General features: G+C 38.2%; 93 protein-coding genes, 4 pseudogenes and 1 other annotated feature (1 of these 98 cut by a window edge). Of the genes and pseudogenes, 65 read left to right on the forward strand and 32 right to left on the reverse strand.

The features are described 5' to 3' along the window. The 7 genes from kynU to J7E67_RS09205 all read left to right on the forward strand — a co-directional run. Positions 1-823: the 3' portion of a kynureninase gene (gene kynU / locus J7E67_RS09175; protein WP_214712958.1), read on the forward strand. It extends 449 nt beyond the left edge of the window; 823 of the gene's 1,272 nt are visible here — the last part of the coding sequence; its start codon lies off the left edge, out of view; the stop codon is at positions 821-823. A gap of 24 nt (positions 824-847) precedes the next feature. Next, positions 848-2,275 carry an amino acid permease gene (locus J7E67_RS09180; RefSeq protein ID WP_214712957.1) on the forward strand — a complete coding sequence of 476 codons (1,428 nt, stop codon included), beginning with the start codon at positions 848-850 and terminating at the stop codon, positions 2,273-2,275. A gap of 56 nt (positions 2,276-2,331) precedes the next feature. Further along, the gene (gene kynA / locus J7E67_RS09185) at positions 2,332-3,180 is read left to right on the forward strand and encodes a tryptophan 2,3-dioxygenase (protein WP_214712956.1); all 849 of its coding nucleotides are present in this window, start codon (positions 2,332-2,334) and stop codon (positions 3,178-3,180) included. A gap of 474 nt (positions 3,181-3,654) precedes the next feature. After that, a complete protein-coding gene (locus J7E67_RS31810) occupies positions 3,655-4,425 on the forward strand; it encodes a L,D-transpeptidase family protein (protein ID WP_285290485.1) in 771 nt (256 codons plus the stop codon). A 172-nt stretch (positions 4,426-4,597) separates the two neighbouring features. Further along, positions 4,598-5,809 carry a GNAT family N-acetyltransferase gene (locus J7E67_RS09195; RefSeq protein WP_214712955.1) on the forward strand — a complete coding sequence of 404 codons (1,212 nt, stop codon included), beginning with the start codon at positions 4,598-4,600 and terminating at the stop codon, positions 5,807-5,809. 147 nt (positions 5,810-5,956) lie between these two features. Further along, positions 5,957-7,282: a branched-chain amino acid transport system II carrier protein gene (brnQ, locus tag J7E67_RS09200; RefSeq protein ID WP_214712954.1), complete on the forward strand. Its 1,326-nt coding sequence runs from the start codon at positions 5,957-5,959 to the stop codon at positions 7,280-7,282. 88 nt (positions 7,283-7,370) lie between these two features. Next, complete coding sequence (locus tag J7E67_RS09205; RefSeq protein WP_214712953.1) at positions 7,371-8,225, forward strand: manganese catalase family protein; 855 nt, start codon at positions 7,371-7,373, stop codon at positions 8,223-8,225. Positions 8,226-8,395: 170 nt separating this feature from the next. Here J7E67_RS09205 and J7E67_RS09210 read toward each other — a convergent pair whose 3' ends face one another. Continuing rightward, positions 8,396-8,731, reverse strand: coding sequence for a hypothetical protein (locus tag J7E67_RS09210; protein ID WP_214731460.1), 336 nt, complete (start codon positions 8,729-8,731; stop codon positions 8,396-8,398). A gap of 198 nt (positions 8,732-8,929) precedes the next feature. On the opposite strand from J7E67_RS09210, the gene J7E67_RS09215 reads away from it, so the two are divergent. Together J7E67_RS09215 and splB are read left to right on the forward strand one after the other, a co-directional pair. Next, positions 8,930-9,178, forward strand: a complete 249-nt coding sequence (locus tag J7E67_RS09215) for a transcriptional regulator SplA domain-containing protein (RefSeq protein ID WP_214712951.1) — start codon at positions 8,930-8,932, stop codon at positions 9,176-9,178. Beyond that, on the forward strand, positions 9,171-10,199 hold the full coding sequence (splB, locus tag J7E67_RS09220; RefSeq protein ID WP_214712950.1) for a spore photoproduct lyase: 1,029 nt from the start codon (positions 9,171-9,173) through the stop codon (positions 10,197-10,199). Before J7E67_RS09215 ends, splB begins: the two co-directional genes overlap by 8 nt. Positions 10,200-10,241: 42 nt before the next feature. Here the strand turns inward: splB and J7E67_RS09225 are convergent, their stop codons facing one another. Both J7E67_RS09225 and J7E67_RS09230 read right to left on the reverse strand, forming a co-directional pair. Further along, a complete protein-coding gene (locus J7E67_RS09225; RefSeq protein ID WP_214712949.1) occupies positions 10,242-11,846 on the reverse strand; it encodes an MDR family MFS transporter in 1,605 nt (534 codons plus the stop codon). A gap of 120 nt (positions 11,847-11,966) precedes the next feature. Next, complete coding sequence (locus tag J7E67_RS09230) at positions 11,967-12,827, reverse strand: TetR/AcrR family transcriptional regulator (protein ID WP_214731462.1); 861 nt, start codon at positions 12,825-12,827, stop codon at positions 11,967-11,969. A gap of 153 nt (positions 12,828-12,980) precedes the next feature. Here J7E67_RS09230 and J7E67_RS09235 point away from each other — a divergent pair, with 153 nt between their 5' ends. The 14 genes and pseudogenes from J7E67_RS09235 (at position 12,981) to J7E67_RS09300 (ending at position 30,512) form a co-directional block, all read left to right on the forward strand. After that, the gene (locus J7E67_RS09235) at positions 12,981-16,145 is read left to right on the forward strand and encodes an efflux RND transporter permease subunit (protein ID WP_214712947.1); all 3,165 of its coding nucleotides are present in this window, start codon (positions 12,981-12,983) and stop codon (positions 16,143-16,145) included. Positions 16,146-16,412: 267 nt separating this feature from the next. Continuing rightward, positions 16,413-18,365 carry a lipoteichoic acid synthase gene (gene ltaS, locus J7E67_RS09240; RefSeq protein WP_214712946.1) on the forward strand — a complete coding sequence of 651 codons (1,953 nt, stop codon included), beginning with the start codon at positions 16,413-16,415 and terminating at the stop codon, positions 18,363-18,365. A gap of 142 nt (positions 18,366-18,507) precedes the next feature. After that, entirely contained in the window at positions 18,508-20,529 is a 2,022-nt protein-coding gene (locus J7E67_RS09245) for a YhgE/Pip domain-containing protein (protein WP_214731463.1), read from the forward strand. 73 nt (positions 20,530-20,602) lie between these two features. Next, positions 20,603-22,138 carry a spore germination protein gene (locus J7E67_RS09250; protein WP_214712944.1) on the forward strand — a complete coding sequence of 512 codons (1,536 nt, stop codon included), beginning with the start codon at positions 20,603-20,605 and terminating at the stop codon, positions 22,136-22,138. Continuing rightward, positions 22,131-23,393, forward strand: a complete 1,263-nt coding sequence (locus tag J7E67_RS09255; RefSeq protein ID WP_214712942.1) for a Ger(x)C family spore germination protein — start codon at positions 22,131-22,133, stop codon at positions 23,391-23,393. The genes J7E67_RS09250 and J7E67_RS09255 overlap by 8 nt, the downstream gene beginning before the upstream one ends. 9 nt (positions 23,394-23,402) lie before the next feature. After that, the gene (locus J7E67_RS09260) at positions 23,403-23,612 is read left to right on the forward strand and encodes a hypothetical protein (protein WP_214712941.1); all 210 of its coding nucleotides are present in this window, start codon (positions 23,403-23,405) and stop codon (positions 23,610-23,612) included. A 21-nt stretch (positions 23,613-23,633) separates the two neighbouring features. Continuing rightward, positions 23,634-24,725: a GerAB/ArcD/ProY family transporter gene (locus tag J7E67_RS09265; protein WP_214712939.1), complete on the forward strand. Its 1,092-nt coding sequence runs from the start codon at positions 23,634-23,636 to the stop codon at positions 24,723-24,725. 188 nt (positions 24,726-24,913) lie between these two features. Further along, the gene (locus J7E67_RS09270) at positions 24,914-25,069 is read left to right on the forward strand and encodes a YezD family protein (protein WP_285289242.1); all 156 of its coding nucleotides are present in this window, start codon (positions 24,914-24,916) and stop codon (positions 25,067-25,069) included. A 79-nt stretch (positions 25,070-25,148) separates the two neighbouring features. Continuing rightward, positions 25,149-25,865: a phosphoadenylyl-sulfate reductase gene (locus tag J7E67_RS09275; RefSeq protein WP_088086780.1), complete on the forward strand. Its 717-nt coding sequence runs from the start codon at positions 25,149-25,151 to the stop codon at positions 25,863-25,865. 8 nt (positions 25,866-25,873) lie between these two features. Continuing rightward, the gene (locus tag J7E67_RS09280) at positions 25,874-26,971 is read left to right on the forward strand and encodes a sulfate permease (protein ID WP_308160419.1); all 1,098 of its coding nucleotides are present in this window, start codon (positions 25,874-25,876) and stop codon (positions 26,969-26,971) included. A gap of 5 nt (positions 26,972-26,976) precedes the next feature. Then, complete coding sequence (gene sat / locus J7E67_RS09285; protein ID WP_214712931.1) at positions 26,977-28,125, forward strand: sulfate adenylyltransferase; 1,149 nt, start codon at positions 26,977-26,979, stop codon at positions 28,123-28,125. A 16-nt stretch (positions 28,126-28,141) separates the two neighbouring features. Next, a complete protein-coding gene (cysC, locus tag J7E67_RS09290; protein WP_214712929.1) occupies positions 28,142-28,741 on the forward strand; it encodes an adenylyl-sulfate kinase in 600 nt (199 codons plus the stop codon). 28 nt (positions 28,742-28,769) lie between these two features. Next, positions 28,770-29,495: a sirohydrochlorin chelatase gene (locus tag J7E67_RS09295; RefSeq protein WP_214712927.1), complete on the forward strand. Its 726-nt coding sequence runs from the start codon at positions 28,770-28,772 to the stop codon at positions 29,493-29,495. A 132-nt stretch (positions 29,496-29,627) separates the two neighbouring features. Then, positions 29,628-30,512 (forward strand): annotated as a pseudogene (locus J7E67_RS09300) (YitT family protein). 48 nt (positions 30,513-30,560) lie between these two features. Here the strand turns inward: J7E67_RS09300 and J7E67_RS09305 are convergent. Next, positions 30,561-31,775 (reverse strand): MFS transporter, encoded by a 1,215-nt coding sequence (locus tag J7E67_RS09305; RefSeq protein WP_214712994.1) that lies wholly within the window; start codon positions 31,773-31,775, stop codon positions 30,561-30,563. A 228-nt stretch (positions 31,776-32,003) separates the two neighbouring features. On the opposite strand from J7E67_RS09305, the gene J7E67_RS09310 reads away from it, so the two are divergent. Next, complete coding sequence (locus tag J7E67_RS09310; RefSeq protein ID WP_214712925.1) at positions 32,004-32,429, forward strand: MarR family winged helix-turn-helix transcriptional regulator; 426 nt, start codon at positions 32,004-32,006, stop codon at positions 32,427-32,429. A 261-nt stretch (positions 32,430-32,690) separates the two neighbouring features. Further along, complete coding sequence (gene aspA, locus J7E67_RS09315; protein WP_214712923.1) at positions 32,691-34,109, forward strand: aspartate ammonia-lyase; 1,419 nt, start codon at positions 32,691-32,693, stop codon at positions 34,107-34,109. 87 nt (positions 34,110-34,196) lie between these two features. Here aspA and J7E67_RS09320 read toward each other — a convergent pair whose 3' ends face one another. Then, on the reverse strand, positions 34,197-35,363 hold the full coding sequence (locus J7E67_RS09320) for a polysaccharide deacetylase family protein (protein ID WP_214712916.1): 1,167 nt from the start codon (positions 35,361-35,363) through the stop codon (positions 34,197-34,199). A 361-nt stretch (positions 35,364-35,724) separates the two neighbouring features. Between J7E67_RS09320 and J7E67_RS09325 the strand changes: the two genes are divergently transcribed. After that, positions 35,725-36,756 (forward strand): VanW family protein, encoded by a 1,032-nt coding sequence (locus J7E67_RS09325; RefSeq protein WP_214712914.1) that lies wholly within the window; start codon positions 35,725-35,727, stop codon positions 36,754-36,756. A 134-nt stretch (positions 36,757-36,890) separates the two neighbouring features. On the opposite strand, the gene J7E67_RS09330 is transcribed toward J7E67_RS09325, so the two are convergent. Both J7E67_RS09330 and J7E67_RS09335 read right to left on the reverse strand, forming a co-directional pair. Next, positions 36,891-37,097 (reverse strand): methionine aminopeptidase, encoded by a 207-nt coding sequence (locus J7E67_RS09330; RefSeq protein ID WP_214712913.1) that lies wholly within the window; start codon positions 37,095-37,097, stop codon positions 36,891-36,893. 237 nt (positions 37,098-37,334) lie between these two features. After that, complete coding sequence (locus J7E67_RS09335) at positions 37,335-38,753, reverse strand: sigma-54 interaction domain-containing protein (protein ID WP_214712911.1); 1,419 nt, start codon at positions 38,751-38,753, stop codon at positions 37,335-37,337. Between the two features lie 499 nt (positions 38,754-39,252). Here J7E67_RS09335 and J7E67_RS09340 point away from each other — a divergent pair, with 499 nt between their 5' ends. From J7E67_RS09340 to J7E67_RS09360, 5 genes are all read left to right on the forward strand, one after another. Beyond that, on the forward strand, positions 39,253-40,695 hold the full coding sequence (locus J7E67_RS09340) for an amino acid permease (RefSeq protein ID WP_214712902.1): 1,443 nt from the start codon (positions 39,253-39,255) through the stop codon (positions 40,693-40,695). Between the two features lie 94 nt (positions 40,696-40,789). After that, positions 40,790-40,963 carry a hypothetical protein gene (locus J7E67_RS09345; RefSeq protein WP_214712894.1) on the forward strand — a complete coding sequence of 58 codons (174 nt, stop codon included), beginning with the start codon at positions 40,790-40,792 and terminating at the stop codon, positions 40,961-40,963. A 118-nt stretch (positions 40,964-41,081) separates the two neighbouring features. Continuing rightward, a complete protein-coding gene (locus tag J7E67_RS09350) occupies positions 41,082-41,429 on the forward strand; it encodes a PadR family transcriptional regulator (protein ID WP_168243163.1) in 348 nt (115 codons plus the stop codon). After that, positions 41,410-42,045, forward strand: a complete 636-nt coding sequence (locus J7E67_RS09355) for an HAAS signaling domain-containing protein (RefSeq protein ID WP_214712893.1) — start codon at positions 41,410-41,412, stop codon at positions 42,043-42,045. Before J7E67_RS09350 ends, J7E67_RS09355 begins: the two co-directional genes overlap by 20 nt. Positions 42,046-42,116: 71 nt before the next feature. Further along, entirely contained in the window at positions 42,117-43,577 is a 1,461-nt protein-coding gene (locus J7E67_RS09360) for a DUF4153 domain-containing protein (RefSeq protein WP_214712891.1), read from the forward strand. 317 nt (positions 43,578-43,894) lie between these two features. Here J7E67_RS09360 and J7E67_RS09365 read toward each other — a convergent pair whose 3' ends face one another. Further along, positions 43,895-44,689: a TIGR00266 family protein gene (locus tag J7E67_RS09365; RefSeq protein WP_214712889.1), complete on the reverse strand. Its 795-nt coding sequence runs from the start codon at positions 44,687-44,689 to the stop codon at positions 43,895-43,897. A 387-nt stretch (positions 44,690-45,076) separates the two neighbouring features. Between J7E67_RS09365 and J7E67_RS09370 the strand changes: the two are divergent. From J7E67_RS09370 to J7E67_RS09390, 5 genes and pseudogenes are all read left to right on the forward strand, one after another. Beyond that, positions 45,077-45,277, forward strand: a pseudogene (locus J7E67_RS09370) (sodium-independent anion transporter); the annotation flags it as partial. A gap of 21 nt (positions 45,278-45,298) precedes the next feature. Then, complete coding sequence (locus J7E67_RS09375) at positions 45,299-45,652, forward strand: ArsR/SmtB family transcription factor (RefSeq protein WP_214712887.1); 354 nt, start codon at positions 45,299-45,301, stop codon at positions 45,650-45,652. Positions 45,653-46,351: 699 nt separating this feature from the next. Beyond that, positions 46,352-46,552: a cold-shock protein gene (locus J7E67_RS09380; protein WP_007083969.1), complete on the forward strand. Its 201-nt coding sequence runs from the start codon at positions 46,352-46,354 to the stop codon at positions 46,550-46,552. 198 nt (positions 46,553-46,750) lie between these two features. Next, positions 46,751-47,896: an exonuclease SbcCD subunit D gene (locus tag J7E67_RS09385; RefSeq protein WP_214712885.1), complete on the forward strand. Its 1,146-nt coding sequence runs from the start codon at positions 46,751-46,753 to the stop codon at positions 47,894-47,896. Continuing rightward, positions 47,893-51,030 (forward strand): AAA family ATPase, encoded by a 3,138-nt coding sequence (locus J7E67_RS09390; RefSeq protein WP_214712877.1) that lies wholly within the window; start codon positions 47,893-47,895, stop codon positions 51,028-51,030. Before J7E67_RS09385 ends, J7E67_RS09390 begins: the two co-directional genes overlap by 4 nt. A gap of 106 nt (positions 51,031-51,136) precedes the next feature. Here the strand turns inward: J7E67_RS09390 and J7E67_RS09395 are convergent, their stop codons facing one another. The 4 genes from J7E67_RS09395 to J7E67_RS09410 all read right to left on the reverse strand — a co-directional run bounded on the left by J7E67_RS09395 (position 51,137) and on the right by J7E67_RS09410 (position 54,292). Then, positions 51,137-51,454 (reverse strand): putative quinol monooxygenase, encoded by a 318-nt coding sequence (locus J7E67_RS09395; protein WP_088086802.1) that lies wholly within the window; start codon positions 51,452-51,454, stop codon positions 51,137-51,139. A gap of 34 nt (positions 51,455-51,488) precedes the next feature. Then, the gene (locus tag J7E67_RS09400) at positions 51,489-53,144 is read right to left on the reverse strand and encodes an FAD-binding dehydrogenase (protein WP_214712869.1); all 1,656 of its coding nucleotides are present in this window, start codon (positions 53,142-53,144) and stop codon (positions 51,489-51,491) included. A 199-nt stretch (positions 53,145-53,343) separates the two neighbouring features. Next, positions 53,344-53,790, reverse strand: coding sequence for a hypothetical protein (locus tag J7E67_RS09405; RefSeq protein WP_214712867.1), 447 nt, complete (start codon positions 53,788-53,790; stop codon positions 53,344-53,346). Positions 53,791-54,019: 229 nt separating this feature from the next. Then, positions 54,020-54,292 carry a divalent metal cation transporter gene (locus tag J7E67_RS09410; protein WP_214712865.1) on the reverse strand — a complete coding sequence of 91 codons (273 nt, stop codon included), beginning with the start codon at positions 54,290-54,292 and terminating at the stop codon, positions 54,020-54,022. A gap of 5 nt (positions 54,293-54,297) precedes the next feature. Between J7E67_RS09410 and J7E67_RS09415 the strand changes: the two genes are divergently transcribed. Together J7E67_RS09415 and selB are read left to right on the forward strand one after the other, a co-directional pair. Then, on the forward strand, positions 54,298-54,513 hold the full coding sequence (locus J7E67_RS09415) for a hypothetical protein (RefSeq protein WP_214712863.1): 216 nt from the start codon (positions 54,298-54,300) through the stop codon (positions 54,511-54,513). Positions 54,514-54,967: 454 nt separating this feature from the next. After that, positions 54,968-56,851 (forward strand): selenocysteine-specific translation elongation factor, encoded by a 1,884-nt coding sequence (gene selB, locus J7E67_RS09420; protein WP_214712861.1) that lies wholly within the window; start codon positions 54,968-54,970, stop codon positions 56,849-56,851. A 45-nt stretch (positions 56,852-56,896) separates the two neighbouring features. Here selB and J7E67_RS32085 read toward each other — a convergent pair whose 3' ends face one another. Next, positions 56,897-58,378, reverse strand: a complete 1,482-nt coding sequence (locus J7E67_RS32085; protein WP_214712859.1) for a TerD family protein — start codon at positions 58,376-58,378, stop codon at positions 56,897-56,899. 191 nt (positions 58,379-58,569) lie between these two features. After that, positions 58,570-61,282, reverse strand: a pseudogene (locus tag J7E67_RS09430) (MMPL family transporter); the annotation flags it as partial. Positions 61,283-61,420: 138 nt separating this feature from the next. On the opposite strand from J7E67_RS09430, the gene J7E67_RS09435 reads away from it, so the two are divergent. From J7E67_RS09435 to J7E67_RS09445, 3 genes are all read left to right on the forward strand, one after another. After that, positions 61,421-62,386, forward strand: a complete 966-nt coding sequence (locus J7E67_RS09435; protein WP_214712858.1) for an efflux RND transporter periplasmic adaptor subunit — start codon at positions 61,421-61,423, stop codon at positions 62,384-62,386. Between the two features lie 128 nt (positions 62,387-62,514). Next, positions 62,515-63,186: a response regulator transcription factor gene (locus J7E67_RS09440; protein WP_214712856.1), complete on the forward strand. Its 672-nt coding sequence runs from the start codon at positions 62,515-62,517 to the stop codon at positions 63,184-63,186. Positions 63,187-63,195: 9 nt separating this feature from the next. Continuing rightward, complete coding sequence (locus J7E67_RS09445) at positions 63,196-64,458, forward strand: sensor histidine kinase (RefSeq protein WP_214712854.1); 1,263 nt, start codon at positions 63,196-63,198, stop codon at positions 64,456-64,458. A 59-nt stretch (positions 64,459-64,517) separates the two neighbouring features. On the opposite strand, the gene J7E67_RS09450 is transcribed toward J7E67_RS09445, so the two are convergent. Together J7E67_RS09450 and J7E67_RS31825 are read right to left on the reverse strand one after the other, a co-directional pair. After that, on the reverse strand, positions 64,518-65,411 hold the full coding sequence (locus tag J7E67_RS09450; RefSeq protein ID WP_214731464.1) for a cupredoxin domain-containing protein: 894 nt from the start codon (positions 65,409-65,411) through the stop codon (positions 64,518-64,520). A 166-nt stretch (positions 65,412-65,577) separates the two neighbouring features. Then, positions 65,578-65,709: a hypothetical protein gene (locus J7E67_RS31825; protein ID WP_285290482.1), complete on the reverse strand. Its 132-nt coding sequence runs from the start codon at positions 65,707-65,709 to the stop codon at positions 65,578-65,580. Between the two features lie 152 nt (positions 65,710-65,861). Continuing rightward, positions 65,862-66,079: a binding site (T-box leader), on the forward strand. Positions 66,080-66,157: 78 nt separating this feature from the next. Between J7E67_RS31825 and proS the strand changes: the two genes are divergently transcribed. Beyond that, on the forward strand, positions 66,158-67,588 hold the full coding sequence (gene proS / locus J7E67_RS09455; RefSeq protein ID WP_214712850.1) for a proline--tRNA ligase: 1,431 nt from the start codon (positions 66,158-66,160) through the stop codon (positions 67,586-67,588). A gap of 363 nt (positions 67,589-67,951) precedes the next feature. Beyond that, complete coding sequence (locus tag J7E67_RS09460) at positions 67,952-68,518, forward strand: GNAT family N-acetyltransferase (RefSeq protein ID WP_214712848.1); 567 nt, start codon at positions 67,952-67,954, stop codon at positions 68,516-68,518. A gap of 95 nt (positions 68,519-68,613) precedes the next feature. Here the strand turns inward: J7E67_RS09460 and J7E67_RS09465 are convergent, their stop codons facing one another. Further along, positions 68,614-68,898: a YdcF family protein gene (locus J7E67_RS09465; RefSeq protein WP_214731465.1), complete on the reverse strand. Its 285-nt coding sequence runs from the start codon at positions 68,896-68,898 to the stop codon at positions 68,614-68,616. Then, the gene (locus J7E67_RS09470) at positions 68,873-69,721 is read right to left on the reverse strand and encodes a DegV family protein (protein ID WP_214712844.1); all 849 of its coding nucleotides are present in this window, start codon (positions 69,719-69,721) and stop codon (positions 68,873-68,875) included. Before J7E67_RS09470 ends, J7E67_RS09465 begins: the two co-directional genes overlap by 26 nt. A gap of 312 nt (positions 69,722-70,033) precedes the next feature. Here J7E67_RS09470 and hmpA point away from each other — a divergent pair, with 312 nt between their 5' ends. The 7 genes from hmpA to J7E67_RS09505 all read left to right on the forward strand — a co-directional run bounded on the left by hmpA (position 70,034) and on the right by J7E67_RS09505 (position 76,536). After that, positions 70,034-71,248, forward strand: a complete 1,215-nt coding sequence (hmpA, locus tag J7E67_RS09475; RefSeq protein ID WP_214731466.1) for an NO-inducible flavohemoprotein — start codon at positions 70,034-70,036, stop codon at positions 71,246-71,248. Between the two features lie 188 nt (positions 71,249-71,436). Next, positions 71,437-72,045 (forward strand): DedA family protein, encoded by a 609-nt coding sequence (locus J7E67_RS09480; RefSeq protein WP_214712840.1) that lies wholly within the window; start codon positions 71,437-71,439, stop codon positions 72,043-72,045. A gap of 188 nt (positions 72,046-72,233) precedes the next feature. Beyond that, positions 72,234-73,007: an SGNH/GDSL hydrolase family protein gene (locus J7E67_RS09485; RefSeq protein WP_214731467.1), complete on the forward strand. Its 774-nt coding sequence runs from the start codon at positions 72,234-72,236 to the stop codon at positions 73,005-73,007. Positions 73,008-73,020: 13 nt separating this feature from the next. Further along, the gene (locus J7E67_RS09490) at positions 73,021-73,935 is read left to right on the forward strand and encodes an ABC transporter ATP-binding protein (RefSeq protein WP_214712836.1); all 915 of its coding nucleotides are present in this window, start codon (positions 73,021-73,023) and stop codon (positions 73,933-73,935) included. Continuing rightward, a complete protein-coding gene (locus J7E67_RS09495; RefSeq protein ID WP_214712834.1) occupies positions 73,928-74,908 on the forward strand; it encodes an ABC transporter permease in 981 nt (326 codons plus the stop codon). The genes J7E67_RS09490 and J7E67_RS09495 overlap by 8 nt, the downstream gene beginning before the upstream one ends. A gap of 218 nt (positions 74,909-75,126) precedes the next feature. Further along, on the forward strand, positions 75,127-75,495 hold the full coding sequence (locus J7E67_RS09500; protein ID WP_214712832.1) for a VOC family protein: 369 nt from the start codon (positions 75,127-75,129) through the stop codon (positions 75,493-75,495). Between the two features lie 477 nt (positions 75,496-75,972). Then, positions 75,973-76,536 carry a hypothetical protein gene (locus tag J7E67_RS09505; protein ID WP_214712830.1) on the forward strand — a complete coding sequence of 188 codons (564 nt, stop codon included), beginning with the start codon at positions 75,973-75,975 and terminating at the stop codon, positions 76,534-76,536. Between the two features lie 388 nt (positions 76,537-76,924). On the opposite strand, the gene J7E67_RS09510 is transcribed toward J7E67_RS09505, so the two are convergent. After that, positions 76,925-77,140, reverse strand: coding sequence for a twin-arginine translocase TatA/TatE family subunit (locus tag J7E67_RS09510; RefSeq protein WP_098934029.1), 216 nt, complete (start codon positions 77,138-77,140; stop codon positions 76,925-76,927). Between the two features lie 125 nt (positions 77,141-77,265). Beyond that, positions 77,266-78,357 (reverse strand): M42 family metallopeptidase, encoded by a 1,092-nt coding sequence (locus tag J7E67_RS09515; RefSeq protein WP_214712993.1) that lies wholly within the window; start codon positions 78,355-78,357, stop codon positions 77,266-77,268. A gap of 178 nt (positions 78,358-78,535) precedes the next feature. On the opposite strand from J7E67_RS09515, the gene J7E67_RS09520 reads away from it, so the two are divergent. Beyond that, positions 78,536-78,847, forward strand: a complete 312-nt coding sequence (locus tag J7E67_RS09520) for a hypothetical protein (RefSeq protein WP_214712828.1) — start codon at positions 78,536-78,538, stop codon at positions 78,845-78,847. A gap of 36 nt (positions 78,848-78,883) precedes the next feature. On the opposite strand, the gene corA is transcribed toward J7E67_RS09520, so the two are convergent. Both corA and J7E67_RS09530 read right to left on the reverse strand, forming a co-directional pair. Then, complete coding sequence (corA, locus tag J7E67_RS09525) at positions 78,884-79,834, reverse strand: magnesium/cobalt transporter CorA (RefSeq protein WP_214731468.1); 951 nt, start codon at positions 79,832-79,834, stop codon at positions 78,884-78,886. Positions 79,835-80,029: 195 nt separating this feature from the next. After that, the gene (locus J7E67_RS09530; RefSeq protein WP_251026662.1) at positions 80,030-81,160 is read right to left on the reverse strand and encodes a TIGR04053 family radical SAM/SPASM domain-containing protein; all 1,131 of its coding nucleotides are present in this window, start codon (positions 81,158-81,160) and stop codon (positions 80,030-80,032) included. 411 nt (positions 81,161-81,571) lie between these two features. Between J7E67_RS09530 and J7E67_RS09535 the strand changes: the two genes are divergently transcribed. Continuing rightward, complete coding sequence (locus J7E67_RS09535; RefSeq protein WP_214712819.1) at positions 81,572-82,345, forward strand: C40 family peptidase; 774 nt, start codon at positions 81,572-81,574, stop codon at positions 82,343-82,345. Positions 82,346-82,459: 114 nt separating this feature from the next. Next, positions 82,460-83,089: a TVP38/TMEM64 family protein gene (locus J7E67_RS09540; protein WP_214712817.1), complete on the forward strand. Its 630-nt coding sequence runs from the start codon at positions 82,460-82,462 to the stop codon at positions 83,087-83,089. On the opposite strand, the gene J7E67_RS09545 is transcribed toward J7E67_RS09540, so the two are convergent. Beyond that, on the reverse strand, positions 83,086-83,436 hold the full coding sequence (locus J7E67_RS09545) for a hypothetical protein (RefSeq protein WP_098934025.1): 351 nt from the start codon (positions 83,434-83,436) through the stop codon (positions 83,086-83,088). The genes J7E67_RS09540 and J7E67_RS09545 overlap by 4 nt on opposite strands. 574 nt (positions 83,437-84,010) lie before the next feature. Here J7E67_RS09545 and trhA point away from each other — a divergent pair. Next, the gene (trhA, locus tag J7E67_RS09550) at positions 84,011-84,661 is read left to right on the forward strand and encodes a PAQR family membrane homeostasis protein TrhA (RefSeq protein ID WP_214712815.1); all 651 of its coding nucleotides are present in this window, start codon (positions 84,011-84,013) and stop codon (positions 84,659-84,661) included. A 190-nt stretch (positions 84,662-84,851) separates the two neighbouring features. On the opposite strand, the gene J7E67_RS09555 is transcribed toward trhA, so the two are convergent. Further along, positions 84,852-86,222 (reverse strand): MFS transporter, encoded by a 1,371-nt coding sequence (locus J7E67_RS09555; RefSeq protein WP_214712991.1) that lies wholly within the window; start codon positions 86,220-86,222, stop codon positions 84,852-84,854. A gap of 151 nt (positions 86,223-86,373) precedes the next feature. Between J7E67_RS09555 and J7E67_RS09560 the strand changes: the two genes are divergently transcribed. The 4 genes from J7E67_RS09560 (at position 86,374) to J7E67_RS09575 (ending at position 91,132) form a co-directional block, all read left to right on the forward strand. Further along, the gene (locus J7E67_RS09560; protein ID WP_214712813.1) at positions 86,374-87,387 is read left to right on the forward strand and encodes an XdhC family protein; all 1,014 of its coding nucleotides are present in this window, start codon (positions 86,374-86,376) and stop codon (positions 87,385-87,387) included. A gap of 92 nt (positions 87,388-87,479) precedes the next feature. After that, the gene (locus J7E67_RS09565) at positions 87,480-89,804 is read left to right on the forward strand and encodes a xanthine dehydrogenase family protein molybdopterin-binding subunit (RefSeq protein WP_214712806.1); all 2,325 of its coding nucleotides are present in this window, start codon (positions 87,480-87,482) and stop codon (positions 89,802-89,804) included. After that, the gene (locus tag J7E67_RS09570; protein ID WP_214712799.1) at positions 89,804-90,637 is read left to right on the forward strand and encodes an FAD binding domain-containing protein; all 834 of its coding nucleotides are present in this window, start codon (positions 89,804-89,806) and stop codon (positions 90,635-90,637) included. The genes J7E67_RS09565 and J7E67_RS09570 overlap by 1 nt, the downstream gene beginning before the upstream one ends. A gap of 60 nt (positions 90,638-90,697) precedes the next feature. Further along, positions 90,698-91,132, forward strand: coding sequence for a (2Fe-2S)-binding protein (locus J7E67_RS09575; RefSeq protein ID WP_214712990.1), 435 nt, complete (start codon positions 90,698-90,700; stop codon positions 91,130-91,132). Between the two features lie 58 nt (positions 91,133-91,190). Here the strand turns inward: J7E67_RS09575 and J7E67_RS09580 are convergent. Next, positions 91,191-93,256: pseudogene (locus J7E67_RS09580) on the reverse strand (peptidoglycan D,D-transpeptidase FtsI family protein). Positions 93,257-93,516: 260 nt separating this feature from the next. On the opposite strand from J7E67_RS09580, the gene J7E67_RS09585 reads away from it, so the two are divergent. From J7E67_RS09585 to pssA, 4 genes are all read left to right on the forward strand, one after another. Continuing rightward, complete coding sequence (locus J7E67_RS09585) at positions 93,517-95,049, forward strand: carboxypeptidase M32 (protein ID WP_214712796.1); 1,533 nt, start codon at positions 93,517-93,519, stop codon at positions 95,047-95,049. Positions 95,050-95,343: 294 nt separating this feature from the next. Then, the gene (locus tag J7E67_RS09590; RefSeq protein ID WP_214712794.1) at positions 95,344-96,132 is read left to right on the forward strand and encodes a TerC family protein; all 789 of its coding nucleotides are present in this window, start codon (positions 95,344-95,346) and stop codon (positions 96,130-96,132) included. A 193-nt stretch (positions 96,133-96,325) separates the two neighbouring features. Further along, the gene (locus J7E67_RS09595) at positions 96,326-96,997 is read left to right on the forward strand and encodes a phosphatase PAP2 family protein (RefSeq protein ID WP_214712792.1); all 672 of its coding nucleotides are present in this window, start codon (positions 96,326-96,328) and stop codon (positions 96,995-96,997) included. 94 nt (positions 96,998-97,091) lie between these two features. Next, entirely contained in the window at positions 97,092-97,718 is a 627-nt protein-coding gene (gene pssA, locus J7E67_RS09600) for a CDP-diacylglycerol--serine O-phosphatidyltransferase (protein WP_251026664.1), read from the forward strand. 72 nt (positions 97,719-97,790) lie between these two features. Here the strand turns inward: pssA and qoxD are convergent, their stop codons facing one another. Genes qoxD through qoxA form a run of 4 tightly spaced genes read right to left on the reverse strand, consistent with a single transcriptional unit; the run spans position 97,791 to position 101,632 of the window. Continuing rightward, positions 97,791-98,084: a cytochrome aa3 quinol oxidase subunit IV gene (qoxD, locus tag J7E67_RS09605; protein ID WP_168243207.1), complete on the reverse strand. Its 294-nt coding sequence runs from the start codon at positions 98,082-98,084 to the stop codon at positions 97,791-97,793. Next, on the reverse strand, positions 98,085-98,690 hold the full coding sequence (gene qoxC / locus J7E67_RS09610) for a cytochrome aa3 quinol oxidase subunit III (RefSeq protein WP_214712790.1): 606 nt from the start codon (positions 98,688-98,690) through the stop codon (positions 98,085-98,087). Further along, a complete protein-coding gene (gene qoxB / locus J7E67_RS09615; RefSeq protein ID WP_214712788.1) occupies positions 98,680-100,656 on the reverse strand; it encodes a cytochrome aa3 quinol oxidase subunit I in 1,977 nt (658 codons plus the stop codon). Before qoxB ends, qoxC begins: the two co-directional genes overlap by 11 nt. Beyond that, positions 100,646-101,632, reverse strand: a complete 987-nt coding sequence (gene qoxA / locus J7E67_RS09620) for a cytochrome aa3 quinol oxidase subunit II (protein ID WP_214712786.1) — start codon at positions 101,630-101,632, stop codon at positions 100,646-100,648. Before qoxA ends, qoxB begins: the two co-directional genes overlap by 11 nt. Before the next feature lie 372 nt (positions 101,633-102,004). Here qoxA and J7E67_RS09625 point away from each other — a divergent pair, with 372 nt between their 5' ends. Continuing rightward, positions 102,005-102,307: a heme biosynthesis protein HemY gene (locus J7E67_RS09625; RefSeq protein ID WP_088086841.1), complete on the forward strand. Its 303-nt coding sequence runs from the start codon at positions 102,005-102,007 to the stop codon at positions 102,305-102,307. Between the two features lie 62 nt (positions 102,308-102,369). Here J7E67_RS09625 and J7E67_RS09630 read toward each other — a convergent pair whose 3' ends face one another. The 3 genes from J7E67_RS09630 to J7E67_RS09640 are packed head-to-tail and all read right to left on the reverse strand — an operon-like array spanning position 102,370 to position 103,334. Further along, a complete protein-coding gene (locus tag J7E67_RS09630; RefSeq protein ID WP_214712784.1) occupies positions 102,370-102,792 on the reverse strand; it encodes an Hsp20/alpha crystallin family protein in 423 nt (140 codons plus the stop codon). A 12-nt stretch (positions 102,793-102,804) separates the two neighbouring features. Further along, complete coding sequence (locus tag J7E67_RS09635; RefSeq protein WP_214712782.1) at positions 102,805-103,047, reverse strand: spore germination protein; 243 nt, start codon at positions 103,045-103,047, stop codon at positions 102,805-102,807. A 20-nt stretch (positions 103,048-103,067) separates the two neighbouring features. Then, positions 103,068-103,334 (reverse strand): spore germination protein, encoded by a 267-nt coding sequence (locus J7E67_RS09640; RefSeq protein ID WP_168243214.1) that lies wholly within the window; start codon positions 103,332-103,334, stop codon positions 103,068-103,070. 218 nt (positions 103,335-103,552) lie between these two features. On the opposite strand from J7E67_RS09640, the gene J7E67_RS09645 reads away from it, so the two are divergent. Both J7E67_RS09645 and J7E67_RS09650 read left to right on the forward strand, forming a co-directional pair. Then, entirely contained in the window at positions 103,553-104,308 is a 756-nt protein-coding gene (locus tag J7E67_RS09645) for a Cof-type HAD-IIB family hydrolase (protein WP_214712780.1), read from the forward strand. Between the two features lie 123 nt (positions 104,309-104,431). Further along, positions 104,432-104,632 (forward strand): cold-shock protein, encoded by a 201-nt coding sequence (locus J7E67_RS09650; RefSeq protein ID WP_168243216.1) that lies wholly within the window; start codon positions 104,432-104,434, stop codon positions 104,630-104,632. Positions 104,633-104,763 lie beyond the last annotated feature (131 nt).

Genomic DNA, 104,763 nt, shown 5'->3' on the forward strand with positions numbered 1-104,763 from the left:
TCGTGTAAAAAGTCGGGATGGTCGCTTTTTAGAGGAAGAAGATATTATCGAAGCGATGACTGATGAAATTGCGCTTATCATTTTGCCGACAGTACTCTATCGAAGCGGCCAAATCTTGGATATGAAGCGTCTGACAGCTGAAGCGACCAGAAGAGGGATATTAATCGGTTTTGATGGATGTCATTCGATCGGAGCAATTCCGCATTCGTTTAGTGAATGGGGTGTAGATTTTGCGTATTGGTGCAATTATAAACATTTAAATGGTGGTCCGGGTAGTGTTGGAGGTTTATATGTGAATTCTAAACACTTTGGCACAGCCCCTGGTCTTGCCGGCTGGTTTGGTTCCAAAAAAGAGAAACAATTTGACATGGAGCATTCTTTAACACCGGCTGATTCTGCAGGAGCCTATCAAATCGGGACACCACATGTGTTGAGTCTTGCCCCTTTACTTGGCGCGTTGGAGATTTTTGCAGAAGCAGGGATTGAAAAAATCCGCGCTAAGTCACTTAAGATTAATCAATTTCTAATGGACCTACTTGAACAAGAGTTATCTGATATGGGATTAAAAATAGGAAACCCTGTCGAAGATGTCCGTCGGGGTGGTCATGTAAGTTTAGAGCATAAAGAAGCCGCACGTATTTGCAAAGCGTTGAAAGAAAATGGTGTCATACCTGATTTCCGTGCTCCAAACATCATTCGTCTTGCGCCAGTTGCGCTTTATACCTCGTATAAAGAGGTTTGGGAAGTGGTCCAAATTCTTAAGAAAATTATGACTGATAAGCAATATGAAAAGTTTAAGAATGAACGAGAAGTTGTTGCTTAACCTAATGGAACGAGGAGGAATTATATGGCGAACAATAAAACTCATTTGAAAAATGGAAATGGTTCAGAAAATGGGTTGAAGCGTGAATTAAAAACAAATCAACTTACAATGATAGCTATGGGATGTGCGATTGGAACGGGCCTTTTCCTAGGTAGTGGACTTGCCATTAGTACAGCTGGTCCTAGTGTATTAATCAGTTATGCCATTGGTGCTTTCATTGTCTTACTTTTAATGGGATGTTTATCAGAAATGACTGTTGCCCATCCAACATCAGGGTCGTTTGGTACTATTTCTGAGAAGTACATTAGCCCGTTCGCTGGTTATCTTGTCCGATATTCCTATTGGATTGCAAACGTACTTGCTGTTGGGGTAGAGGTAAGTGCAATTGCGGTATATATGAAGTTCTGGTTTCCAGATGTGCCTGGGTTTGTCTGGATATTATTGTTCGCAGCTGTATTGATTTATGTAAATGCAACAAGTGTAAATACATTTGCAACTTTTGAGTATTGGTTCTCGATGATTAAGATCAGTGCAATTGTTGGGTTTATTTTACTAGGATCCTACGTTTTCTTTGGAGGCTCTGCAAAACCAGAAATGGGACCTGAAAACCTTGTCAATGCTGGTGGTTTCTTACCGTTCGGCTGGTGGGGAATGTGGGTGGCTATCTTTATATCTTTATTTAGCTTTTTAGGAACAGAAATGATTGCGGTAACAGCAGGAGAAGCGAAGGACCCGGATATTGCGGTACCAAAAGCTCTGAAAGCAACGGTGTTCCGATTATCGACATTTTATATTATTACTATCGGCATCATGTTAATGATTGTTCCATGGAAATCCGCAGGAGTGGAGGAAAGTCCTTTCGTAAAGGTTATGGAACTCTTAAATATCCCAGGTGCAAGTGGAATTATGAATTTTATTATTTTGACAGCTGCACTGTCAGCGATGAACAGTCAGTTATATGCTTCAACTCGGATGATGTTTTCACTATCACGAGGAAATTATGCACCAGCCTTTTTAGGTAAATTAAGCAAACAAGGTGTACCATTTAGTGCTCTTGCTATATCTACACTAGGTATTTTTCTTGCGGCAGCCGTAAATGCATTATTACCAGACTCGTCTTACGCATTTATGATGGGGATTTCCATGTTTGGTGCGATATTCACGTGGTTTATGGTGTTTGTTTCTCATTTGTTTTTCCGAAAAAAGTGGGAGAAGGCAGGCGGCCGGAAATTGCCAGTTAAAATGGTTGGTTTTCCATATTTGACGATATTAGGAGCGGTACTTCTACTGAGTTTAATGATCACCACTTGGTTTACAGGTTTTAAAATCATGCTACAATTCGGTGTTCCTTGGTTACTGTTTTTATCTGCAGCCTATTTTATTTTTAATAAAAGAAGAAACAATCCTGAAAAGAACGAGTCAGATGCTATTCTTAACAAAAAGGTAAATTAACGTGGTAAATTCTCATAAATAACTTAACTACAATAGAATGATGGAGGTCTAATACAATGAATTCACAAGAAAAAAACACAAATAATGGACTAGAGAAAACGATTCAAACAGATTTTCAAAAAGCGATGTCATACGGGGATTATCTCCATCTTGATAAAATCTTATCCAGTCAGCATCGGCAGTCAGATCACCATGATGAAATGTTATTTATCGTTATCCATCAAGCTAGTGAATTATGGATGAAGTTAATTATTCATGAATTGTCTGCGGCTATTGAGTTTATTCAAAACAACGATTTGGAGCCATCATTCAAAATCCTGTCGCGTGTTTCAAGAATTCAGCAGCAATTAATTCAATCATGGAGTGTTCTTTCGACGTTGACACCTGCTGAGTACTTGGAGTTTAGGGATAAATTGGGTCAATCGTCAGGATTCCAGTCTTATCAGAACCGTTTGATTGAATTTGCATTAGGAAATAAAAATGTTCATACACTAACAGTCTATCAACATCAAACAGACCTATACGAAAAAATGCAAGCGGCCCTTCATCAACCAAGTATATATGATGCGGCCATACAAGCTCTTGTTGCGCGTGGATTACCTGTCGATCATGAGGTTCGCCATCGGGATTTGTCCAAAAACTACGAACCGAATGCCAGCGTGGAAGAAGCGTGGTTAACAGTCTATCGAAATGTTGATCAATACTGGGATTTATACGAGTTGGCAGAGAAGTTAGTAGATATTGGCAATCAACAGCAATTATGGCGCTTTAATCATATGAGTACCGTGGAAAGAATCATTGGTCATAAGCAGGGGACCGGTGGGTCGTCAGGTGTGACCTATTTAAAAAGAGTCCTAGATCAGCAATTTTTCCCAGAGCTGTGGAGTTTAAGAACGAAACTTTAGGTTGGATAGCATCTTAGATACAATTGGCTGCAAAACCTTGTTATAAGGTCTTGCGGTTTTTTTTTATAAGACTAATAGTTGTTTCTGATTCCAGTGAGGAAGGAAGATTGGTTCAACGGTAACCATAGGAAGCATATGATGCCTGTGAAGGAAGAAAAATCAGTTCATTGGTAACCATAGGAACCGTATGATGCTTTTAGGAGGAGAAAAACAGATCACCGTTAATCAAAGGAATCATCTGATGCCTGCTGCCAAAGGAAAATTCAGTAGACTAAGGACTGAACTTTTTTTGCCCGGTTTTTCTAATTACTTCGGTAGGATCGATTAATATTTAGATGGGTACTTATTACATAAACTAGTGTATTACCTACTTTACGCCCAAATCGAAATATCTTTAATAAAATTGTAATGTAGACAAGCCCCTCCGACATAAGATACACGGATGAGTATTTATGTCGTATTGGAGGGGTTAGATTGCAAAAAAAGTGGTTAATTCTTTTTGTATTTGCTTTTTTTATGTTGTCTAGTTTTTTTGTTGGTGTCCCGACAGGTTTTGCAGCTTCCAGTGGAAAATTTGTTATCATTAACAAGACTATCAATCGGCTCGCATACTTTGAAAATGGTAAGTTTATAAAACAGTTCAAAGTAGGAACAGGGAGAAAAAAATCGTATACACCAGAAGGCAAGTTCAAGATTGTAGTTAAGATTAAGAATAGGCCTTACTATAAGGGACATATTCCAGGTGGAGATCCACGTAATCCACTCGGTAACCGCTGGCTTGGTTTGAACGCTCGGGGGACATGGGGAACGACATATGCAATTCATGGCAACAACAATCCAGCCTCCATAGGAGGGTACGTAAGCAGCGGCTGTATTCGGATGTATGATAGTGAGGTAGAATGGCTATTTAATCAAGTTCCAAATGGTACCACAGTTATCATCACATCGTCAGGGAAATCTTTCAATGCAATTGCGGCAGCCAATGGGTATAAAGTTAATGGAGGGTCTAGTGCACCATCTGTTCCTGTTAGTTCTAGTGGAGAAATCCTCAAAAAAGGCAGTCGGGGTCCTGCCGTCCAAGAGCTTCAGCGCAAGCTGACCTCACTTGGATACAGTACGAAAGGTGTGGATGGTGTCTTTGGAGCAAACACAGATAGTGCCGTCCGAAAATTTCAACAGGCCCGTAAATTAACAGCTGACGGGATTGTCGGGCCAGCCACGAAAAAAGCGCTCGGAATTAAATAATAAATATAAACTAGTTGCTCCAATTGATGAGCAACTTTTTTTTGTATAGACAATAAAAACAAAAACACTTTATTATTACCAAAAATAAACGCATGAAAAAGAAGAAAATTACACAAATTTAATATAAAAACCTTTACATAGAGTAAGATTTTAAATTTTTGGAGGTAATGGTATGAGTCGATTGGACAGGCTCAAGATGGAGAAAGTGGAACCGAAACATTGGCGGCAGTTCAACGAGTTATTGCGTTATGTGTTCCAAGTGACCAAAAAAGACTTACAAACGGTGGGTTGGGAGGAACGTGAAATAGCATTAGCAAAACTTCCCGTTTTGGAACAGGCTGATGTGTTAGGCTGGTTTGATGGGGAAAAATTGATTTCCCAAATAGCTGTTTATCCCTTTCAAATAAATATTTTTGGGCGCACATTTGAGATGGGTGGTTTGACAGGCGTCGGTACATACCCTGAATACGCGAACTTGGGACTAATGAATAAGTTGATTTGGCAGGCATTAGCGGATATGAAGGAAAGGAAGCAATCTATTTCCTATTTATACCCCTATTCATTGCCTTTTTACCGTAAAAGGGGTTGGGAGATCATTTCTGATAAGATGACCTTCGAAGTCAAAGACTATCAATTGCCTAAGGTAAAAAAAGTGTCAGGCTATGTTGATCGGCTAACTACAGAGCATCCTGATATTAAAACGGTTTACAAACTCTTTTCTAGTAAACGCAATGCCGCTATGATTCGAAATAATTTGGCCTGGGAGGAGTATTGGAGATGGGATTTGGAGGATTTAACAGCAGCTGTTTATTATGATAGTTCCCACCAGCCCCAAGGGTATCTGTTGTACTGGATTTCACATGATGTGCTTCATATAAAAGAAATGGTCTATATGAATGAAGAGGCACGGATTGGACTCTGGAATTTCATCAGTGCCCATTTTTCTATGGTTTCAAAAGTTTTAGGGGCCATTTATACAGATGAACCATTGGCATTTTGGCTGGAAGACGGGGATATTAAAGAAACAATCGCACCCTATTTTATGGCAAGAATTGTGGATGTTAAACAGTTTATGAATCAATACCCGTATAGAGCACCAGGCATAGATATAAACCTGACGATTTTGCTTAATGATCCACTACTTGAGTGGAACCAGGGGTTATTCACACTCCATGTTTCCGCCACAGGTCAGGGAGAACTAACTCAAAGTGAGGATCAGCCTCTAGTGGTTGTTGATATCCAGACACTGACGACAATGTTACTCGGGTACAAACGACCATCCTATTTGGCAGCTATCGGGAGATTAACCAGCAATGACCAAACCGTGGAAATATTGGAAAATTTAATTGAACGACAGACTCCATATTTCTCAGATTATTTTTGAATTAGATAAAGAAACAGTTAATTTCCTCTTTCGAAAAAATAAGAAAGAGGATTTTTATTAATTAGTTGTTAAAAATAAATATACCAACAAAGGGCAAATATAGTTTATTATTATGGAATAATATTTTTATCTTAAAGGAGATTTTTAATGAATTTTTCTGCCAAACAAATTGTCTTTATTAGTTTTATGCTTTTTTCAATGTTTTTCGGTGCAGGTAACCTTATATTTCCACCTTTTCTGGGGCAATCAGCGGGTACTCATCTTTGGACAGCTCTTGCTGGTTTTATAGTTTCAGCTGTTGGACTACCTATTTTAGGCGTTATAGTGGTTGCAAAGGCAGGAAGCTTTAACGAGCTAAACCAAAGGGTTCATCCTTTTTTTGCTTTCATTTTCCCATTTTTGATTTATATCGCTATCGGACCTGGACTAGCTATTCCACGTGCAGGGAGTCTTGCGTTTGAAATGGGGTTAGCTCCTTTTTTGCCAGAACATTTAGTAGGCAACCCTGTTTCTTTGTTAGTGTATAGCATCATCTTTTTTGGATTAGTGGCATGGTTGTGTATGTTTCCGTCGAAACTTATTGACCTTTTCGGGAAATTATTGACTCCTATTCTTTTGGCTTTAATTACGATTATTTTTATAAAGAGCTTAATTGATCCAATAGGTTCATTTGCCGAACCGAAAGAAAATTATGAGGCAAACCCTGTATTTCAAGGGGTATTAGATGGTTATTTAACTATGGATGCCCTGGCTGCTTTAGCATTTGGTATTGTGATTGCAAACACATTGAAAGCACAGGGTGTAATCGAAAACAAAAAAAGATCTTTATATATGATGTACGCAGGATTAGGTGCTGGATTGCTTCTAACCGTAATTTATCTTATCTTAGGTTATTTAGGGGCTGCAAGTTCGTCTTTAGGCCAAACGGAAAATGGGGCACAAATCTTGTCCAATGTCATGACTCACTTGTTTGGTCAAAGTGGAACTTTTATATTAGGATTAGTTTTTACAATAGCATGTTTTTGCGTGTCAATCGGTTTAGTTACTTCCTGCAGTCAATTTTTCGCAAATGCCATACCAAAAATAGATTATAAGAAGTGGGTTATTATCTTATCTGTTCTGAGTACCGCCATTGCAAATTTAGGATTAACGCAAATATTACAGATTTCCGTTCCGATACTTGGGATGATCTACCCGTTGGCGATCGTAATTATCTTTTTAGGCCTCATCGATGATTTTATTAAAAGATATCCGCAGATTTATATCTATGTTGTAAGTTTTGTTGCCCTTTTTAGTATCATAGATACGATTAATAAAACTTTCCTTGCAAATAAATGGAGTGGGGTACTTGATATTCTTCCTTTTTACATGGAAGGACTTGGGTGGATTATTCCTGCCCTTATCGGTTTAGTAGTAGGATTTCTTTTTGGAATGTTTAGGGTAACTTCTTCGGAAGATAGAATAAAACAATAACGGTTAAATCTTCTTTGAAAAGAATAAGGCACTATGAACTAGAAAAAGCTAAATAAGTAATAACTAGCTAATTTTTAGGGGGATTAGTATGTATTTCTATCGAGAAGATTTAATCAACGTGATCGTACCCGACAAGCCAGATCCTGCAGCAGCTAAGGTTCTTCAAGAGACATTGGGTGGAAGATTCGGAGAAATGCGGACAATGATGCAATATTTTTTCCAAAGCTCTAACTTTCGCGGTAATCAAAAACAATACCGTGATTTACTAAGGGGAGTATTTCTTGAGGAAATCAGCCATGTTGAACTTGTTCAAACAACGATTAATCAGCTTTTGAACGGAGCTGGAGAAGAGGCTGTGGGTGCTGGTGGCAGCACTGGTGCACCGTTAGAGGAAGCGATTAAACACGCGAATCCTCATCACTTTATCGTTGGGGCACAAGCTTCACTTCCAGTAGACGCCGCGGGGAATCCTTGGAATGGAAACTACGTATATAGCCACGGAAACTTGATAAGTGATTTATTAGACAATTTAGTTTTGGAATCCACCGGAGTTTTGCAAAAATCACGTATTTATGAAATGAGTACAAATAAAACCTTTAGAGAAACACTCGCTTTCTTAATCGTGCGTGATAATGCTCATCAAAATGCATTTGCCAAAGCATTAGAGACCCTAGGTGTTGATTGGGCCAAACTATTCCCAGTCCCTAATTACGACATTAATAAATATCCTGAATGTCGTAAATATGTTGAAATGGGCTTCCATAATGCCCAGTTTAATTTTAGACTTGACGAAACGCTTATCGGCCAAATTTTCCAAGGTGAAACACCGAGCAGAAATGGTGGAACCCTCCAAGTAGTACCGCCGCCACAAGGTTATCCAGTTCCTATTTTACCGGAGATGCCGAATGAACATAGTCCTGGTTTAAATGATTTAAACTCATAGGATGAACAAGAAAAAACACGGCTAGTGAACAGCCGTGTTTTTCTTATATTAAAAATCGGAAAAGTTCCGATTAAGGTTATTGACGACTGATAGTGAGAAAAAAGGAAGGTTACTATAGTCAATAGGGGTTATTGACGACCAAAAGTTAACCGGCACCCTTTTACAAAAATCTACGATTGTTTTTTATCAGTTTTCTTCTCACTTAGAGCACGATAAATTTGCGTATACATACTGCCTTGAACAATATTTTGTAGGAAAAAGTCTCCAATAAGCTTTAAGTATTGCTCATCCTCAAACATTTTTTTGTTTTGTAATTCCATTTCAGCTAAGCCTTCATATTTGGTAAGTAGTGCGTATGTATGATCCTCACCTGAAACGGGTGTTAAAATCTCCACATTTTGATCATAATTCTCATTTCTGAATGTTTTTAGTTCCTTTATATTTTCAATACCTTCTTTAAATTTATCCTGTTTGATCTCAAATGTCTGATACACAAAAATTGCCACTGGCAGCATCCCCTAGATTATATTTTACAAACCTATCATTACATTTCCCTCAGATTCAAAATTTATTCTTCAATCCATGCTCTTTCATTTAAGCTGTAGGTTCCACGTTGGAAATGGAAATATTTCGTTCCACTTAAAAATCTCCTCTGGAGAATAATATCAATAGAAAACCGAGATATGAAAGGATTAGGTGGAAAAATGGAATCATACCAACCAGGACAAATCGTCCATATAATTATTCGGAACCCGCATGCACAGGATGTAGCCAATATCCAAGAAGCCGCAGTTGTGCAGAATCCTGAGAACCCTGATCAACTAGCACTTTTTGTCTACGAAACCTATTACCCCTTAACAGATGAAATTGCTGTCTATTCGTCGGCAAATGAGGCGGAATCTGCTTATCAGGAGGCGTTTGGAATGGCAGAGATGGGGGATTATTATGGTTAAGCCTTTTGTTCCTCAACTCGTTTACGTTGAACCAAGTGCACTGGAATATCCACTTGGGAAAGCGTTAATTGCCAAATTTGAACATATGGGCATTGAAATAAGAGAAACTACCTCACACAATCAAATTAGAAACTTACCTGGAGATAATGATTTTCAAAAATACCGAACTGCAAAATCCACGTTGGTAATTGGGGTAAGGAAGACCTTAAAGTTTGATACATCTAAACCATCTGCAGAATACGCCATCCCATTTGTAACTGGGTGTATGGGGCATTGCCATTATTGCTATTTACAAACGACAATGGGCAGTAAACCTTATATTCGTACCTATGTCAATCTTGAAGATATTTTTGAGGCTGCAGAGAATTACATGATAGAACGTGCACCTGAACCAACCAGGTTTGAAGCCTCCTGTACTTCCGATATCGTAGGCGTTGACCATTTGACCCATACATTAAAAAAAGCGATAGAATTTTTTGGACAGTCTGAATATGGCAAGCTCCGCTTTGTAACTAAATTTGCTCATGTAGACCATTTACTTGACGCTAAACATAATGGAAGAACCCGCTTTCGTTTTAGTATAAATGACGATTATATAATCAAGAATTTTGAACCAGGTACTTCAAGGTTACCTGATAGAATAGAAGCAGCTACAAAGGTGGCTGGAGCTGGGTTTCCATTAGGATTTATTATTGCTCCTATTTATTTGCATGAAGGATGGAAAGAAGGATATAAGGAAATGTTAGAAAAGCTGGAAGCACAATTACCGGAATCAGCAAAAAAAGATTTAACCTTTGAAATGATTCAACACCGTTTTACGAAACCAGCAAAACGTGTCATTCAGAAAAATTACCCGATGACAAAACTTGAACTCGATGAGTCAAAAAGGAAATGGAAATGGGGACGCTACGGGATCGGTAAATTTGTGTATACGAATGATGAGCAAGAAGATATTAAAGACACTCTTGGCAAGTATATTAACACCTATTTTCCCAAAGCAAAAATTGAATATTTCACATAGAAAAAGAGGGATTCAGCAGAATCCCTCTTCATTAATCGACTACTATGATTCAGTTGCATCCCGACCAAATGATGCGACTTGTTGATCACCACTATCCTTAAGTTCCTTATCTCTTTTAATACGACCCTTGCCAACTGCAAGAGCGACCAAAATACCGACTGATATAAAGATGAGTCCCGTTAAGAAAACCGTAGAAAAGGATTCTGACCATGCAATTTGAATGCCGTATATCACGCTTTTCTGAATTTCTTCAGGCATTTTTAATAGACTCGGATTAAGCAACAAACTAAATAGTGAATCAGTTTTCTCTGAAAGAGTTTGTAATGTTTGGTGAGCAATTGGGTTTTCAGCATCATTAGCCGCAGTAACCATTTTTCCTTTAAGTGTATGATTCATGATTGAATTTAGAACGGTTATCCCGATGGTTCCACCTATAGAACGAAAGAAGGTGGAGGCTGCCGTAACCGTTCCAAGCTGTGACTTTGGAAATTCATTTTGGATGGCAATCATTAATGTGGGCATTACTAAGCCCATACCTAAGCCAAGAACCACCATATATGCATAAGCAGTAAATTCGTTTGAATCGATGCCCATTGTACTCATTAAAAAGAATCCTAAGGCACCAAGAAGCATGCCTGAAGTTAATACTGTGCGGAAACTAAATCTTAATAACAACTGACCGCCAACAACACTTGCAGCAATCATAGCAATCATCATTGGAGTCATTGTAGATCCAGCCTGGGTTGGTGAAACGCCAAGAATACCCTGCATATACATAGGTACAAACATAATCGCACCAAACATTCCAAGTCCCAGTAAAAATCCTAATGCATTCATAGTTGCAAAAATTCGATTTTTAAAGAAGGAAAGGTCCAGTATAGGTTCAGCAGCTTTTCGCTCAATAAATCCAAAGACTATAAGCAGTAAAATTGAACCACCGAAAATAAGGAAAGATGTGGCAGAAGCCCATTCAAATTTATCACCGCCGAATGTTAAACCCAGTAATAATAATACGATCGCAGGAATTAAGGTGATTATCCCTAAATAATCGATATTAACTTTGTCTTTTTTCTCAATCGATTCGTGCTTTAATCCCATAAAGATTAAAATAGCGGAAAGTAGTCCAAAGGGAACATTAATTAGGAAAATCCAGTGCCAACTAATGTTATCGACAATAACTCCGCCTAAGAAAGGACCGATGACTGAACTTAACCCAAACAGCCCACCAAAAATCCCTTGCCATTTAGCCCGTTGTTCAGCTGTAAAGATGTCCCCAATGATTGTCTGAGAAAGGGGCATAATCATCCCACCGCCGATCCCCTGAAGACCTCTATAGATGACTAGTTGTTCCATAGATGTTGCAGTGGCACAAAGACCTGAACCAATAATAAAGATAATGGTTCCAAGTAAATAGAGGAATCTTCTACCATAAAGGTCAGATAGTTTTCCAACTATCGGAACCACTGTTGTTGAAGTAATCATATAGGCTGTTGTAACCCACGCAAATATGGTAAAGCCATTTAACTCTGAGATGATTGTAGGCATTGCTGTTCCTACGATTGTTTGCTCTAGTGCACTGAAAAACATACCGATAATTAAACCGGTTATGACTAATTTTGTATTTATTCTTTTCTCTTCTATCGCCATAATTATTTCTCCTACCTAGATGTTATAAAAAGACTAATGACTATGTCGTCATAAAATATACACTATAACTGGTCAGTCAGTCAATTATTTTTGTAGAAAGGATATTTGATAAGATATCCTCTATAGTTCAAAGCCATAAATAGCAGTAATTTCCTTATTATATTTTTCAAGTTTTGAAATCCCTTTAAAATTTGAAAGCATCCCTTTAATTACTGGAACACGGGGGCTCTGTTTGTTTATTTCCTCTTCCAGTACCTCTAATGAGATTTCTAATGTTTCTTTATTTTCCATTTGATCAATCTCAGTTTTCATTGCTTGGATAATATTATTTACATTGGTAGGTTCAAAAATTTGCTTCGAGTTTTTTATTATTTTCCCCATCTTTTCCTCGGTTAAGAAGGGTTCTTCGCATGTAATGTCTTTTATGATACTATCCAACCTTTTCATTAAAAAGTGGGATAGTTTTTCAATCTCAAACTCTACTGGTTCGAGCATTAATAATCCAATATACGATTGAAACAATCCTTCTAGAATCAGGGCTAAATCAATTGAAAAAGGCTCAATGTTTTGACCATAAATAGCAATTATTCCTTTGCGATATAATAAATGAGATTCAAACCGCTTTTTGAAGAAAAGTTTCTTGATTTCTTCATTCCTTGGGATTGCTTGTTCTTTGGAGAGCATAATCATAAATTCTTTATGACCAATAAAGGTTCTGAAAATAGCAGAGATTTGCTTAATGAATTTTTCTCTGGGGGATAAATCTTGGTTGTCAAAAACCAACCTACTTGATTCTATTGTCTCAAATATATAATCCAGAATTGCGAGTAATAAATCATCTTTGGACTTAAAATGTAAATAGAAAGCTCCTTTAGAAATATTACTTTCAGTAGCAATTTCTTGTATAGACGTCGAGGAAAAACCTTTTTGAGCAAAAAGCTTCATCCCTGATTTTATAATAACTTTCTCCTTTTCTGTCAAAATAAACCCTCCATTAATTGATGTTCCTATGCCATAATGAATATTTCTTGACTTATGACCGGTTGGTCAGTATGATTAAATCTGTTATGACCGTATAGTCAATCCTATTCGAATCAGACCAAAATGTCAACAAGGTATAAGAAGGAGCGAAATATGAAGAAAATCATTCAGTTTTCATTGAAGAACAAATTTGCCATATGGCTGTTAACTATTATTATAACAATTGCAGGATTGTATTCTGGGATGAACATGAAACTAGAAACCATTCCAAATATCAGTACACCGCTTGTTACAGTCATGGCTATTTACCCTGGTGCAACACCCGAACAGGTAGCAGTGAGTGTTACAGAACCAATTGAAAAAAGAGTTGAGAATTTGGATGGAGTTTCCGTTGTAAGCTCCTCTTCATTTCAAAATGCATCATCGATTCAAATTGAATATGATTTTGATAAAGACATGGAAAAGGCTCAAAACGAAGTGAAGGAAGCATTAAGCAATCTTGAACTTCCTGACGGAGTGGAGGAACCCAAAGTTTCACGGATGAGTTTCTCAAGCTTTCCAGTCATGTCCTTAAGTATTACAAATTCAGACCAATCATTGACAGAATTAACAAAAACAGCTGAAGAGGAGATCATTCCAGAGCTAGAGGGTGTTGAAGGAGTATCAACCGTTCAAATATCAGGGCAGCAAGTTGACGAAGTTCAATTGAAATTTGATGAAACTAAATTAAAGAAATATGGGTTAACCGAAGAAACAATCAAGAATTTAATTAAAGCTACAGACGTTAAGTTTCCATTAGGTTTATATACATTTAAAGATACGCAAAAGTCAGTTGTCATCAATGGTAATGTGACATCGATCGATGACCTAAAAGCAATAAAAATTCCCGTAGTCCCATCTACAGGTGCATCACAGCAAGGAATGACGGGTGGTCAACAAAGTCAGGTACAACAAGGTATGACAAGCGGCCAAGTTAGCCAAGGAAATCAAACAGCACAGGTTCCAGCATCGATTCCTACTGTAGACCTTAAAGATCTGGCAACAATTGAAGTAGTAGGGAAAGCCGAATCTATTTCCAGGACAAATGGTGAGGAATCAATCGGTGTGCAAATTACAAGTGCACAAGATGCAAATACAGTAGATGTTGTAAACGCAGTAAAAGAAAAACTAAGTGGTTTTGAAGCTAAGATTGATGGGTTAAAAGTAACGACGATTTTTGATCAAGGGAAACCTATCGAAGAATCAGTTGCAACAATGCTAAATAAAGCGATATTTGGTGCAATCTTTGCCATGATTATCATATTGCTTTTCTTAAGAAATTTTCGAACAACAATTATTTCAGTCATTTCTATTCCTTTATCGATATTAATAGCTATTTTACTTCTTAAACAAATGGATATTACGCTAAATATGATGACACTCGGTGCAATGACAGTTGCGATCGGTCGAGTTATTGATGATTCAATTGTTGTCATCGAAAATATATTTAGACGAATGTCTCTTAAGAATGAAACACTTAGTGGTAAGGAATTAATTGTGGCGGCCACTAGAGAAATGTTTATGCCGATCTTTTCTTCAACGATTGTAACAATTGCTGTATTCCTGCCATTAGGATTAGTAAAAGGTCCAGTTGGGGAGATGTTCTTACCATTTGCATTGACAATCGTCTTCGCATTAATGGCTTCTCTTTTAGTAGCCATTACAATTGTACCAATGATGGCTCATTCTTTATTTAAAAAAGGGATATCATTAAAACAAGTGCATGTTGAAAATAAACCTGGTAAATTAGCTTCTAATTATAAAAAGGTTCTTAATTGGTCGTTAAACCATAAAATTATTACCTTTGGGTTAGCTATCTTACTGTTAGTTGGCAGCTTGTTCCTTGTACCGGTCATTGGGGTAAGTTTCCTTCCTTCTGATGAACAGAAAATGGTTGTTGCCACATACAAACCGGCACCAGGCCAAACATTGGATGAAGTTGAGCGGATTGCAACAGAAGCAGAAGAATTTTTTGAGGAAAGAACAGGAGTAAAAACCATTCAGTTTTCTGTTGGCGGAGAAAATCCAATGAATCCAGGGCAAAGTAATTCTGCCATGTTTTTTGTTGAATATGACAAAGATACTAAAAACTTTTCACATGAAACCGAAAAGGTTATCAATGACCTAAAGAAACGAAAAGATAAAGGTGAATGGGCAAGCCAAGATTTCTCTGGCATGGGATCATCGAATGCTCTAACGTTTAACGTCTATGGTGACAATATGGATGAAATTGAACCAGTCGTGAACAATATATCGAAGATTTTTAAGAGAAACGAATCCCTTAGAAATGTGAAAACGAGTATCTCGGATACGTATGAAGAATACACATTAGTTCCTAATCAGGAAAAGTTAAGTCAATTAGGTCTTACTGTAGCACAGGTTGGAATGGGCCTAGCTGGAAATGGCCAACGTCAAGTATTAACAACAATTGAAAATAACGGCAAAGAAATGAATGTCTATCTAGAGGTTGAGAAAGATGAATATGAAGATATTAATGAATTGACAGATAAAACGCTTCAATCCCCTATGGGTATGACAGTTCCGATTAAGGATGTCGTCGACGTAAAAGTGGGAAACACTTCTGACACGATTACAAGGCGTGATGGTCGTATTTATGCAAGTGTAAGTGCAGAAATTACCACTAAAGATGTATCAAAAGTTTCGACGGCAGTTCAAAAGAAAGTAGATACGTTAAAAATGCCATCGACCGTGGATATATCTGTCGGCGGGGTATCAGAAGATATTGCTGAATCCTTTACACAGTTAGGCTTAGCAATGCTTGCAGCGATTGCAATTGTTTATCTAGTTCTCGTTATTACATTTGGTGGAGGTTTAGCACCACTAGCGATTCTATTCTCGTTGCCATTTACCATTATCGGCGGGTTATTAGGATTATTGATCGCTGGCGAAACCTTAAGTGTTTCAGCAATGATTGGCGCCTTGATGTTAATTGGGATTGTTGTAACGAATGCAATCGTATTAATTGATCGTGTCATTCATAAAGAAAATGATGGATTATCGACACGAGAAGCCCTTCTTGAGGCAGCAGGGACACGTGTTCGCCCAATTCTTATGACAGCAATTGCGACAATTGGTGCGCTTATACCACTAGCAATCGGTATGGAAGGAAGTGGACTAATTTCGAAGGGATTAGGTGTCACAGTCATCGGGGGGCTGACAAGTTCTACGTTGCTTACATTAGTAATTGTGCCAATTGTCTATGAAACACTAATGAAAATGAAGAGAAAAGAAAAGAAGCCGGTAGAGAAAGTATTATAAGTAAAATAAAATCAATAGAAGCTGATTCTTCGTTATTTTTTACTGAAGTATCAGCTTCTTTTGTTTTTTATCGAGTCCTTGACATTTTAAAAAAATGGAGTATAGTAATATTCTTGTGTTGCCTAATTTAATTATTTCTAAAATATTCATGGATTGTTCATATTTAAATGCTAATATAGATGATAGACTATTGGGAACAGTATCCACCCATTATATTTAAAATAATGACTAAAATTATATAATAATAGACTACAAGGCAGGTGCTATATGAATAACTTATTGCAAAGAGGTCAAAGTATTTTTAATAAATATGTTGGCTTTTTCTTTTTGACTGTATTTTTCCTATGGATGAAGACATATATCGTTCAATTAACGCAATTTGACTTAGGGATAGAAAATTCTCTTCAGAAGTTTCTATTATTTATAAATCCGCTCGGATCTTCTTTACTTTTCTTAGGCTTTTCTTTCTTTTTAAAAGGTAGAAAAAAGTATATTGGGCTGATTGTCATCGATTTTCTTTTATCGTTTCTATTATATGCGAATATTCTATTTTACCGATTTTTTAATGATTTTATCACCTTACCGACTCTAACGCAGACACAAAACTTTGGCGATGTAAGTGGAAGTGTGACGACTCTATTAAAACCTTATGATTTTTTATTCTTCATTGATATCATTATTTTGGCTGCCTTACTTGTTTTACGGTTTGTGAAAATTGAGGCCAATGACATGAATCGCGGAAAAGTGGCTGCCTTATTTTCAATGGCGCTTGCTATTTCTAGTGCAAACCTAGCTTTAGCTGAAACAGACCGCCCTCAATTATTAACCAGAGGATTTGACCGTAATTATATTGTGAAGTATTTAGGTATGTACAATTACACCATTTATGATGCAGTTCAAAGTACCAAAGCATCAGCACAAAGGGTTATGGCAAGCAGTGATGATATTACAGAAGTCATTAACTATACAAAATCTAATTACGCAGAGCCAAATCCAGCTTACTTTGGTGCTGGAAAAGGAATGAATGTAATCTATTTACATCTAGAATCAATGCAAAACTTCCTTATTAATTACAAGTTGAATGGGGAAGAAGTAACACCATTTTTAAATTCATTAACGAAAGATCAAAATACGCTTTACTTTGATAATTTCTTCCATCAAACAGGTCAAGGTAAAACATCTGATGCTGAATTCATGTTAGAAAATTCATTATATGGATTATCCCAAGGTTCAGCATATACGACAAAAGGTTTAAACACATATGAAGCTGCTCCAGCTATTTTAGGTCAGCAAGGCTACACGTCAGCGGTGTTCCACGGAAATTCAGGAAGCTTTTGGAATCGTAATGAGATTTATAAATCGTTTGGGTTTAACAAGTTCTTTGATTCAAATTACTATCAAATAGATTCTAAAGATCTAGCTGAATATGGGCTGATGGATAAGCCTTTCTATGAGCAATCCATTCCACTACTGGAATCCTTACCACAGCCATTTTATACAAAATTTATTACCGTATCGAATCATTATCCATATCCAATTAATGAGGAAGACGCAACGATTGCACCAGGGACAACCGGTGATAAATCTGTCGATGGATACTTTCAAACCGCACGATATGCGGACGAGGGATTGAAGCAATTCTTTGACTACCTGAAAAAATCAGGATTATATGATCATTCGATTATTGTCATGTACGGTGATCATTATGGAATTTCAGAAAATCATAATAAAGCAATGGAACAGGTGATGGGAAAAGAAATTACTCCTTTCGAAAATGCTGGCTTACAACGAGTGCCATTATTTATTCGTGTACCAGGAATGGAAGGTGGAGTAAACCACGAGTACGGTGGTCAAATCGATCTTCTTCCAACACTTCTTCATTTGCTTGGCACGGACACAAAAGAATATGTCCAATTTGGAACCGACATATTATCTAAACAGCATGATGATGTAGTTCCTTTCAGAAATGGCGACTTTGTAAGTTCAACAATCACCTCTATTGATGGTAAATTCTATGATTCCAAAACGGGAATGAAATTAGATAAAGCTAAAACCGAAGAAGCTAAGAAAGATCAGAAAATCGTCGAATATAAATTAAAGCTATCAGATAAAGTTGTAAATGGAGATTTATTACGTTTCTACAAACCTGAAACGTTTATTCCTGTCGACCGTTCAAAATATAACTATAATCCCACGACTGATGTGGAACCCAATAAGTAAGTAAAACAAAGAGGGCTGCCTAAGTAAATTTTCTTAGGCAGCCCTCTTTGTGCATTTCGTTTCTATTTCCTGAATCTTTTCTTGTAGATAGTAGGAAGATAAGATCATGGACTACTAGTGAAAGGTGGGGGAAATAGTGAGGATGATTTTTCATATTTACCAAACAGATTGGAGAAATATATTTAGAGTTCCAATTGTAGTTTTGTTAATTGGAGCACTAATGATCCTGCCTTCTGCCTATGCATGGGTTAATATCAAATCGATGTGGGACCCTTACGGCAATACATCGGGGATTCGGGTGGCTGTTAGCAACGAGGATGAAGGAGCGGAAATTCGTGGGAAGAAATTTAATGTTGGAAATGATACTGTAAAAAGCCTAAAAAAGAATCACCAGCTTGGTTGGGTTTTTGTGAATCGAAGCGATGCACAGAGTGGCGTAGAGAAAGGGCATTACTATGCATATCTTATTATCCCAAAGGATTTTTCAAAGAAACTTACGAGTATTTTAGAAGTGAACCCCCAAAAACCAAACATAGAGTTCGCTGTTAACGAAAAAATCAATGCCGTGGCGCCGAAAATTGCAAACTCAGGGGCATCGAGTGTTACGGCGCAAATTAGTCAGGCGTTTATTAAAACGGTGGGGAATGAATTATTCTCTGTATTTTATAGAGCAGGTATTGAGCTTGAGCAAGCATTGCCTTCCATTCATAATGTTGAGAAACAAATCTTTGAATTGGAAAAAGCATTACCGCAGATTGAGGAAATGGGAAAAAAGGCGATAGAACTGGAGGAGAGGCTGCCCGAAATACAAGCAAAGGGACAGAAAATTATTGAGCTTGAACAAAGAATACCCGAAATCCAGCAGGCCGGCACCAGTATCTTAAAGGTTGAAGCTAGTTTGCCACTTATAAAGGATGCCGGGGACAAAGTGATCGTATTACAGGGGAAACTTACTGATATGCAGCGTACCACCGATATCATTTTAGAAGTAGTCTCGAATTTAAATGAGATAGAAACGAAACTTAATCAAGCAATCGATAGCGTAAAGGATACAAAACAGGTGGATACTACAGCAAATCAAGACCAATTAGACCAATTGTACGAGGAGTTAGTAAAAATCCATAATAGCATCCATGAAACTCGGACTGGCATTCAACAGAAAGTAGACGAAGTAACCCAAGATATAAATTCAGCAGCCTTATTTTTTAAAAATGATTTGCCCAGGGTTGAACAGAAACTACATAAGGCGGCTGATTTTGTGCGGAATGATTTGCCAAAAGTGGAGGAAGACATTCGAAGAGCAAGGAACCTTGTTCAAACAAGGCTTCCCGAACTTGTAAAAGTCGTTCATAAAGCAGCGGACATAGCTCGAAATGACTTACCAGGATTTGAAACTAAAATTAGAAGTGCGGCCGATAAAATCCGTAAGTTTGAAGGCAGTGTAAATATAAATGATTTAATCCAATTTCTTAAACATGATCCTCAAAAGGAAAGTAACTTTTTATCAAGTCCAATCCTATTGAAAACGAAAAGGTTATTTCCTATCCCGAATTATGGATCGGCGATGACCCCTTTTTATACGATGCTGGCCCTATGGGTCGGAGCCACTCTCCTGATTGCTTCCTTAAAAGTAGATGTCGATGACCCTGAGAATAAATACAAAAGCTACCAAATCTATTTAGGGAGGCTGCTAACATTTCTGACGATCGGCATCTTCCAAGCAGCCATTGTAGCCCTTGGTGATTTGTTTTTAATTCACACGTATGCTGTGGACAAACTTTGGTTTGTACTTTTATGCATATTTATCAGTATCGTGTTTGTTACGATTACGTATTCCTTATGTTCGGTGTTCGGAAATATTGGAAAAGGTTTAGCAATCCTTTTCTTAGTCCTGCAAATATCTAGTTCGGGAGCTACGTTTCCGGTTAGTTTGACCTCTACCTTTTTTCAAAAGTTAAACCCCTTTATGCCGTTTACGTATGCGGTAAGCATGCTCCGTGAAACGGTCGGTGGAATGATCAAAGAGGTGGTTATTAAAGATATCCTTTCTTTAATTGTCTTTGTATTCATTAGTTTTCTTGTAGCATTGATATTAAAAAAACCTTTAAGCAAACGGATTAACCAAACAGCAGAAAAAGCGAGGACAACAAAGATTATTCCTTAGTTCAATTAATTGCTGTGTAGGTTGTATATTTTTAAAACTAAGTAAAACACTAGTAGTTATGGAGGTGGAGTTTGTGGTAAGTGGTCAGCCAAATTTAAGTGAGTACGGACTTCTATCTTCCTCGCTAAATGAAAACATTGCTTCTCTTAAGAGTTTGTTCGAATCCTGTGAGGATATGGAATATAAACACATGGACATTTCAAATGTTGAAGGATGTTTAATCTACCATCCAGGAATGGTCGACCTTCATTTGTTAACCGAAATCGAAAGTCATGTCGTAACCATCAATGAACATCACACCGTTAGAACAAAACAAACCACTCAAAATGTCATAAGAAAGAATTTTTTATCTATTAATGTTAAGCATTCAAATAGTTTAAGTACAATTGTTGAACAGTTGTTATTAGGGAATACTATTTTATTGATTGATAATGAAGACCAGGCATATATGCTGCAAACGGCTAAATACACAGGCAGAGCCATAACGGAGGCTGTTACTGAACGAACTGTTCGCGGGCCGCGTGAGGGTTTTATCGAGGATTTAGACACAAACCTAGCGCTTGTCCGTAAACGGATCCGAACTCCACAATTAAAAGTAAAATTTCTAACCCTGGGTCGACAAACCAATACAAAAATAGGCATTTTATATATGGCCGGAATTGCTAGTGAGGAAATTGTCCAAGAAATAAAAGATCGGCTTTCCAAAATAGACATTGATGGAATATTAGAGAGTCAATATATTGAGTCTCTAATCCAAGATTCAAAGCGGTCTCCGTTTCCAACCATTTACAATACTGATCGTCCAGATAAAGTATGTGGGAGCTTACTAGATGGTAAGGTCGCCATTATCATTGATGGGTCTCCCTTTGTCTTGACAGCACCTGCCCTTTTTGTGGAATTCCTCCACACCAGTCAGGATTATTACGATAGTTCACTAGCTGCAACAATGGTTCGTTGGGTCCGATTTTTGGGGCTTTTTGTAACCTTAATCCTTCCTGCTTTTTATGTAGCATTGACCACCTTTCATCCCGATTTATTACAAACAACCCTTCTATTGAGAATTGCCGGGAGCCGTGAAGGTCTTCCATATCCCGTCTTAATTGAAGCGATCTTTATGGTCATGACTTACGAACTGATTCGGGAAGCTGGCTTGCGAATGCCTAAAACGTTTGGGAGTCCAATAATAATCACGCTTGCTTTAGTTATCATTGGCCAAGCGGCCGTGCAGGCTGGAATTATTGGGCCAGTTTTAAGCATTGTTGTTTCGATCACAGCGTTAACATCGTTTATTATGCCAAACTATGCGTTTCACCAAATAATTAGAATGTTAGGCATTCCCTTGCTTATTTTGGCTGGTTTTTTTGGATTCATGGGTATCCTTATTGGTCTGATGTTCGGCTTAACCCATGTTATCAGTCTGCGTTCTTTCGGTGTTCCCTATTTTTCGCCAGTATCACCTGCATTCTATCAGGGCTGGAAGGATGTCTTTATTCGGGCTCCTTGGTGGGGAATGAAGTCGCGTATTCCAGGTATGAATATCAACAATTTCCACCGAAGTGGAGAGGCTTCTTCATCATCAGTTGGCAGTAAGGAGAAAAAGGATGAGTAATATCAGTAAGTTTAGATGTTTAATAATCATTGTTATTAATTCTTTTTTGCTTATTTCTTTAACAGGCTGCTGGAGCTCACATGAGGCAGAAGAAAATGCAGTCATCGATATCATGGGAATAGATATCAATGAAAAAGGAGAATATGAAATCACTGCATCCATTGTAAAGACTTACCAAATATTTTCGCTAACATCAAAAAATAATTCGGATGGAAAAGGCGAGAATTCTTTTATTATTTCTACAACCGGTAAAAGCATTGTCCAAGCTATTTCAAGTTTAGCAAGGACAATACCGAAGAGACTATATTTTGGACACATGAATGTACTTGTTTTGGGAAACACTTTTGCTTCTAAGGAAAACTTGGAGCAAAGTTTAGATTATTTTAAAAGAGAAAATGATTTTCGTCCGAATTTGCAACTTTATGTAACAAAAGGGAAGGCAAAGGATATTATTACCACAAAACCAGAGTTAAAGCCAACACTTGGTTTGGAAATAAGAGGCATGTTTGCGACGAATCGGTATGCCACATCTTCAATGGTCAAAGACCTTAGTAAATTTTCAGAGGGTTTAAGCAGTGTTTCAATGGAACCTTATACAGGGGTACTATCTAACTCAATTGCGAATGATAAATTAGCTCAAACAGGAAAAGTTGAACCCATTGGACAAGAAAGTAGTAAAAGTCTGATTCCTCAGGAAAGTAGAGAGGCTTCACTAAGTTTAAACGAAACAGCTGTGTTTAAAAATGGGAAATTAGTTGGATACTTGAATAAAGAGGAGACGAATGGCTTATTGTGGCTTAAAGGAGACCTAGTTAAAGATGTGATCATTGCTCCTTGTGGAGATGGGTCAAGTGAAGGGAACACAAGTCTCACCATAAGAAAGGTAAACACTTCTATTTCACCCGAAAAGAATGATTCGAAGATTGCTTTTCATGTTGATATTCATGCTGACGGTGAAATCAGTGAGATAACCTGTTCAACCCCTTCTATTTCAAGTAATTATTTAGCTAACCTAAATCGCCAGGTTGAAGGAATTGTAAGAAAAGAAATAGATGATTTGTTTAGAAAGATTAAATATGACTGGAATACAGATATCATTGGCTTTGGTGACCAATTTAAACGGAAATATCCTGAAGATTGGAGGGGAATGGCTTCGTCATGGAAAAAGGATGGTTTTAAAGATACAGACATCGATATAAACATAGATTTTTCAATAACAAGATTCGGCTTAGAAAAAGGAACTACATCAGAATAGAGGGAAAAAATGAAAACGTTATTCTTCTTACTATTTATCATACTAGTAGGTATCACAACAGTTTTTCATCTATATACTTCCTGGAAAAAGAAAGAGAAAAAAGTGATGTTTATTCAAATGGGTATCCTGGGATTAGCAATTGTTTTAGGTGGTGTGTTGATATACGAATTCCAGCTTCCATCCTTATCAAAATTATTTAATACAATAAGCCCGTTTTAGTATGATTGGAGGGAAATTCCTATGATTGAAAAGGGAAGAATTAGTAATATTCAGGCTTCTATGTTAGCGATCACTTCTTTGACGATCATCGGGCATTTAATTATTTTGACGGTCGTGATGGCACATAGTAAGCAAGATGGGTGGATTGCAGGAATATTCGGAAGTGCACTGGGGCTCATTGGAATAGTCTCGTTGGTTAAGCTTTCTCAGCGATTTCCAGGCTTAACTTTAATTGAAATTCTTTTTCAGCATTTCTCTTGGATTGGGAAAATACTGGGACTCCTATATTTGTTTTATTTTTTTATCATGGCATGTTTGGCAACAAGACTATATGCCGAGTCCTATAAAAGAATTATGATGGAAACACCAATGTGGGCTTTTATTACGTTGATTCTTCTATTAACTATCTATATCGTTCATAAAGGTCTTGAAACATTAGGAAGATTGAACCAGGTGATGCTTCCGGTTTTAATCATTTTCGCCTTGGCTGTTGTAGTCTTAACGATGAACGAAAAAAAGGATTATACCAACCTCCTGCCTTTTTTAGGTAACGGGTTATACCCCGTTTCTTTGGGCTCGCTCACCGTAATGGGGTGGTTTGGTGAATTTGCAATAATGGGAATGGTTTTACCGTATGTTCAAAATCCAAAAAAACTAATGAAAACAGGGATTTATAGCGCACTTTTAACATTGATCTTCTTTTTAGGGCCTATCACAGGGCCTATAGCCCTATTTGGGCCAGAAGAAGCCGCGAAAATGGCTTTTCCTACTTTTTCGGAAGTAAGGTATATTGAAGCAGGCGATGTAATCAATCGCTTTGATGCCATTGCGATTCTCTTTTGGACGGTTGGATTAATGATACGTATTTCTTTATTCTTCTATGGGCTGTGCCTTGGGACCGCACAAATATTTAAAACTGATACATACAAACCTTTTATCATTCCATTCGGATGGTTAATCGGTGTCGGTGCCGTAATTTTCGCCAAGAACTATTCCGAAATAAATGAATTTCTGTTTCAGTCATATGTCCCCTTAAATATTCTTATGGGAGCGGTTCTACCATTTCTTTTCCTATTCATTACAATGATGTTGAAAAAGAAAAAAACAGTATAAGAACTGGTTTTTAGTTCCCTTGAATAGGACTAGGCAGACATTAAAATTAATGTCAGCCTCTTTTCTATTTTGGAACACTATAGGATTTTTTAAATATTATAATAAATTATATTGACAATTCCTATGCGTATGGTAGGATTAATCTTAATTTAACAATTCAATGAAGTTTTGAAAGGGAGGCGAATCAACTGGAAGGTTCAGAATGGCAAGAAGTAAAGGAACATATTGAACGTATGCTGGACACATTAAAATATGGATCTATTACACTAGTAGTTCAGGATGGAAAAATAGTACAAATTGAGAAAAATGAAAAGGTTCGTCTTCAATCAAATAAAATTCGCTGACTAGAAAAACTTGAGGCGGTCTACACCTTATTGGGGTGGGAGACAGCCTTTGTATTATGACAAAGGGGGTCCATAGAGGATGACAAAAGCAGTGACTTATAATAATTGGAGTGAAATCTCGGAAAACTTCTCTATTCAGGATGAGACAAAGGGTGCCAGGTCTGTTTTAGAGTGGGCATATAGCAATTATCCTGAAGGGAAAATTATCTATGCATCCAGTTTTGGTGCTGAAGCAATTGTATTAATCGATTTGATTTATCAGGTAAAAAAAGATGCTCAGATTGTTTTTTTAGATACAGGGCTCCACTTTCCTGAAACGTATGAAGTGATTGATAAGATTGAAGCTCGTTTTCCAGAGTTACAAATCGAGCGAAAAACCCCTGATTTGAGTTTAGACCAACAAGCAGCAGAATATGGCTCGGCATTATGGAAACGTGATCCAAACCAATGCTGCCAAATCAGAAAGGTCATCCCTCTGCGCGAGGCATTGACTCCAAAAGATGCATGGATTTCAGGTCTTAGGAGAGAACAGTCGCCAACAAGGAAGGATACGCAATTCGTTAATAAAGATGATAAATTTAAAAATATAAAAATCTGTCCATTAATTCATTGGACGTGGGATGAGGTTTGGTCGTACATCAGGGAAAGAGACCTCCCTTATAACCAATTGCATGATCAAAACTATCCAAGTATTGGCTGTTTCCCATGTACACAGGCCGTCGGAACAAATGGTGATTCCCGAGATGGGCGTTGGACGGGCAGCAGTAAAACGGAGTGCGGTTTGCACTCTAAGTAAAGGAGGTAATTCCTACGCTTACCATAATTGCGGTTTCAATAGGATTATTTTTTGCAGTAAATATTGGTGCTAGTGGTGCCGCAGCGTCGATGGGTATATCCTATGGAGCCGGTGTAATAGCAAAAAGAAAGGCATTGGCTCTTTGTGCTATTGCAGTTTTCCTAGGTGCTTGGCTAGGTGGAGAGGAAGTCGTAAAGACTATTGGGAGCGGGATTGTCCCTAGCAGTACTTTTACGACGGCGATTGCCTTGATTGTGCTTGCCTCAGCAGCATTATCATTATTCCTTGCCAACATTTTTGGGATTCCTCTTTCGACCAGCGAAGTGGCAGTAGGATCAGTTATTGGAGCTGGTGTAGTATATCAATCGGTTTTTGTAGGCAAAGTTTTGTGGATAGCAATGTTTTGGCTGCTTACTCCTTTTGCTGCATTTGTTATTGCCATTTTGGCTGCATCACTGTTGAGGCGACCATTCATTAAAACATGGATGGAGAAGTCAAAAGCTGGTCCTATATTAGCAATCATTGTTGTACTTATGGGCTTGTTTGAAGCCTTCTCCGCTGGAATGAATAATGTAGCAAATGCAGTTGGACCACTTGTTGCCGCAGGATTAATGCATAAGGGAGATGCGGTCATCTGGGGCGGTCTAGCCGTTGCACTCGGTGCATTCTTTCTCGGAAACCGGGTGCTTGAAACCAATGGGAAAAAAATAACGACTCTCAGGATAGAAGAAGGTTGTGTAATTTCTGGTACTGGTGCAAGTATTGTTACTGCTGCCTCTCTTTTTGGAATTCCGGTCCCATTAACGCAAATTACCACTTCCTCCATAATCGGAATTGGCTATGCTAAATATGGGAAGGCAGTCCTAAAAAAGGATATCGTGGTCCAACTGCTAACTGTTTGGATTGTTTCTCCTGTTTTATCGATGGTGCTTTCATACACCATTATTCAATTGGTGATTGAACAGAATTTCTATCCAATTATTGCAATGATAGGTGTTCTAATCTCCGTTTTTGGTGTGATGTTCCTAATGAAGAAAACACCTTCGAAGGTAGTAGTCCCAAATACAAAAGTAGCGAATAAATTAAAATTTGTAGAGAAAGGTTGATCAAAATGTCATACTTACCAAAACCTCATGGAGGAAAACTTATTCAAGCGTTCGACCCCAATTACGATCTAACCACTATCGAAAAGGAAATTGAAATTGATACGATTGCATTAAGTGACTTAGAATTAATTGGTATCGGATTATTCAGTCCTTTAAAGGGCTTTCTTGGACAAAAGGACTATGAATCTGTCGTGAGCAATATGCGTTTAGCAGACAATACCATCTGGTCTATCCCTGTAACATTACCCGTATCTTACGGTGTTGCTGAAACACTTGTGGAAGGAGAAGAGTACAAACTTTCATTTAACAAGGAAGTCTATGGTGTTATTAGGGTTTCAGAATGGTATGAACCTGATTTAGACAAAGAAGCACTTGAAGTATATAAAACAGAAGAACTTGCCCACCCTGGTGTGAAACGTCTTTACGAAAGAGGACCTGTTTACGTGGCTGGGGAAGTTGTACTCGTAAAAAAAGCCGAAAAAGGAGTATTCGGTGATGTGTGGTTTGAACCGAAGGAAACACGGGCCATTTTTGAAGAAAAGGGCTGGAAGACTGTTGTAGGTTTCCAAACAAGAAATCCTATTCATCGTGCACATGAGTACATTCAAAAAGCTGCCCTTGAAACGGTCGATGGCTTGTTCGTCAACCCGCTTGTAGGTGAAACAAAGTCAGATGATGTCCCTGCGGATGTCCGTTTGAAAAGTTACCGTGTTTTACTTGAGAATTATTATCCTAGCGAACGAGTTCAACTTGGTGTGTATCCAGCAGCTATGCGATATGCAGGACCAAGGGAAGCCATTTTCCATGCACTTGCCCGTAAAAACTTTGGCTGCACCCATTTTATTGTTGGTCGTGACCACGCAGGAGTTGGAAACTATTACGGAACTTACGATGCCCAGCATATTTTCAGTAATTTTACAGAAGAAGAACTTGGTATCAAGCCTTTGTTCTTTGAACATAGCTTCTACTGCAATAAATGCGAAGGAATGGCTTCTGATAAAACTTGTCCGCATAGTAAGGAAGACAGAGTGATTCTTTCTGGAACAAAGGTGAGAGAGATGCTACGAGCAGGAGTACTTCCACCGTCTACCTTTAGCCGCAAAGAAGTTGTTGAAGTGTTAATCGAGGGAATGAAAGAAAAAGCAACAGTGTAAGGAGGAAAATAAATCAATGTCTAAACCAACGAATATTACTTGGCATGAAACATCTATTTCCAAAAAAATTCGGCGTGAAAAAAATGGTCACGGAAGCTGTGTACTCTGGTTTACTGGACTCTCAGGATCGGGAAAATCAACTATCGCAAATGCTGTATCGAACGAATTGTTCCGTCAGGGGATCAATGAATATGTCCTCGATGGTGATAATATTCGCCACGGTTTAAACAAGGATCTTGGTTTTTCCGATTATGACCGAACTGAAAATATCCGAAGAATTGGCGAAGTTGCCAAGTTGTTTGTCGACAGCGGCAAAGTGGTGACCACCGCCTTTATTTCACCATTTCGCTCTGATCGTGAGCAAGTGCGGGCTTTATTTGAAGACGGTGAATTTATTGAAGTTTTTGTCCAATGTCCAATCGAGGAATGTGAACGTCGCGATCCCAAGCAACTCTATGCGAAAGCGCGTCGTGGCGAAATTAAAGATTTCACGGGAATCGATTCACCTTATGAAGCGCCAGAACAACCGGAAATCACCCTCCGTTCTGATCAGGTAACCGTTGAAGAGGCAGTGGAACAAGTCTTTGCTTATTTAAGAGAGAAAAAAGTTATCTAAATAATGAATTAATAAAGGGGCAGCGAGAATGAAAGGGATTCTTTACATTGGCCACGGCACACGCTCAAAAGAAGGAGCAGCGGAAGCGAATTCCTTCATACATAGAGTAATGGAACGAATTGATGTTGCTATTCAGGAAATGAGCTTTCTTGAGTTGACCGAACCAAGTATTGAGGAAGGCTTTCGGCGCTGTGTGATTAGGGGAGCGACTGAAATTACAGTCATTCCCCTGTTTTTGTTGGCAGCAGGTCACATTAAAGAAGATATTCCTCGTGCACTTACTTCTCTTCAGAAGCGGTTTCCGAAAATCGAAGTGAAAATAAGGAATCCTTTTGGTGTCCAGGGGAGGATTCTCGATGGAATTGCTGAACTCGTTAGGAATACGGTCGTAGATTTATCTTCGGAGGATTCCATTTTAATTGTTGGAAGAGGAAGCAGTGACCTGAGCATTCACACTGCCTTCGCACAGATATCTGAAGGGATTCAGGAACGCCTCAGAACGAAACTTGTTTCTGTTTGTTATTTGGCTGCTGCTGAGCCCAAGTTCCCAGTAGGTCTTGAGGCTATTTCCGAAAAATCAACTGGAAAAATAATCGTTGTTCCTTATTTATTATTTTCCGGTCTACTTTTAAAGGAAGTCGATCAAAAGGTCAGTATGAGACATAATCTAGGTCAGCAAATTATCCACACAGGTTCGCTTAGCAAACATCGAGTCATTGAGGATATCATCATTGAGCGGGTTGCAGAATGTTAAAAATACTCTGATTATTGTAAATGCACATTAGCTAATAGTCCAATGGATTATTAGCTATTTCTTTGGAATCAAATTATATAAATAAAGCAGGGGATAATAAAATGGTAAAATCTAACGAAAAGATGTGATTATGTGACAGAACTTATGAATGAAAAAATTCAACACCGCAAGTTACCACTTCGAAAAGTTATTCTTCGAACTATCGCTATTACAATCGGAGCCATTCTTATGGCTACCGGGTTAGAAATTTTTCTAGTTCCTAACCATGTTATTGATGGCGGCATTACAGGTATTTCAATTATGCTTGCCCATATAATTGGATGGAAATTAGGGATCTTCATCTTCATATTAAACTTGCCTTTTGTTTATATGTGATATAAACAGTTGGGGAAAACCTTTGCATTTTCTACTGTTTATGGAATAATCGTTTTATCTATTTTTGTATCATTTTTCCACCCGATTCCAGCTTTTACTGATGATATTCTCCTTGCTACTGTTTTTGGAGGGATGATTCTGGGTATGGGTGTAGGAATCGTCATCCGAAATGGCGGAGCGTTAGACGGGACAGAAATATTGGCACTTGTAATCACCAAAAAGGTCCCATTTTCAGTTGGCCAGATTATCATGTTTATCAATATCTTTATCTTAGGAGCAGCCGGTTTTGTATTTAGTTGGGACCGGGCGATGTACTCTCTGTTAGCCTATGTTATTGCATCTAAAGCGATAGATGCTGTTGTTGCAGGATTAGAAGAGTCCAAATCTGTTTGGATTATTAGTGATGAAGCAGAAGAAATTGGAAATGCCATCAATGCCAGACTGGGAAGAGGGGTAACTTACATTAAGGGTCAAGGTGCTTTTACTGGAGATAGCAAGAAGGTCATTTTCAGTATTATCACGAGGTTGGAAGAATCTAAATTAACCACAATTGTAGAGGATATTGATCCGACAGCCTTTTTGGCTATAGCAGACATTTCAGAAGTCCGCGGAGGCCGATTTAAGAAAAAGGATATTCACTAACAATAAATAAAAGGATCTGCAAATGAATCACAAATCCTTCAACTAGTATTAGTGGCCTAAACCAATATCATCTACATGCTTCACATGTTTATTATTAACCCAGATAAAAAGGACCGAAACGATGACAAACCCTGCTCCAACAAGAAATGGAACACTTGGATTATAAATTTCGGCAAGTTTTCCGGCAGTAAAGGGAGCAATCGCGCCTCCAATAAAACGGAGGAAGCTATAAGCAGCAGAGGCCGTTGATCGTTCAACGGGGGCAGCATTCATCACGGCTGTAGTGATGAGTGTATTATTATTTCCTAATAACGCACCTGCTAGGATAACAGCGGCGATGATCACCCACTGGGTTGAAGTCCATATACCCATTGCGACCAAAAGAAGTGCAAACAAGATTAACATCATACACATCGATTTTATCGTTCCGAACCATATAGAAAGCTTTGGAGCCATAAAAACGGAGGTGACAGCCAGTAAAATTCCCCAGCCAAGGAATACGAAGCCTAATCCGTGTTCATCTAAGCCCATCACGAATGGTGCATATGCCAGCAAGGTGAAGAAGCCAAAATTGTAAAGGGCAGCTGCAATCCCAAAAACTAAAAGTGAACGATGCTTTAAAGCGCGAAATGGATCTAATAATGAAGTGCGAGCTTTTACCGCATTTTGAGCAGTTGCTTTTGGCATTAGGATGAAAAGGCCAATAAAGGCAATAACCATCAATGTGGCGACCCCAAGAAACGGGCCTCGCCATGACATAGCGCCAAGCCAACCGCCAAGTAGCGGGCCAACTGAAATCCCTAGTCCGATTGCTGCTTCATATAAGATGATTGCTTTTGCCGTTCCGCTATTTGAGAGGGATACGATTGCAGATAAAGCCGTTGCAACAAATAGTGCATTTCCAAGGCCCCAGCCGCCTCGAAGCCCAACGAGTGTCCAAATGCCATTTGAAACTCCGCCAAGAGCCGAAAATACCGCAATAATCACGATTCCAGAAAGTAATGTCCATTTGATGCCAAGCCTTGTTGAGATTACCCCAGTAATAAGCATGGCAATTGCCATAACGGCATTATAGCTAGTGAATAGTAAGGTTACTTCAGTTTGTGTGGCATTTAATTGTTCGGCGATTGCCGGTAAAATAGGATCAACAAGACCCAATCCCATGAACGCGATTATACTTGCAAAAAATACAGCCCAAACTGCTTTTGGCTGGGTAAGTAAACCAATCTTTTTACCGATTGCCTCCGATTTGTGTGGTTGCATTGTTATTTTAGATTCTGGTCTTGGTGACATCTAATTTCCCCCTGTTTTTTGTTTCCATCCTTTTGAATTAGTTGTATGATGAAAGTATATAATTGTATTATACAATCAATTTCCACTGCGTCAATAGTGTTTTTGCAATGAATGTAAGGTTGTGATTACTTATCATAGAGTACATATGTTATCATATTTGTTATATGGAAATAAGGTTGACAGTGAGGTAGGAAAGAAATGGATGAACATTCATTAGAAATGATCGAACTTGAACTAGCAATTCTGATTCGCCGAACTACTTCAATTTCAAACAATAAAAAATTCGGGAATCTTGATAGATCTGCCTATTTAATCCTTCGCCGCATCAAATCGAAGGGGGCAGTAGGGGTTAAAGTTTTAGCGGAGGAATTCAAGTTAGATATATCTACAGTCAGTAGACAGGCAGCAGCTTTAGAGCATAAAGGTTATTTGTATAGAATTCCCGATCCATTGGATGGGAGAGCTTACACTCTTCAGTTAACTGAACAAGGTACAAATGAATTATTCGATTATAAACAGGCACGTTTAAAGCGAATTACCGAACTACTAGAGGATTGGTCTGATGACGAACGCAAATTATTCGGGATACTTTTGGAAAAATTCAATCAGTCCTTCAATTCATAAATTTTATAAGAAAAAAAGAGTAAAATTCTAATTTATAGAAAAAAGAGGTAATCCAAAAAGTTGTGATAGACAACTTTCTGGATAAACCTCTTTTTTATCAGGACTTTAACGGTGATAAAAGCTCTATAAATCTCTCGAAAGGTAGTTCGCACTATATCTCTAAAAAGAGAGACATGAGTTGATTAAACTGGTATTATCTTTGTGTAATAAAAATTTTTCTAAATCGACTGTTTTTTTATAAAGGGTGGGAGACAGATAATCATGGACACTAAAAGAATTGAACAAGACTTCTTAGGAAAAAAAGAAATACCAACAGATGCTTACTATGGTATTCAAACACTTAGGGCAGTTGAAAATTTTCCAATTACAGGTTATCGAATTCATGAAGATTTAATAATAGCGCTTGCGATGGTTAAAAAAGCGGCTGCAATTGCCAATATGAATACGAAGAGGCTGTATAGTGGACTTGGCAACGTTATTAGCCAAGCTGCTGATGAAATGATTGAAGGTAAATGGAACAATCAGTTTATCGTTGACCCGATCCAAGGTGGAGCAGGGACATCAATGAATATGAACGCTAATGAAGTGATTGCCAACCGTGCACTAGAATTACTTGGTCATGAAAAAGGTGCTTATATGCATTTAAGTCCCAATACACATGTGAATATGTCGCAATCAACGAATGATGTATTTCCTACAGCTATTCATATAGCAACACTCAGATTACTTGAAAAATTGCTAGAGACTATGCAGGATATGCTTAAGGTCTTTAAGGATAAAGCTAAGCAATTTGAAAACGTTATTAAAATGGGTCGGACCCATCTTCAGGATGCAGTTCCGATTCGATTAGGTCAGGAATTTGAGGCTTACTCTCGAGTGCTTGAACGGGATATTAAACGGGTCCATCTTTCACGGGGGAATTTATATGAAGTGAACATGGGAGCAACAGCAGTTGGAACAGGGTTAAATGCAGACCCAAAATATATACTAGATGTGGTCAAACAGCTTACAGAAATCAGTGGATTACCGTTGGTCAATGCAGAACATTTGGTTGATGCTACGCAAAATACGGATGCTTATACCGAAGTTTCAGCAGCATTAAAGGTGTGTATGATGAACATGTCTAAAATCGCTAATGACCTTCGGTTAATGGCATCAGGTCCTCGTGCGGGCCTTGCTGAGATTTCCCTTCCAGCCCGTCAGCCAGGATCTTCGATAATGCCTGGAAAAGTAAACCCTGTTATGCCGGAACTGATTAATCAAATCGCCTTTCAGGTGATTGGAAACGATCATACCATTTGTCTAGCTTCAGAAGCAGGCCAGCTTGAATTGAACGTCATGGAACCTGTATTAGTCTTTAACCTACTTCAATCTATTAGTATTATGAACAACGGATTCCGATCGTTTACGGATCATTGTCTTGTAGGGATTGAGGCTAATGAGGCTCGCTTAAAAGAGAATGTTGAAAAAAGCGTAGGAATTATTACAGCGGTTAATCCACACCTTGGCTATGAAGTGGCAGCGAGAATCGCTAGAGAAGCAACTATAACTGGCAAGTCTGTTCGTGAATTATGCCTGAAATATGATGTCCTAAGCGAAGAAGAATTAGATCTTATTTTGAATATATATGAAATGACCAAACCTGGAATCGCAGGTGCTGCTCTTTTAGAAAAAGATTAAAGTTCTTTTTACAAAAATATTATTCTTTTAAATAAGGAGTGCCTGACACCGGAACATTTGCGAATGGAGTGTCAGGCACCATTTTTTTTACTGTAATAAGTCGCTCAATGGAACCAGTTGGTACCCTTGGGCTTTTAGCCATGGAATTACTTGATTAACAGCTTCCGGTGTGTTTATTCCACCGATATGCATGAGGATGATGTCACCGTTGCTTGCTCCAGTTTTAATACGGGAGATGATTACCCCAGTAGCCGGCTGCTGCCAGTCTATCGTATCAAGTGACCACTGGATGCTGTACGGGTACCCAGCTTCGCCTGCTGTTTTAAGAGCGGATGAATTATATGATCCGAATGGAAAGCGAAAATACGGTTGGGGTGATTTTCCCGTTGCATACTTGATTGCTTCTTCAGCTTTGATGATATCCTTTTTAAATGCACTAGCTGTCGTTTTTACTGCGTCCGGATGGGAATAAGAATGGTTACCTATATCATGTCCTTCATCGGCAATTCTTTTGGCGAGGTTTGGATATTTCACAACCCATTTACCGGTAAGGAAGAAGGTGGCTTTGACATTATGCTTTTTCAACACATCGAGTATCCCAATGCCCACTGCATCACTACCCGCATCAAAGGTTAATGCGATTTTTTTCTGCTGGAGGCTGCCGTTTGAAATAATCACAGATGAAGCTGTTGTAGGTGGGGGATCCTGCTTTGGTGGATCTGCAGGTTGTGCCGGCTCTACATTCTTCCCATAAAGCTTCAATATTTGACCTACATAGATGTCATCGGAGGGGAGTCGGTTCCATTGCTTAATTTTTTCTACAGTCACATTTGCTTGTTCGGCGATGGAGAATAAGGTATCGCCTTTAACGACCTTGTAGTCAACGGTTTCGTTATCACCCACAATAATTTTTTTGGGAGTAGTGGGGTTAGGTTGATTAGGTTCTTCTTTTGCAGGTTCTTCGGATGGAGGGTTTTCAATGTCGGGTGGATTTTCATTTCCTGAATCGGTTCCATTATTTTGTCCGGGACCTGAAGGTATCTCTGTTTTAGGAGAATCAACTGTTTCTCCACTCCTAAGGGCAGGCAGGTTCCTGTCGTGAAAAAACAACAGGAAAACAACGCATAGCAAACAGATTGTTGCAAGAGTATAATAAATTCTTTTTCCTCTTGTTCGATGGGCATGAGAAATTACTCCTAAAACAAGAGATACTGAAAATAAAAGAATGCTAACAAGTATTAAGATTTCTGTCATGGTAATTCCCCCTTTATTTTCGTTCTGGCGTGGGTGCAGAAATCGTTTAGTACAAGGAATAATTTGGTGCTGAAGACAAAGAGGGGACTAAAGTGGTATTGATATATAATTGATTTCTGCTTTAATTATACCATATGAGGAAATGGGCTTAGTTGCCACGCACCTATAAAAAAAGCCTACGATTTATACAAACTTCATTTTGTTTATTATTTTTATATTATAATTTCCAACTTTTTTGCAGGAAATTGTAATTAAAAATGGAATAGAATAGGAGAGTCATATGAAACAAAATTCAATGGGTATCGTCTAACTATTTATAAAAGGGCATAGAGCTATAAAAAAAGGGGTCAAGTAGGATAAAATGGCGAAGCATAATTGGGTAATTTCACTATTAGTAGCAGTTTGTTTAATAGGAACTGGATGTACGGAACTAACCGCAAAAGAAAAAGAGGCAAAAGCAGCAGAAATTCAACAAAAGATTGTAAAAGAGAAAAAATTACAAGAAGAAAAAAAACTGGCAGAAGCAAAGAAACGCGAAGAAGAACGAAAACGGGAAGAAGCAAGGCCTGTATATGTAAATATTATTGATCCGAACACGAAAGACAAGGTAAAAACTTTTAATACGAAGGATTTAGGGTATATAACGAATCCTGAAAATTATAAAGTTGAAATTGCAAAATTGACCAGAGAATTAGCGCGAGGATCTCAATCGACACCTGGGTACGATAAACGAATGGTTCTTGATAAGCTGGATGGAAATGGTCAGGTGATCAAAGGAACACCTCAAACAATCCTTGATGAAGAGGAATTGGCTGAAAAGATTATGCTCGTTTCTGAAAAAGGTGGCGATGTAGAGATTCCTTTATATATTACTTCGAGTGGATATGAAAACGAAGACGCGGCCCATTTAGATGAAGTGGTAATTGCCTCATATACTACTTATTTTAATAGTGGTGTTGTGGGAAGAACCAAAAATATTGAACTATCGGCAGAAGCGATAAATAATGTAATCCTTGGAACGAATGATTACTTCTCATACAATACAACAGTTGGCCCGAGTGATGCGGAGCACGGGTACCAAAAAGCACCAGAGATTAATTACGGGAAATTAGTCGAAGGATATGGCGGAGGCATTTGCCAAACTTCTTCTACTTTGTATAATGCAATCGATCAACTAGCTGTAACTTATGTAGAAAAACATCATCATTCCTTAAAGGTTGGTTACGTGCCAAAAGGAAGAGATGCTACCGTATCCTATGGCGGCAAAGATTTTAGATTTCAAAATACATCTGGTGTACCTTTAATATTAAAGGCAATTGTAAGAAATGGGTCACTAACAGTAGAGGTAAGGACATCAACAGCCTACCAAGACCAAGTAAAGAAAGGTATCTAGCTAGTAAGAATGTGAAGTTTGCCACATGAAAAGATGCCATTAAAGACAGACAGAATCCCTTCATTGAACCGAGAAAACGGGTTTGATGAAGGGATTTTTTATGTTTATTTTTAATAGGTTACCGTTTTACGGTATTACTTCATTTCCTCCCAATCTGTATATTGACCACTGCCTTGACATCCCGGGCATTCAAACGAATTAAAGTATGCAAATTCATTATAAGGGTAGACGGTATAGCCTCGACCATAACAATCAGGACATTTGCCCTGGTCTTTCATATTCGAGACATGATTCTGGTATTTAGTCTCTTTCCACTGGTTAAAAGAGTTGAGTAGTCCCATTTTATTCACCTCATCTTTTTTCTTCTTAGTATGGAGAAAAAATGGAATTATTATGCTTGTATTATTTTATTGCATATAGGGAAACGATTGAAATATACAATTTTCCATTTATCAAACTTCAATACTTTTCTATAATAATTTTATGTAAAAAAAGTCATTTTTGTGAGTGGTTTTACAATGGAAATAAAAAAAGTGGAAAGCATCATTGCTCTCCACCTTCATATAATCGTGTTCATCCTATTTCCCAGTAATGTTTAATTTCTTCATTCGATACTGTAAACTTTGCCGACTTAGTCCAAGTAGTTGGGCTGACTTAGAAACATTAAAATTATTTTTAGTTAATACATGGTCAATATAAGATTTTTCAAATAACTCCATTTGTTGTTTTAAGGGAACAGCTACCTCTGCATTTTCTTTTATAAAGTTATCAACTGTAGAAAGAGGGATCATTCTTTCTTTCATCTGCATTTTGCTTCTATATTGGTAGGGTAAATGGGTGTACATGATCCATTCTTCATCGATCATAATATTCATAGCTGCTTCAATAATATGCTCAAGCTCACGAACATTGCCCATCCAGTCATACTCAAAGAAAGACTGTTTAACTTCCTCTGACAAACCTTTTACATTCATCTGAAAAAGTTCATTGTATTTTTCAATAAAGTTTTGGACTAATAATGGTATATCTTCCTTGCGCTCTTTTAAGGGTGGGACAAAGATAGTTACGACTCCAAGCCGATAATATAAATCTTTACGCATCCGACTATTGGCAATAGCATCGATCGGATCTTCATTCATATTGGCAATAACTCGTACATCAACAGGTGTATCCTTCGTATCACCTATTCGCCGAATGGTCTTTTCCTGTAGAACACGAAGTAACTTTGCCTGAAGATTTAAATTTAATGAATTAATCTCATCTAGCAAAAGTGTTCCACCATTTGCCTGTTCAAATAATCCTGGGGTATCGACAGCGCCCGTGAAGGCACCACGCTTTGTCCCAAATAGGAGGCTTTCGATTAAATTATCAGGAAGGGCTGCACAGTTTTGAGAAATAAATGGTGCAGATAATCGCCCGCTCCCGTTGTGAATACTTTGGGCAAAAAGTTCTTTCCCGGTACCTGTATCTCCGACAATTAAAACATAGGAGGAAGTTCGGGTAGCACGTTTAGCTGATTCGATTACTTCCTTAATGGCACGGCTATTTCCGATGATTTTATCAAACGTGTATCGGGTTGATCCTTTATTCATATTGCCTTTAATTAATCGCTCTAGTTTTGTAACATCATTGGCAATTTCAACTGCTCCTTGGAGTTTTTCTTCCGAATAAATTGGGATAGTATTGTTTATTGTTGTAATTTCTCGACCTTTATTGTTAAAATAGGTTTGTTTTACGTTACTCGTTTTTTTTCCTTCGTGCAGCGCTTTTACAAGAGTACTAGATTGATCATCTTTAAACATAAACACATCTAATAGGTTTTTATCAATAACGTCATGAAGGTCCATCGATTCCATTTGCATCATTTTTTTATTATATATAATCGTTTTTCCAGTCTCATCTACGGCATGGACACCAACATCCACCTCGTCCAAAATCCGTTTATACATTCGATTTACATAAAGTAAGTAATTGGCGGTTTGTATAGTTTTCTCCATCGTGATTCATTCCCTTTGTTTTATCCCTTATACACCTATTTAACCAAATAAAACGTAATAATGCAAAATAGTTTTGCAGTTTCGTAGAAAAACCGTGAAAATTTGCAAAGAATATTGGCGTTTGTTAGATTAATTCTCAATTTGGAAACTTTTGTTAGATAAATATTCTTTCCTTTTTTGTGGAAAAATTATTTTGGCGGTATAAGTGCAAAATATTTATTAATCATGCAAAAATATTTTGCCTATTTGTTCAAAAAATGCTCACAAATCGGCATATTAATTTTGGCATGAAACTTGCATTTTAATATTTTGAAATATAGCGATAATTTACAAATTATTATCTAGTATTAGCTATTGAAAATAGGCTACTATTTCCGTATAATTTCTAATGCAAAAGGTTTAATATGTAGAGCTGCCAGTTTAGGCAGAAAATTATCCTATTATTTTGTGTTAATAAGGTTTGAAAGCGCATTCTTTAAGGGGAAAAGGGGGATATTTTATGAATTTGCAAGAAAATAATTCAAATCATGAATTAAAAAGAACGATGAAGACGAGACATTTATTTATGATCTCTTTAGGTGGGGTAATTGGATCAGGTCTTTTCTTAGGTTCAGGCTACACGATTAGCCAAGCAGGACCAACGGGTGCTATTCTTTCTTATATTGTCGGCGGTTTGATCATGTTTTTAACCATGCTATGTCTCGGTGAATTATCTGTTGCCATGCCGGTATCTGGTTCATTTCAAACGTATACCACGAAATTTATTGGCCCTGGAACTGGATTTGCACTTGGATGGCTTTATTGGTTAGGCTGGTCTGTAACTGTAGCATTGGAGTTATTATCTGCAGGTCAGCTCATGCAAAGATGGTTTCCTCATTCCCCTATTTGGATTTGGTGTGCGATTTTTGCTGTTGTATTATTCTCACTGAATGCACTCTCAGCACGCGCGTTTGGCGAAACCGAATTTTGGTTTTCAAGTATAAAAATATTCGCTATCATCGCATTTATCGTTCTTGGTGGAGCGGCGATGTTTGGTTTAATTCACTTGAAAGGTGGACAACCAGCACCGTTTTTATCTAATTTCACCGCAAATGGTTTATTACCACATGGTTTTACTGCCTTAATTATTACAATGATTGCAGTTAACTTTTCGTTTCAGGGCACAGAATTAATCGGGATAGCTGCAGGTGAAAGTGAAGAACCTGAAAAGACCATTCCGAAATCAATTAAACAAACAGTTTGGAGAACGCTATTTTTCTTCGTTTTAGCGATATTTGTATTAGCCAGTTTAATTCCTATGAAACAAGCTGGAGTCGTGGAAAGTCCGTTTGTTGTCGTGTTTGATAGTATTGGAATCCCATATGCAGCAGACATTATGAACTTTGTTATTCTGACGGCGTTACTTTCTGTTGCAAACTCAGGACTGTATGCAGCAACACGAATGTTATATGCCATGTCTAAAGAGAAAATGACTAGTCCTGCACTTGCAAAAGTAAATAAACAAGGAGTACCAATCAACGCGCTTGTATTGACGATCGGGATCGCTTTATTATCCTTACTGTCAGGCTTCTTTGCCGAAGAAACAGTCTTTGTTTGGCTGCTTTCCGTCGCAGGATTAGGTGCACAAGTCGGTTGGATTTCAATCACAGCTTCACAAATTGCCTTCCGTAGAAAATTCATTCGTGAAGGCGGAAATGTAAAGGATCTTAAATTTAAAACGCCGCTTTATCCAGCATTACCAATTATTGCCTTAACTTTAAACGTTATCGTATTGTCAAGTTTAGCGTTTGATTCAGAACAGCGTTTGGCTCTGTATCTTGGGGTTCCGTTTGTAGCAGCCTGTTATTTAATTTATCATTTTAGAATTAAAAAGAACCGCGAACAAGATGGTGAAGGTGAACAAGAATTACAACTGCATGAAAATAAAAAAATGATTATTTAGTTTACCATGTAAAAAACGCTCAAATTGAGCGTTTTTTTCTGTTAAATGGATAAGTTTAAGCAAAATTCAAATACTATTTATCGAGGTGATGAAGATGGGAAAATGGAATGAACAAGCTGCACCCAATAATAATATGCCACGAAAGACAATCAAGCATGGAGAATTAGTTGGGAACGAAGCAAAACTTGAGTTTTCAGAGGAATTATCTGATGGTGGAGAACGAAATCAAAATATTAAGGTTCTGAGAAATAACGGAAGAGTAAAATAGGGTTAGATTTCAGTAGTGGTGATTAAAAAATTACCACTATTTTTTTATAAGTTCTTTACAATACAATTCCTTTGTTATAGAATTTCTATGTACCTAATATATCTAGGTAGGTGATAAAATGTTTAACCGCGAATTAGTGAAAGGCAGTACTTCATTAATCCTGCTTCAATTATTAAACGAACGGGATATGTATGGCTATGAATTAGTGAAAGAGCTTGAACAGCGCAGTGATAATGACTTAAGTGTTAAAGAAGGGACCTTGTATCCGGCACTTCACAAGCTTGAAAAGCAAGAGTACATTGAGTGTTATTGGCAGGAGCAGGAAAAGGGCCCAGCACGAAAATATTACAAGATAACCACGGCTGGAAAGGAATTATTAGGTGAAAAAACACGTGAATGGCAGGACTTTGTTAAAGTGATGAACAAAGTGATAGGGAGATCGAAGCATGGAACGGCCGAAGAATAGGTTTCTTGAACAACTGGCAAAAGGGCTGGGAACCCAATTAGATAAAGAGGAGATTCTCCGTGAATATGCGTCACATATCGATGAAATTCTAATGGAATCGGAATGTCAGGATGAGGATACGGTTTTTGACCTGATTGTATCCCGGCTTGGCAGCCCTAAAGAAATTGCACAAGTGTGGAGAGAAGAGTTTTCTGTCACTCCAAGTAATATGAAATGGGTGTTTATCCTCTTAAATGTTCTTTTTTTTGGAGGAGGCAGTTTACTAACCTTGGCTCACAATATCTATCCGTGGGAATGGCTTTCGGTTACATGGAATCACTTAACCTCGATTCCAACCTTAATAGCTGTTTTGTATATGTTTTTTTGGGCCTTGTTAGGATATGAAATCGGAAAGGGATTTGGGCATAATGGAAGAGTGCTCCTTAGAAAAACGTTTTTACTATCGCTTATTCCTAATTTGCTATTAATGATCCTAACAGTTTTTCATATTATTCCACATTCTTGGTTCGCCCCGTTATTAACCAAAACATTTATTATAGCTTGTATCATTTTTACCATCATCCTATACCCGGTCAGTTGGATTGGCTATCGATGGGGGAGAAAAGCGTCGATATAAGCAGTTTTTTTTTGCTTAACTACCTAGTAAAACTATATATATAGAATTTCTACACAAAAAGAGGGATGAAGATGGAAATGAAAATTACTAAATCTGATTGGATCTTTTTAGTCTTATGTTTGTTGCTTGGAATTTTAGGTGAAGAAGCTTTCTTTCGCAGTGAGGTAGGGATCTCCTATTTTGTGTTTATTTCAGCTTTTTACTCGGTGTTTATTTGGCGCTACCGAGGCTTTCAATTTTCACATCAACGATTGGGTTATCTAATTCTTTGTTGTATTTGGCTGCTGTCAGCCAGTTATTTTTTAAATAATAATGTGCTATTTTATGCCTTAAATATACTGGTGATCCCTGGGTTAGTTATCTTTCATTTAGTGTTAATCACAAGTCCGAAAAATTTTCAATGGAATAAACCCGCGTTTGTTACTTATATATTGACTAGGTTAATCCAAGCACTTAAATATAATGCTAGTTTCGCGGCATTATTTGGAAAGGGCTTTAAACAAGGTGTTAATGAGGACAAATTTGTAGTATGGAAAAAAATAATCCTGGGGATAGTGATTTCACTGCCAATCCTCTTTGTCGTATTGAATTTACTAATTTCGGCAGATACTCAGTTTGAGCAATTAATTGGCGGCATTCCACAGTGGTTCCAAGTCATTACTGTTGAACGCGTCATGAGACTAATTGTTATGTTAATCTTAACAGCAGCCTTCTTTGGATTTATGCAAATCCTATACAACAGACATATGAACGTAATAAAACAACAATCAAATGAGCAAAGGATTCAGATGGATGGAATTATCGCAATCACGGTACTTGTCATCATCAATGCCGTTTATCTTTTGTTTACGGTCGTGCAATTCAGGTATTTTTTCAGTGGAACATTACAAGCGGATTTTACCTTTGCTGAATACGCTAGAAAAGGATTTTTCGAGCTCTTATTTGTGACACTAATTAATTTATCCATAACAGTAATCGTATTAACCTTCGTGAATCGTGCAACGAGTTTCATGCGAAGAGCAACGCAAATTATGCTGACCATTCTTGTCCTTGCGAGCTCCGTGATGCTCAGTTCCGCCTTCCTACGGTTAAGTATGTATGAAGAAGCGTATGGATTTACGTTCACTAGGGTGCTGGTGCATTCGTTTATGATTTTCCTAGTCGTCATCTTTACGTATACACTAGTGAAGATTTGGGTGGAGAAGCTGTCGTTATTTCACTTTTATTTTATTACTTCATTAATTTACTATACAGCGATTACAGTTATTGACTTGGATAAAATCGTCGTGAAAGAAAATATGAACCGTTACGAGACCAGCGGGAAAATTGATGTTCATTACCTTAATAACTTGTCATATAGAGGGGTTTTAGGCTTAATAGACCTTTATGAAAAAGATAAGAATATACCTGAACTAAAAACAATATTACTAGAGCGAAAACAGGAAGCACTTGCTGAAAGCTTGCCGTGGCAATCGTATAATCTAAAACGAGAGCAGGCATTCTCTGAACTTAAAAAGTTGGATATAAAATAGTAAAAAGAAGACGATTCGGTGATCCGGATCGTCTTTTAGTTGATGTTTATTAATCTGAATAAATTATTCGTGCTCCGTGGTCCATTTTAAGTCCAGTGGTTGGATTTTTTGTGGTCATAGTCATCGTGAATTTGATCAAGAAAGAACTAGAAGAGAACATATATGGTTCAAGGGTTGTGAAAAAGAAAAAAGTAAGGATAGGGATTCTATGCTTGAATCACATTCCTCAAAAAATTTGAGTTTGTTCAAAAACTATAGCTTGGGTAAATTAGTAGCTAGACATTAAAAAGGCGGGATCAATTGATCCCGCCTCCATATCAGTCACCATTAAACATATCAAAAATCCCTCTTGCGATACTGCCCTCGTCTTTCGCCCCGCCACGTGAAGGTGCCGCAGCAAAAACACGGCTTGCAAGACGGCTAAATGGCAAGGATTGAATCCAGACGGAACCGGGACCGCGGAGTGTGGCAAAAAACAAGCCTTCTCCGCCAAACAAGGCTGTTTTAACTCCTTTTACAAATTCGATATCATAATTTACACTACTTGTCATCGCCACTAAACAGCCTGTATCCACGCGCAGTGACTGGCCTGGCAAAAGGTCTTTTTTTATAATCGTTCCACCTGCATGAACAAAAGCGAGCCCATCACCTTCTAACTTTTGCATAATAAATCCTTCGCCGCCAAAGAAGCCGGCGCCAATTTTTCGTTGGAATTCAATCCCGACCTGAACCCCTTTAGCCGCAGCAAGAAAGGCGTCCTTTTGGCAGATAATTTTTCCTCCCAATTGGCTTAAGTCCATCGGAATAATCTTACCAGGGTAAGGAGAAGCAAACGACACCCGTTTTATGCCGATGCCGTTATTGGTAAAGGCAGTCATGAACAAGCTTTCACCGGTAAGTACCCGTTTACCAGCGCTGAACAGCTTACCCATAAGTCCGCTTCCGGCACTAGTGCCGCTGCCATCACCAAAAATAGTCTCCATATGTATGTCATCTTCCATCATCATAAAGCTTCCTGCTTCAGCGACAACTGTCTCTTGTGGATCGAGCTCTACTTCAACAAACTGCATGTCGTCACCATAGATTTTATAATCAATTTCGTGGTTATTCATACTTTTCCCTCCACTTTTTATAATGGCAAATCTATATATATTATAAAAAATTTAGGAAAAAAGTGCTAATTTTAACATAATAAAAATAAAAAGACGCCTGTTTACACAGACGTCTTTTGCGTATTGAGGCGAAAAACCACACTCCACATAGTGTGCTCCAAAAAGGAATGTTTCTCGACTTACACAACTCAGCTCATCGCTTTGTTATTATAACATGGCATTGTGAATCAAACAAGTAGTTTTTATTAAATATAAATTTTCTTTTTTTAAAACAAAATACTTGCTATGTAAGTTAAATTACCATATATTCAAATAGTCAGATATATAAAAATAAGAAGATAAGAAGGGTTTATATGTTTATTGACAAAAGATTCCATAATTATTCCCTTGAAAAAGACTGGATTATATCAAATAATCGGCGAGGAACATTTTTTTGAACATACTGGTGAAGCCATCCAATATGCACTTGAGCATATTAACAAAAATAAGTGCCTAGGCTGTAAGCATTACGCATTTAGAGAATGCAAAAAGCTATCAGCTGCGGAGGCAGTAGAAGGAAGCAGAGCAAAACTTACGGCTACTTTCTAAAAAAGCATAGGAGTGGACAATTTGAATCTTGAAATGCAACAATTTAAGGCGGAATTTTTCAAAGCATTAGCGCATCCCTTGAGAATCCTCATTTTAGAACTTCTTGCCGAAGGGGATAAGAATGTAAATGAAATTCAAACCCTTGTTGGCAGTGAAGGGTCGGCAGTTTCACAGCAGTTAACCATTCTTAGAGCGAAGAATATTGTGTCTGGAACAAAAGAGGGCAACAAAGTTATCTACACTTTGAAGGACCCGATGATCTTCGAATTGTTAGCCGTTGCAAGGCAAATATTTAACAATCATCTCGTGGATACGATCACAATACTAGACAAGTTTAAAGAAGATGAGGAAGATTTAGCAATACCGAAGAATTAATTTTCTTCGGTAATTTTTTTCTTTTATTCACAGTGAAAAGGGGTAATTTATTAATTTTGGTAATTATTGTTATTTCGTAATATTACACCATCTTTCCACTGAAGATATTGCATGATTCAAAGATTTACTTGCCCCAATGGCCAAAATAAAGGAAGAAGTCGACAAAATTAATCGACATAGTATTTGCGGAAAAAAATGAACTAAAGTGAGGTTAAAAAGCTTTTTGCGGATTTCCCATCTCTAACCTATATAGGTTTGGAATTACTTGTGAAGGACATCATTAAAGGAATTAAGTGTCGGATAGGAAAAATTGATCGCAATACTGCTGTTCTTCCAACTTTCCAAAATAGCAATATTGAAAAATAGCTAATGGATCGCATAGTTTGACTTAAATAATCTTTCCATATGAATGGAATAGTCCCTTTTGAAGAGATGTCGATTTGACTCGAAATTACCGCAGAAAATAAGGGGGGAAATGTAGAAGTATGTAGGTTTATCTTGCTTTGTCCTTTATTGACATTTAGGCTATTAGAATGCTAAAATTTAATCAGCCGTTGCACGAGATTAGATTTATATTACAAGCTTGTTCAAAGTTTTAACCGATGTTTGGATGAGGAAATGAAGGTAAAGCTATCACGTTGTAATTTGGTGAATTTACACATGGCTTAAGTGTATAAGCCAATAGGAGGATTTTTTTTCATGAAAAACGGTAAAGTAAAATGGTTTAACTCAGAAAAAGGTTTTGGTTTCATCGAAGCAGAAGACGGTAACGACGTATTCGTTCATTATTCTGCAATCCAAACAGAAGGTTTCAAAACTTTAGAAGAAGGTCAAGAAGTATCTTTCGAAGTAGTTGAAGGAGCTCGTGGACCACAAGCTGCTAACGTAACTAAAAAATAATATTGTAATCTACTATAACAGCCCGGACTAGGTTCCGGGCTGTTTTTTGGATTTTTATAGATTCCCTTCAAATATCCTCTAGTATAAAATACCCATTGTTCCAGTAATCTGCTAGCATTTCCAAGCTCATATCTGAAAGTATTTTGTTATAATAGTAGTATTGGAAAAGATGCAGATTAAAAAATTGGGGTGAACCAGATGAAATTTATCCATACAGCTGATTGGCATTTAGGAAAATTAGTCCATGGGGTCTATATGACAGAGAATCAACGCGAAGTACTAGAGCAATTTGTGGCCATTGTTGCTGAAGAAAAGCCCGATGCCGTTGTTATCGCAGGAGACTTATATGATCGCTCTGTACCACCAACCGATGCCGTGGAATTACTTGATGAAATGCTTTTTAAAATAAATGTTGAACTGAAAACACCGGTTGTCGCCATTGCAGGGAACCACGATAGTGCAGAGAGACTTTCCTTTGGCAGTTCATGGTATAAGCACAGCCAATTTTATCTTTCAGGAAAATTATCAACAAGCTTCACTCCTGTGCAAATAAATGGAGTAAACTTCTATCTTGTTCCTTATGCAGAGCCAGGGATGGTCCGTCAACTTCTCCACGATGATTCGATCCATTCCCATCAAGACGCGATGAAAGCACTGATTGGAAAAATGGAGGAACACCTTAATCCAAACGAGCCCAATGTTTTGGTTGGACATGCCTTCGTTTTAGGTGGACAAACCTCGGATTCTGAACGAGTTTTATCCGTAGGCGGCTCAGGTTGTGTTGGCGCCGAATTGTTTGAACCATTTTCCTATACTGCTCTAGGACACTTACACAGTCCAGATGCAATTAACCATAACAAAGTGAAATATTCAGGTTCCCTCTTAAAATATTCCTTCTCGGAAGCAAAACAAAGAAAGTCGATCTCCATTATTGAAATGGACGATAAAGGTAACTTTACGCATCGTTACCGTTCGCTTACTCCAAAACATGATATGCGTGAACTAGAAGGACATCTTGAAGAATTACTTGATCCTTATTTTTATGAAAAAGAAACAGTCCATGATTATTTAAAAATCACTCTCCTTGATGAAGGGGCCTTAATCGATCCGATTAATAAGTTACGTCAAGTGTATCCGAACGTCCTCCATCTTGAAAGAAAACTGGATATTACCGATATAAAGAAGAAACAATCTTTCACTTCAATTAGAAGTGAAAAAAAGTCAGAACTTGAGTTGTTTGAACAATTTTATTCAGAAATGACAACCTCGGAATTTTCGCTGGATAAAAAAGAGGCAATGACTGAGGTAATTGAAAAAGTGCTTAGGGAAGAGGGATTGAAATGAAACCTTTAAAACTGACGATGCAAGCTTTCGGCCCTTATGCAGGCAATGAAGAAATCGACTTTACAGCACTTGGCAATCGTACGATGTTTGTCATTTCTGGTAAAACCGGTTCCGGAAAAACAACCATTTTTGATGCAATCAGTTATGCGATTTATGGAAAAGCGAGTGGAGAAGACCGTAATGGTCCCGAACTTCGAAGCCAGTTTGCCAAAGATGAGGTATTAACCGAGGTTTCACTTGATTTTTCTCTTCGAAACAAAGCGTATTCGATTACAAGGTCACCGCAGCAGTTGAAGAAGAAAGATAAAGGCGATGGCTATACACAAATAGGTGCCAAAGCTGAGTTATATATGTGGACAGAAGATGGCGAGAAGAAGCTGCTTGCTTCTAAAATCAATGATGTTGAGGAAAAAATTAAGGAAATTATGCTTATTGATGCGAATCAATTCCGGCAAATATTAATGATTCCGCAGGGCGAATTCCGTAAACTCCTCACCTCAGATAGTAAGGATAAAGAAGTGATCCTGCAGCGCCTGTTCCATACCCAGTTATATAAAATGGTAGAAGATATGTTGAAGGAAGAAGCAACGGAGTTAAAAAGGACTGTTGAAGACCAGGTACAATCAAGAAATGAAGCAATTCGACGCATTCATACGGTAACAAATGAAGAGCTCCGTGGGTACTTGGATGCGGATTCTGTAAATGACACGATCATTATGCCGCTTTTACAAGCAGAAATTGCCGGTATGGGTGTAGCGTTGGAACAACTGAACAACCAATTAAAAGGAAAGGTACAGGAGCAGGACAAACTTAAGGGGCAACTTTTTGAAGCAGAAGCGATCTTAAAACAACTGCAAATGAAAGAGGAATTAAAGGGGCAAAAGGACAGCCTAGTTTCTCAAGAAGAAGTATTTATTGAAAAAGACAAGCAGGTTCAACTTGCACAAAAGGCTGCACTTTTAGCAAAACAGGAGGAACTTTGCCATCGTTTAAAACGCGAAGTTGATCAACTCGAGGGAAATTTGAAGTCGATTCAGTTGGAAATGGAAAAATTGGATGGACTTTTAAAACAGCATGAGCAACAGCTGCAACGGGAGCTTGAACGAGAGGGTGAGCGCCAAACAGCCCTTGATGAGGTGAATCGATTAGTAAATATGAAAGAGGATGTCTATTCGTTTGCCGCATTGCTTATAGAAACGCAAAACAAGGATACTGAACTAAAAACTGCGAAAGAAAAGCATACGCAATCCGAACAACTTTTTGAACAACTAGGAGAACAAATAGTATTCCTTAATCGGCAGAAGGAAGAAATTGAAAAAGGAAAGCTGACTTATTTAGAAAATGAGGGAAAAATTGAAAAAATAAAGGCTGAACTTGACCGCTATGAAAAAATTGAAACTTTGCTTGAACGACATCAAAAGTCTGAGCAAAATCTAAAGGCGATCACCGCCCGTTATGAAAATACGACGGCTAGATATACTGATGCTAGAGTAATGGTTGAAAATTTAGAGAGTAAATGGATGCACGGGCAAGCAGCAATATTAGCAGCAGGGCTTCAATCAGGTCAAGGCTGTCCTGTTTGCGGTTCGGAGCATCATCCTTCACCAGCAATCCATCAGGATGACAGTATTCCTACTGAAGAGGAAATGAAGGCAGCTAAGGCTCAATCTGCCAAATGGGAAAAAGAAAAGTCTGCTGATGAAGCTGCTTTTTACCAAAGTCAGTCGACAGAGGCAGCACAAAGAGCAGCTGTAACTGAAATATTGCAAGAAATACGTACGTATCAGCCAGTTTTTACAGAATCTGAGTTACCTCATGCAAAAATTGAGGCTGTCACCGCTAGGAACCAGCTTGTTCAGATTCAAGGAAAGCTTGCTGAACAGATTAAACAGCTTGATAAGGTTAGGTTGGAAATAGAAAACAGAGAAACTGAAAAAGTAAATTTACAAAACACCATCCATCAGGTTTCCGCTCAAATGAATGAGTTAACGGTGCAATTCACCGAAAAGAAGACCAATCTTTCACGGATGATGAAAGTCATTCCCGAAAATCTTCGCTCGGAAGCGGAATATGAAAAGGCTCTCTCTGTCTCCCGGAACCGCCAAGAAATACTAATTAAACAGCTCGAAGAAGCACAGCAGCGCTTCCAGGCAGTGAAAGAAAAACTTTCCAATGAAACGGCAAGATTACTAGATGCAGAGAAACACCATGCAAGTAAACACAAAGAGCTCGAAACGGAAAGGGAAATCTTTATTAACAAACTTTCAGAGCAGGGCTTTGAAAAATACGGTATGTATGCTGCTTCCAAACGGACAGAAGGAGAGATTCGTAGCCTTGAAGCAGAAATCCGCAGCTACCGTGAAGAATTACGCTCGGTTTCTGACCGTTTGAAAGAACTTACTGAACTGTTAATCGACGTGAAAACACCGGATGTTGAGGGATTAAAGCAAGAGTTAGTGAAAATTACTAGCGAAATCGAGGCACTTAATCATCAAAGCACAAATTTATTTGTAAAAAAACGGGACAACGAAGAAATTTACAGCCGGGTGGAAAGCTTGAATGAACAGATGAAGGTTCTAGAAGAACGGTACAAGTTAATTGGTCATCTTTATGAAATTGCTAAGGGTCAAAATAACTTCCGAATTACCTTTGAACGGTATGTGCTGGCTTCTTTTCTTGATGATATTTTACGAGAAGCCAACGGTCGCTTACGAAAAATGACCTCTGGCCGTTTTCAATTGCTGAGAAAAACCGATCGATCCAAAGGTAATACGCAAAGCGGTTTGGAATTGCTCGTGTTTGACCAGTATACGGGCCAGGAACGGCATGTCAAAACATTATCGGGTGGGGAAAGCTTTAAAGCTTCTTTATCTCTGGCACTAGGACTGGCAGATGTCGTTCAAAATTATGCCGGCGGGGTATCGCTAGAAACGATGTTCATCGATGAAGGCTTTGGTACGCTGGATCCTGAGTCCCTGGATCAGGCAATTGAAGCATTAATGGATATTCAGAGCAGCGGCCGCTTGGTTGGAATTATCTCGCACGTTCCAGAACTAAAAGAACGAATTGATGTCAGACTAGAGGTCATGGCAGACCAGACGGGCAGCAGGACGGAATTTATGTTTACCAATTAATGCATTGGTAGCCTTCCATGGCCAAGCTGAAAAACAGTGTGATTTCAATGGCTTGAAATCACACTGCTTTTTGTGTTTTTCAACGAACTTTAAAAATATCCATTACTCATAAAGGCTTAAAATTAGGAAACCGTTCTTGAGCTTCAGCAAGTGTTGAAAGGCTAGTTAATTCTGCTAAGGAACCAATTTTATCCCAAACGGCCATGACAGCAGCCGATTGGTGTGCTTTTTCAATTGCCTCCGTTGACACCCATTCAGCGATCTCGATAATCGTCCCATCCTCTGCTTGAAGAGTTAGTAAATCCCTGTTTGTAATTAAATTTTCTTCTCTTAATGTTGGGATATGTACTTTAAGAACTTCTTTCAATTCCTCTGCATTTCCTGGTTTTGGACGATAAAGTGCCATAAAAACTAATGATGACATATTTTCACCTCCTTTAATAAAATTCTCATCGTAATTATAATAATTCTTTAGCTATTGCACGTCCAGCCTGTCTTCCTGTAAACAAACAGCCGCCGACGAATGTTCCTTCCAACGAGCGATAGCCGTGAATTCCACCTCCGCCAAACCCTGAAACCTCTCCAGCTGCGTATAGTCCTGGAACAGGAATTCCTGATGCATCGAGGACTCTCCCTGATAAATCAGTCTGTAGTCCGCCCAGCGTTTTTCGACTGACAATATTTAAACGAACCGCGATTAATGGGCCCATCTTTGGATCGAGAATTCTATGTGGGGATGCGACTCTTATCAGTTTGTCACCAAGATAATTTCGGGCTCCACGCATAGCGGTAATTTGCAGATCCTTTGTAAATTTATTTTCTACCTCCCGGTCTCGAGCTAGAACCTGCCTTTCAATTTCGGTAAAATTTAGTAAGTTATCACCTGTAAGTTGATTCATTCCATCAACAAGTCCCGGTAGGGTATTCGCAATAACAAAATCCTCGCCCTTATCCATGAAGGCTTTTACCGGTGCAGTGGGCCCGGGAAGAATACGGGCTAATACTTTTTTTATACTTTTTCCTGTCAAATCAGGATTTTGTTCAGACCCTGATAAGGCAAACTCTTTTTCAATAATCTTCTGAGTTAAAATGAACCATGAGTAGTCGTAGCCGGACTTCATAATCGCTTCAAGGGTTCCCAAGGTATCAAATCCGGGAAAGTTTGGCGCAGGAAAACGCTTACCTTTTGCATCGAGCCAAAGCGAGGATGGACCAGGGAGGATCCGGATACCATGCATCGGCCAAACGGGGTCCCAGTTCTTAATTCCTTCGGTATAGTGCCACATCCGGTCGCGATTGACGATACGTCCGCCGGCTTTCTCCGTTATTCCAAGCATTCTACCGTCCACATGTTCCGGTACTCCGGAAATCATATTTTTAGGCGCTTTACCTAGCCGTTCGGGCCAATTTTTCCTAATAAGGTCATGGTTTCCACCAATACCGCCGCTTGTCACCACTACTACGGATGAATGAAACTCAAAATCTCCAATCACCTCACGGGAACTTGCTTCACCGCGTGATGCGGAACTTGGTACAAGTACGTCTCCCCCGACACCTCTTACGGCACCATTTTCCTTTATTAATTCATTCACTCGATGGCGAGGGCGATAATCGACAAGACCTTTCGCCATTGCCTGTCTGACTCTAGCCTCAAATGGCTTAACCAGGCCGGGACCGGTTCCCCATACAATATGAAAGCGGGGCACTGAATTTCCATGACCTTCAGCAGTATATCCGCCACGCTCTGCCCAGCCGACAACAGGGAAAAAACGAACGCCCATCCCTGATAGCCATTCACGTTTTTCACCTGCGGAAAAATCAACATAGGCTTCTGCCCACTTTTTCCCCCAATAATCCTCATCTTCTTCTCTATCAAACCCTGCTGCCCCTAACCAGTCCTGCCAGGCAAGTTCTCGTGAATCCTTGATGCCCATTCTTCTTTGTTCGGGTGAATCGATTAGAAATAGACCTCCAAATGACCACCAAGCCTGTCCACCGATAGACGCTTCGGGTTCTTGGTCTAATAGCAGCACTTTTGTTCCAGCTTCAGCCAGTTCAGCTGTAGCCACTAAACCAGCTAAACCTGCACCAACCACGATCACGTCAAATTTCAAATGAATCCCCCCGGTTAATTAAAAGTACTTATCTATTGTGTTGTTTATTTTCTGAAAAATCAATATAATACAGTATAACATAACTAACATAGGATTTTGGAGTTAGAATCCATTGTCGAATTGAAAGATCAGAAGAAGAAGATGAGAAAATGATTCATCTGGCTCATCCTCTTCTTAATCATTATTAATGAAGCATCTGTCATTTTTTGGATTTTTCCTTTTCAATTTTTACTCCATAACTAATACTTTTAATGTGGGACATTGAAAGGCGCACAATTTCCCCATTATTGATCAAAAAAACAAAATCTTTATTTGCCTCACAGAGTACTCCCTCTAACTTCTCAGGACCGCCACGATTAATTTGTATCCATTTTAATTTCAATGTGTCTAGAAGGTCTTGGAAATTAGCAGCTTTTTTAAACTTGAAATCTTTTGGAACTTTAATGTTGAATTCCATCTGCTCCTTCATATTATCTGTAAAACTTTTAATATGAGATGTATTGTAGTAAACGACCCCATCTTCTTCCGTGAGAAGGACGATAAGATTGTCACTTGCATCCAGTAACATCCCAATTCTGGATTCTGGTCCACCTCGATCAATTCTGATTACTTTACCTATAAAACATTTCATGATGTCTTTATTCATAAAAAATTTTCCCCCTTAAAATAATTAATTATATTTATACTGCATCTATATGTATCACGGAATGATGTTGTCCTAATAAATTAGCCTGTTTATTTATAACTTAAGAGAAAAATAGGTATTTAGAATGATCCCTTTTTAAACGAAAAAAACGACGTGTGCAAATGTACACGTCAATATTATTATTATTTTATTGTTTAACACCTATGGGATCTAACGTCACTATCATAAATTAGCCCAAAAACGTCTGTACGACCAGCCAAATATTTAATCCCATAATGATAATCGCAAAAAGAGCGGAAGCAATGGTTGTGATTGGTTTATTCGTTAACACGCCCATGAACTCTTTTTTTTGCGTAAAGTAGATTAAAGCAATTATCGGAAATGGTAACACAATGCTTAGAACGACTTGGCTGATAACAAGTGTTCGCGTCGGGTCGACCCCCAGGGCAGTAAGAAGATTCACGGCGATGAATAGGGGATTGGAAAAGCAGGAGGTGATCATCGCAGGTGAAATTGGTAGAAAATAAATTTGATATGAATGATTATTTTGTTATTTTTGCTGTTATTTTATCATGGGGAATTTTGTTTTTTTTGCCAAAAGTGTTTTCTAAGCAACTGACCATTCTCATTTTCCTTTATAGCTTGACAGCTGCAGGTCTTTTCTATAATTCGATGGGTGCTGCACCGTTTGACTATTACGATATTATGGATGGTCCTGCTTAAACTGTAATGGATGTAGTCGTTTATTTCCTATATCCACCCTTTGCCTACTTTTTTCTTTATTTATATAAAAAAATATCGATTAAGAGACCGCTATCTAGTGTTTTTCATATCAAGTTTCACAGTAGTTGCGGTTGCTGTAGAGTGGGTTTACAATAAAATGGGAGTATTTGAATATAAAAACGGGAACATCATCATTTACTCTATTTGTACCTATCTATCCATTCAATCTTTATTAATAGTGTTTTATCGGTTCTTAGCATTAAATGAACGGGTGAAATAACAAATACCAGATTTCTGGTTTTTGTTATTTTAGTGAGTTTTTTTCAAGGAAACTCCTAAGTTCCTTTAAATTTTTTGATTGAAAGATAAGAGTAGATGTCGCAAAATCTACTCTTGAACAATAGAGCTATAAAGGCTACATTAGAATGGAAGAACGATAAAGTAGGTGGCAAATTTGGAAAAAAGGTATTTTACGATTGGTATGGCAGGGCATATAGATCATGGGAAAACGTCGTTAACGAAAGCGTTAACTAATGTAGATACAGATCGTTTAAAAGAAGAAAAGGAACGTCAAATTTCAATTGAACTCGGATTTGCGCCTTTATATGAAGATAATGAAATTCAAATTTCTGTAATAGATGTTCCAGGACATGAACGGTTTATCAGGCAGATGATAGCTGGTGTAGCTGGGATAGATCTAGTAGTACTTGTCGTTGCAGCAGACGAAGGTGTTATGCCGCAAACGAGGGAGCACTTGGATATCTTGAAATTTTTAGGAGTTAAAAATGGTTTGATCGCTATTTCAAAAATTGACCGGGTAGAAGAAGAATTTATCGAGCTAGTGAAAGATGATATTTTGGAGGAACTTTCTGGGACCGTCTTTGAGGCTGCACCGTTTGTTTTAGTAGACAGTCTTTCCAAAAAAGGGATCGAAGAAATTAAAGAATTAATCATCAAAATGTTAAAAGAACAAGAAATGCGAGATGCAAAAGGGGCCTTCCGTCTGCCGATTGATCAAGTATTCACGGTTAAGGGTCAGGGGACTGTTGTTCGAGGAACTGTTTATGAAGGAACGGTCGAAGAGGGACAAACACTTAAGATTATGCCAAGAGGTATTGAGGTAAGAGCGCGGCAGATTCAAGTACATCATAATCCGGCCGAGAAGGCCTATGCTGGACAACGGACGGCGATTAACCTTTCAAGTGTTTCAAAGGAAGAGGTAGAACGTGGAGATGTGCTTGTATCGTCTGAACATTTCCTAGTTACGAAGACTTTGGATGTTGCTATTCGTGTGGTTGAGGACCTAGAGCATATGGTTAAACAGCGGATGCCAATTAAGCTTCATCTTGGAACAGCTGAGGTAATGGGTCGGATTGTCTTTTTTGACCGCAATGAAATCAAGGAAGAAAATGGTGAAATCCTTTGCCAACTGAGGCTTGAGGATGAAATCCTTACAAAACGAGGTGACCGCTTTATTCTACGCAGGCCAAGCCCGCAAGAGACGATTGGCGGGGGTTGGGTGATTGACCCACGCGGAGATAAATACCGGTTCGGCAATCAAACCATCGATGATCTTGAAAAGAAAAAAGTCGGCACACCGAAGGAACGAATTACTGCTGCTTTAATGGAAGCGAAAAGTTTGCCCCTACATGAGTTGATCAAACGAACTTCCCTAGATGAAGCTACCTTAATTGAGCACTTATCGGATGGAGAATTTGTTTTATATGATGGAAAAAAATATACACTCCAGCAGTTGATCGATTCGCTAGAGGAAGATATCTTTGATAGATTGCAGGATTATCATCAACTTCATTCGATGAAGATTGGCATCAATAAAGCAGAGCTATTGCAAACGATGCAAAAAAGATTTCCTAAATCACTGCTAGATTATGTGGTGGAAAATGGAATGACAAATCATATTTTTAACAGAAAAGGACAGTTTGTTTCCTTGGCAAGTTTTGTACCACATGTACCAAAAAACTGGGCGAAGCGGACTGAAAATCTAATTAATGGATTGCAGAGGGACGGATTAAAGGTTCGTAACCTAAAGGAATATTTTGCTGATGCCGGTATTCCTGACAATCTTGAAGCTGATTTACGACACTTTCTTGAAGAGGAAGAACTACTTATCCAGTTGGATGTACAGTTTGCTTATCATGGGGAAGTATTTAAACAAGCCGTGGATAAACTGCGCAGCCATACAGGTTCTGAATTTGAGGTCGGGGATGCCAAAGATGTTCTTGAACTGTCACGAAAATACATGATTCCGTTTTTAGAAAAATTAGATGCATTAGGACTTACAAAGCGTGCGGAAAATAAGCGAGTTTGGAAAAAATAGCCAAAGAGCCTCGATCCTTGGATGGGAAAGAGGCTTTTTTTCTTTTTAAGATAGAAACTCTGCAGGGTTTAGGCCGAGTTCACGACAGATATCGCTAACCATTTGTTTTTCATTGTTGTCAAAATTTCCATCTGCATAGCCAATGGCGATGCAATAACGAGCGACAAGACGAGCAATTTCTGGCTTGGTTCTGATTTTTCCAAGGGCACGAAATGCCTCGGCACGACCAAGTATCCGATCATTTTCTATTCTAGAAACAAACATATTGAATTTTTGGAGGACCTTATTTGTATCAAACACTCGTAATTCTTCACTTTGATGGACGAACTCAGTCATTTTCTGGCGTTCAGAAGCATCCAAGTATCCGTCTGCCATCGCCACTAATGCACAGGCTGCGACCACTGCTTCGAGTACATCCTGGCTTTTATATCGATTAAATAGTTCTTGTGCTTTTTTCTTTTGATTGTTTGCCCATTCCGCATAATCTGTTTGCGAAGGGGACCAGTTGTTGCCACAGCTATTACATGAGAACTTTAGTTGATTTTTTCCAATAAAACCACCCAGTAAACCGACAGGACCAAGGATTAACCCGCCTATTGCTGCTTTACCAAGACCGAACCCTTTCTTTCCTGTCCGAACATTTGAGGAATGGCAGCGTGGGCAAATGATATCATCTCCACCATATGATTGGTGAGAATTGGTTGAAGCAGGATAGGACTGCGTCGGATATCCGTAGGCAGGCTGCTGCTGATGAGATGATTCTGGCTGAAGATGAATGGGCTGCTGATACGAATTTGAGCTTGATTGGTTTTGTTGATATGAATTACTTTGTTGATAAGAATTAGGATTTGTTTGGCTTGGTTGATATGGATTACTCTGTTGATACGAATTAGGGCTTGATGGATAACTTGTTGGCTGAGACGGCGGCGTTGTTTGTACACTAGCAGGTGGGTCGTCAACGGTAATACCAAAGTTACCACATAAAGCTGCTAATCCCCCTTGGAAGCCACTGGCAATTGCATTAAACTTCCATTCACCGTTATGACGGTAGAGCTCCGCTGCCACAATTGCTGTTTCCACCGTTAAATCCCGTCCAAGGTTAAATCTCAATAATTCTTCATTTGTTTGCTCATTAAATATACGCACATAAGAGTCAGAAATTTGTCCGAAATTTTGCCGTTTCGCTTGCGCATCATGGATCGTAATTGTAAAAGCAATCCGATGAATTTGGGAAGGAACCTTGTTTAAATCAATCCTGATCTGCTCATCATCCCGGGCTCCTGCACCAGTTCGATTGTCACCGCTATAGATAATGGAGCCATTTCCACCTGACGGATTATTATAAAAAACAAAATCCTGGTCACTGTTCACTTTTCCAGTTTGGCCTAATAAAAATGCAGAAGCATCTAAATCAAAATTGGACCCTTGCTGACTAATGTTCCAACCCAAGCCGACAACGACGTTTTGCAGTCCAGGGTGAGATTTTGTTAAATCTACTTTTTGCCCCTTGCTAAGTGTAACACCCACTTTTTTCACTCCTCTTGATTATTTTCATATGTACATTATAAATGTATTTTTGAAAAAGGGAAAAATTTCATGACAGATAAGTATCTTCATTGTATATACCACACTTTATGTACGAGACAAGAGTGAAAAAGTTTCAAAAATATATAAAGCCATAAAAATGCACGCTGATCCTTTTGATCAGCATGCATTGATTAGTTTATATGATTTGCACTATCATTATTTTTTCTAAATGGCCACCAATTGGCCTCGCCGAATGTTTTTACCATAACAGGTACAAACAGTGGGAGCACAACAAGTGAGTATAAGGCTAAGCCGATTAATAGGATCGTAGCAATTTCCAGTAAGGACAATACCCCTGATGGCATCATCGCTGCAAACGTTCCGCCTAAGATGATCGCTGCTGAAATAATAACTGTACCCATTTTTTTCATCGAAATCAGGATTGCTTTTTCAACCGGCATGTTTCGGTATTCGTTGAACCGGTCCATTAAGAAAATACTGTAGTCAATTCCTAAAGCTACTAAAATAACAAAGGCAAAGAAGGGAACTGCCCAACTAATACCTGAATATCCTAATAAATTAACAAAGATCTTTTCCGAAATAGCCATCGAAGTATAGTAGGTTAGGACTAATGATCCAATCAGATAAAGGGGCATAATTAGTGAACGCAGTAGGATGATTAAGATAATACTTATCCCGACTAGCATTAATACGACGGTTCTTGAATAATCCGCTTTTGAAATAGTATCAAGATCGTTATGCATACTCGATACACCGCCAACAGCCACTTTAGCATTTTCCAGTTTGGTGTCTTTAATAACACGTTTGACTGCTTGCTTAATTTCAGGAACGCGATTAATCGCTTCATTAGAATATGGATTTTTATTAAATATCACATCAATCGTCATTACTTTTTTGTCGTTTGACATGTAGGCATTCAGTGCTTGCTCGAAATCTTTGCTGTCAAGGACTTCCTGAGAAATATAAAATCCGGTTTGCTTCTGTTTGAATACCTCGGAAAGATAATCTTGAGCAGAATTAAGGCCATCCGAAACTTTATTTAATCCGTCAGAACTTTGCGTTAACCCATCAGAAAGCTGAGTGATCTGTCCACAAATGTCTTGGAAGCCAGTAAGGAGCTGCTTCTGCCCATCATTTATTCCAGAGAGTCCACCTGTAAATTGCGGAAGTCCATCAATGACTTTTCCTTGCCCTTGGGCCATTTTATCTAATCCTGTTTCAAGGTCGGAAATTCCTTTTAACAGTCCTTCCATACCGGTAATTAGGGCTTTCTGGCCATCTGTTATTTCTGCAAATTTACTATTAGCAAACTGAATTCCTGTTTGTGCGCCTTTTAAGCCAGTATTTAATTGCTGCAATCCTCCCGCTAATTCTTTTGTTGCCATTTGGGAGCCCTGAACAGTCATTTTGATAGCTTGATAGTTTTGATTTTCTCCAATGTCACTATATTGTTTTTCAAGATTAGTAAAATATTGATTTGTAGCAGTTAGGGTTTTGTTCAATGTCTCCAACCTTGTCGCTACATCTTCGTATTGACCTTGAAGAGTAACTAATCCAGCACTTGCTCTTTGGTAGCCGGCAAGCAATTGTTTACTACCAGCCAAAACCTCCGCAGATTTTGTCTTTATCTGAGCCAAACCTTCTTTAATCTGTGTTGAACCAGCGGAACCAGCTTTCAGACCCGTCTCAATTTCAGTAAGTCCGCCTTGAATGTCTCCCATTCCAGTTTTTAATTTATTTGTTCCATTTATTAATTCACTGATGCCAGCTGTGGCTTCCTGCATTTTAGGCTGATTAGCCGCCATCTGGCTGCCTGCTTCCTCCAAACCATCACTAATTTTTTTAATCCCATCATTGCCCTGACCAAGTCCATCACCAAGACTTACCACCTGTTTGGAAAGATATAAATCATCAATCGGCTCACCGGTTGGCCGACACAGAACGAACCGTATCAACATCATTTACCTTTTCTAGCTCTTGACTCATTTTTTCCGTAATCGCAATATAATCAGAAGTATTCATTTGATCATCGTTTTTAATGACAATTTGGGTTGGCATGGATTCACCAGGACCAAATGATTCAGAAATGATATTGAAGCCTTTTATCGAAGGAAAATCATCGCTGATTTCTTCAAGTGAATTAAATGATAATTGATCCTTATACGTAAATAAGAAAGGTACAGAAATAATTCCAACGATTATAAAAGCAATCAACGGACGTGCCAGCGCAAATCTCCCGGCCAAGCCCCAAAATTTACTTTCACTGTGTTCAAGTTTTCCTTTAGATGGCCAAAATAGTTTTTTGCCAAGCACAGCCATGAAAAAGGGAACAACAGTTACAAGTGCTATTAGAAGAATCGCCACACCTATCGCAACAGCAGCTGCTGACTGATAAAGCTTGAAGGTGGAAAAGCCAATCGAAGCAAAACCAATCATTACAGCGACTCCGCTAAAGAAAACTGTTTTTCCGGCTGTCCGATAGGTTTCCACAATGGATTCTGTAACACTATCATTCTTTGCCATTTCCTCTTTAAAACGACTAAGCAGCAAAATACAATAGTCCGTTCCATTTCCGAAGAGGACGGCAACTAAGAAAATCTGAGTAAAAGTGGATAGAGGGAAGTTAACCTTATCCACTAATAGGGAAACTATGGATTGGGCCGTAAGATAACTGAAACCAACTGTTACTAACGGAATAATTGGTGCAATCGCCGACCTAAATACAAGAAGGAGGACAATTAGAATGAAACCAACGGTAATTCCTTCTGTTTTCTTCAAACCTTCCTGGGAATTGGTGACCAAGTCATCACTGATTACCCAGTTTCCCGTATAATAATGGTCCAACTTTACTTGATCAATCGCTTGATACAAATCATCCTTGACACTACCTGTTCAAATTTATGTTTTCCTCAAAACTTACTATCTTTTAAGGAAAAGTTAAGAAATAAACATAATAATGGGTGTAGATTAGATTATTTGGCTTCCTGGGGGGAATTCAGGACGGAAAAGGAGCAAGTTTAGATGAAAAAATGGATAATTATTGTAGGTAGTGTACTCGTTGTTGGTTTCGTTGGTTATCGATGGGATTCATTAAAGTTAGGTACACAAACGGTGTCAGCGCAAGTCAGAACAGCAGTTGTTCAAAAAGGGACGTTAAACGTCAACATTAGTGGTTCGGGGACAGTTCAAGCGGTAACGAGTGAAGATATTAAAACAACGTTTAATAATAATGAAGTTGATGAAGTACTTGCAGCTGTGGGGGAGAATGTAACCGAAGGAGATGAGTTAATTACTTTTTCAGATGGAAGTGACCCTATAACAGCGCCCGCCACTGGGGTTATTACGACAATCGCAGTTTCCGCAGGAGAGCCAGTAACAAATGGACAAGTTGTTGCCCATGTCACAAACTATAAGCAATTACAAACCGTGGTTCAAATTGATGAGCTTGATATATCCAAAATTAAAAAGAATCAGCCAGTTGACCTAACCATTAATGCGTTTCCTGATCAAGTATTTACTGGTAAAGTATCTGCAATTTCTGAAGACGGAGCATCATCAAACGGAGTCTCTACTTTTGATGTTACCATTTCTATTGATAAACCAGATCAACTTAAAGTCGGGATGAGTGCGGAAGCAAGAATCTTAACAGAAAGTAAAGTTAATGCCCTTTATGTTCCACTTGATGCTGTATACACATCAAACAATAAGAAATATGTCATAGTCAATTCGAAGAGCACAGATAGTAACACCTCTGGAACGGAGAAAAATACAGTTCAAACGGGCATCGCAAATGAAGATTATGTGGAAATAACAAAAGGAGTATCGGAAGGAGAAACAGTAAAATTACCTCAATTAGCAAAAGCGAGCTCGTCAAATAATTCAAGTAGTAATTCCCAAAGCAGTGTTTTTGGTGGAATCGGAAACGTGGGCGGAATGAACCGGAACTTTGGAGGTCAAGGACAATTTGGCGGTAGGGGTGGAAACTAAACAGGAGGTAATTTTAGCTTCCCAAACACCTCTTTTAAATGAAAGGTAAACAGCGGACATGTCCTATGTTACGATTGCTTTATTTGCTATATAATTATTTTTAGATACAAACTTAGGAGAGATTGAAAATGCGCTTATTAGTTGTGGAGGATAATCTTCCTTTATTGGAATCGATTGTTCAGCTTTTATCAGATGAGTTTGAAGTGGATCAAGCATCCAATGGTGAGGATGCCTTATTTTTAGCGATGCAAAACATCCATGATGTGATTGTACTAGATGTCATGATTCCTGAGATTGATGGGTTCGAAGTTTTACGAACGATTCGAAAGGAAGGATTAAAGATTCCTGTCCTATTCCTTACTGCAAGGGATTCCCTCGAAGATCGTGTCAAAGGCTTAGATAGCGGTGGAGATGATTATTTAGTTAAACCATTTCAAGCAGCAGAATTGAAAGCCAGAATCCGTGCCTTATTAAGAAGAAGCGGCAGCTTAACAACCAATCAAACCATTCAATTTCGCGGCATTGAATTGTTAGGGAAGGAAAGAGATATTGTCGTCGATGGTGAGCAGTTGAAACTCACGGCAAAGCAATATGAGTTATTAGAATATCTGATTCAGAATAAAGGCGCAATCCTAACGAAAGAGCAAATCTATGACCGTGTATGGGGCTTTGATTCGGATACAACAATCGCTATAGTTGAGGTATTCATGCACCACCTCCGTAAAAAATTAGAACCGTCAGGCTATCATACCGATATTAAAACCATTCGTGGCGTAGGTTACATGTTGAACGAAGAATAGGGGCATCTCATGTTTCGGCAAACACTTATTAAGCTGACATTTTTAAATTCATTAGTCTTTATTGTACTTATCAGCGCACTCGGAAGCGTTATTTATTTTTACACAGAGAATAAATTATATAGGGATGTAAACCAATCGCTCCATGAATCGATTGAACATTTTCAAAAGCAGCCGGAGGGACCAGGTGAAATTCGTGGGGACGATGGGGGGCCTATTCCTAAATTTATCAGGAGAGATCCCCGGATATTGACCCTAATCTGGGATGAAAATAATCAGCTCTTGTTGGAACAAAACCGTGATTCTGAAATTTTTCAAGATAATGAGAAGCTGATTCGCCCAAAAACATTAAATACCTTAAAGGATGTTGATGTAGAAGATTTTTCGTTTAGGTATATTGCCTTCGAAGTGGATCATCCTCAACTAGGAAAAATCACTGTTCAATTCATCCGTAATGTAAACTCTGAACAAAAATTACTCGAAAGACTATTGTTGATAATGCTGATTGGTATGGGAGTTGGAATCATTTGTGCAGTTGCTTCTGGTTATTTTTTAGCAGGAAAGGCACTTGTACCGATTAAAAAGGCTTGGCAAAAGCAGACAGAATTTGTTTCCGATGCTTCGCATGAGTTAAGAACCCCATTAGCCGTCATCCAAGCAAAAACGGATTTACTATTTCGGTCTCCCGCTGCAACAATAAAGGATAAAATTCTTGATGTATCAACGATTTCAAATGAATCCAGGCGACTTTCCAAATTAGTCACCAACTTATTGACACTGGCGAGATCGGACTCTGACCAAATTGAAGTGAAAAAGGAAACGTTCCATCTAAATGAACTTTTAAAAGAAATCCATCAACAATACGAAGAAATTGTTATGTATCAAGAAAAATCACTGCGGATAGAAGCAGCTGAACCTGTTACCTTTTTTGGTGATAAAGCGAGAATTCATCAACTTATCGTCATACTATTGGACAATGCGATGAAATATACAATGGAAGGAGGAGAGATCCTGCTATCTTGCGGACATACTCATTCGTCTATTTTCCTTAAAGTAAAAGATAACGGAATTGGTATTCCTGAAATGGATATCCCTAAAATCTTTGACCGATTCTATCAAAGCGATAAAGCTAGAACGGCTGCCGAGGGAACAGGATTGGGCCTGTCGATTGCCAAGTGGATTATTGAGAAGCATCATGGAAAAACAAAGATACAAAGCACCCTTGGTAAAGGGACAACAATTGAAATTACTTTTCCAAAAACCCCAAAAAATTGAATTTGTTTTTTTCTAAACAAAAAGCACACGAATGAAGTTGTCGTGTGCTTTTGGCATTCTTATTCAACAATAATTGTCCCTTTAAACATTTGCATTCCGCAGCTAAAGGTATATTCTCCGGACTTATCCGGGGTAAAAGTTAGTTTTGTTGTTCCAGTTTTTAGGTTGACATTGTTAATATTAAAATCAGGAATCATAAAGGTGGATATACAATTACTACTATCCAATGGATTTTTAATTTCTAGTTCTACTGGTACACCCTTTTTAACTAGAATAACATTAGGTGTGTACCCCTGTGTGGTTACTTCCATCTTTACAAGTGGCTTGCTTTCCTTTGTCACATCAACTTTCGTTTTGGGAACCTCTTGACTAGTAGCAGCTTGTTTAGTTGCTGTTTGCGTTGTTTGACTTTGACCAGGAATTTCGACCATATCACTGCTATACATAAATAAAAATAATGATACTATCACAACGCCTCCTGCGATGATCGCAAATGGTGAGAGCTCTTGTGTATCAAGGGATAATTTATTATTCGATTCCACGAAAATATACATGATCACGAATCCAATAATTAAAATATAAAAACCTAACAAGATTCCAAGTAAAATAGTAGGATTAATAAATTGAAGAAATGCACCGAGAATAGCTCCAATGATCCCGCCCATTAAACCAGAAATTGATCCCATTAGGATGGCTAATATCCCAACGGGGTGTCCAGCTAAGAAACCTACGACGAAACCAATAATCATACTGACTCCTACTACTAGAAAAATCTCACCGGAAATGATGCCAATGATACTGCCGGTCAGTAACCCTGTGATTACCGCGATGACCATACTAATCATAATCCCAGATGTATTGGCTAGCTTATTTTTATGACGGTAAACAGAATAAATGGAATATCCGGTACCAATGGCAACTACAATTGCCGAAATAATCGCAAAAATATTCATTTTATGTCTCCTCAGATGTGTATGATTTATTCATTAAATAATTTACAACATATGAGTATTATAAATGGAAATAACCCATTCAAATTTGTATTTTTAGTGATTAATATGAACGTTTTATGAATATTAATGAGGTTAAACAAGGATATGGAATAGTAGGAGATCGATTTTATTCTTTATTTTCTTTATCAAGGGTATTTTTAAAAATTCTTTTCATGGCCTCATTCTGCATCTTGATATATTCAAGTAGAAACTCTTTTTCTTCTTCCTCTTGTTGGAGATCTTCCTTTTCTTTTTCCAAGTAAGCCACCCCATTTTTTTAATTACTAGCATTTTAACTGATTTATTTAGACGTTTAAAGTAAATTTGAAGGAAAATTGCAGGCTTCAGCAATATATTCCATAAAAAAAATTGACTTTTTTTATAATGAAATATATAATTTTCAAAAATACTATTGAAACTGTGACGGGGATTAGTAAAGTGAAAAGGTCTTATCAAGAGAGGAAACCAATGGTGCGAGGTTTCTTAAGATGGTCATTTGAACCTGCCTCTGAGTTCTGTATCGGATACATATGAAGATACATGCGGATAATGTCCGTTATCATGGAAAGTGTATAAAGCTTTTTAGCTTTATGAATTTAGGGTGGTACCGCCAGGCCTTGGTCCCTTTTTTGAGGATCAAGGCCTTTTTGTGTAGAAAAGCGGGAGCGACCGTTACTTATTTAAAAAAATTTAATGAGGTGTCAAACATGGCAAAAGAATTTGTAAAAGATGTAACTGCAATGGACGATGATTTCGCCCAGTGGTATACCGATGTAGTAACAAAAGCTGACTTAATTGATTATTCAAGTGTTCGTGGCTCGATGATTATTCGACCATATGGTTATGCTTTATGGGATAATATAAAAAATGAATTGGATCGCCGTATAAAAGAAACGGGGCATGAAAATGTTTATATGCCTTTGTTTATTCCTGAAAGCTTGCTGCAAAAAGAAAAAGATCATGTTGAAGGTTTTGCACCAGAAGTGGCGTGGGTCACACATGGCGGATCTGAACCGCTGGCAGAACGATTAGTTGTCCGCCCTACATCAGAGGTTCTTTTTTGCGAGCATTATAGTAACATCATCCATTCTTACAGAGATCTGCCAAAGCTTTATAACCAATGGGCAAACGTGGTCCGTTGGGAAAAAACAACCCGTCCATTTTTACGGACATTAGAGTTTTTATGGCAGGAAGGTCATACCGCGCATGCAACTGACGAAGAGGCTATGGAAGAAACCATTAAAATGCTAAATGTTTATGCCGCAGTTTGTGAAGAAATTCTTGCGATTCCAGTTGTAAAAGGCCAAAAGACGGAAAAAGAAAAGTTTGCAGGTGCGAAAGCTACTTTTACGATAGAAAGCTTAATGCATGATGGAAAAGCATTACAGTCTGGTACATCCCACCACTTCGGCACAGGATTTGCCGAGGCATTTAACATTCAATATACAGACAAAGAAGGAAAGCTCCAATATGTGCATCAAACCTCTTGGGGCTTCACCACAAGGATTATCGGTGCCTTAATCATGGTGCATGGCGATGACCGCGGCCTTGTGATTCCGCCAAAAGCTGCACCAACTCAAGTGATGATTGTGCCGATAGCTCAGCATAAAGAAGGCGTTCTTGATTTTGCCTATGAGTTAAAAGAGACTTTATCAAGTGTTGTACGTGTAGGGATCGATGCTAGTGATAAAAAGCCAGGCTGGAAGTTCAATGAGTATGAAATGAAAGGTATTCCAGTCCGTCTTGAGGTGGGACCTAAAGATATCGAAAACAAGCAAGTGGTCTTAGTAAGACGCGATACTTTAGAGAAAGTGTTTGTTCCGCTCGACCAATTAGAAACGAAGCTTGTTGAGTTATTAGATGAAATTCAAACAAATTTATATAATAAAGCACTTACTCATCGTGAAGAAAGAACCACTGTTGCTGTAACACTTAATGAGTTAAAGCAATCACTCGAAGCAAAACCAGGTTTTATCAAGGCCATGTGGTGCGGCGAATTAGCTTGTGAGGAAAAAATTAAAGAAGATACTGGGGCAACATCTAGATGTTTGCCATTCGAGCAAGAAAAAGTATCTGACAAATGTGTATGCTGTGGAAAAGAAGCCAATAAAATGGTTTATTGGGCAAAAGCATACTAAAAATAGCAAACTTTCGGGCTCTTCCTGGTTGGGAAGGGTCTCTTTTATTATATATTGTCTGCAACTGTGAACGAAATTAAGTTTATGAGCGGATTTTTCAATTGAATGGGCGAATTTCTTGGTTTTATGAGCGAATTTCTCAGTTCAATGGGCGAATTAAACTTTCGGTGTATCAGCGGATTTTTCAATCAGCGGATTTATTGATTCAATCAGCGAATTTATCAATTCAATCAGAGAATTTAATGATTTAATCAGCGAATATTCCCATTCTATCAGCGAATCGGCTCCTCCATATTTCTTTCTGAAAAAAGGAATGAACAATGATCGTAGCGAATTATTTATATTCAGAAGGAGGGCAAGATTATGAAACCAATACTACTAGACTTTCCAAATCAATTTTACACAGAAAGATTATTAATACGTATGCCTCTGCCCGGAGATGGTAAAGTGGTGTACCAAGCAATGCAGTCTTCGTTAAATGAAATAAAAGAATGGATGCCTTGGGCCCACCACGAGCAAACCGAGGAAGATGTAGAAGTAAATATGCGTGAGGCACATGCTAAGTTTTTAACCCGTGAGGATTTAAGGTTACATATATTTAATCGAGAAACAGGAGAATTCATCGGTTCTTCTGGATTGCACAGGATCAACTGGAATATCCCAAAGGTTGAAATAGGTTACTGGATTGATACGCGCTTTAGCGGGAAGGGGTATATAACGGAGGCGGCAGAGGCGATAACGAAATTTGCCTTTACTGAACTCAATGCAAAACGGGTTGAAATTCGTTGTGACTCAAAAAATATCAAAAGTCGGGCCATTCCTGAACGATTAGGGTTTACCTTAGAAGGCATTTTTAGAAATGATGAAATGTCTGCAGATGGCCAAGATTTAAGAGATACGTGTGTATATGCAAAAACTAGTAATAGTTGAGATGTTTGGTATTAGAAAAGAGTACTGAATTTCAGTACTCTTTTTTATTATGAAAAACCGATCAATTCTTTCACAATTGATATCAAATCTCGAAATTAATCAAGGAAATATCTTTTTAGATAGAATTTAGTAATCGCCAAATATTCGCGGGAATAGGATTTTACCACAGCAATCCATGGTGTTTCTGCTGGGAGTCCCTGCACCTGTAGGCCATAATCACGGGCAATTGAGACTGCCCGGTAGAGATGAAAATTATTTGTAACGACAAGACCAATCTTGGCATCTTCGGGAATAAGCTTTTTCGAAAAATTTATATTTTCATATGTATTAGATCCCCCAGTCCTTTCCTTTTCATTATTCACACACCCACGAAAGTCCAAGCGTTCCTACCCCAGTATGCACACCTGCCACAGTAATCAGCATCATTAATTCAGTTTGGATATCAGGGAATGTTTCGTTGACTAATTGTTCAAGCACGGCAGCTCTCTCGATATCATTAGCATGAACGATAGCAACTTTTCTAACATTCTTTGTTTCCAAGTCTGTTTGTAAATTATTAATCAACCATGAAATCGCTCTTTTTTCGGTTCGAACCTTATCTTTTATCTTTGCGCCACCGTCTTCAATCGCTAAAATCGGCTTTATATTAAATAATGAAGCTAGTATTGCTTGGCCGCCGGATACTCTGCCGCTTTTTTTGAGTTGGTCCAGATTTGAGGGGACTAAATATAAGCGTGTAATGTCGCGTAGTGCATTTAATTCTGCGACAACCTCACCGCTATCAAGTCCTTTTTCCACAAGTTCGATCCCTTTTTTTATTAAAAAAGAAAGAGGGTAGGAACCTGTCATGGAGTCGATGGGAAACAGTTTAAAATCAGCCATTTCTGCTGCCATTACAGAGGTTTGAAACGTCCCTGATAAGAGACTGGAAGCATGAATGGCTATTCCGTAGTCATAGTCTTCCTTTAACTTTGTATAAAGTTCCACAAAATCACCCAGGGCAGGCTGGGAGGTTTGAAATTTCGAATCCTCATGTTTCATTCGCTCATAAAACTCTTTTTGTGTAATATCTATTGTTTCCTTGTAGGATTCTTGGTTAATTACAATGTTAAGTGGAACTACATGTATATTATTTAGCTCGATAAACTCTTTGCTTAGCGAAGCTGTTGTGTCAGTAATCCATGCAATTTTTGCTGCATTCATGTTAATCCTCTTCCTCCAGTGAAATCTCTTATTTCTATATCATATAATCTCAATATTGCTCATTACACATGTTAGTTTTATACCATTTGTTTTGATAACTAGATTCAACATTACAAGAAGGAATATTAACCAACAAGTTATATTTGTCATGTTAAAATATGAAAACTTTGTGAAGTTTTTAGGCGAGAAACACTAAAAAGTACATAGTTCTAATTATTCAAAAATAGTAGTCTGTGATTTAAATCACTTATTTCGTGTGTTAAATATCATATAATCACTATGGAAACAGTGAAATATATAGGGAGTGTTAAAATGTTAGATCAAAAAACGATTGAAATAATCAAATCAACTGTACCTGTTTTAGAAAAACATGGGGAAAAAATTACAACTCGATTTTACCAATTGATGTTTGGCAACCATCCTGAATTATTAAATATATTTAATCATGCTAATCAAAAACAAGGCAGACAGCAAAAAGCATTGGCTGGAACGGTATATGCCGCAGCCATGTATATCGATAATCTGGAAGCTATTCTTCAAGTAGTGAAGCAAATTGCACAAAAACATAGAAGCCTTGGCATCTTGCCTGAACATTACCCGATTGTCGGTAAACATCTACTGCTAGCGATTAAGGATGTATTAGGTGATGCAGCAACAGACGAGATTATTGACGCATGGGCCCAAGCGTATAATGTAATTGCAGATGTTTTTATCAGTGTAGAAGCAGAATTATATGATGAAACTGAAAATCAACATGGTGGTTGGAAGGGATTTCGCAACTTTATTGTTGACCGTAAAGTAGTTGAGAGTGAAGTGATCACCTCGTTTCACTTAAAACCAGAAGACAACAAAGGAATTGCCGATTTTACCCCTGGTCAGTATATTAGTATCAAGCTAGAAATGGCTGGTGAAAAGTTCACACATATTCGTCAATACAGCCTATCAGATGCTCCAGGTAAAGACTATTACCGAATCAGTGTTAAACGCGAAGCGGGAACTGCAAACCCGGACGGCATGGTATCTAATTACTTACACAATGGAGTGAGCCAAGGAGATATTTTAAAAGTAAGTGCTCCAGCGGGGGATTTTGTTCTTGATACTGAGAAAAATACTCCTGTTGTGTTACTAAGTGGCGGCGTTGGTTTAACACCAATGATGAGTATGTTAAAAACAGTCGTTGAAGTCCAGCCAGAACGTAAGGTAACATTTGTCCATGCAGCTGCGAATGGGAATGTACATGCACTAAGAGACGAAGTAGAAGAGGTATCAAAGCTTGAAAACGTACATTCTTATTTCTTTTACGATTCACCAACAGAAGAGGATCGCAAGAATAACCTCTTTGATGTTGAAGGCTATGTAACCCGTGAGTGGCTGAAAGAAAATATCACAACCAAGGACGCCGATTTTTATTTCTGTGGACCTGTTCCATTTATGAAAGCTATTAATCGTTCATTAAAAGAATTAGGGGTAAATCAAGAAAGAATTCACTTTGAATTTTTTGGTCCTATGGGGAATTTAGAAGAATAACAGAGAAACAAGCCGATTTCTAATAGAAGTCGGCTTTATTTTTGTAGTGAACTTACGAACAGCCTTTCAAAGAATATAAATTTGAATCTACAAGTCGATAACTATATTAGAGAAGTTTGGTTAAAATACCAATAAGATTGATGCCATTTCAATGCCAAATATCCCTTTTAGGAAAGGAGCTAACATTATTGCATTTTTTAACGACGATCATGAACGAGTACGGGTATCTTGTTCTTTTTCTTTCCATTACTCTAGGTATTTTTGCACTTCCGATTCCAATGGAAGCAATGTTGGCATATGCAGGATTTTTATCCTTTCTTGGAAAGCTTAATTGGATTGGAAGTATACTCGCTTCTACAGCTGGTTGTACGCTAGGAATGTTGCTTTCCTATTGGGTAGGCTGTAAGCTGGGGATTCATTTTTTTGAAAAGCATGGGAAGCGGCTACATTTAGAACCAGATCGTTTGAATTCAATTTCAAACTGGTTAAGAAAATATGGCAATAAAATATTAATCATTGCCTTATTTATTCCAGTATTTAGGCATTTTATCGGTTATTTTTCAGGGATTACACGTTTACCAATTAGGGTTTATACCTTGTATACAGGGCTCGGGTCAGCGATTTGGGTTTCTAGTTTTATCTCTTTAGGAAAAATACTTGGTCCTCAATGGGAAGTTTTTTTTGAGCTCATCAGGAAATATTTAATTTTAACTAGCGTAGTTATTGTCATTTTAATTGTAATTATTTATGGGATTAGGAAATTAAGGAATGTAGTTATAGAAACAGGAACCAAATAGGAGAACAAATTAAGATCAAAGGAGTCCTCTCAACGGTTCCTTTGATTTTTATTTAGAGAAAATAGTTGTAGAAGTTAACAATTTTCGAACTTTATGTATTTTATACGATATATGTTCCTTGAAAGTTTGATTCATATCTCAACTATGATTAAATTAAATAGAGAAATGGCCAGAAAGGATGTTATTTAATGAATAAAAATGTCATACGTTCGATCACGGGCATAGCTGTATTATTTTGCCTCCTCTGGCTGATCGGGCTTGGCTGGGCGGTAGGGGAATTTTATGCTGGAAAACCAGAAAAGGTTCCAGAAGCAAAAACCGTTTCCAAGGTGGAAAATAAAAAGGGGTTAACCATCGTGGCGTTAGGTGATTCGTTAACTCGAGGAACAGGCGATGAAACCGGAAAAGGATATGTGGGTGTCTTGATTGATGAAATCAAGGGAAAAACAAAGCGTCAGGTACAGTTGACCAACCTTGGCATCAATGGACAAAGATCTGGATCTCTTAGGAAGCAAGTACAGGAAAAAGAAGTAGGGCGCCAAATTCAAAAAGCGGATATTGTCCTAGTGACGATTGGCGGAAACGACTTGTTCCGCGGGGGGCAAGGCTTAAGCGATTTTGAAACTGAAGATATTGCAGCGATTGAGAAGAAATACCTGGATAATTTGAAGTTTGTTTTTGAGCAAATACGTAAAAACAATACAAATGCCAATGTGTTTTTCATTGGTTTGTATAATCCATTTATTGAATTAGAGCAGGGAAAAGAGATGTCGAAAGTGGTCCGCCACTGGAATTACGATAGTGCAGAAGTCAGTGCCTCTTTTCCAAAAATCGTGTTTATACCAACCTTCGACTTGTTTGAGTTAAAGGTTAATGACTACTTATATTCCGACAAGTTTCATCCAAATTCAAAAGGGTATCGTTTAATTGCCGAACGGGTAGCCTCATTGCTTACCTGGTAAGGAGAGGAATTCGATGGAGAAAAAAATTACACTATCTGTAAAAAATCTTAAAAAAGTAATTGGAAAAAAGGAAATTATCAAGGGATTGACTTTCGATTTACGGGAAGGAGAGGTATTTGGCTTCCTAGGCCCAAATGGAGCAGGGAAAACAACGACGATCCGCATGCTTGTTGGATTAATCAAACCCACATCCGGCAGCATTCACATTTGTGGCGCGAATATAGAAGAGAATTTTCAAGAAGCAATGACCAATCTTGGTTGTATTGTCGAGAATCCAGAATTGTATCCATATCTCTCCGGGTATAATAACCTCCTTCATTTTGCCAGAATGCTCGAAGGAATCGGAGAACAACGAATTAAAGAGGTTACTGAACTTGTTGGTTTAACAGAAAGAATTCATGATAAGGTAAAAACCTATTCTTTAGGGATGAGACAACGTCTTGGGATTGCTCAAGCCTTATTAGGAAGACCAAAAGTGCTGATTCTTGATGAGCCAACTAATGGGTTGGATCCGGCAGGAATCCGTGAAATGCGACAATTTATCAGGTTTCTTGCAGAGGATGAAGGCTTAAGCGTCTTAGTTTCCAGTCATTTGCTAAGCGAAATTCAACTTTTGTGTGACCGTGTCGCGATTATTTCAAAAGGGACGATTATTCGAACGGATACTGTCCATCAACTGCTGGCAAATCGCGAGAGAGTCGTTTGGCAGGTTCATCCGCTTGAGAAGGGAAAGGAAGTATTAAGTTCGTTAACCAAAATTGATGTAACAGAAGATGGTACCATACTGACAGAATTTAATGAACAAAAGATACCTCTATGGAATAAGCAGTTGGTTGAAGCAGGAATTGCTGTGACTGAAATGAATCGAAAAATGCCAGTCCTGGAAGATTTATTCCTCGAACTTACGGGGGGTGATACAATTGAATAAATTGATTCAAAATGAAATGATGAAACTGATTGCCAAGAAGCGGCTTATTGTTATTGCTATCATTATTGGTGTTCTTGTCATGTTATTTACATATGCACAATATAAACAAGTTCAAACACAACGAGAAAAATTGGGAACTAGTGATTGGCGAACAATTTTACAACAGCAAATTGTTGATACGACCAATCGTTTGAGCAGCAGTCGGATTACCGATGAATGGAAGAAACAACTGCAAATATCCCTGCAACAGCAACAATATTATCTGGATCATGATATTAATCCTTCTGAGCCTGGTGCACCAACGTTTATGAGGATTTTCTTAGAAAACTCGATTGATCTCTTTATTCCATTAATGGTCATGGTCATTGCCAGTGATTTGGTTTCATCCGAGCACAGTTTAGGATCAATTAAACTGCTATTGACGAGGCCGGTCAAACGATGGAAGGTACTCTTAAGTAAATATTTGACGCTTTGCTTAGCCATTTCTTTAATTATTGCGATCTCAGGAATCCTTTCTTATTTGATTTCTGGTTTGGTGTTTGGATACAAAGGCTGGGGAGCACCCATTTTAACAGGATTTAATGTGACCGAAACAGGCTTAAATACTTCAGAAGTCAAACTTATGGGGCAATGGAAATTTTTATTAATGGACTTTGGACTGGTCTGGTTTGTCTCTATTGTCGTCGGTACCTTATCCTTTATGTTGTCGGTTTTGATTCGCAGTACGGCTGCCGGCATGGGTGTCATGCTTGCCTCCTTAATCTCAGGAGCTATATTAACGAACATGGTATCCTCCTGGGAATCTGCAAAGTACTTTTTTATGGTTAATTTACGGTTAACCGATTATATGAAAGGAACAGCACCTCCGATTGAAGGCATGGATCTTTCATTTTCCATCCAAATCCTCCTTATATGGTGGGCTGTTGCCTTATTCGTTTCATTTTTTGTCTTTACTAGAAGAGATGTCTATTAGAGAATGCTATTTCCGTGTTTGCGGGAATAGCTTTTTTATTGGGTGTGTTATGGTCATAGTTGATTTTTATAGCCAAGGTGATTGGAGCGAAGCGCCTGGAGTGGAAATCAACAGCCCAGTTTAACAGAGTTAAATTAAAAAACGAAAGTTCAAACTTGAAAGAATATTATAAAATCAATAAAATATAGAGAGGATAATTGACAAATTTAGGAGTGTCTATGTCATTTGCAATAAAAAAGATCGATCATATTCAACTTGCTGGCCCAAAGGGCTGTGAAGAAACCGCGAGGGAATTTTTCAATGGAATTCTGGGATTAATTGAAGTAGAAAAGCCAGCAGAATTAAAGAAACGCGGTGGGGTTTGGTTTGAATTTGGGACCTTTCAACTTCACATTGGGGTAGAGGAACCATTTTCACCAGCTAAAAAAGCACATCCTGCATTAGTGGTAGAAAATATCGAGGAATTAAAAGGTCATCTACGTGAAAAGGGAGTTTTGTATACAGAGGACGATCTACTTCCAGGGGCGAGCAGAATTCATGTACATGATCCGTTTGGCAATCGACTTGAATTATTAGAATGGCTCTAGAAATTACGTTGAGATAAATACAGCCCCACTCCAGAAAATTGGAATGGGGCTGAATGCCTTAAATTGGGGGATTGAAGGCACATTTCTTAGGGATGATTCTATTCAATTTCCTGCAAGGGGAGGGGACCCCGGCCGGAAGGAAATTTGCATAAATAATGGTTAGGTTTACTGTTTCACAGTAACTTTCACTGGTTCTCTACTTACACCAAAGTGTTGCCTGCACCGAGGATGACGATTTTTGGTTTGTTCATAACTTCCCACTCCTAACACTTTTGTAAAGTATTTTCTCTAATTTATTGTGAAACATTTCACATATCTTCTCTGCTTTTAGAATACGATAATCCAAATAAAATCTCAAGTGTTTTATAACTAAATATTTGTCGAAATGGTAAATTTTTTTTTACCAACTGGGAATGATAATTCCGTACCGTTAAAAAAGGTTTATTTTACTAATTAAAAAATCGGAAGGAGATAATTATGAAGTTTAAAATGTTACTTTTATCATTAGGATTATTATTGTCTGTGCCTGGAATGGCTGGAGCAAACCAAACGGTGCCTGACACCAATAATGGGGGGCAAAGGGAAAAAGCACCTTGTGATTGTAAAGAGGGCAGAGAGCATCATATGATGCATAAAGATTGGCAAGCAAAGATGGCGGAAAGAGAGAAAATGCTTCTATCATGGGTAGACCAGTATACTCCAGATAAAAAAGGCGAGTGGACAACCGTCCTTGCGGAAAAGAAGACACTAAGTAACCATTGGATGAGTCCTGAAAATGCTGAAAAACGTGAGCAATGGAAAAAAGAAAAAATGGTGAAAATAGAAGAACTAAAAAAACAATTTGATGCAGGTAAGTTAACAAAAGAGGAATTTATAAAACAGGCACATGGCGGAAAAGAAATGTCACATTGGAGGACATTCCATGAATTAAGGAATGCCGTTGAAAAGAAAGACAATAAACAGGCCGTGGTACTTCTAAATCAACTGTTAGATCAAACAAAACAGCATAATCAAAAAATCAAAGAATTACTGAAAAAGTAATGAGCTTCTATCGAAAAACTAATTCAAAGGGATTAGTTTTTTCTTTGTTTAAACAGGTCAATCTTCAATTATTCAACCTCTTCATGATGACAAGATGTCAATAATTACTGCTGTTAAAATAACTTATTAAAGGGAATATTTAAGAATGATTAATTCCGAGGAGGTATGAAATGAGAAGGAAAAATTTAATGATGACCACCGTTGCACTAGGTGCTGCATATTTACTTCGTAATCCAAAATCCAGGCAAAAATTAATGAATCAATTTCAAGCATTTACTAAAAAATAATCCAAAAAACATCCTCCTCAATCAGTTGATGGGGATGTTTTTTGGATGTCTTTTAATGATGCAAGAAATTACCAATGATTGACGACAATAAGTCATAAAACTTATTTTTTTAAACTAATTGTTTCTTGTTTAGTCTCTTTGATTTCCTCTTTTATCTCTTCCTTTATATCGTCAGCAATTCCATCAGTCGCTCTTTTAAATTCGCGAATCGATCTGCCAAAAGCACGGCCAACTTCAGGAAGTTTGTTTGGACCGAAGACGACTAAGGCTACGATTAAAATCAAAATTAATCCGGGTACTCCAATATTAGAAAACATATTTTCATCTCCTAGTGATGAATGCTAGTTAAACCAGTGTCTATTATACCTTTTTATCATTAATTGTACAAAATCTAAATGGAATCGTAAAAAAACCGGTGGACCCACCACCAGCTTTAATAGTCCTATCTGATTAAATCTGATTGAATGTAATGATACAGTAGTTTGGAAGTGTTATCAATGGAAGATTCGTGTGTACGCTCGAATGCATGTGATGAATCGATGCCAGGTCCAATAAGACCATGGACAATATCATGACCAGAGCGGATCGCTGCTGAGGCATCTGAGCCATAAAAAGGATAGATATCTAATTTGTATTGGATATTGTTTTCTTCTGCTAGTCGAACTAAGTTTTTTCTCAACTCATAATGATAGGGTCCACTTGCATCCTTCACACAGATCGAAACAGTATACTCATCTGTCGATTGTCCGTCGCCCATTGCTCCCATATCGACTGCTAAATACTCAACCGTTTCTGGAGTAATATTCGAGTTTCCACCGTATCCGATTTCCTCATTATTAGAAATTAAGAAATGGGTTGTATAGGGAAGGGTAATATTTTCAGTCTTAATTTTCTTTATTAATTGCAGAAGAATGGCCACACTTGCTTTATCGTCCAAGTGGCGGGATTTAATGTAGCCGCTTGGTGTTACTTCTACACGTGGGTCAAATGAAACAAAATCACCGACCTCAATTCCCAATGCACGAACATCCTCAGCAGTATGTACTTTCTCATCAATTCTAATTTCAATATTTTCCTGATTTCGCTCAGCTTTCCCAGCATCTTTATAAACATGGACTGATGTTTGGTGCATTAAAATAGTTCCAGAATATTTTTTGCTGCTGCTGGTTTCGATTTGGCAATATTCTCCTTCAATCGAGTTATATTTAAATCCGCCAATCAAGTCAATTTTCAAGCGACCATTTGACTTTACTTCCTTTACCATCGCACCGAGAGTATCTACATGTGCCGTAAGCATACGGTGATTACTTGAATCAATACCTTCAATTGTGGCTATTAAACCGCCTTTACGGTTTCTATAGGATTTGATTTGTAAGTCAGCAAGGTAATTTTCAACAAAGGTAATCACGTCATTTGTGTTTCCTGAAGGGCTTGGAATGGATACCAAGTCAGTGATTAATTTTAAGGTTTCTTGTGGATTTATAGTAGGCAAAGCAATTACCCCTTTCTGTTTTCTTTCACTAATATTATACATAATTACGAAAATGATGTGTCTAGATACGATTATTATCAACTTTTCCTTAGGTGATGCATAGGTTAACAAGTATTAAATTTTTTTAAATAGGAATAAAAAATGACGGTATGGGCATGAATGGAAATATTCTAACTATTTAAAAAACTAATAGAATATATACCAATGGGAGGGGAAAAAGTTGACCAGAGCCGAATTATACCACTCTAAGCCGAAGCAATCATCCTTTAAGGGTCTATTTTTTTTCATATTAGCTTGTATTGTATTAACTGCCGGTTTTTTTGCTTTTCGTTATTTCTATCAAAACACAATTCGAATTGAAGCACCAATAGAAAATCCGGGACCAAAGGTGGTTATCCATCTTCCAAACGGACAAAAGGTCTATACGTATGAGAATCTAATTTTTGAAAAGGATGGGAAAACCTATTATAAGGGTGAGCGCAACACGATTGATTTAACAGGGGGAACCGTTGACTTTGAAGAGTGGAAATAAGTAGAAGTCAAGAAAGACTAGCGGCAGCTAGTCTTTTTATTTAAACCATCCCTTTTTCTTAAACCAAACTGACATGCCGATCGCTACGAGAATCATCAGCCCAATGGCTGCGAAATATCCATATTTCCATGTCAACTCAGGCATATAATGAAAGTTCATCCCATATAGTCCTGCAATAAAGGTGAGCGGCATGAATATGGTGGTAATAACGGTAAGGACCTTCATTACATGATTTGTTTGGTGTGAATTTATCGAAATATAACTATCCCTGATGTCCGTGGTGAGTTCACGGTTTGCCTCAATCATCTCGGTTAATTTTAATAAATGGTCATGAATATCGGAAAAGTATTCCCTTTTCCTCTGAATGGAAGTCATTCGCTGAGAATTTAGGACCCTGTAAATTAGATCGCGCATCGGTGTAATGGTATGCCTCAAGGATAGGAGGTGGTGTCTAGTGTCAAATAAATCCTCGAGCAATGCCTCCATTGATCTTCCTTTAGAATTCTCGTCAATTTCATTTAACCGATCTTCAATTTGATAGACAAGTGGGAAATAATTATCAACCATTTTATCAAGTACAAGGTAAAAAACATGGGATGGATCCCACGTTTTTATGTTAGTCGATAAATTCAAACGTTTCCATACTTCCTCAATTTCAGTTGAAAATTTATGATGAAAAGTAATTATATAGTTCTTGCTAAGAAAGAAATCAATTTCTTCCCGAGTAAACATCTGTTGATTTAGTGCTTGTGTAACTAAAAAAGTGTGATCTTCATAATAATCCAACTTTGGTCGCTGTAAAGTATGGATACAATCCTCAATGGCTAGTGGGTGAAAGGAAAGAGGGGTTCTTAGGAATTCGATTTCTTCGGTGGTTGGCTGATGAAAATCAATCCAATACCATTGAAAATCTCCACTTATCAGTTCCTCAATTGAAAGGTCTGGTTTCAATTGGTTAGTTTGGGATATCGCAATTGTTCTAATCATGTTAACTCCTTAGTTCGTTCGATTATCATTCCATAAAAAGATATTATGTATAACCTTATCATAACTTTTATTGTTCAATTTTCAAAATTATATAAGGAGTTTCCCTGTCTTTATTGTCCATTTCGAAATTGAGGATTTAATGGAAAAAAAGAGGCATTCTATATAGCAGAATGCCTCTTTACTAATTAATAATGGTTATACGATTGGTGAAGTTTCTTTATTCCGCATCGCTTGTGGTATATAAACACAGAACGGTTCACTTTCCAGATAATCGCCTGTTACGGCATAAGTTCGTGAGCGGGAACCGCCGCACATTTTGTTGTATTCACAGACGCCGCATTTGCCTTTGTAGTTATCAGGTTGACGTAGTTCTTTAAATACTTTTGCCTCACGATAAATTTCTGCAAGCGGGGTATCACGGATGTTACCACCGACAATAGGAAGTAATCCACTTGGCATAACATCTCCAATATGGGAGACAAAGGCGAAGCCGTTGCCATCATTTACCCCTTTTGGTGCACGCTTCAAGCCATCATGCATGGAAGCAAAATCAGTTGTAATCGAGTCTTCGTAATGAATTTCACCTTTTTCAATTAACTGGTCGCGCGTCTTTTGCTGTAAAACAACCCTGCGGTAATGTTGTGCTGCGGTAGTTTTAATATCATATGGTGCAGTTTTGCTTAATTCATACAACCAACGAAACACCTTTTCATGCTCAGCAGGAGAAATACATGCGTCCATTTGACCTCTGCCAGTTGGGACAAGTAGGAAGATGTACCACATAACAGCGCCTAGCTCGCCAACTAGTTTTGCCATTTGTTCAAGCGAGTCATAATTATAACGAGAGATTACTGTATTGATTTGGAGCGGCATGTCTAATTCATTTAAGTATTTAATTTTTTCAACGGTTAAATCAAATGATCCAGGGGTCCCGCGGAAATGATCATGAATCTCGGGTGTTGGGCCGTCTAAACTAAAGCCCCAGCGTGAGAGTCCGACATCTTTGAACAGTTTCATTTTTTCTTTTGTTACATTCGCTGTGGCACTAGGTGTCATGGAAACGCGCATCCCTTTTTTAATTGCATAATCAGCAAGTTCATAAAGATCTTCTCTCATCATACAATCCCCGCCTGTAAAAACGAGCATTGGATTATCCATCTCATAAATTTGATCAATTAAATTGATTCCTTCTTTATGTGAAAGTTCCCGTGGGTCTGGAGTAAGCTGCGCATCAGCACGACAGTGAATGCACTTAAGCTGACAGGCTCTCGTTACTTCCCAAATAACGATAAATGGATTTTTATCATAATCTATTACATTTCTCATTCCATGAGGGTGCCCCATAGCATGTGGATGTCCTTTTCCTATTCCTTGCATCATCATCACCCAAATTCATTAATATTTATAAACTATAGGTTTATTATAGGTTTATCAGCCCACAGTGGATGGGAGTATTGTTACAATATTTCTACATCCTAGTGAGAATTATGTGATATCTATAAAAATCATAAACTTCTTTTCTATTACATTTATGTTACAAAAACATTAAAAAATAATGTAAGATTCCATGAAAAACATGATAAATAGTGGATAGTTACTTAATTGTGTTTGTTATATTTACGGTTTTCTTTGCTAGTATTGGATTTTTTTACCTTGTAAGTCATATCCTTGGGGTTTATTCCATCCTTAATGTTCGTTTATGATGTAGGTACACAAACGAATTGAAGGGGTACTACGATGAAAAAACAACTATTATCATTCGTAGCAACGGCGGGGATCCTGTTTTCTACATTTGTTGGTTCTGCTAGTGCACATGAAAACATTTATACTGTCCAATCGGGAGATACACTTTGGAAGATTTCACAAGCAAACAAAGTCTCAGTTGCTGACTTGAAAACTTGGAATCACCTAACAAGTGATAATCTCTATGTAAATCAGAAGCTATCATTATTAGCACCACACAGCCACGAACTAGTTGCACCTACCTATACGGTCCAAAAAGGGGACACACTTTACCTTATTTCAGTACGCTACAAACTTTCCATTGCCCAGCTTAAATCACTGAATAACCTCACATCAGATACGATCTATGTAGGACAAGTCTTAAAGGTAACTGCGGGAGGTACATCAAATCTAGCACCTGCACCAACTATATCAAAGGCGCAACTGGTGATGGATGAAGCCAAAAAATACATAGGAACACCGTATTTATGGGGTGGCAATACGCCGGCAGGTTTTGATTGCAGTGGTTTGACAAGTTATGTATTTAATAAAGTTGGAGTAACCATTCCACGAACGGCAGCAACACAATGGTCTGGACTGAAAGCTGTCAGCAGCCCAAAGCCTGGAGATCTAGTATTCTTTGAAACATACGCTCCTGGTCCTACACATGTAGGGATTTATTTAGGAAACAACCAATTCATTCAAGCGGGATCAAAAGGTGTATCGATTGCAGATATGACAAATTCCTACTGGAAACCAAGGTACCTTGGTGCAAGGACTGCATTTTAATTGTGATAAGTAGAAGGGTCTTTCAACATTAGAAAGGCTCTTTTTATTTTTTCAAAATTAAAAATATAGTATGATAAGGCTAATCAAAAAAATTGAAGTGAATGGAGTTGTCGGATGTTTAAAAGAATTTTAAGTATAGGGATATTGCTAGTAATTATTACGATTGGTTTTTTACAAAAGGATGAATTACTGCATCTTGTTAAACAAGGCGGAGCCTTTTCGATTTTCATTAGTATGTTATTAGTGTCGATATGTGTCTTTTTTCCTATCATCCCGTTTCCAGTTTTAGCAGGAATGATCGGAGCCGTATTTGGAACAGCCCAAGGGATGCTTGTATCCTTAACAGGGGCCATGGCTGGGACGATGGCTTTCTTCTTCATATCCAGGTATGGTTTTCGCGATTTTGCCCAGGATAAACTGATGAAATATCCAAAAGTTCAGGAATACGATGAGTTTTTAAACAGAAATTCCTTTGTAGCGATATTAACCTGTCGATTAATTCCTATCATTCCAGCACCGGTTGTCAATATCATTTGTGGATTAAGTCATGTGAGATGGCTAACATTTTTTACCGCATCCATGATCGGAAAAGTTCCAAACATTCTGCTTTTGTCTTATGCAGGTGCTTCATTTAGTAATAACAAGCTTTATTCTTTCGGACTTTACGGCGCCTATATGGTCATCATTATCCTGATTAACTTTGTTATTGTTTATCGAAAGCAGGCAAAGAATTCTCTTGATTAAACAACTTCTTGAATATTTAAATCATTTTGTTCCTCAACGGAGATTAGTTCCTTAAAGAAGCTTTTTAAAATCAGCCATTTAGCAGGATAGCTGTAAATAAAATCTTCGATCACCTGTGAAGAGTAATACAAAAAACAATCGATAGGAACTTTTTCTTTTTTTAAATCGTATAAAAGTGCATGTGGAATGGTGTAATAGTCATTCAACTGGTAGGGGTTGAACTTTACTACTTGAATTTTTTGGTCGTGGATCATCTTCTTTAAGGATTGTTCTTGAACTGAAATACTTTCTTCCTTAGTTAGACCATTTAAACAAATACGATCATTGATAAAATAAATTCCCTTCATATACAACACCTCATCTATTTCCATGATTGGTATTGTTATTGACAGGGTTTAGGAGAAGTATACTTATCCAGGTGTGGAAATTTCTATAAAAAAATTACCCGGCCATGGGGCCGGGTATTCAAACTAATCTATATTTTAAGGGGGCGGAGGTTTAAGGTTCTTCCGTGAACCTATTTAAATCTTAATGGATAATTATTAATAAATTATGAACGAAAGATTAATAGTTTAAGAAAAGATAAGGAGAGTAAATGAAAGATTTCCATTGTTGTGCGACATGCAGGCATTTTAAGGCAGAAAAAAAGCCAGAGGGGATGCTCTACTTTTGTAGTCGTTTAGGCTTTGAGACAAAAACGAACTACCAATTTAATTGCTGGAGTCCGAGAGAAAATATTAAGAAAATAATCGATAATGTTAATAAGGTTAGAAAGGAAAGTGATACTTAACGATAAGTTTCACTTTTTTTAGTTTTGGTAGATGACAAATGTCCATTGTCCTCCTTTCCAAATCATGTTATTTTCATGAATATCATTTCTATTTAATTGAATCGCGCTTTACTTGAAAGGAGGAAACCCTATTGGCAGTTACACATACTTTTTCAAAAAAAGAGGAACTAGCTAATTCCATCACACACGGAGTGGGGGCACTATTAAGCATTTCTGCGTTAGTTATTTTAATTGTATATGCATCCCTATATGGAACGGTGTGGCATGTGGTTAGCTTCACGATCTTTGGAGTAACAATGTTTATACTTTATATGTCATCTACCTTGCTTCATAGTTTACCTGAAGGAAAGGCAAAGGACATTTTTGAAATTTTTGACCATTCGTCAATTTACTTTTTTATTGCCGGGACCTACACACCATTTTTATTAATCGTAATCAAAGGAACATTAGGTTGGTCACTTTTTGGAATAGTTTGGGGACTTGCGATTGCGGGTACCGTCTTTAAATGCTTTTTTGTGAAAAAGTACCTTTTTTCATCAACGGCGCTTTATGTGGTCATGGGCTGGTTAATTGTCTTCGCATGGAAACCATTAGTGAATAATCTATCTCTGGAAGGGATGACCTATTTAGCTATTGGGGGCGCACTGTATACACTCGGAGCCATTTTCTATGTGTGGCGTGGGTTTAAATATCACCACGCAGTCTGGCACCTATTTGTATTAGCAGCCAGTGTTGCTCACTTTTTTTGTGTGTTGTTTTATGTCTTGCCGATTCATTCGTAAGTTGTTCATGAGGACAAAAATCTGTTTCGAAGACCAAACTTTGTCCTCATGGAAAGTTCATGAGGACAGAAATCAGAATGGAAGAGCGAAATTTGTCCTCATGGAGCGTTCATGAGGACAGAAATCAGAATCGAAGAGCAAGCTTTGTCCTCATGGGAGTCATGAGGACTGAAATTCGAATAGTGTGTGATTAAACATGCCGCATTTTTCTATAGTTAAATGTCTCCCGAGAAAACCATAGGCTCATTAAAAAGCTAATGATGCCCGTGAACAGTAAAACTTCCCCGATGATTTTCATATTTTCCGCTGTAACATCTTTCCCAAAGATTAATCCTAAAATGATTGAAGATAAAATGGAGCCCAAATATCGACAGGTTTGAAATAAGCCGGATGTTGTCCCAATAATCTCTTTTGGACTCTCCTTAACCATGGCCACTTGGAGAACAACATTTCCAATTCCATAGCTTAAGCCCATGATTGATAAAATAATCCCAATGCCTAAATAGGAAGTATTTACAAAAAACAGGATAAAAGCTAGTGCACCAATAATCGATATAAAAGAGCCAACCATAATCGGCAGGTTTACACCGGCCCGGTCGATCCATTTTCCTGTTACAGATGAAATAATAATGCTTATTCCAGACATAAATAACATTAACAAGCCACTCATTTCCACGCTTAAACCCAATCCTTCTTGAAAATAACTGGGCAGCCCGAAAAATAAACAATAAAAAAAGATATTCAAAAATATGAACTGGATGTACACCATCGAAAGCTTTGGATGTGTTTTAAAAATGCGAATATCAATAAATGGCTCCTTGACTCTTAACTCCCTCAGAACAAATAAACCGAAAAAGATGATTCCAACAAACCCCGACAGATAATGAATTTTTCCTTCAAAAGATAACAAAAACCATAAAAAGAATACCATTCCTGCAGCGAAGTACCCGATTCCGAGAAAATCCAAGTTGGAGAATAATTTCTTCATTTGAGCCTTATCTTGTTTGATGTCTTTCGGAAACATATACCACCCCAGCAGAAAACTGAGGATAATAAAGGGAAAATTTACCCAGAAGATGGCTGGCCAATTGCCCCAAACAATTAAGAAACCTCCAATAGTAGGCCCTAGTGCTACCATTGCCGAAGCGAAAATCGATAATACGGCAAGGGCTGAGGCCTGTCTTTCTTTGATATGGTCTCGAATTAACGACATCCCTGCTGGATAAATGGCACTGCTCCCTATCGATTGAAACAGTCTCATGACAAGCAACATGAGAAAGGTATGTGACATAGGTGCCCCAAACGCTGACAAGGCTACTAAAATGAGTCCCGTTAAAAAGGTTTTTTTCCGCCCAAAAATATCACCAATCTTTCCAGTAACCGGCTGTGCTACTGCACTTGCTAAATAAAAGCTGGATATCAACCACGAAACGGTTGTAAAGGAAAGCTGAAAATCCTTCTGTATACTGTGTAATGCTAAGGCGATCATTGATGAATTAAGAGGATTTAACATCGTTCCAGAGGCGACAGCTGTTAAAAATAATGCACGATTTTTTTTCATGTCTTCATCCTTTGCTGGATTTAGAATCAGTTTATTTTTTGCAATATATTTATTTCTATGAGTGGCACATTGAAAATTTATCATTCTAGGAATAGCCTCCAAACTAATATAAATAAGATAGGAATTTTTGAGTATGAAGTGGAGGAGTCTTATGGATGATATTTATCCAATTTTAGAAGTCATTGATCAACCAGGCCAAAAGGTATTAGCAACCATTGTTCGTGTTCAAGGATCAGCATATAAAAGAGAAGGTTCTTCCATGCTTTTTTGTGAGGATGGGAAGCAATTAGGCATGTTAACTGCAGGTTGCTTGGAAACAGATTTGACCATAAAAGCTCAAGAGGTTTTCATAAAGCAGGAAGCAAAAATGTTCCATTATAATTTGGCAGATGAAGACGATATGAGTTGGGGTCAAGGTAATGGCTGCAATGGAACAATTGATATTTTACTAGAGCCAGTCTCTGAAAAATTAACAGAAGATCTCTTTGTTGTAAAAAGATCCCTAGATAACTGTAAACCTGTAATTGTGTTAAAAAAGCTCGATGAATTGGGGGAGTATCTTTTTATTGAGGAGGAAGGGGATCCGTTTGGCAATTGGTCAGGAGATATTCCTAAAATTGCCTTTACATCTAAAAGTGGAATCATTCCTGGAACTGATTCCATTTATCAACATACGTATCAACCTAGGCCAAGGCTCATAGTCTTCGGGGCAGGACAAGACGCAAAACCGCTTGTTCACCTGGCCGCGGAAACAGGATTTTCAGTAACGGTATGCGATTGGCGGGAAGAGTTTTGTCAAAAAAAATATTTTCCAAAAGCTGAGCAGCTCCTATTGGGCTTTCCTAAAAAGCTTTTGAAGCAAATTTCCTTCTCTCCCTATGATTATGTGGTCATCATGACACATCATTTTGAGAGGGATCAAGAAATATTAGAGGTGTTACGTAAGGAGCATATAAAGTACTTAGGTGTACTAGGGCCGCGGGAAAGAACCAAAAGGCTGCTTAAATATGAAAATGTCCCAACCTGGATTTATTCACCTGTGGGTAAGAATATTAGAGCAAAGGGTCCTGAGGAAATCGCTGTTAGTATAGTTGCTCAATTGATTGAGGTGTGGAGAAAGCCTGTCCATGAAAGAGTGCAACTTCTGTGGACTATTCCCGAGTAGATGAATTGTTCTTCAGTAGGTAATAACAGGTTTATAGGCCATAATAAGTTGGATTTACTCAGTATAAAATCTACTTATACATGGGGGGAGGGATGAAATTGGAGATTATTGGGAAAAACGTCATTCGCAAAGAGGCGCTTGATAAGGTGTCTGGAAGGGCGAAATATACTCATGACTATCATACGATTCCGATGCTGTCTGGCAAAATGGTCATTAGTCCTTATGGCCACGCCAAAATAGTGAAAATAGACACAACGGAGGCATCAAAGATACCTGGGGTAAGGGCAATCCTCGCTGGGAAGCACTACCCATTAACTGGGGAAGCAATCCGAGATCGACCGCCAATCGCAGTTGACAAGGTTCGTTATCATGGGGAAACTGTTGCGCTGGTTGTTGCCGATTCACCTGAGCAGGCTAAAATGGCTGCTGACCTTATTAAGGTTCAATATGAATTCTTACCGGTGGTTAATTCACCGTCACAAGCGTTTGAAAAAGGGGCACCATTAGTCCATGAACGATTAGGTGATTATAAAAAGGAAGATGGTTCTCACCCGGTGCCTGACACCAATATTGCTACCCATATTAAAATCCGCAAGGGCAATAGGGAAAAGGGCTGGAGCGAAAGTGAAACAGTGGTGGAAGCGAGTTTTTCCTTTTCCCCTTCTGATCATGTCGCAATGGAAACTAGATGTGCGTCTGCTGAGATATTACCTGAGGGGACTATCATTATTACCACTTCTTCTCAAGCCCCTTTTATGGCCAAAAGGCTTATTGCTGATTACTTTGGTGAGGATATGGGGAAAATTATTGTCCGTACTCCGCTCGTAGGTGGAGCCTATGGCGGGAAGGCAGCCGTACAGCTTGAAGTTCTTGCCTATCTAGCTTCAAAGGCAGTTGGCGGAAAACCAGTAGAGATATTGAATACGAGAGAAGAAGATATGTTAACGTCACCCTGTCACATAGGTTTAGATGCAAAAGTTAAACTTGGAGCAGACAGTAGTGGCAAAATTAAAGCAGCAGATATTCGCTTTTTGTGGGATGGCGGGGCCTATTCTGATAAAGCAATTGATTTAACAAGAGCAGGTGCAGCAGATTGCACTGGACCGTATAATATTGAAAATGTCTGGTGCGATTCGTACTGCATGTATACGAACCACCCCTATGCAGCCCCATTTAGAGGATTTAGTCATTCGGAACTTTCCTTTGCCATTGAGCGGACAGTGGATTTACTGGCGCAAAAATTAAAGCTAGACCCGCTGGAACTACGCAACATTAATGCCATAAAACCGGGGAATACCACCCCCACAAGGGTCCGCTTAAATAAAAGTAATGTTGGTAACTTATCAAAATGTATTGAGAGAGTTAGAGATTTAATGAAATGGGACGAAGGTCCAATCAAAGAAATAAGTGAACGGATGATCAGGGTAAAAGGAGTTAGCTGCAGCTGGAAAACATCGACCATTGATCCAAACGCACCATCGGGGGTCATTCTAACGTTTAATCGTGACGGTAGTATTAATTTGCTATCTGGTGTGATTGAAATTGGAACAGGGACGAAGACAGTCCTTGCTCAAATACTTGCTGAAAGGCTGAAAATGGATGTTGATAAAATTTATGTACGTATGGAAGTAGATACTCAAACAACACCAGAGCATTGGAAAACAGTCGCAAGCAGGGGAACATTTATGGCGGGTAGAGCTCTATTGGAGGCAGCAGAGGATATCATTATCCAATTGAAAGATATCGCATCAACGGTCTTAAGGGCACCAATAGAAGATCTTGAAGTAGCAAATAGTCGAGTCTTTTTACGGGATGACCCATCAATCGGAGTCCCTTTTAAAGATATTTGCTATGGTTATCAATATCCAAATGGGAATTCTATTGGTGGACAAATTATAGGTCGTGGTAATTATATTTTGCGGCATCTAACCCATTTAGATCCTGAGACTGGGGCTGGAAAACCTGGACCCGAATGGACGGTAGCAGCCTATGGAGTGGAAATCGAGTTGGATAAAAGGGATCTTACCTATCGGCTACTGAAGGCTTGTACCGTTGTTGATATTGGCAGAGTCTTAAATGAAAAAGCAGCCTTGGGTCAGGTTATGGGTGCCATGAGCATGGGATTAGCCTTTGCAGGAAGGGAAACGTTTTATTTTGACGAACTTGGCAGGGTTCTGAATCCCCAACTTCGAACGTATCGGCCACTTCGCTACGGTGAGAATCCAGAATATTTAGTAGAATTTGTGGAAACACCGCAGCTGGATGGTCCCTATGGGGCCCGCGGAGTTGGAGAGCATGGTCTAATGGGCATGCCTGCAGCACTCGGGAATGCTTTGTCGACAGCGACAGGAGTTTCACTCCATCATTTGCCTCTTATTCCAGAGTTGATTTGGAAAGCAAAGGAGGCGCAAAAATAATGCTTCCCTTTGATTTTGATTATTATAAGCCGGCCACATTGAAAGAAGCAGTCGATTTACATCAGTATTTAAATCAGCATGGCAAGCTGCCGATGTTCTTTTCGGGAGGAACCGAATTAATTACACTTGGAAGAATAGATTTAGCCTATACCGAAGCTGTTATTGATATAAAGGATATCCTCGAATGCAATGTTATGCAGGTTAGTGGTGATCATTTGCTGCTTGGCAGTACCCTCTCACTTACAAAAATAGAAGAAGCAAATCTTTTCCCATTATTAACGAAAACTGCCAGTCAAGTCGCTGATCATACGGCTCGAGGGAAGATTTCATTAGGAGGGAATATCTGTGCTCGGATTTTTTACCGGGAAGCTGTTTTGCCATTTTTACTTTCTGATAGCCAAGTTTTAATTGTCGGACCAGAAGGAAAAAAGATGGTGCCAATCAATGAGATATTTTTAGAGAAGCTTCAACTGAAAAAAGGGGAATTTCTCGTTCAATTAGCAACAGAAACACGGTTTATCAAAGCACCGTTCTTTAGTTTCAAGCGTCGTCAGCAGTGGGACACTGGCTACCCTTTGATCACGGTAGCGGCATTAAAAATAGGTCAGGAAGTACGTGTCGCAATCAGTGGCTTTTGCCCTTTTCCATTTCGGTCAAAAGAACTGGAAGCTTCGTTAAATAAAAGAAATCTGCCAGTAGTTTCAAGGATTGATGAGGGGGTTTCCAAATTACCAAAGCCTATTTTAGATGATGTGGAAGGGTCAGCAAAATATAGGCTATTTGTTTTGCGGAATCTATTGATGGATGTGTTAGCAGTTTTGGATGGAACTTGAAGTTAGATTCATAAAATAAAAAAAGGAGGGGAGAGTAACTTGAAATCTCACACAATTACGATGAATATAAATGGAGAAAATCGAAGTGTAACCGTTCGGTCTGCCGATACACTTTTATATACGGTCCGGGATAAACTTGGGTTGACAGGTGCAAAACCGGGCTGTTTAAACGGAGACTGCGGCGCATGTACAGTTAATGTAGAAGGGTGGCCGATGAAATCATGTTTAATGCTTGCTGTTGAAGCGATGGGAAAAAAAGTAACAACCATTGAGGGGTTGGAGAATACCCCTATCCAGCAGGCTTTTGTGGAAAACTTTGCATTTCAATGCGGTTACTGCACCCCCGGCTTTATTATGAATTGCCATTCGTTAATACTAAAGCATCCAGAAGCAGATGATCAAATGATTAAAGAATGGCTGGAGTCGAATATCTGCCGATGTACCGGCTATGCTGAAATTGAAAGGGCATTGAAATCAGTGCTCAAGAAGAAGTGACAAAAGGGGAACGATCTAACGAAAAAGGATGCCATTTTGTGGCACCCTCGACCATGATTTATTTTTTTTTCATTTCAAAATAGGTGTCCAGTACACGGCGGCCAATTTTCAGGTTTGCTCGGTTGTCTTTTTTTCCCTGATATGCCCATGGAACAATAACGGCCATGGCGATTTCTGGATTCGAACTAGGGGCGTAGCTAACCAGGCTTAGGTTCATTACTGGAGGAGGTTCCTTACCAAACCTATATCGCTCCGGTCCGTCATAAAAGGCTTCTGCTGTACCTGTTTTACCAGCAGGTGAGTAGGGTGCAGTGCTGAAGTACTTATAGGCCGTACCGCCACGTTCTTGCATGACCTTTTTAAAACCTAATCGGACACGGTACATCCAATCTGGTTTCACATCAATCGTGTTAAGGACGGTTGGAGAGATTTCTTGTACAACAGGACCTAGTTCATCTTTCCCTTCCTTTGGTTCGAGCATTTGTTTGACCACATGTGGCTGCATTCGATATCCACCATTCGCAATTGTTGAAACATATTGTACCAACTGCATGGCGGAATAGGTATCATATTGTCCAATCACAAGGTCAAGCAAATATCCAGGCAGGTGGCTCTGACCTTTAAATCCGGTTTGTTCATTTGGTAAATCAATTCCAGTTCTTGATCCAAGGCCAAACGAAGCAAATGAGTTTCTAATTGTGTCAAAAGCCTTCGCGCTAATATTTAAGGGTTTATCATATTCATAATGACCTTTTCCAATTCTAATTGCCGTATGAAACATATAAACGTTAGAAGATAATTTTAGGGCATTAATTTCGTTTAATTTTCCTAAGTAGGCATATGATTTTTTTAGAGGAGTAGCTTGAATTTTTAAACCTTTATCATCAAAAACAGTTCCGGGGCCAATCGCACTTGTTTTATAACCAGTCAAAATCGTGGCACCCTTGACAGTCGAACCCACGTTATACGTGGTGGTAAAGGTCCCGAGGGCATCATCTTCCATTTCAACTCTGCCAGTTTGTTTGTTTCTGACTATTTTTTTACCTGACATGGCTAAAACTTCGCCTGTTTTTGGGTTCATTAAGACAACATAGGCACGGTCAGTTAAAAAAGTACCAGGATATCTTTTAGCTGCCCAAAGCTCCTCCTCTATGATCCGATCCACTTTCATTTGCAAATCCATATCAATACTTAAGACAAGGTCTTTTCCCTTTTTTCCCTTTGATGCGGGATGATTTTCAATTATATTGCCTGTTTTATCAGTTACATTTTTTAATTTTGATTTATAGCCGTGAAGAACATCTTCATACTGCCATTCAAGTTGACTTTTGCCGACACGATCATTACGGCTGTAATCCCGAGCCAAGAAGTATTCTAATTGTTCAGCTGGCAGCCCTTCATCTGATTTGGTGACTTTTCCTAACACGGACTTTAAGGTTCGGTCAAAAGCATAGCACCTCTCCCAGTCGGTAGTAGTATCCACCCCGGGAAGGGATTGGAGATTTTCGCTCACAACGGCCAATTCTTTAGCGGTAACTCCTTCATTTTTAATAATCTGTGTTGTAAATTTGTACCCACTATTGAACTCTTTAAAAAGTGCAAGTATCTCAAGTCTATCTTTATTTATTTCCTTTAATTCTTCAGGTGTTATGCGCTCCAATTTTAACTGATAAATATCCCAGTCTGTTAATTTTTTGGCATAATATAATTCCATTTCATTCTTTGTGATTTTGGCATTAGCACGCTCAGGATTATTCATAATCCAGAAATCAAGTTTATCCCTTTCGGTTACCTTATCTGTTTTTTTATTGATTAGTTTTGCTAATTTTTCAGCGGTTTCAAGCATTTGTGGTTGGCTAAATCCCTCGTTCGTGTAACTGATCGCATTCTTTGGGACATTATCAACGATGATTCTGTAATCCCGATCAAGTATTTTTCCTCTTGGGACAGGATTACTGACCGTTACATCTTCTTTTCTTTCTAAATCTCTTTTAAAATTTTCACCATACACGATTTGCACAAAGCCAAGCCGGAGGATTAAAACAGAAAATAGTAAAAAAACACTAAAAAAATGATATTTAACCGAAAGGGGAAGTGTGACTTCTTCTTTTTCTGTTTATCCAAATTGCCTGCACATCCTTTTTACAGAACAAAAATGTTTACATATATATCCTGCCCATTTGTAAATAGTGGTATGAAAATTGATCAAATTCTTTAAGTGATGGGATCATTTATCGACAGTATTTATGTTTCTATGAATTTTTTGTCTATAAAAAAATTTCTAATTTTTTCCTATATTTGAAATTTTAATTTATAATAAATTGGGATGTGGTTGTTTTCTTGAACGAACATCTTTAGAAACATGATTAGGAGGTCTGTATATTATGGAACAGAAAGTGATCGATCCAGCTGTACAAAGGGCAATAGCTCAATTTAAGGGTTTGGATGAAAAAATCACCCATTTTTCAAGTATCATCGGTTTGGCTGATTGGGATCAAAAGGTCATGGCACCGAAAAAAGGGAGAAGTATCTTTGCCAAGGCAACTGGCACACTTAGGACGGAAATTTTTAAACTCTCTGTCTCTCAGGAAATGGGCAACTTGCTAACGGAACTAACTCTTCCTGACAACTTTGATTTATTAGATGAAGTAACAAAAGCAAAAGTTAGAGAATATAGAGCGTACTACCAAAAATCGAAGAGCATTCCTGCTGACCTTTTTCAGGAATATAGCATTCTAACAGCACAGGCAAATGATGCCTGGGAAGAGGCTAGGGAAAACAATGATTTTGCCTGCTTCCTGCCCTATTTAGAAAAAATCGTTGAGTACAAACGGAAATTTGCTGAAATATATGGATATGTTGACCACCCATACGATGCTCTCTTGGATGAATTTGAACCTGGATTAACGGTTAAGAGACTGGATCCGCTATTTGCCAAGTTAAGAGATTCTAGTGTTAAACTATTAGAACGAATTCAACAAAATGGAAAGCGGACACAGGCGGAAATTTTTGATCAATCGTTTGCAATTGAAAAACAAAAGGAATTTAATCGCTTTATCTTGCCTATCATTGGTTTTGACCTTGAGGCCGGCAGGTTGGATGAAACGGTCCATCCGTTTGCCCAAACCGTTAATACTGGAGATGTACGGTTAACAACTCGATATTTAGAAAGAAACGTCCGGTCCGCACTATTCGGTACAATTCATGAAGCGGGTCATGGAATTTATGAACAGAATATCAACCCTGATTATGAGGAATCAGTTCTCCAAAGCGGAGCATCTTTCGGAATCCATGAATCGCAATCGAGGTTTTTAGAAAATATGGTCGGCCGCAGCAAGGCTTTCTGGACATACTTTTACCCTAAACTGCAGGAGTATTTTCCGAAACAGCTCGAAACTATTTCTGTGGATGAATTTTATCGGGCGGTTAATACTGTGAAACCCTCATTTATCCGTGTAGAAGCAGATGAGTTAACGTATAATTTGCATATTATGCTTCGTTATGAAATCGAAAAGGCATTAATAAGCGGTGAGATCGAAGCGAAAGACCTTCCGACTGTCTGGAACCAGAAAATGCAGGATTACCTTGGTGTAACACCAAGTACTGATTCAGAAGGCGTACTCCAAGATGTTCATTGGTCATTTGGCGGTATTGGTTATTTTCCGTCCTATTCATTAGGAAATCTCTATGCAGCGCAGATCCTCGTGACGATTCAAAGAGAACTTCCAGAATTCTACAACCATATCGAAAATGGCAGATTTGACCTGATTCAAGATTGGTTAAAAGAAAATATTCATCAGTACGGTAAGCTTTACACCCCAAATGAATTGATTGTAAAGGTAACGGGTGAGGAATTAAACGCCGAATACCTTGTCGAGTACCTTGAGAAAAAATATGCAGAGGTTTACGAATTGTAACTATTTAAGTTTATTAAACATGGAAACTCACATTGACAATAAACTTGAATTATATTATAGTATGATTAATTAAATATTTCCTTTTTAAAGGGGAGTAGCTGCTACAATAAAGTCGTCATTCCGAGAATTCAATTCTCCGGCTTTATTGGCAACATTTACGTTGTTAGCAAGACCTTTACTTTACTGTAAAGGTCTTTTTGTGTCTTTTTAGGCCTTTACTGTAACCAGTAAAGGCCTATTTTTATGGCGTAAGGGAGTATTTTAAAAAAACAAACTTTTGAGGAGGAAACATTCATGGACTTAACTCTGTTACTCGAATACGGCTGGGTGTTAATGATCTTGGTGGCATTAGAAGGTCTGTTAGCTGCAGACAACGCTTTAGTACTCGCAATTATGGTTAAGCAATTACCCGAGGAAAAACGTAAGAAGGCCTTATTTTATGGTTTAGCCGGAGCCTTTGTGTTCCGCTTTGCTTCCTTGTTCGTGATTTCATTTCTTGTTGATGTATGGCAGGTTCAAGCAATTGGGGCTCTTTATTTACTGTTTATGGCTGGAAATCATATATTCCGTAAGGTAATCAAAGGGAAGGCAGCAGAGGATAAAGAGGAGAAGGAAGGATCAAAAAAAAGCAGCTTTTGGATGACTGTATTAAAAGTCGAAGTGGCTGACATTGCTTTTGCGGTTGATTCGATTCTTGCTGCTGTCGCGATGGCGGTTGCTTTACCAGACACTCCACTGCCTAATATCGGCGGTCTGGATGGTGGTAAATTCTTAGTTATTTTCGCTGGCGGCATTATTGGTCTAATTATTATGAGGTTTGCAGCAAATCAGTTTGTAAAGCTCTTAGAAAAACGTCCAGGTCTTGAAATTGCTGCCTTTACGATTGTTGGCTGGGTCGGTGTGAAGCTTGCAGTTTACACCTTATCACATCCAGCATTGGCTATTTTAAGCGAGGAATTTGCGCATTCAATGGGATGGAAAGTAACCTTTTATGTTGTGTTGGTAGGTATTGCTGCCGCAGGCTGGTTTTTCTCCAAAGACAACAGCACAGAACCAATGAGAAAAGAACAAGAGACTTTATAATTATTAATTCATTTTAAGCCTAATAAAAGGCAGACTAAAAAGTTCTGCCTTTTATTATTAATCCTAACTAAGAACATACATTTTTGAGATACTTTTCAAAGTCTCAGTGATAGTATAGACAGTAAAGGCTTAAACTAAGAGCACCTTATTATCGTACAATCACAATTCCAATTTGCCTGAGAGGTTTGAGTTGATGAATTTAAAAACGTATCTTGTTATTGCCTTTAGCATTAGTGCTGTTTCCATAATTGGATTTAGTTTGATATCCTTATTGATAAGTGATCAGAAAATCATCTATTTTGACCGTACAGTAATTGATATGGTCCAAGGGTCTGAAACATTGGTTCTTACAAATGTGATGAAATTTTTTACGTTTATTGGTTCTGCCCCTTTTGTCATTGTTCTTAGTCTTTTTCTGTTATTTTTTCTCTATAAAGTACTTCATCATCGCTTGGAATTAATATTGTTTGCTGCGGCAATCACGGGATCGGCGATATTAAATGATATCTTAAAGCAGTTTTTTCAAAGAGTCCGTCCTGATTTCCATCGTTTAATTGATATTGAAGGCTATAGTTTTCCAAGTGGACATGCGATGAATGCTTTTACGGTTTATGGTATTCTTTCGTTTTTATTATGGCGTCATATTCCAAGCAGGTTTGGCAGAGGTGTGTTAATCTCCGTAAGCATGGTAATGATTTTAGCAATCGGAATCAGCCGAATCTATTTAGGTGTCCATTATCCAAGCGATATAATCGGCGGCTATTTTGCAAGTGGGTTCTGGATTACAATGGCGATTTTGTTTTTTCAATATTACCAAGAGAAACGTTATAATAAGAAGAAACAACGAGAAAAGGGTATTGCATGATTATCTTAATTAGTATGGAGTGATACATATCATCAGAAACAGTATTCCTAATTTATTTACGATTTCTAATTTATTTTTTGGATTTTTATCAATTATGTATTCTGCGCAAGGGGATTACAAAAACGCAGCCATTTTAATTTTGATAGGGATGATGCTCGATAGCATGGATGGCCGAATTGCAAGAATGTTACGGGTGGATAGTGAATTGGGGAAAGAATTAGACTCTTTAGCGGATGTAGTTACCTTCGGGGTGGCCCCTGCAATGATGGCATATTATTCCTACTTTTCTGAATTTGGGGTAGCAGGCATGGCCATTTCTGGTCTATTTCCTTTATTCGGTGCCTATCGGTTAGCTCGGTTTAATATTAATGCAGTTAAATCATCCAATAAGTATTTTACTGGTGTCCCAATAACGGCCGCAGGGGGATTGTTAACACTTCTTACCTTGTTCCACGGGAAAATGCCAGCGATTATCCTTCCTTTTGCCTTTTTTATTCTGTGCTACTTGATGGTTAGTACCATTAAAATTCCTAGCCTAAAGGATATCCCGCTTCCAAAATACGGAATTATCGTCACACTATTTTTGGGATACGCCATATACCTTGTCTTTAAAAAAGAACAGCATCGCTTTCCGTACTTCATATACGTAGCAATACCGCTTTATATAGCTTTTATCGGCTACCAATTAGTTCGGAACAAAAGAAAAAATAGTCCAAAATAAAGAAGGGTGTCAGGCACAATGTGAAATTTTCACATGGTGCCTGACACCCTATTTTTATTTCTATTTCCTTACTTACATTCCAAACGACATGACCCAAATGGATCCAGCAACGGTTACGAAGGCAATGAAGAAGCCGTAGATGACGTTGATGATTTGGGATTTACCATCTTCTCCTTCGTTCATATGCATGAACATATATAATTGAAGGGCAGCTTGGATTACAGCTAAAGAGCCTATAATCCAAAGGATGGTTGTAAAGGGAAGAGAGGTTTTTAGTGCCACACCAAGTGCAGCAAAGGTTAGCACTAATGACATGATAAAACCTAACACGTGTGTAAGCGGAAACCCTTTTGTATTTTTAGCCATTTATGCCACCATCCTTGCTAAATACACAAATGTGAAAATAAAAATCCAGACAACATCTAAAAAGTGCCAATATAGACCGATAATAAATGTTTTACGGGCAGTAACAGGTGTTAAACCTCTTTTTAATATTTGAATAATCACCATGGTTGCCCAGCCGATACCCATGCTCACGTGCAGTCCATGTGTACCAAGTAAAACAAAGAAGCTAGATAGAAAAGCACTGGTTTGCATTGTTGCTCCTTCTTGCACATAATGGATGAACTCCGTTATCTCCATGAATACGAAGCCAGCACCAAGTAGAAGGGTAATAATGAACCATAATAATAGACCATTACGGTTATGGCGGCGCATCTCATAGATCGCAAGACCACAAGTAAAACTACTTGTTAAAAGAAGTATGGTTTCAATCATCACATCTTTTATTTCAAAAAGGTCCTTTGGTGTGGGACCACCTGCGTACCTCGCACTTAGAACAGAAAAGACGGCAAAGAGAGTTCCAAAGAGGACAATCTCAGCTCCTAAGAAAATCCAAAATCCTAGAATATTCATCCGGTTCTGTTCTGTTTGATATTCGAGCGGTAAGGCTGTATTTACATTAGCTGACATGGCTGTTCCCCCCTTTATCGACGTTACGCCATGCTTTTTCCGTTTCCTTTATTTCGTCAACAGTAACATGGAAGCCATCGTTATAATCGAACGAACGAATGATTAATCCAATAATTATTCCAACAGAGGCTACCAGAGCCGCAATTTTCCATTCAAAGACAAGGAAGAATCCGGCGATGCCAAAGATAACCCCCATATAGATTGGTAAGCCTGAATTACTTGGCATATGGATTTCTTTAATTTCGTCGTCTTTCAGGGTCAATCCTTCGTTATCCTTTTTCATATACCAGAAGGCATCAACAGATTTCACTTCAGGTAATTTCGCAAAGTTATAGAATGGAGGTGGTGAAGCAGTAGCCCATTCTAAGGTTCTTGCATCCCAAGGGTCGTTTGAAATATTACGGTCCGCATAGCGTGCACTCCAATAAATGTTATAGCAAAGAGCACCAAAGCCGATAGCTAAAATCACTGCGCCAATGGTAGATAACATGAATAATGGTGCATAGCCTGATTCAGCTGAATACGTGTATGAACGGCGGACAGCACCGTCTAAGCCTAGGAAGAACATCGGCATAAACGTTAAGTTAAATCCAATCGTAAAGAACCAGAAATGAATTTTACCGATTTTTTCATTTAGCATATGTCCGAACATTTTTGGCCACCAGTAATATAACCCGGCAAACACCGCAAACACAACACCAGGAATTAACACATAGTGGAAGTGAGCGACAAGGAATAGGGTATTGTGATATTGATAATCTGCAGCACCCATGGCAAGCATAACTCCAGTTACACCACCAATGATAAAGCAAGGAATGAACGCAAGCGCCCACAGCATCGCTGTTGTAAACTCGATTCGACCTTTTCTCATCGTGAATAACCAGTTAAACATTTTGACACCAGTTGGAATAGCAATCATCATCGTCGTAATGGAGAAAACAGAGTTGACTCCTGGTCCGGCCCCCATCGTAAAGAAGTGGTGAACCCAAACAAGCATACTTAAAAACGCAATTCCAACAATGGAGAATACCATTGATTTATAACCGAACAGCATTTTTCTAGAAAAGGTTGAAATAACCTCAGAGAACATCCCAAATGCTGGAAGAACCACGATATATACTTCAGGGTGACCCCATAACCAGAATAAGTTGGCCCACATCATATCCATACCGCCACCGCTTAAGGTGAAGAAGTGCGTTCCAAAGATCCGGTCAAAGGTCATCAAGGCAAGTGCGACAGTGAAAATTGGAAAGGAAGCCACAATAATAACCGATGCAATGAATGAAGTCCAAGTAAACATTGGCATTTTCATTAGTGTCATGCCTTTAGTTCTCATTTTTAATATAGTTACGATAAAATTAATTCCTGTCATTAACGTACCAATCCCAGCAATTTGCAGGGCAATAGCGTAATAGTTATTTCCGATCCCAGGAGTAAATTCTTTACCTGCAAGAGGGAAATAGGCTGTCCAGCCGGCATCCGGGGAACCGCCAATGACAAACGAAATATTAAACAACATAGCACCACTAAAGAACAACCAGAAGCTTAGAGCGTTAAGTTGAGGGAATGCCACGTCACGCGCGCCAATTTGCAGCGGAATCACCACGTTCATTAAACCAATTAATAATGGCATCGCCGCAAACAAAATCATGATCACACCGTGTGTGGTAAAAATTTCATTGTAATGCTGCGCATCTAAAAATTTCATCTCTGGACGAGAGGTTTGAGCCTTCATTAAAAGACCGTCTACGCCTCCCCGGAAAAACATCAGCACACCAGAAAGGATGTACATAATCCCAATCCGTTTATGATCAACGGTTGTCAACCATTCTCTCCAAAGCCATTTCCATTTCTTTAAATAGGTAACCCCTGCTACAATTCCTATCATTGTTAATAGAATAGCAATCTGAGAACCTAGTATTAATGGGTTGCCGACGATAAAAAAGTCATGCCAATTAATGCCCATTGTGCTCACCTCCATCTGATTTCTCGCCCATGTCCATACTTTCCATTCCATCCATGTCCATAGAATGACCATTTGTTTCTTTCTCTTTAAAAATCTTTCCTTTGACGCCATGTACTTCGTACAATTCAGGATTTGTATAAGTTTTAGAATTCATATCAGCATGATTTACCCATGCTAGATGAGTTCCCAGGAATGTTTCACGACCTAAGTGTGTAGGTTTTAGAAGTTGATTGTATTTCTTTTCTGTTAACTTTGGGGCAGTATCTTTGACATCCTTAACCCACTTTTCAAAGGCTTGCGGGGATTTCGCTTCAACTGTAAATTCCATATCAGCATATCCCTTGCCGTTAAAGTTTGTATTTTTACCTAGAAATTCTCCAGGTTTGTCTGCTGTGAGATACAACTCTGTCTCCATTTTGTTCATGGTATACTTTTGACCACCTAAAGCAGGAACCCAGAAGGATTGCATTGTACCAGCAGAGGTTAACTTAAACTGTACCGGAGTGCCAGCAGGAATATTCACATAGTTCACTGTCTCGATCCCTTGTTCTGGATAGCTAAAAATCCACTTCCAATCAGCTGATGTTACATTAATGGTAATAGGTTTTTTATTTTCATACCCGGCAGGTACTTTCTCTAATTTATAGATTGTTTTAACAGTAGGAACCGTTAAAGCAATGACAATCAGAATAGGAATGACAGTCCAAATAATCTCTAATTTTGTACTGCCGTGTTCTTCAGGCGGTTCGTAATCTGCATTTTCAGGTTTCGCACGATATTTCCAAATGATATATCCAAATAAACCGAATACAACGACAACCACTAACAGCATAAAAATAAGTGACCAGTTAATTAATTCTAGAATGTCACGTGCGGCAGGGCCTTTTGGATCAAAGACGACCATATTCGTACAGCCGCTTAAAAGTAAAGTTGGTACTAAAGCTAACAGTGGAATGATGTAGCTTTTTTTAAACATGAATATTTCTCCCTTCTAGAATGTTCATTTTTTGATATGATTATCGTGAATTCATTCACAAACAAAACCAGACTAATTCCTTCCTTCATTGTAATAGATGTAAAAATTTAAATTAATTATCATTTAATATTAATTAGTCTGTATGTATTTCCTAAAATCTATATTAACAACATTGCTGTGATGTTAATATAGGTTTTTAGATTAAATTGTGACAAATTTGTTAAGGATTTAAAATCCCTTACTAGGAAAAATTAGGTAAGTTAATTTTACAAAAAGTACATTTATGTCTTTTGTTGTTTCAAAGCTAAACATTGTATTTTGGATTAAAAGTGGGATAATATAAAGGAATTCATAGTTAGAGGAGAGCACAAAATGAAGGTAAAAGTTAATCGGAATGCAGCAAAAGCATTGAAGAAAATGATGGAACAAGAAGAGGCACAAGGGAAATTGTTTCGAGTATATGTGACAAGTATCCACGGGGACCACGCCCATTATGATTTAAAGCTTGATACACCAACAGAAAACGATGTAGTGGTTACAAGTGATAAAGAAATTGACTTTATTCTTGATAAAAATGATCCGACCTTAAATAATATCTGGATTCAATATTTCCAATTACCAAAAGAAGAATGGCTAATTACCAACCCAACAATGGGCGTACATCATCACCATTAATAAAACAAGAAAAAACGCTTGTGAGTTCACTGCGTTTTTTTTGTGAATATATTCTTTTCTTTCTATTGAAAATTATTCAACACACTTTTTCGAGGATAGGATATATGAAGTAGTCCATTATTAATTTGTGTTTGCATTAAATGAGCATAAGTTGGTTCTGGAAGTTCAATGACGCGTTCAAAATCACCATAGATTCGCTCTCTTTTCATTCCCATTTCAAATGGTAGAACCGGCTTTATTCTGCCATTAATTTTTAAATGTGTATTTGTGATTAAGTTAATTGAAAGATCTTCTTGATTTACTCCAGGTATTTCAAAAATAATAAAGTAATAATTTTCATTTAGATATATATCAAATTTTGGATTACATACCGCTTCTCTAAAAAATTCATCAGGATGTTTTTGCTTAAGTACGCTAGACCAAAAATTGCTCTCTCTATACTCATTTGTAATCTCTAGCCATTTTCTCATTTTTTCTATATCCATCTTACTACTCCTTTAAAGTTGATTGGCGATAGGCATAGAAGGGTTAGCTATTTGATCCTGATCACTAACATCTGGATCTAGATTGCCAGAGTTCATAAGAGAAGAAGCCGGTGAAAAATCACCCAAAGAAAAATTTGCTCCGACAAATTTACTATTAGCAGTATGGCTGTTATGCACAGTAGGACCTATATCAACATTTCCGTTTTGCGTAGCTCCATTAATCTTAAAATTTAAAATATTTATTTGAAATGGCATATCATATAACCCCTATAATGTTAGATTGGTGGTACAGGTTGAATGGGTTTATTTACATTGGCAACATCAGTAGTTCCAATTGAAGTTTGATCATTGACGTCAGGATCATTTAATAGGTTTTCCATCATTGCTTCAGTGGGTGAAGTATCTCCATATGAAGCATTAATTCCTTGTGATTTAGTATTGGAAGTGGGACTATTATGAGATGCTTCCCCTATAGTTATGGAACCATTACCCGAAATACTGTTAATTTTTAAATAATATAAATTGATTACAACCGATGGCATCTTTAAACACCTTTCTATCCTTTGGCTTATGGGTACTATATGCTAAAGTGTGCCTATTTGTTACTTAATGGTACTCCTGTATTATGATTGAATGTGGATTCGCAGGGTTCTTCTTTGTTTAACGTAAATGTATTATGTAAACTTAATAATTTGATTAGTTTTTAGTAATGGTGTTAATCTTATAATGGGAAAAGTTAGAAGGGAGAATGTTTATACATATGGATAATTTTATAAATGATGTTGAAATCAAATTAGTAGCACTTGATATGGATGGCACACTTTTAAATAATAAAGGCCAGATATCGGAAGCAAATCGCCAGGCAATCAGAGCTGCAAAGGACAAAGGGATTTTTGTCGTTCTAAGTACTGGACGTTCTGTGATTACTAGTCGAGAGCATGCTGATTCATTGGAGCTGAATTCATATTTGGTAACGGTAAATGGAAGTGAAATTTGGGATGAGAAACGGGAATTAGTGGAAAGGAATTTGGTCAAATCGGAGCTGGTTGAGTGGATGTGGGGGTTATCTCAACAGCATAACACAAAATTTTGGGCGATTAGTACCGAGCGTAATTGGCATAATGAAATGCCGGCTGACCTACATACACTGGAATGGATGAAATTTGGTTTTAATATCGATGATGACGCAACAAGAGCACTAATCTTTAATGAATTACAGGCTAAAGGTGAATTTGAATTAAGCAATTCAACCCTGAAGAACATTGAAGTAAATCCAGCTGGAATTAATAAAGCCAAGGGGCTTGGGATTGTTTGCAGCCGACTGGGATTGGAAATGAAAAATGTTATGGCCGTAGGAGATAGCCTTAATGATTTAGCGATGATCAAAGCTGCGGGTTTGGGTGTAGCAATGGGAAATGCTCAGGATACGGTAAAGGAGTCCGCTGACTGGGTAACAGCAACCAATGAAGAGGATGGAGTAGCGAAGGCAATCCGTAAATGGGTGCTGTCAAAATAAAATATGGACGATAAAATTTTTTAGGAATTAGTTTGGTATATGCAATCCATAAATGGGTAAAAATAATTAGGCAAGTCAATTTGCAATTTACATGTAATTGTTACATGCTAGGAGGCTACAAAAATGGAAAATGGTAAAGTAAAATGGTTTAACGGTGAAAAAGGTTTTGGATTCATTGAGCGTGAAGGTGGAGAAGATGTATTTGTTCACTTCTCAGCTATTCAAGGCGAAGGATACAAAACATTAGATGAAGGTCAAGAGGTTACGTTTGAAATTGAAAGTGGTCAACGTGGACCACAAGCAGTAAACGTCCGTAAAGCATAATGACCCGCCGATAAAACAGGCCCAAGCATTTGGGTCTGTTTTTTATTGGAAAAAGCGTTCTGTGTGAACAATGAATGAGCGTCCGATTTACAAAAAACCCTCTACATAAATGGAGGCCACTGAAAAACTTC

It is taken from the genome of Bacillus sp. ISL-46, from assembly GCF_018613205.1.

Coding starts and splice junctions, on each gene's coding strand:
- J7E67_RS09180 (WP_214712957.1), top strand. CDS start 848: ATGGCGAACAATAAAACTCATTTGAAAAATGGAAATGGTTCAGAAAAT.
- kynA (WP_214712956.1), top strand. CDS start 2,332: ATGAATTCACAAGAAAAAAACACAAATAATGGACTAGAGAAAACGATT.
- J7E67_RS09195 (WP_214712955.1), top strand. CDS start 4,598: ATGAGTCGATTGGACAGGCTCAAGATGGAGAAAGTGGAACCGAAACAT.
- brnQ (WP_214712954.1), top strand. CDS start 5,957: ATGAATTTTTCTGCCAAACAAATTGTCTTTATTAGTTTTATGCTTTTT.
- J7E67_RS09205 (WP_214712953.1), top strand. CDS start 7,371: ATGTATTTCTATCGAGAAGATTTAATCAACGTGATCGTACCCGACAAG.
- J7E67_RS09215 (WP_214712951.1), top strand. CDS start 8,930: ATGGAATCATACCAACCAGGACAAATCGTCCATATAATTATTCGGAAC.
- splB (WP_214712950.1), top strand. CDS start 9,171: ATGGTTAAGCCTTTTGTTCCTCAACTCGTTTACGTTGAACCAAGTGCA.
- J7E67_RS09225 (WP_214712949.1), bottom strand. CDS start 11,846: ATGGCGATAGAAGAGAAAAGAATAAATACAAAATTAGTCATAACCGGT.
- J7E67_RS09235 (WP_214712947.1), top strand. CDS start 12,981: ATGAAGAAAATCATTCAGTTTTCATTGAAGAACAAATTTGCCATATGG.
- ltaS (WP_214712946.1), top strand. CDS start 16,413: ATGAATAACTTATTGCAAAGAGGTCAAAGTATTTTTAATAAATATGTT.
- J7E67_RS09245 (WP_214731463.1), top strand. CDS start 18,508: ATGATTTTTCATATTTACCAAACAGATTGGAGAAATATATTTAGAGTT.
- J7E67_RS09255 (WP_214712942.1), top strand. CDS start 22,131: ATGAGTAATATCAGTAAGTTTAGATGTTTAATAATCATTGTTATTAAT.
- J7E67_RS09260 (WP_214712941.1), top strand. CDS start 23,403: ATGAAAACGTTATTCTTCTTACTATTTATCATACTAGTAGGTATCACA.
- J7E67_RS09265 (WP_214712939.1), top strand. CDS start 23,634: ATGATTGAAAAGGGAAGAATTAGTAATATTCAGGCTTCTATGTTAGCG.
- J7E67_RS09275 (WP_088086780.1), top strand. CDS start 25,149: ATGACAAAAGCAGTGACTTATAATAATTGGAGTGAAATCTCGGAAAAC.
- sat (WP_214712931.1), top strand. CDS start 26,977: ATGTCATACTTACCAAAACCTCATGGAGGAAAACTTATTCAAGCGTTC.
- cysC (WP_214712929.1), top strand. CDS start 28,142: ATGTCTAAACCAACGAATATTACTTGGCATGAAACATCTATTTCCAAA.
- J7E67_RS09295 (WP_214712927.1), top strand. CDS start 28,770: ATGAAAGGGATTCTTTACATTGGCCACGGCACACGCTCAAAAGAAGGA.
- J7E67_RS09305 (WP_214712994.1), bottom strand. CDS start 31,775: ATGCAACCACACAAATCGGAGGCAATCGGTAAAAAGATTGGTTTACTT.
- J7E67_RS09310 (WP_214712925.1), top strand. CDS start 32,004: ATGGATGAACATTCATTAGAAATGATCGAACTTGAACTAGCAATTCTG.
- aspA (WP_214712923.1), top strand. CDS start 32,691: ATGGACACTAAAAGAATTGAACAAGACTTCTTAGGAAAAAAAGAAATA.
- J7E67_RS09320 (WP_214712916.1), bottom strand. CDS start 35,363: ATGACAGAAATCTTAATACTTGTTAGCATTCTTTTATTTTCAGTATCT.
- J7E67_RS09325 (WP_214712914.1), top strand. CDS start 35,725: ATGGCGAAGCATAATTGGGTAATTTCACTATTAGTAGCAGTTTGTTTA.
- J7E67_RS09330 (WP_214712913.1), bottom strand. CDS start 37,097: ATGGGACTACTCAACTCTTTTAACCAGTGGAAAGAGACTAAATACCAG.
- J7E67_RS09335 (WP_214712911.1), bottom strand. CDS start 38,753: ATGGAGAAAACTATACAAACCGCCAATTACTTACTTTATGTAAATCGA.
- J7E67_RS09340 (WP_214712902.1), top strand. CDS start 39,253: ATGAATTTGCAAGAAAATAATTCAAATCATGAATTAAAAAGAACGATG.
- J7E67_RS09345 (WP_214712894.1), top strand. CDS start 40,790: ATGGGAAAATGGAATGAACAAGCTGCACCCAATAATAATATGCCACGA.
- J7E67_RS09350 (WP_168243163.1), top strand. CDS start 41,082: ATGTTTAACCGCGAATTAGTGAAAGGCAGTACTTCATTAATCCTGCTT.
- J7E67_RS09355 (WP_214712893.1), top strand. CDS start 41,410: ATGGAACGGCCGAAGAATAGGTTTCTTGAACAACTGGCAAAAGGGCTG.
- J7E67_RS09360 (WP_214712891.1), top strand. CDS start 42,117: ATGGAAATGAAAATTACTAAATCTGATTGGATCTTTTTAGTCTTATGT.
- J7E67_RS09365 (WP_214712889.1), bottom strand. CDS start 44,689: ATGAATAACCACGAAATTGATTATAAAATCTATGGTGACGACATGCAG.
- J7E67_RS09380 (WP_007083969.1), top strand. CDS start 46,352: ATGAAAAACGGTAAAGTAAAATGGTTTAACTCAGAAAAAGGTTTTGGT.
- J7E67_RS09385 (WP_214712885.1), top strand. CDS start 46,751: ATGAAATTTATCCATACAGCTGATTGGCATTTAGGAAAATTAGTCCAT.
- J7E67_RS09390 (WP_214712877.1), top strand. CDS start 47,893: ATGAAACCTTTAAAACTGACGATGCAAGCTTTCGGCCCTTATGCAGGC.
- J7E67_RS09395 (WP_088086802.1), bottom strand. CDS start 51,454: ATGTCATCATTAGTTTTTATGGCACTTTATCGTCCAAAACCAGGAAAT.
- J7E67_RS09405 (WP_214712867.1), bottom strand. CDS start 53,790: ATGAATAAAGACATCATGAAATGTTTTATAGGTAAAGTAATCAGAATT.
- J7E67_RS09410 (WP_214712865.1), bottom strand. CDS start 54,292: ATGATCACCTCCTGCTTTTCCAATCCCCTATTCATCGCCGTGAATCTT.
- J7E67_RS09435 (WP_214712858.1), top strand. CDS start 61,421: ATGAAAAAATGGATAATTATTGTAGGTAGTGTACTCGTTGTTGGTTTC.
- J7E67_RS09440 (WP_214712856.1), top strand. CDS start 62,515: ATGCGCTTATTAGTTGTGGAGGATAATCTTCCTTTATTGGAATCGATT.
- J7E67_RS09445 (WP_214712854.1), top strand. CDS start 63,196: ATGTTTCGGCAAACACTTATTAAGCTGACATTTTTAAATTCATTAGTC.
- J7E67_RS09450 (WP_214731464.1), bottom strand. CDS start 65,411: ATGAATATTTTTGCGATTATTTCGGCAATTGTAGTTGCCATTGGTACC.
- proS (WP_214712850.1), top strand. CDS start 66,158: ATGGCAAAAGAATTTGTAAAAGATGTAACTGCAATGGACGATGATTTC.
- J7E67_RS09460 (WP_214712848.1), top strand. CDS start 67,952: ATGAAACCAATACTACTAGACTTTCCAAATCAATTTTACACAGAAAGA.
- J7E67_RS09470 (WP_214712844.1), bottom strand. CDS start 69,721: ATGAATGCAGCAAAAATTGCATGGATTACTGACACAACAGCTTCGCTA.
- hmpA (WP_214731466.1), top strand. CDS start 70,034: ATGTTAGATCAAAAAACGATTGAAATAATCAAATCAACTGTACCTGTT.
- J7E67_RS09485 (WP_214731467.1), top strand. CDS start 72,234: ATGAATAAAAATGTCATACGTTCGATCACGGGCATAGCTGTATTATTT.
- J7E67_RS09490 (WP_214712836.1), top strand. CDS start 73,021: ATGGAGAAAAAAATTACACTATCTGTAAAAAATCTTAAAAAAGTAATT.
- J7E67_RS09500 (WP_214712832.1), top strand. CDS start 75,127: ATGTCATTTGCAATAAAAAAGATCGATCATATTCAACTTGCTGGCCCA.
- J7E67_RS09505 (WP_214712830.1), top strand. CDS start 75,973: ATGAAGTTTAAAATGTTACTTTTATCATTAGGATTATTATTGTCTGTG.
- J7E67_RS09510 (WP_098934029.1), bottom strand. CDS start 77,140: ATGTTTTCTAATATTGGAGTACCCGGATTAATTTTGATTTTAATCGTA.
- J7E67_RS09515 (WP_214712993.1), bottom strand. CDS start 78,357: ATGTATAATATTAGTGAAAGAAAACAGAAAGGGGTAATTGCTTTGCCT.
- corA (WP_214731468.1), bottom strand. CDS start 79,834: ATGATTAGAACAATTGCGATATCCCAAACTAACCAATTGAAACCAGAC.
- J7E67_RS09530 (WP_251026662.1), bottom strand. CDS start 81,160: ATGAGAAATGTAATAGATTATGATAAAAATCCATTTATCGTTATTTGG.
- J7E67_RS09535 (WP_214712819.1), top strand. CDS start 81,572: ATGAAAAAACAACTATTATCATTCGTAGCAACGGCGGGGATCCTGTTT.
- J7E67_RS09540 (WP_214712817.1), top strand. CDS start 82,460: ATGTTTAAAAGAATTTTAAGTATAGGGATATTGCTAGTAATTATTACG.
- J7E67_RS09545 (WP_098934025.1), bottom strand. CDS start 83,436: ATGAAGGGAATTTATTTTATCAATGATCGTATTTGTTTAAATGGTCTA.
- J7E67_RS09555 (WP_214712991.1), bottom strand. CDS start 86,222: ATGAAAAAAAATCGTGCATTATTTTTAACAGCTGTCGCCTCTGGAACG.
- J7E67_RS09560 (WP_214712813.1), top strand. CDS start 86,374: ATGGATGATATTTATCCAATTTTAGAAGTCATTGATCAACCAGGCCAA.
- J7E67_RS09565 (WP_214712806.1), top strand. CDS start 87,480: ATGAAATTGGAGATTATTGGGAAAAACGTCATTCGCAAAGAGGCGCTT.
- J7E67_RS09570 (WP_214712799.1), top strand. CDS start 89,804: ATGCTTCCCTTTGATTTTGATTATTATAAGCCGGCCACATTGAAAGAA.
- J7E67_RS09575 (WP_214712990.1), top strand. CDS start 90,698: ATGAATATAAATGGAGAAAATCGAAGTGTAACCGTTCGGTCTGCCGAT.
- J7E67_RS09585 (WP_214712796.1), top strand. CDS start 93,517: ATGGAACAGAAAGTGATCGATCCAGCTGTACAAAGGGCAATAGCTCAA.
- J7E67_RS09590 (WP_214712794.1), top strand. CDS start 95,344: ATGGACTTAACTCTGTTACTCGAATACGGCTGGGTGTTAATGATCTTG.
- J7E67_RS09595 (WP_214712792.1), top strand. CDS start 96,326: ATGAATTTAAAAACGTATCTTGTTATTGCCTTTAGCATTAGTGCTGTT.
- pssA (WP_251026664.1), top strand. CDS start 97,092: ATGTATTCTGCGCAAGGGGATTACAAAAACGCAGCCATTTTAATTTTG.
- qoxD (WP_168243207.1), bottom strand. CDS start 98,084: ATGGCTAAAAATACAAAAGGGTTTCCGCTTACACACGTGTTAGGTTTT.
- qoxC (WP_214712790.1), bottom strand. CDS start 98,690: ATGTCAGCTAATGTAAATACAGCCTTACCGCTCGAATATCAAACAGAA.
- qoxB (WP_214712788.1), bottom strand. CDS start 100,656: ATGGGCATTAATTGGCATGACTTTTTTATCGTCGGCAACCCATTAATA.
- qoxA (WP_214712786.1), bottom strand. CDS start 101,632: ATGTTTAAAAAAAGCTACATCATTCCACTGTTAGCTTTAGTACCAACT.
- J7E67_RS09625 (WP_088086841.1), top strand. CDS start 102,005: ATGAAGGTAAAAGTTAATCGGAATGCAGCAAAAGCATTGAAGAAAATG.
- J7E67_RS09630 (WP_214712784.1), bottom strand. CDS start 102,792: ATGGATATAGAAAAAATGAGAAAATGGCTAGAGATTACAAATGAGTAT.
- J7E67_RS09635 (WP_214712782.1), bottom strand. CDS start 103,047: ATGCCATTTCAAATAAATATTTTAAATTTTAAGATTAATGGAGCTACG.
- J7E67_RS09640 (WP_168243214.1), bottom strand. CDS start 103,334: ATGCCATCGGTTGTAATCAATTTATATTATTTAAAAATTAACAGTATT.
- J7E67_RS09645 (WP_214712780.1), top strand. CDS start 103,553: ATGGATAATTTTATAAATGATGTTGAAATCAAATTAGTAGCACTTGAT.
- J7E67_RS09650 (WP_168243216.1), top strand. CDS start 104,432: ATGGAAAATGGTAAAGTAAAATGGTTTAACGGTGAAAAAGGTTTTGGA.